General features: G+C 41.4%; 88 protein-coding genes and 1 pseudogene (2 of these 89 cut by a window edge). 30 read left to right on the forward strand and 59 right to left on the reverse strand.

Annotated elements, in window-relative coordinates; genetic code table 11:
- From AC2CZC_RS26000 to AC2CZC_RS26100, 21 genes are all read right to left on the reverse strand, one after another.
- Positions 1 to 2,095, reverse strand: the 5' portion of a protein-coding gene (locus AC2CZC_RS26000) for a DUF6351 family protein (protein WP_484585244.1). 95 nt of this gene lie to the left of the window's left edge; the window shows 2,095 of its 2,190 coding nt (coding positions 1-2,095); its start codon is at positions 2,093 to 2,095; the stop codon falls past the left edge of the window.
- A gap of 268 nt (positions 2,096 to 2,363) precedes the next feature.
- Entirely contained in the window at positions 2,364 to 2,957 is a 594-nt protein-coding gene (locus tag AC2CZC_RS26005; protein WP_484585245.1) for a hypothetical protein, read from the reverse strand.
- Between the two features lie 45 nt (positions 2,958 to 3,002).
- The gene (locus tag AC2CZC_RS26010) at positions 3,003 to 3,632 is read right to left on the reverse strand and encodes a hypothetical protein (RefSeq protein ID WP_484585246.1); all 630 of its coding nucleotides are present in this window, start codon (positions 3,630 to 3,632) and stop codon (positions 3,003 to 3,005) included.
- Positions 3,633 to 3,851: 219 nt separating this feature from the next.
- Entirely contained in the window at positions 3,852 to 6,323 is a 2,472-nt protein-coding gene (locus AC2CZC_RS26015) for a TonB-dependent receptor (protein WP_484585247.1), read from the reverse strand.
- A 271-nt stretch (positions 6,324 to 6,594) separates the two neighbouring features.
- Positions 6,595 to 7,290, reverse strand: coding sequence for a helix-turn-helix transcriptional regulator (locus AC2CZC_RS26020; protein WP_484585248.1), 696 nt, complete (start codon positions 7,288 to 7,290; stop codon positions 6,595 to 6,597).
- A gap of 16 nt (positions 7,291 to 7,306) precedes the next feature.
- The gene (locus AC2CZC_RS26025; protein WP_484585249.1) at positions 7,307 to 7,621 is read right to left on the reverse strand and encodes an antibiotic biosynthesis monooxygenase family protein; all 315 of its coding nucleotides are present in this window, start codon (positions 7,619 to 7,621) and stop codon (positions 7,307 to 7,309) included.
- Between the two features lie 241 nt (positions 7,622 to 7,862).
- A complete protein-coding gene (locus AC2CZC_RS26030; protein WP_484585250.1) occupies positions 7,863 to 8,813 on the reverse strand; it encodes a hypothetical protein in 951 nt (316 codons plus the stop codon).
- 811 nt (positions 8,814 to 9,624) lie between these two features.
- Complete coding sequence (locus AC2CZC_RS26035; RefSeq protein ID WP_484585251.1) at positions 9,625 to 14,175, reverse strand: hypothetical protein; 4,551 nt, start codon at positions 14,173 to 14,175, stop codon at positions 9,625 to 9,627.
- 24 nt (positions 14,176 to 14,199) lie between these two features.
- Entirely contained in the window at positions 14,200 to 14,505 is a 306-nt protein-coding gene (locus AC2CZC_RS26040; protein ID WP_484585252.1) for a hypothetical protein, read from the reverse strand.
- A gap of 79 nt (positions 14,506 to 14,584) precedes the next feature.
- Complete coding sequence (locus AC2CZC_RS26045) at positions 14,585 to 16,252, reverse strand: O-antigen ligase family protein (protein WP_484585253.1); 1,668 nt, start codon at positions 16,250 to 16,252, stop codon at positions 14,585 to 14,587.
- 989 nt (positions 16,253 to 17,241) lie between these two features.
- Entirely contained in the window at positions 17,242 to 22,062 is a 4,821-nt protein-coding gene (locus tag AC2CZC_RS26050; protein ID WP_484585254.1) for an Ig-like domain-containing protein, read from the reverse strand.
- Positions 22,059 to 34,040: a tandem-95 repeat protein gene (locus tag AC2CZC_RS26055; RefSeq protein ID WP_484585255.1), complete on the reverse strand. Its 11,982-nt coding sequence runs from the start codon at positions 34,038 to 34,040 to the stop codon at positions 22,059 to 22,061. Before AC2CZC_RS26055 ends, AC2CZC_RS26050 begins: the two co-directional genes overlap by 4 nt.
- A complete protein-coding gene (locus AC2CZC_RS26060; RefSeq protein ID WP_484585256.1) occupies positions 34,037 to 35,224 on the reverse strand; it encodes a TIGR03032 family protein in 1,188 nt (395 codons plus the stop codon). Before AC2CZC_RS26060 ends, AC2CZC_RS26055 begins: the two co-directional genes overlap by 4 nt.
- Positions 35,225 to 35,278: 54 nt before the next feature.
- A complete protein-coding gene (locus tag AC2CZC_RS26065; protein WP_484585257.1) occupies positions 35,279 to 36,412 on the reverse strand; it encodes a S8 family peptidase in 1,134 nt (377 codons plus the stop codon).
- A gap of 14 nt (positions 36,413 to 36,426) precedes the next feature.
- On the reverse strand, positions 36,427 to 36,975 hold the full coding sequence (locus tag AC2CZC_RS26070) for a phage tail protein (RefSeq protein ID WP_484585258.1): 549 nt from the start codon (positions 36,973 to 36,975) through the stop codon (positions 36,427 to 36,429).
- Between the two features lie 12 nt (positions 36,976 to 36,987).
- The gene (locus tag AC2CZC_RS26075; protein ID WP_484585259.1) at positions 36,988 to 37,515 is read right to left on the reverse strand and encodes a phage tail protein; all 528 of its coding nucleotides are present in this window, start codon (positions 37,513 to 37,515) and stop codon (positions 36,988 to 36,990) included.
- 15 nt (positions 37,516 to 37,530) lie between these two features.
- Entirely contained in the window at positions 37,531 to 38,079 is a 549-nt protein-coding gene (locus AC2CZC_RS26080; protein ID WP_063363286.1) for a phage tail protein, read from the reverse strand.
- A 40-nt stretch (positions 38,080 to 38,119) separates the two neighbouring features.
- Entirely contained in the window at positions 38,120 to 38,413 is a 294-nt protein-coding gene (locus tag AC2CZC_RS26085; protein ID WP_237139529.1) for a DUF6916 family protein, read from the reverse strand.
- Positions 38,414 to 38,469: 56 nt separating this feature from the next.
- Positions 38,470 to 38,982 carry a GNAT family N-acetyltransferase gene (locus tag AC2CZC_RS26090; RefSeq protein WP_484585260.1) on the reverse strand — a complete coding sequence of 171 codons (513 nt, stop codon included), beginning with the start codon at positions 38,980 to 38,982 and terminating at the stop codon, positions 38,470 to 38,472.
- 42 nt (positions 38,983 to 39,024) lie between these two features.
- A complete protein-coding gene (locus AC2CZC_RS26095; RefSeq protein WP_484585261.1) occupies positions 39,025 to 39,639 on the reverse strand; it encodes an aspartyl/asparaginyl beta-hydroxylase domain-containing protein in 615 nt (204 codons plus the stop codon).
- A 4-nt stretch (positions 39,640 to 39,643) separates the two neighbouring features.
- Complete coding sequence (locus AC2CZC_RS26100; protein WP_484585262.1) at positions 39,644 to 40,351, reverse strand: NHL repeat-containing protein; 708 nt, start codon at positions 40,349 to 40,351, stop codon at positions 39,644 to 39,646.
- Positions 40,352 to 40,849: 498 nt separating this feature from the next.
- Here AC2CZC_RS26100 and AC2CZC_RS26105 point away from each other — a divergent pair, with 498 nt between their 5' ends.
- Genes AC2CZC_RS26105 through AC2CZC_RS26120 form a run of 4 tightly spaced genes read left to right on the forward strand, consistent with a single transcriptional unit; the run spans position 40,850 to position 47,526 of the window.
- Complete coding sequence (locus AC2CZC_RS26105) at positions 40,850 to 44,686, forward strand: TOMM system kinase/cyclase fusion protein (protein WP_484585263.1); 3,837 nt, start codon at positions 40,850 to 40,852, stop codon at positions 44,684 to 44,686.
- A gap of 12 nt (positions 44,687 to 44,698) precedes the next feature.
- Positions 44,699 to 44,947, forward strand: coding sequence for a hypothetical protein (locus AC2CZC_RS26110; RefSeq protein WP_046357147.1), 249 nt, complete (start codon positions 44,699 to 44,701; stop codon positions 44,945 to 44,947).
- A gap of 36 nt (positions 44,948 to 44,983) precedes the next feature.
- Positions 44,984 to 45,946: a hypothetical protein gene (locus AC2CZC_RS26115; protein ID WP_484585264.1), complete on the forward strand. Its 963-nt coding sequence runs from the start codon at positions 44,984 to 44,986 to the stop codon at positions 45,944 to 45,946.
- A complete protein-coding gene (locus AC2CZC_RS26120; protein ID WP_484585265.1) occupies positions 45,943 to 47,526 on the forward strand; it encodes a hypothetical protein in 1,584 nt (527 codons plus the stop codon). Before AC2CZC_RS26115 ends, AC2CZC_RS26120 begins: the two co-directional genes overlap by 4 nt.
- 365 nt (positions 47,527 to 47,891) lie before the next feature.
- Here the strand turns inward: AC2CZC_RS26120 and AC2CZC_RS26125 are convergent, their stop codons facing one another.
- Together AC2CZC_RS26125 and AC2CZC_RS26130 are read right to left on the reverse strand one after the other, a co-directional pair.
- Positions 47,892 to 48,236 (reverse strand): hypothetical protein, encoded by a 345-nt coding sequence (locus AC2CZC_RS26125; protein WP_063363280.1) that lies wholly within the window; start codon positions 48,234 to 48,236, stop codon positions 47,892 to 47,894.
- On the reverse strand, positions 48,237 to 48,992 hold the full coding sequence (locus AC2CZC_RS26130; RefSeq protein WP_484585266.1) for a hypothetical protein: 756 nt from the start codon (positions 48,990 to 48,992) through the stop codon (positions 48,237 to 48,239).
- A gap of 531 nt (positions 48,993 to 49,523) precedes the next feature.
- Here AC2CZC_RS26130 and AC2CZC_RS26135 point away from each other — a divergent pair.
- Both AC2CZC_RS26135 and AC2CZC_RS26140 read left to right on the forward strand, forming a co-directional pair.
- A complete protein-coding gene (locus AC2CZC_RS26135; protein WP_484585267.1) occupies positions 49,524 to 52,349 on the forward strand; it encodes a hypothetical protein in 2,826 nt (941 codons plus the stop codon).
- Between the two features lie 168 nt (positions 52,350 to 52,517).
- Positions 52,518 to 53,123, forward strand: coding sequence for a hypothetical protein (locus AC2CZC_RS26140; protein WP_484585268.1), 606 nt, complete (start codon positions 52,518 to 52,520; stop codon positions 53,121 to 53,123).
- Here AC2CZC_RS26140 and AC2CZC_RS26145 read toward each other — a convergent pair.
- Positions 53,106 to 54,002: a LysR family transcriptional regulator gene (locus AC2CZC_RS26145; protein ID WP_484585269.1), complete on the reverse strand. Its 897-nt coding sequence runs from the start codon at positions 54,000 to 54,002 to the stop codon at positions 53,106 to 53,108. The genes AC2CZC_RS26140 and AC2CZC_RS26145 overlap by 18 nt on opposite strands.
- 104 nt (positions 54,003 to 54,106) lie before the next feature.
- Between AC2CZC_RS26145 and AC2CZC_RS26150 the strand changes: the two genes are divergently transcribed.
- The 3 genes from AC2CZC_RS26150 to AC2CZC_RS26160 all read left to right on the forward strand — a co-directional run bounded on the left by AC2CZC_RS26150 (position 54,107) and on the right by AC2CZC_RS26160 (position 57,906).
- Complete coding sequence (locus AC2CZC_RS26150) at positions 54,107 to 55,315, forward strand: MFS transporter (RefSeq protein ID WP_484585270.1); 1,209 nt, start codon at positions 54,107 to 54,109, stop codon at positions 55,313 to 55,315.
- The gene (locus AC2CZC_RS26155; protein ID WP_484585271.1) at positions 55,284 to 55,811 is read left to right on the forward strand and encodes a GNAT family N-acetyltransferase; all 528 of its coding nucleotides are present in this window, start codon (positions 55,284 to 55,286) and stop codon (positions 55,809 to 55,811) included. The genes AC2CZC_RS26150 and AC2CZC_RS26155 overlap by 32 nt, the downstream gene beginning before the upstream one ends.
- Before the next feature lie 142 nt (positions 55,812 to 55,953).
- Complete coding sequence (locus AC2CZC_RS26160; protein ID WP_484585272.1) at positions 55,954 to 57,906, forward strand: methyl-accepting chemotaxis protein; 1,953 nt, start codon at positions 55,954 to 55,956, stop codon at positions 57,904 to 57,906.
- A 16-nt stretch (positions 57,907 to 57,922) separates the two neighbouring features.
- Here AC2CZC_RS26160 and AC2CZC_RS26165 read toward each other — a convergent pair whose 3' ends face one another.
- The 4 genes from AC2CZC_RS26165 to AC2CZC_RS26180 form a co-directional block, all read right to left on the reverse strand.
- A complete protein-coding gene (locus tag AC2CZC_RS26165) occupies positions 57,923 to 58,987 on the reverse strand; it encodes a hypothetical protein (protein WP_484585273.1) in 1,065 nt (354 codons plus the stop codon).
- A gap of 5 nt (positions 58,988 to 58,992) precedes the next feature.
- The gene (locus tag AC2CZC_RS26170) at positions 58,993 to 60,060 is read right to left on the reverse strand and encodes a hypothetical protein (RefSeq protein ID WP_063363272.1); all 1,068 of its coding nucleotides are present in this window, start codon (positions 60,058 to 60,060) and stop codon (positions 58,993 to 58,995) included.
- Between the two features lie 291 nt (positions 60,061 to 60,351).
- Positions 60,352 to 61,395 carry a GGDEF domain-containing protein gene (locus tag AC2CZC_RS26175; protein ID WP_484585274.1) on the reverse strand — a complete coding sequence of 348 codons (1,044 nt, stop codon included), beginning with the start codon at positions 61,393 to 61,395 and terminating at the stop codon, positions 60,352 to 60,354.
- A 250-nt stretch (positions 61,396 to 61,645) separates the two neighbouring features.
- Positions 61,646 to 62,416, reverse strand: a complete 771-nt coding sequence (locus AC2CZC_RS26180; protein ID WP_484585275.1) for a helix-turn-helix domain-containing protein — start codon at positions 62,414 to 62,416, stop codon at positions 61,646 to 61,648.
- Between the two features lie 114 nt (positions 62,417 to 62,530).
- Between AC2CZC_RS26180 and AC2CZC_RS26185 the strand changes: the two genes are divergently transcribed.
- From AC2CZC_RS26185 to yiaA, 3 genes are read left to right on the forward strand one after another with little or no spacing between them, the layout of a single operon-like run.
- Positions 62,531 to 62,848, forward strand: a complete 318-nt coding sequence (locus tag AC2CZC_RS26185; RefSeq protein WP_484585276.1) for a hypothetical protein — start codon at positions 62,531 to 62,533, stop codon at positions 62,846 to 62,848.
- Positions 62,849 to 62,858: 10 nt separating this feature from the next.
- On the forward strand, positions 62,859 to 63,668 hold the full coding sequence (locus AC2CZC_RS26190) for a DUF2145 domain-containing protein (protein WP_484585277.1): 810 nt from the start codon (positions 62,859 to 62,861) through the stop codon (positions 63,666 to 63,668).
- Between the two features lie 2 nt (positions 63,669 to 63,670).
- A complete protein-coding gene (yiaA, locus tag AC2CZC_RS26195) occupies positions 63,671 to 64,126 on the forward strand; it encodes an inner membrane protein YiaA (RefSeq protein WP_484585278.1) in 456 nt (151 codons plus the stop codon).
- A 13-nt stretch (positions 64,127 to 64,139) separates the two neighbouring features.
- On the opposite strand, the gene AC2CZC_RS26200 is transcribed toward yiaA, so the two are convergent.
- Positions 64,140 to 64,550 carry a GNAT family N-acetyltransferase gene (locus AC2CZC_RS26200; protein ID WP_484585279.1) on the reverse strand — a complete coding sequence of 137 codons (411 nt, stop codon included), beginning with the start codon at positions 64,548 to 64,550 and terminating at the stop codon, positions 64,140 to 64,142.
- Positions 64,551 to 64,859: 309 nt separating this feature from the next.
- On the reverse strand, positions 64,860 to 65,846 hold the full coding sequence (locus tag AC2CZC_RS26205) for a helix-turn-helix transcriptional regulator (protein WP_484585280.1): 987 nt from the start codon (positions 65,844 to 65,846) through the stop codon (positions 64,860 to 64,862).
- 113 nt (positions 65,847 to 65,959) lie between these two features.
- Between AC2CZC_RS26205 and AC2CZC_RS26210 the strand changes: the two genes are divergently transcribed.
- Both AC2CZC_RS26210 and AC2CZC_RS26215 read left to right on the forward strand, forming a co-directional pair.
- Positions 65,960 to 67,156, forward strand: a complete 1,197-nt coding sequence (locus tag AC2CZC_RS26210) for a serine hydrolase domain-containing protein (RefSeq protein WP_484585281.1) — start codon at positions 65,960 to 65,962, stop codon at positions 67,154 to 67,156.
- Positions 67,157 to 67,260: 104 nt separating this feature from the next.
- Positions 67,261 to 67,977, forward strand: a complete 717-nt coding sequence (locus tag AC2CZC_RS26215; protein WP_484585282.1) for an SIMPL domain-containing protein — start codon at positions 67,261 to 67,263, stop codon at positions 67,975 to 67,977.
- A 16-nt stretch (positions 67,978 to 67,993) separates the two neighbouring features.
- On the opposite strand, the gene AC2CZC_RS26220 is transcribed toward AC2CZC_RS26215, so the two are convergent.
- Entirely contained in the window at positions 67,994 to 68,944 is a 951-nt protein-coding gene (locus tag AC2CZC_RS26220) for a LysR family transcriptional regulator (protein WP_484585283.1), read from the reverse strand.
- 151 nt (positions 68,945 to 69,095) lie between these two features.
- Between AC2CZC_RS26220 and AC2CZC_RS26225 the strand changes: the two genes are divergently transcribed.
- Positions 69,096 to 70,301 carry an MFS transporter gene (locus tag AC2CZC_RS26225; protein WP_484585284.1) on the forward strand — a complete coding sequence of 402 codons (1,206 nt, stop codon included), beginning with the start codon at positions 69,096 to 69,098 and terminating at the stop codon, positions 70,299 to 70,301.
- An 11-nt stretch (positions 70,302 to 70,312) separates the two neighbouring features.
- The gene (locus AC2CZC_RS26230) at positions 70,313 to 70,846 is read left to right on the forward strand and encodes a hypothetical protein (protein ID WP_484585285.1); all 534 of its coding nucleotides are present in this window, start codon (positions 70,313 to 70,315) and stop codon (positions 70,844 to 70,846) included.
- Positions 70,847 to 70,919: 73 nt separating this feature from the next.
- Here the strand turns inward: AC2CZC_RS26230 and AC2CZC_RS26235 are convergent, their stop codons facing one another.
- Positions 70,920 to 71,399: a nuclear transport factor 2 family protein gene (locus AC2CZC_RS26235; RefSeq protein WP_484585286.1), complete on the reverse strand. Its 480-nt coding sequence runs from the start codon at positions 71,397 to 71,399 to the stop codon at positions 70,920 to 70,922.
- 133 nt (positions 71,400 to 71,532) lie between these two features.
- Here AC2CZC_RS26235 and AC2CZC_RS26240 point away from each other — a divergent pair, with 133 nt between their 5' ends.
- Positions 71,533 to 71,931 (forward strand): winged helix-turn-helix transcriptional regulator, encoded by a 399-nt coding sequence (locus AC2CZC_RS26240; protein WP_081216557.1) that lies wholly within the window; start codon positions 71,533 to 71,535, stop codon positions 71,929 to 71,931.
- 21 nt (positions 71,932 to 71,952) lie between these two features.
- Here the strand turns inward: AC2CZC_RS26240 and AC2CZC_RS26245 are convergent, their stop codons facing one another.
- From AC2CZC_RS26245 to AC2CZC_RS26260, 4 genes are all read right to left on the reverse strand, one after another.
- Positions 71,953 to 73,014: a Kelch repeat-containing protein gene (locus AC2CZC_RS26245; protein ID WP_484585287.1), complete on the reverse strand. Its 1,062-nt coding sequence runs from the start codon at positions 73,012 to 73,014 to the stop codon at positions 71,953 to 71,955.
- A 104-nt stretch (positions 73,015 to 73,118) separates the two neighbouring features.
- The gene (locus AC2CZC_RS26250; RefSeq protein WP_484585288.1) at positions 73,119 to 73,577 is read right to left on the reverse strand and encodes a hypothetical protein; all 459 of its coding nucleotides are present in this window, start codon (positions 73,575 to 73,577) and stop codon (positions 73,119 to 73,121) included.
- Positions 73,578 to 73,599: 22 nt separating this feature from the next.
- Positions 73,600 to 73,986: a thiol-disulfide oxidoreductase DCC family protein gene (locus tag AC2CZC_RS26255; RefSeq protein WP_484585289.1), complete on the reverse strand. Its 387-nt coding sequence runs from the start codon at positions 73,984 to 73,986 to the stop codon at positions 73,600 to 73,602.
- A gap of 229 nt (positions 73,987 to 74,215) precedes the next feature.
- Entirely contained in the window at positions 74,216 to 74,425 is a 210-nt protein-coding gene (locus tag AC2CZC_RS26260; RefSeq protein ID WP_063363256.1) for a hypothetical protein, read from the reverse strand.
- A 180-nt stretch (positions 74,426 to 74,605) separates the two neighbouring features.
- Between AC2CZC_RS26260 and arsH the strand changes: the two genes are divergently transcribed.
- Together arsH and sigZ are read left to right on the forward strand one after the other, a co-directional pair.
- On the forward strand, positions 74,606 to 75,349 hold the full coding sequence (gene arsH / locus AC2CZC_RS26265) for an arsenical resistance protein ArsH (RefSeq protein ID WP_484585290.1): 744 nt from the start codon (positions 74,606 to 74,608) through the stop codon (positions 75,347 to 75,349).
- Between the two features lie 47 nt (positions 75,350 to 75,396).
- Entirely contained in the window at positions 75,397 to 75,957 is a 561-nt protein-coding gene (gene sigZ / locus AC2CZC_RS26270; RefSeq protein WP_484585291.1) for an RNA polymerase sigma factor SigZ, read from the forward strand.
- Between the two features lie 124 nt (positions 75,958 to 76,081).
- On the opposite strand, the gene AC2CZC_RS26275 is transcribed toward sigZ, so the two are convergent.
- The 3 genes from AC2CZC_RS26275 to AC2CZC_RS26285 form a co-directional block, all read right to left on the reverse strand.
- Complete coding sequence (locus AC2CZC_RS26275) at positions 76,082 to 77,416, reverse strand: N-acetylmuramoyl-L-alanine amidase (protein WP_484585292.1); 1,335 nt, start codon at positions 77,414 to 77,416, stop codon at positions 76,082 to 76,084.
- 307 nt (positions 77,417 to 77,723) lie between these two features.
- Entirely contained in the window at positions 77,724 to 78,140 is a 417-nt protein-coding gene (locus AC2CZC_RS26280) for an energy transducer TonB (protein WP_484585293.1), read from the reverse strand.
- A 48-nt stretch (positions 78,141 to 78,188) separates the two neighbouring features.
- A complete protein-coding gene (locus tag AC2CZC_RS26285; protein ID WP_484585294.1) occupies positions 78,189 to 78,908 on the reverse strand; it encodes a class I SAM-dependent methyltransferase in 720 nt (239 codons plus the stop codon).
- Positions 78,909 to 79,061: 153 nt separating this feature from the next.
- Between AC2CZC_RS26285 and AC2CZC_RS26290 the strand changes: the two genes are divergently transcribed.
- On the forward strand, positions 79,062 to 80,342 hold the full coding sequence (locus tag AC2CZC_RS26290) for a dicarboxylate/amino acid:cation symporter (RefSeq protein ID WP_484585295.1): 1,281 nt from the start codon (positions 79,062 to 79,064) through the stop codon (positions 80,340 to 80,342).
- Positions 80,343 to 80,373: 31 nt separating this feature from the next.
- Here AC2CZC_RS26290 and AC2CZC_RS26295 read toward each other — a convergent pair whose 3' ends face one another.
- Positions 80,374 to 80,673, reverse strand: coding sequence for a DUF3088 family protein (locus AC2CZC_RS26295; RefSeq protein ID WP_484585296.1), 300 nt, complete (start codon positions 80,671 to 80,673; stop codon positions 80,374 to 80,376).
- A 280-nt stretch (positions 80,674 to 80,953) separates the two neighbouring features.
- A complete protein-coding gene (locus tag AC2CZC_RS26300; protein ID WP_484585780.1) occupies positions 80,954 to 81,436 on the reverse strand; it encodes a DoxX family protein in 483 nt (160 codons plus the stop codon).
- 286 nt (positions 81,437 to 81,722) lie between these two features.
- Here AC2CZC_RS26300 and AC2CZC_RS26305 point away from each other — a divergent pair, with 286 nt between their 5' ends.
- Together AC2CZC_RS26305 and AC2CZC_RS26310 are read left to right on the forward strand one after the other, a co-directional pair.
- The gene (locus AC2CZC_RS26305) at positions 81,723 to 82,211 is read left to right on the forward strand and encodes a MarR family winged helix-turn-helix transcriptional regulator (protein WP_484585297.1); all 489 of its coding nucleotides are present in this window, start codon (positions 81,723 to 81,725) and stop codon (positions 82,209 to 82,211) included.
- 32 nt (positions 82,212 to 82,243) lie between these two features.
- The gene (locus tag AC2CZC_RS26310; RefSeq protein WP_484585298.1) at positions 82,244 to 83,209 is read left to right on the forward strand and encodes an MBL fold metallo-hydrolase; all 966 of its coding nucleotides are present in this window, start codon (positions 82,244 to 82,246) and stop codon (positions 83,207 to 83,209) included.
- 219 nt (positions 83,210 to 83,428) lie between these two features.
- On the opposite strand, the gene AC2CZC_RS26315 is transcribed toward AC2CZC_RS26310, so the two are convergent.
- From AC2CZC_RS26315 to AC2CZC_RS26370, 12 genes are all read right to left on the reverse strand, one after another.
- The gene (locus tag AC2CZC_RS26315) at positions 83,429 to 84,262 is read right to left on the reverse strand and encodes a biotin/lipoyl-containing protein (RefSeq protein ID WP_484585299.1); all 834 of its coding nucleotides are present in this window, start codon (positions 84,260 to 84,262) and stop codon (positions 83,429 to 83,431) included.
- 217 nt (positions 84,263 to 84,479) lie between these two features.
- Positions 84,480 to 85,415 carry a biotin/lipoyl-containing protein gene (locus AC2CZC_RS26320; protein ID WP_484585300.1) on the reverse strand — a complete coding sequence of 312 codons (936 nt, stop codon included), beginning with the start codon at positions 85,413 to 85,415 and terminating at the stop codon, positions 84,480 to 84,482.
- 258 nt (positions 85,416 to 85,673) lie between these two features.
- Complete coding sequence (locus tag AC2CZC_RS26325) at positions 85,674 to 91,802, reverse strand: DNA repair ATPase (RefSeq protein WP_484585301.1); 6,129 nt, start codon at positions 91,800 to 91,802, stop codon at positions 85,674 to 85,676.
- Between the two features lie 78 nt (positions 91,803 to 91,880).
- The gene (locus AC2CZC_RS26330; protein WP_484585302.1) at positions 91,881 to 93,995 is read right to left on the reverse strand and encodes a flotillin family protein; all 2,115 of its coding nucleotides are present in this window, start codon (positions 93,993 to 93,995) and stop codon (positions 91,881 to 91,883) included.
- Positions 93,996 to 94,139: 144 nt separating this feature from the next.
- Positions 94,140 to 94,748 carry a DUF1449 domain-containing protein gene (locus tag AC2CZC_RS26335; RefSeq protein WP_484585303.1) on the reverse strand — a complete coding sequence of 203 codons (609 nt, stop codon included), beginning with the start codon at positions 94,746 to 94,748 and terminating at the stop codon, positions 94,140 to 94,142.
- A 58-nt stretch (positions 94,749 to 94,806) separates the two neighbouring features.
- On the reverse strand, positions 94,807 to 95,127 hold the full coding sequence (locus tag AC2CZC_RS26340; protein WP_484585304.1) for a hypothetical protein: 321 nt from the start codon (positions 95,125 to 95,127) through the stop codon (positions 94,807 to 94,809).
- 5 nt (positions 95,128 to 95,132) lie between these two features.
- On the reverse strand, positions 95,133 to 95,825 hold the full coding sequence (locus tag AC2CZC_RS26345) for a PspA/IM30 family protein (protein WP_484585305.1): 693 nt from the start codon (positions 95,823 to 95,825) through the stop codon (positions 95,133 to 95,135).
- Between the two features lie 15 nt (positions 95,826 to 95,840).
- Complete coding sequence (locus AC2CZC_RS26350) at positions 95,841 to 96,251, reverse strand: YjfI family protein (protein ID WP_484585306.1); 411 nt, start codon at positions 96,249 to 96,251, stop codon at positions 95,841 to 95,843.
- A 371-nt stretch (positions 96,252 to 96,622) separates the two neighbouring features.
- Complete coding sequence (locus AC2CZC_RS26355) at positions 96,623 to 97,207, reverse strand: GNAT family N-acetyltransferase (RefSeq protein WP_484585307.1); 585 nt, start codon at positions 97,205 to 97,207, stop codon at positions 96,623 to 96,625.
- 77 nt (positions 97,208 to 97,284) lie between these two features.
- Positions 97,285 to 98,031: a hypothetical protein gene (locus AC2CZC_RS26360; RefSeq protein ID WP_484585308.1), complete on the reverse strand. Its 747-nt coding sequence runs from the start codon at positions 98,029 to 98,031 to the stop codon at positions 97,285 to 97,287.
- A gap of 274 nt (positions 98,032 to 98,305) precedes the next feature.
- Positions 98,306 to 98,545: a hypothetical protein gene (locus tag AC2CZC_RS26365; RefSeq protein ID WP_484585309.1), complete on the reverse strand. Its 240-nt coding sequence runs from the start codon at positions 98,543 to 98,545 to the stop codon at positions 98,306 to 98,308.
- A 146-nt stretch (positions 98,546 to 98,691) separates the two neighbouring features.
- A complete protein-coding gene (locus AC2CZC_RS26370; RefSeq protein ID WP_484585310.1) occupies positions 98,692 to 100,023 on the reverse strand; it encodes a M43 family zinc metalloprotease in 1,332 nt (443 codons plus the stop codon).
- A 434-nt stretch (positions 100,024 to 100,457) separates the two neighbouring features.
- Here AC2CZC_RS26370 and AC2CZC_RS26375 point away from each other — a divergent pair, with 434 nt between their 5' ends.
- Both AC2CZC_RS26375 and AC2CZC_RS26380 read left to right on the forward strand, forming a co-directional pair.
- Entirely contained in the window at positions 100,458 to 100,769 is a 312-nt protein-coding gene (locus AC2CZC_RS26375) for a hypothetical protein (RefSeq protein WP_484585311.1), read from the forward strand.
- 250 nt (positions 100,770 to 101,019) lie between these two features.
- Positions 101,020 to 101,430 (forward strand): hypothetical protein, encoded by a 411-nt coding sequence (locus AC2CZC_RS26380; protein ID WP_484585312.1) that lies wholly within the window; start codon positions 101,020 to 101,022, stop codon positions 101,428 to 101,430.
- Between the two features lie 62 nt (positions 101,431 to 101,492).
- Here the strand turns inward: AC2CZC_RS26380 and AC2CZC_RS26385 are convergent, their stop codons facing one another.
- Positions 101,493 to 101,939, reverse strand: coding sequence for a DUF1353 domain-containing protein (locus AC2CZC_RS26385; protein WP_484585313.1), 447 nt, complete (start codon positions 101,937 to 101,939; stop codon positions 101,493 to 101,495).
- A gap of 489 nt (positions 101,940 to 102,428) precedes the next feature.
- Here AC2CZC_RS26385 and AC2CZC_RS26390 point away from each other — a divergent pair, with 489 nt between their 5' ends.
- Both AC2CZC_RS26390 and AC2CZC_RS26395 read left to right on the forward strand, forming a co-directional pair.
- Positions 102,429 to 102,992 (forward strand): hypothetical protein, encoded by a 564-nt coding sequence (locus tag AC2CZC_RS26390; protein WP_484585314.1) that lies wholly within the window; start codon positions 102,429 to 102,431, stop codon positions 102,990 to 102,992.
- 168 nt (positions 102,993 to 103,160) lie between these two features.
- Positions 103,161 to 104,816: an alpha/beta hydrolase gene (locus AC2CZC_RS26395; RefSeq protein ID WP_484585315.1), complete on the forward strand. Its 1,656-nt coding sequence runs from the start codon at positions 103,161 to 103,163 to the stop codon at positions 104,814 to 104,816.
- A gap of 42 nt (positions 104,817 to 104,858) precedes the next feature.
- Here the strand turns inward: AC2CZC_RS26395 and AC2CZC_RS26400 are convergent, their stop codons facing one another.
- Entirely contained in the window at positions 104,859 to 105,041 is a 183-nt protein-coding gene (locus AC2CZC_RS26400) for a hypothetical protein (RefSeq protein ID WP_063360547.1), read from the reverse strand.
- 188 nt (positions 105,042 to 105,229) lie between these two features.
- Here AC2CZC_RS26400 and AC2CZC_RS26405 point away from each other — a divergent pair, with 188 nt between their 5' ends.
- Positions 105,230 to 106,651, forward strand: a complete 1,422-nt coding sequence (locus AC2CZC_RS26405) for a PQQ-dependent sugar dehydrogenase (RefSeq protein ID WP_484585316.1) — start codon at positions 105,230 to 105,232, stop codon at positions 106,649 to 106,651.
- 414 nt (positions 106,652 to 107,065) lie between these two features.
- On the opposite strand, the pseudogene AC2CZC_RS26410 reads toward AC2CZC_RS26405, so the two are convergent.
- Together AC2CZC_RS26410 and AC2CZC_RS26415 are read right to left on the reverse strand one after the other, a co-directional pair.
- Positions 107,066 to 108,581: pseudogene (locus AC2CZC_RS26410) on the reverse strand (methyl-accepting chemotaxis protein); the annotation flags it as partial.
- A gap of 134 nt (positions 108,582 to 108,715) precedes the next feature.
- Entirely contained in the window at positions 108,716 to 109,171 is a 456-nt protein-coding gene (locus AC2CZC_RS26415; protein ID WP_484585317.1) for a hypothetical protein, read from the reverse strand.
- A gap of 509 nt (positions 109,172 to 109,680) precedes the next feature.
- Here AC2CZC_RS26415 and AC2CZC_RS26420 point away from each other — a divergent pair.
- The gene (locus AC2CZC_RS26420) at positions 109,681 to 110,391 is read left to right on the forward strand and encodes a TonB-dependent receptor domain-containing protein (protein ID WP_484585318.1); all 711 of its coding nucleotides are present in this window, start codon (positions 109,681 to 109,683) and stop codon (positions 110,389 to 110,391) included.
- Positions 110,392 to 110,442: 51 nt separating this feature from the next.
- Here AC2CZC_RS26420 and AC2CZC_RS26425 read toward each other — a convergent pair whose 3' ends face one another.
- Positions 110,443 to 111,276 (reverse strand): mechanosensitive ion channel family protein, encoded by an 834-nt coding sequence (locus tag AC2CZC_RS26425; protein WP_484585319.1) that lies wholly within the window; start codon positions 111,274 to 111,276, stop codon positions 110,443 to 110,445.
- 404 nt (positions 111,277 to 111,680) lie between these two features.
- Here AC2CZC_RS26425 and AC2CZC_RS26430 point away from each other — a divergent pair, with 404 nt between their 5' ends.
- The gene (locus tag AC2CZC_RS26430; protein WP_484585320.1) at positions 111,681 to 113,735 is read left to right on the forward strand and encodes a di-heme-cytochrome C peroxidase; all 2,055 of its coding nucleotides are present in this window, start codon (positions 111,681 to 111,683) and stop codon (positions 113,733 to 113,735) included.
- A 42-nt stretch (positions 113,736 to 113,777) separates the two neighbouring features.
- On the opposite strand, the gene AC2CZC_RS26435 is transcribed toward AC2CZC_RS26430, so the two are convergent.
- Entirely contained in the window at positions 113,778 to 114,548 is a 771-nt protein-coding gene (locus AC2CZC_RS26435; protein WP_484585321.1) for an AraC family transcriptional regulator, read from the reverse strand.
- Positions 114,549 to 114,722: 174 nt separating this feature from the next.
- Between AC2CZC_RS26435 and AC2CZC_RS26440 the strand changes: the two genes are divergently transcribed.
- Positions 114,723 to 115,343 carry the 5' portion of an HAD-IIB family hydrolase gene (locus AC2CZC_RS26440; RefSeq protein ID WP_484585322.1) on the forward strand. The gene runs 138 nt beyond the window's last position, so 621 of the gene's 759 nt are visible here — the first part of the coding sequence; it begins with the start codon at positions 114,723 to 114,725; the stop codon falls past the right edge of the window.

Below are 115,343 nucleotides of genomic sequence, written 5' to 3' on the forward strand. Positions count from 1 at the left end.
CTTGAGGGAAAATACGCTGTAAAGTTACAAGATGGTCAACTATGTTTACTGTCCCATAAATGCCTTTTTCTATTGCTTTTTTTACAGAAATCAGCGGACACTTGAACATTGCACCGTCCCAACGTCCCCCTGCTTCTATCCTACTCGTACTAAACATTGGGAAACGACTTTGACAAATCCCCTCTTCGCCATTATTCCATTGTCCATCAAAAACGTCTTCTCCAACGCCATAAATACTACCGTCTTTATTAAAACATGTATCTTGTAAGGCTTCTGGTTTAGCTGAGATGATGCTTTGATTTGGTGCAGATTTTAGATTTGACAGCCATATATCCATCATTTCAAATGCTTGTTCCGTCGGGTCAAAATCTTTATGTGCAACCCATATAACGTGGTTATTGCTATGTCCTTTTGCTGCCTGAATGCGAAGTCGACTATAAAAAGAAGCCGACATATGGTGCATATCAAGTTCATTTTCTAAATAATGTCGTGCATCTATCACTGGAATGTCAATATTACCAATAAACACTTGCCCAGATTTGTAGGCTTGATTCATTGCTTTAATCGAGCCTGCATGCCTTGGAGCAACTTCATCAACTGGAGTAGTGATATTGTGGTTCCCCCATAAAGTAAGCCAAATAGGTAATTTATGGCCAAATGGTAAAACAATTTCCTCTTGTTGCATCTGTTGCTGGGGCTTCCAACCACCAATATGAGCATTTAAGTGTAAAAACTCATCAAGTGTTATTTTTTCAGCTTTAAGCGCATTGAGTCCATACTGGACACCTACATTGTCCCAAGTGCTTAAACCAAAACCATTATCATCAATACCGAAAACATGCGACATATCTTGCCAATAACTCCATTTAGTCTCATCAACAACATGTTTTGTATAGTGCTCTCTGATAAATCCCTGCTGAGGGTTATTAATAAAAGCTGATAGCCCAAAATACCCATTAATGCACTCACTGCTTCCCTTTGGAAAACTAGGCACAAATCCTGACATTAACTGATTTATAGGCTGTAAAAAACCGCCTTTTTGAGGGAAACCATTGATCGCATTCATCCCCTCAATAAGTCGCCGCCTCTCCCAATCTCGCCATGCACTTTTGTCGGCAGCCCTGAATGTAAAATAGTTATTTAACAAGTCACAATCTAACGCATAGGTCGTTTGCGTTATCATATCTGGATAACTGTATAAAGGGATTAGTCCGTCGAGAATTCCACGACTATTTTGCGCAATCAAGTATTGTGCTAATCCACCACCAGAACCACCCACGCCAACAGTGTAAAGGGGCTTGCCATATAAACTCGTGAACTGTTTTTTAACACGTCGGGCGGTGTCTTCAGCTAACAACATATTATATGTATAACTGGTTTTATTCCCGCTAGAACTAATGACTGCGTATCCGTCAAGCAACTGCTGTGCTTGTCGCGTCATAACCCTAGAAGCTTTTTGTCTACCTTGCCTAAATCCAATGCCAGACCCTCCATTAAACTGATAAATAAGGCGCTGATTCCATTTGCTTTGAGCTAGTCTATCGCCCAACTCAGAATTTTTTATCGGCATGATCAAGGTATAAATAAAGCGATTGATTGTTCCTTGCTCTACTCTAAATAGTGGTAATTTAATATGCTTCGCCATTTCGACATCAGTGATCCTTGATGCTATATAACTGCCTTCTTTTTTGTGCAATGTATAATAATCTATGCGTGTTTTTACGCCGCAATCTTTACTGTAGCCGATAACTTTACCGCTCTCATAAACCGGAACCCCGAGCGCTTCATGATTATCCACTTCGGGTTGGCCTAACTTTGAGTCTCGTGACATGCAGTAAAAAGGATACTGATTTGGGCCAGAGTATAAGCTCTCTGAAGGACCGATTGCACCAACGGCTATCGGGAACGAAAAATCTTCAGTCGGTCTTTTGGCTTGAGAAATGTGACCTTTAAGATCAAGTAGATAATTATCTTTAGATTTAGCTGTGTTTTGAACAGCAAAGTGACGATCTTCATTTGTAACATCTTGGTATAACCAAAGCATAAAGCCAGCACCAACCAGCAATAAAAAGATCAATATGAGCTTTTTTATCATATACACCTCTATGACTATGCCGATACTTTAAGTTTAGAGTTGCTCTGACAGTTGCGTTGTTATATGTTTGTTATTTAAGGTAAACTGAAAAAGATCAATAAATAAAACATGATATTACAGGTTTATTCTTGAAGAGAAACTTATCTTAATATCCAAAATGGCTTGACCAAAAAACTAAAATTAACATTGCAAACTGGCCATTAAACGCAGCCAAAGAGTAAGTTTTTATTTATAAAAGGCAGATCTTCATTCAGTCGATGCAAGCTCATTATTTTACTTCATCGTTTTTTTCTTCTGGCACGTAAGAGCCTGCCAGTATATTTTCTTGCAATGATGTTAGCTTATCCCTCTCAGTTGAAACTGTGTCTATAAGGACTTGCTTTTCTGAGACTGTTAAACCTTCAGATTGGTAAACGTCTTTTTCTAGTAGGCTGAGCATATCCGCACGAACTCCTGCTTCTTTATACTTCAAAAAATCGATTCCGAGACTGCTAAATAGTAGGGCTTCATTAACTTCATCGATCTCGATATCAACTTCTATCGCGATATCTTTTATTTCAATAACAGATTCTTCAAACAGCTGAATTTTTTGGTTTTTCGTACTCTGGCTCTTATCTACTCGCTCTCTGGCATTAGGCAAGACCTGCTCGTAGTAGTATCTCTTTGTTTGCTCACTGATATCATCAAAATTAACATTTAAAGACAATGCCATTAAGTGTTCAGGGGCGCTGTGGTTTGGTTTCTCTGTCAAGACACTTTGCATTACAGAGGCAAAATTGGCGTGTTGCGCCACATCATTGCGCATTGAATGGTGTTGAGCCTTAACAAAAGGCATATGTTTTAACGCTGAAATACTACTCATGGATATCCTTATTAAGTGGTCATTTTAACTATGATGTGGATATGACTAGGGTTTAAAATCTATTGAATCAAAGCGTTTTTTAATTTCGCCTTTATGATCTGTATTTTTCTCTAAATAGGTGCCTGCAAGCATTTCCTCTCGTTGTAGCTCCAACACTTCTCGCCTTTCATTCAATACACTTTTAAGCTTTTCTTTATCACTAGTAAGTAATGTTTGAGAACTATTGATGTCTTGTTCCATGAGGTTGAGCATATCAATGCGAACCCCCACTTCTTTATACTTTAAAAAATCAATGCCTAGACTTCCAAATAACAGCGCTTCATTGATTTCATGCTGTTCAATTTCGACCTCAATGGGCATGTCCATAATTTCAATCATGGTTTCTTGGTACAGTTGTATTTCTTTTAAACGATCATCTTCTAGCTCTGGGTCAACACGCTCTGTAGCTACCTCAAGAGCGAATTGGTAATAATCACGAGCTTGATCTGATATTTCGTCATAGTTTCGATTAAGAGAAATCGGCATAATAAGATCAGGGTCGGTGACTTCGGGCTTGGCGTTTATTGTTTTTTCCATTAGTGACGCAAATTCTGCATGTTTTTCTATACTATTTTGCGCCTTACTATCTTGACTTTGAAATACTCTATTGTGATTTAACGCAGCAATTAAGCTCATTGGCGTGTCCTTATCCGGCAATGTCTGTTTAACTCACTATTTTCAAGCAACTTATAGGCCAACAGATTCACAAAAAATATAAATAGAAGCGGGATGTTCGCTGAAGTTGCGTACAGTTAATACCTGCATCAAGAGTAACAGACATAAACTCAATTTCTCTGAATAAAAAAGAAATAAAAAAGGCGGCAAATTGCCGCCTCTACATCATCGATGTTTTATTTAGAACTGATAGTTAAACGTCAGTTTAGCATTGCGTTCATTACCTGGTAATCCACCTAAGAACATCGCTTTACTGTAGTATGTTTCATCCGCTAAGTTTTCGATATTCAGTTGAAGATGATAGTTATCAAAGTAATAAGCTGCCGCCATGTCCCAACGGGTATAGCCATCAACAACCGCTGTTGGTAAGCCAAATGATACATGGTTTACTGTGCGCTCGCTGGTATAATTCATACCCAAGCTAACCTCTAGGCTACCACCCATAATTTGCGGCAATGTGTGCGTTAGCCAAGCACCTGCCATTTTTTCAGGCACGCCTTTTTTAGCAGACTCTCTCTTTTGAGGATCAGATTCTTGGTGACGAACAGAAACTGCATCTTGGTATGTTGCATTAACATTTAACTTCCAAGCATCAGCTAGTGCTAAGTTCAAGTCAAATTCAACACCCTTAGTGGTCTCATTATTATCGTATTTAAACTCCGGAATACCTGCGTTATATTCAGCGCCCTTTTGCTCATCGTAATCAGGGTTACCATAGCGTAAGTTAGTACGCTTTGTATCAAATACAACGATTGAACCTAGTAGATCCTCATCGAATGCAGTGAAACGAATACCAATATCTAGCGTTTCTGACTCAGAATCTGGCTGGTTTGGAGTATCAACACCATCTGTGATTGATGATAATACGCCATATGCCGTGCGGCCTTTGCCCACATTAACAAATGCAGACAGCTCTGGCATGATTTGATAATTGATACCAAATGTATATGTAAGGCCTGAATCATCAGTATCGTTCTCTGGCTTCATGCCCTTAACGCGGTCTGTACCTAAATGCTGGTACTTTTGCTCGATAGTCGTGTATGCAATACCTGCGCGAGCTGTCAAAGCGTCTGTTAAATACAGTACTTCTTGAGCGCTAATACCATATGCTGTTAACGATTTATCATAGTTACTTCTTACTAGCGGATCGTAATCCATAAAATCGCCAGTCCCCCAGTTCGGGTTGCGAATATCTAGGATATAAGGGATCGCATTGTCTGATTTCGCACCATCGGCATCATATGCAGACCACTGCTTGAAAGACATATCACGGTTTTCATAGTTCACACTGAATAAGTGCTCACCGCTGATATCACCGTAGCTCCAACCAAGTTGCAAGTCCGCAAAGTATTGCCATGTATTTTCATCCGACATCGCGCGACGGTACTCTTGACGACGCGCTGAATATGGGTGAACTTGACCATCCTCAGTTAATAATGGTGCGCGCGGATCTGCATTAATAATAGAACCGTGAGTTCGGTCAGATCGCTCCCAATAAACATAGTTGTATGCACCAGTTTGACGCACTAGCTCTGAGTCATATTGACGCCATAATACTTGCTGGGTCAGTGTTGACTCTTCACCGATGTGCCAATCATGACGAAGCTTAAAGCGCAGCTCTTGCCCTTCGTTTGGTGTCGAAAGCGGAGATACCAAGCTTGAATCGCCCAAATCAATCGGTCTAAGACCATCATTTGTCGAAATAGAAGTGGCTAGTTGCTCACGCTGTGCATCGCTTAGTTGAACCCCTAAAAACTTAACATTGCCATCTTCGTCAGTTGTAAACTTGCTTTCATTTGGTAAGTCAGCTCCAGTCAGTGCTCTTGGGTCGCCGTTAATACTATCCCAATTAACGATACGAACCGGATCACCAACAGAGTCTACTTGAACAGCATCATCAATATAAGCCGCTGAAAATAATAATGCGTGATCTTTTGATGCCTCAAATTTTAGGCTTGCGTACACTTCATCACGATCTTGCTGTAAATCACGGTAACCATCACTACGCTCGTGGTTAAGTACCACACGGTATGCTACGTCGTCAGTAATTGCGTTAGTTGCATCAAGCATTAAACCGTAAGTATTCCAGCTACCTACTTTTGTACTGATCTCATAAGCTTCTTCGAATTGAGGCTTTTTCTCAATAAGGTTGACCACACCACCAGCAGCACCAATGCCATATAAACCAGTAGCAGGACCTTTTAAAACTTCCATACTCTCGATGTTAGTCATAGAGCGAGTTGGGTTGTAGTTGTTACCAAGGCTTGCACCGCCGTACATGCCATCGTAAGTATAATTCACGCCTAAACCACGAATAGCAAGGTTGTCACCAATACCATAGTTGTTACCAGCCTGAATGAAACCACTCACGTTTCTGATCGCATCTTGCAGCGTATTTGCTGTTTGTGAATCAAGTAAATCTTTATCAACAATAACCACTGCTGCTGGCGTTTGCATTAGCGCCATGTTTGACTTAGTTGCCGTGCCTGACTCTAAAATCAGGGCGTTGTGTTTATTATAAACGCTGATGCGCTCAATATCGTCTTGAGCCTTGTCAGCAGCTTGCGCTGATGCAACAACACCACCTAGTAAAGCAACTTTAACCGCAGTTGCAAGAACACTTTTTGAATTCAGTGAACGAGAGAATTGCATATTACACTCCATACATCGCAATATGATTGTTTATTCGCAGAGAGCGCGCATACTAACAGCGATAGCAAATGATAACAACTCTCATTTGCGTTTAATAAAAGTTACCAAAGTTAATACTTGTTACGAATAAAGTGAAATGTTTTCCCAATGTTTATAGTAAGTGATGACTTGTGTTTAATGATGTGTATTTAGTTGAATAAATAATTCTTAATGTTATATATGTATATTCCATTAAATAGCTCGCTACTGGTCATAGGAGATTGAAATCTATTTATTTTTTATCGCATGCAGCTGATTTAACTAGCTCAATGTAATGCAATACACTCTTTTCTTCTTCCTGTTTAAAATGTGTATGTAGCGCGATTAGGGAAACAATTCTGTCTAACCTAAACTCTCTGTAAGCATTTCTCAGCAAGCAATATGAAATCACAGTCCATTTGCCTCCCCAATAAACCAGACCTAGCGGCTCAATGGTTCTTTCACTCACATCGCCTTTAACATCTTGGTAAGTCATCAATAGATGGTTTTTGTTTTCAATGGCTTCTCGCAGCATCTTATTATGCGCTTGACATCTGTCGTCATGTCTATAACCCAGCGCGTAATAGGGCAGATCATCATTTATCTGCTTCATTTTGGTTGGCAACACCGCTTCAATCTTTGTGATAGCGGTTTGAGCATACTGGGCTTGCTCAGGATCAGAAAATGCTTCGAGCATCCGGCTACCAATTAGCAATGCTTGAAGCTCCTGCACCGAAAACATCATGGGCGGTAAGTCACACTCACTGATCAAATAACCTATTCCCGCCTCACCTTCTATCGGTACACCAGACGTTTGTAAATTTTGAATGTCGCGGTAGATTGTGCGCTCAGAGACATTTAACCTATCTGCTAATTGCTTTGCCGTCACAGCAACTTTACGGCTTTTGAGCAAATTGACTAATTGAAATAATCGCTCTGATTTATGCACAACCTTCCTCCTTTAATTAAGCATCACAGCTTTTCGTCAATATAGTATGGTGGCTGATCCCAACTGATTCTTTATCAACTAGTGCACAATATGCTTTGCACGCTGGTGCCTCTTCAAATGCAGCTTGCATTTTTTTATTATCTTCCAAGGTTTCCCAATAGCTGATATCAACAAATGTATCAGTATCTGCTTGGTGCGCCAACGAACGATATAAAAAGCCGGGCTGCTTGGCTACAAACTCTTCAAAATCAGCACTTTTTTCCAGCATTCGCTCTGTAGATACACCTTCAATTAATTTAAAAGTAACGATTTCAATTATATTCTGCTTCATGGGTATAGCTCCTTTTGTTTGTTGGCTTAATTAAAACAAAAGGCGCTGACAGGGAATGTCAGTAGAAAGTAATTGAGAATAACCATAGTGGATATCTATTCATCCTGAGTAGTGCTTACAAAACGTATGGACAATATAAGTAAAGGCTCGACAGCACTGAATCATGACAAGTCTAAATGGCACACAAGTATTTAACGTAAGTGCTGGCTGTTTATTTCAACGATCATCAATCTTTGCTTAATTATCTACTCGGATAAAGTGTGCCATTTTCATAGATGGTTTTCAGCCAGTTTTCGTAAAACTGCTGCGCATATACTAATTCTTGTTCAGTCATTTTCGGATATTGCTTTTGCTCAAACCTCGCATAACGATTGTACACTTCGCCATCTTCAGTAATTTCCATAAGTAGCTTGTTCAAAGCATAAGCCTGCGCGAAGCTGTTTTGTTCTAGCTGCTGTGAGTAATGCATGCTTGATAAAGCCATCATTGCTTTTTCACTTCCATGTTGCGCTGCCCGATTTAGAAACGCTCTCTTTTTTTCTTTGAAACGCGAGCGTTGTGCAATATATTCATTTCGATGTTCGCGATTAAAGCCTTGCGTCTTCATATAATACTCAGTCGCTAAGCTACCGAAAGCCTCTTGTGCTGCAACAAAGCCGCTGTTTGCCGCCTCTTCAAGATACCTTGCATAGGATTGCTTTTGCGCCTTTGTGATCCCTTCGCAGTAGTGAAACTGTCTGATAACATTGTCAGCAGCCGTGCCTGCATCACTGTATGATGCAATTTCCTCTAGTTTAGTTTGTAGCGCATCACTATTGTGTGGCGCAGAAACACAAAACTTAAAGTTCATTGCAATTATATATTTCGCCTCTAAGCTCCCTTTTTGTGCTTTGGCTTCTAATACATTCAAGTGCTCGTAAAATACGCCAGATAAATGCCAAATAGGCCGAGACATCACTTTAAGCTGCCCAGTGTGTTGCACAGTCGTTATTTCAACCTCTTTGCTCGCTAGTATTGTCGGTATCACACTTGTTTCAGGCAAAACTTTTGAAGTTAATATTGGCCCCTCAAGTTCAGTCGACTTATTCTCTTGATCAACCCCTTGAATAGGGTGGATGAATACCCACATTGCAACAAAAGCTAAGCTGAATACACTAGCCAGTAATAGCCACCGAGTCTTATTCCAGTTCATGATTGGGCCTTCTATCTCAAGCACACAAAATCATTTTAAGAAATGAATGCTTATTGTCATCTATTAATTGTTCGGCTAGCGAGTAAACGATATCTAAACAAGGAAACTTCAAGGTATGATAAAAGGCTTGTGAAATATCACAAGCCTTTGCAAGGAAATTAAATGATTCTTACTTTTTGCTCTTTTATGCAAAAAAAAATCAGAGTAAAAGTGATAATGCACAGTCCCCAAAACTCAAAGACTAGGGAGTAAATAAAGATTCGTATTCACTTTAAGCTCTCATAAACTTAAACTGCCATAAACTCAAAAAATAACACAAGCAACAAAGAAACAGTGATAAAAGACTAGCGTCTAAGATTAATAATTTATAAGCATTCGCATAGATATAGTCTAAATTATGCACTACCAGCTATCATTACGTTAAAACTTGAGTGGTCACATCACTAATAATAAGCATTCCATCTCCATTACAGAAACATAGAGCAGATCAAAAAAACAACTTCAACAAACTGTATAGCTAGATAATATTAATTCGAAGTACCAGGAGAGAACAAAAATAATAGCTTTAAACTATACTACAGTGGTTAAACCCATAAAGCGTGGACTTGCTTAATAGAACAAATTTTAATGTGAATTAGCTTTGAGTAAAGCCTTAAAATTAAAAACGGCCTTCAATTGATACATAACAATTAAAGGCCGCAAAAATACTAGATTAAACAAAGGCATAACATAAAAGTTTAAAAATTATGCTACACCCATATTTAAAAGTCTAAAAGCTCATTAAGAGAACAAGCCTGTAGTTTTAAGTATCTTACTGTTGAACACAATATAATCTAGCTTGCTGAGTACAATTTAAAGTCGCCGAAGATCTCCAATCAGCTCCTGTCGCACTAACACTACCAACTTTAGAACCTTCTACAGCGTACCAATTCAGTAGGGCACTACTTGTAAACAGTGCACAAGCTTCCCATTGGTCCCTGCTGCCTGATGTAGTCATATTTGTCCAAGCGTTACCAACAACAACATTTCCATGTTCATTAAGGTTAATTGGGTTTTGCAAAGTACTCCAGTTACTAAACGCGCTCAATTTATCAGCCACTACTTTGCCATCAGGGCGATAATAGGTCTTTGTGCTCTTGATGTATCTTTGAGTCTCTGTGTCATATACATTTATCAGCGCCCTGTAAGTACCTGATGGTAATACATTGCTCGCATCTGCTGCGGCCTGACATTTGGCATGCGCACCGTTCACACCACCTAAATTACCATTATATGTTTGACTCGTCGCAAATATCATTTTTACATCAGTTGGCGCGCTACCTTCAACAAAAAGAGCCCAACTGTCTGTATTCAGATGTGGTATAATATCCCCACCAGCTGGCACATCTTTCAAAGCGATGTACATATTGCCATTGAAACCGAGCCTTGCAACTTCACCTGCTTTGTATGCATTTTCTGCCGACCAGACTAATTTAGCTGGATCAAACCTCACAACATTTGCAGTCGCATTATCAACATCAGTTTTATCGGCTTTTAAGTTCAGTGCTGTATTCACGTCAGCTTGATTTGCTTTTAGCGCAAGTGCATTATCAACCACTGTTTGGCTTGCTTTACCTGCCAATGCTGTGTCCATATCTGCTTGATTCGCTTTTAGAGCAAGTGCACTGTTAACAGCTGTTTGATCTGCTTTGCCAGTCAAAGCTGCGTCCATATCTGCTTTATTGGCTTTTAGAGCAAGTGCATTATCAACCGCTGTTTGATTTGCTTTACCAGTCAACGCTGTGTCCACATCTGCTTGATTTGCTTTTAGAGCAAGTGCAGTGTTGACCGCTGCTTGATCTGCTTTGCCTGCCAACGCTGTGTCCACATCTGCTTGATTTGCTTTTAGAGCAAGTGCAGTGTTGACCGCTGTTTGATCTGCTTTGCCTGCTAACGCTGTGTCCATATCTGCTTGATTTGCTTTTAGAGCAAGTGCAGTGTTGACCGCTGTTTGATCTGCTTTGCCTGCCAATGCTGCATTTACAGCATCTTTATCAGCTTTGGCTACTAATGCTGTATCAAACGCTGTTTTATCAACTTTAGTTTCAAGTAAACCTGTCACTGTAATCGTGTCAGCTTTCAACTCTAAACCAGTGTTAAACTCCGCTTTGGTAACATAAACGGTCATATCCGGTAAATCTGCTTTCAAGGCAAATTGCGACTCATCGTAGCTTGCACCTTTTGCAAGTAACTGCCACGGCTGTTGCAGATTACCTTGCGGATCTGTTGGCGGTACAGCTACCGTGCTTTGTGTTGCAATATAAGCACTGCCCATATAAGTAATAACATCGCCAGCGTTGAATTCAGTAACTAGATTATAGCCTTCTGCAATAAACTTAATGCCTGTATCGCCTTTAGATGCAAATAACGCCCATTGTGCAGTCGCATCTTTTGGTGAAAGGTTCGCTTGCTCACTTGCTGGGATCGCTACTTTTGCAATATATGCACTACCTTCAAACGTTACAACATCGTCTAGTGCATAAGCTGATACAGAAGACCAAGCACCCACAACTTGTAGACCTTTGTCACCTTTTTCACCAGGCTCACCTTTTTCACCAGGCTCACCTTTTGCACCATCCTTACCATCAACACCATCTTTACCATTAATGCCATTGATACCATTTAGGCCAGGCTCACCCTTTTCACCAGGATCACCTTTCGCTCCCGGATCACCTTTCGCTCCTGGATCACCTTTCGCGCCCGGCTCACCTTTCTCGCCTTTCTCACCGTCTAACCCGTCTTTGCCAGCAAGACCCGAGCCAACGCCATTAAATAGTAATAGCCAGCTATCATTTGTATTTGAAGGTGGTAAGTTTGGCTCATCTCCTTCAACAACTGCTGCTATCACCATACGAGCAACATAGGCATTATTTTCATGAACAACAACATCATCTACAACATAAGCTTCTGATGCACTCCAATTGCCTTTAATTGAAAGGCCGCGATCACCTTTATCGCCCTTTTCACCCGGAATACCCTGGATGCCCTGAATGCCCTGTTCGCCTTTTTCACCTTGGATGCCTTGCTCACCTTTTTCACCCGGGATACCTTGTATACCCTGAGCGCCAGGATCACCTTTCAAGCCCTGTATACCTTGATCGCCTTTTTCACCAGGAATACCTTGAATACCCTGAATTCCTGGGTCGCCTTTCTCACCTTTTTCACCAGGTAAGCCTTGGTCACCTTTTTCACCTTGGATACCTTGTATACCCTGAGTTCCCGGATCGCCTTTCTCGCCTTTTTCACCAGGTAAGCCTTGGTCACCTTTTTCACCTTGGATACCTTGTGCACCAGGGAGGCCTTGGATCCCTTGGTCACCTTTATCACCTTTATCACCTTTGTCGCCTTTAGCACCAGGTGCTCCTGGCTCACCAGGAAGGCCTTGAATACCTCGTTCACCTTGCGCACCATCTAAGCCATCTTTACCAGCTAAGCCGGAGCCAACGCCATTAAATAGCAGCAACCAACTATCATTGGTATTTGATGGTGGTAAGTTTGGCTCACTCCCTTCGGTAACAGCAAGTACAGCAATTCGTGCAACATAAGCATTATTTTCATGAACAACAATGTCATCTACACTATATGCATCTGTAGCGCTCCAATTGCCCTTGATGACAAGGCCACGGTCACCCTTATCACCCTTTTCACCCTTTTCACCCTGATCACCTTTTTCACCCTGAATACCTTGGATGCCTTGGATGCCTTGCTCGCCTTTTTCACCCTGTATACCCTGTATACCTTGGATACCTTGAATACCCTGGATACCTTGTAAACCGGTATCACCCTTGTCACCTTTCAGGCCTGGCAGACCTTGATCACCTTTGTCACCTTGGATACCTTGCGCACCTGCGTCGCCCTTGTCTCCCTTATCACCTTTCTCACCTTGAAGGCCTTGATCTCCTTTTTCACCTTGGATACCTTGCGCACCTACGTCGCCCTTGTCTCCCTTATCACCTTTTTCACCTTGAAGACCTTGTTCCCCTTTTTCACCAGGAATACCTTGAACACCCGGCTCACCTTGAAGACCACGTTCACCCTGAAGGCCTTGCTCTCCTTTCGCTATAAGCAAAGTCCATACGCCTGGCGCAGCGATCGGTGCCAAATTAATATCACCTTCAACAATCGGGGCAGCAATTTCAATCACAGAAATGTATACACTACCTTCAAAAGAAACTACATCGTCAACGGCATATGCTAGGCTACCATTCCACTCCCCTCTTACTTGTAAGCCGCGATCGCCCTTTTCACCTTGGGCACCTTGCTCACCCTGAATACCTTGAATACCCTGTTCGCCCTTTTCCCCGGGGATACCTTGAATGCCTTGTTCACCTTGGGCACCAGGAGCACCAGGATTACCTTGAATACCTTGCTCACCCTTTTCGCCTTTTTCACCAGCAGTACCAGGAAGGCCCTGTTCTCCTGGGAGACCTTGCGCACCAGGCAAGCCTTGAATACCTTGCTCACCTTGTATGCCTTGTTCACCTTTCGCAACCAATAAAGTCCACACATCTGGCGCTGATACAGGGTCTAGATTAACTTGTTCTTCTTCTGGAGCATTGATAGCAGCAACGGCGATGTAAATGCTCCCTCCAAAAGAAACAACATCATCCACTGCGTAAGCATCAACATCACTCCATTGACCTCTTACTTGAAGGCCTTTCTCGCCTTTTTCACCTTGAGCACCCGTATCGCCTTTTTCACCTTGAGCACCCGTGTCACCTTTTTCACCTTGAGCGCCCGTGTCGCCTTTTTCACCTGGGACACCTTGAGCACCAGGAGCACCTGTTTCACCTTTCTCACCTTGAGCACCAGGTTGACCGTCTTGGCCGTTAACTCCATCTATGCCATCTTCACCGCGCAGCCCCGTTGTATCACCTAACCATCGACCATTTTCATCGATTACCACATTTCCACCAACAGACACAGACGTTGCATCTACTTCGCCTTCAACTTTACTGGCTACGTCTGCATGGTAAGCACTAGGTGCAGTATCTATGCTCAGACGAGGCGACATTTCAGTGTCGTCACCAACAGTAATACCAAGCTCTAAATCTTTATTTTTAAAAACTGAAGCATCGATTGGGTTATTTTCACCAAGTCTGATAGAGTAAGCCCCATCAACTACTTCAACATTTTGTGTTGACTCCCAGACAACTTGATCTTGAGAGTAAAGCTTAAATGTCATCGAAACTGTGCCATTCACAGCTTCCTGCGTGTTCGAGTTTGTTAATGTACCTTGATGATTCAGCTGAGCTGCAATAACTGGTGCAGACATCACACTCACAGCTGCAAGAGCAACTGCTATGGCATTTTTAGTAAACATATATTCCCTTTATTTATTCTTTGATTAATTTGTTGCAGCGTTTGATAAGCTATAATTTTCAGAGCTTGCTTTTTGAGTAACAATTGAAACTGAGGCGGCCAAGTCATGAGCGCCAGAAGTTGTCTCCTGAACTCGACTACCACCTAATTTAGATGTTTTCACATTGTGCTCTGCTACTTTTTTGCCTGGCGCAGGATCAGGTTTGGGCTCTGGTTGAGTAATGGATGGGCTTCCATCACCATTATTGGATGTCTGGCTATCACTACCACCACACCCTGATATGCTGACGCAAGTAAGTAGCGTCAAGGTAAAATAATGTAATCTTTTCATTTTTAATTGTCTTCCTTCATTAAAAATAACGTTCATCATTGAACTCGCGTTGTTTATAAGAGAATGAAAGTTGTTTTAACTATTGTCGCTGTCCCCCTCCCGTATTAATTAACTTGGCTTGAGGGTTATTAGGATAAATCTCTAATGCGCGCTGTTTATATGCTTCCGCTTTATCATTTAAACCTAGCTGCGAAGCAACTTCTCCGGCTTTAATTAACATATAGATGTTATATGGATACAAATTGATTGCGTGTTCTAAACTCGCTAATGCTTGCTGTTTGTCACCTTCTTTTATGAGATACAGCCTGTATAGTCTCAATGAAGTCAAATAATCATATGAATTTAATTCAAATGACTTTTCAACGAGTTCTGTATTACCAACTCGATAGCCTTTAGCGGTTAAATTAGCCGATGCCGTTTTTACGAAAGATAAATAACCTAGTAAAAGCATAAGCGGAACGACAATCCATTCTAATCTCATACCAATTGGCTTAGCTTCATCTACACTTTCTCTAGAAAAAACGGCCGCGAATAATGTAATTGAAAAAAATAAGCTTACCGGAGTGAGAAATACTGAACTGAACATCGCATGGAAAAACAGTGAGAAGACCGCCATAAAAATCCACGCATCAATAAATTCGCCTTTAAAAAAATTCAAAAGAGCTTTGATAAAAACAAGACAGAATAAGACTAAAAATAAGCTGCCACCAAAAAACCCTAGTTCACTGTAAAATTTTAGTAAAATATTATAAGGAGAGGATAATATGCTCATATTTGACACATAGGGAGAAGTATTTGGCGTTCCTGCTTGTGCATATTTTTGATGAATATACTCAAAGTTATTCACACCTACACCAAGAGGGTTGTCTTCTATCATATCAATGGTGTTAAAAAAAACGCTTCCTCTACCTGTATTCATTTCTTGAATAGAATTGATTTGGTTCTGTAAAACAGCCGCCCCGGATGTCTTCATTAAGTTAAACGTCACGACTGCAAATAAAAAAGCAACTGATATTGATAGGTACTTAAAGGCAAGCTTTTTTGCTTTAAGCAAAATGACAAACAAAACAATCATCTCAGCAGCTAACAACCCTAAGATCGTGCCGCGAGTTTGTGATTCAACAAGCAAATTAATCAGTACTGACAAACTTGCTAAACCAAGTATTAAAAAAACTTTAGACTCTCGCCTGTTGTATATAGAAAGAACAAGTATAGGGATCCAAATATTTAATACTTGCCCAAGATAATTCACAAAGCCAATAGGGGAAAAGTTGGTATTTGAATAAGGAATTGCTAACCAATACCTATTATAAATTATTACGATACAAAATAGGATTGAACTATAGAATACGCCATCCATAAGTATCTCAATTAACTTATCTTTTGGAACTATAGAAGCCACTGTAAATATTGACAAAGAAAATGCCAAAAACCTACAAACAAAAAGCACCCCCTCAAACTTGTTCGGAGCCCAGGTCAAAGTTATGAGCATAGATACAGTCAAAGAAGCAATTATTACACTTAAAAAATTGGCTCTAATTCTAGGCGAAAAATAAACTGAATAAGCTAATAATAGAATACAGAACAAGTCAAAAACTACCCATTTCGGATAGTTATATTTGTAATAGAAGTTTTCAAAATACACAACGGAAATAGCACACGAGAACGTGACTACTAAGAACTTTAAAAGCGCCAAACTTGAAATATAAAACTTTTCAGGTAAAGCCACACTTAAATTAGGTTGCATTAATTCCCTTTAAAAACATCAGACCACTTTAAATTACCGGATTTATACACTTTAGCGAAATTAAAATCAATGAAAAATACTTAATTTTAAATTAAATTAATCTTTTCATGTTCAATAAAAGTAATGATTTCCTATATATAGATTAATTAATGAACTCGCCATTAGTAAAAGTAGCGCACAGCCAGGGGCCAAACAAAAAATTAACACCATAAACAAAATATAAACCCAATTGCTTTTATAACAATATTAATAGCACCTAATTTAACCCAAACAAAAAATAGAAAATTCATATCCACACCATAACACTCAAAAACGATAATTATATTTCAGACAATAAATATGAATATATACATGAAAATACTTCCCCGATATCCAGGTGATAAACCTGAATTTCACGGTAAAAAAATGACAAGCAGTTAGCTTTCTGTTGGTGGAATATAGCTGCTAAAATTGAGTGAAAAATTTTATCATTACCTCAATAAGATATGTCTAAGCACTTAGGTACTTCCCTGATAAAAAGCATATGCACCTGAGCCAAAATTTCTGAGGATGGGTAAATGGCTGAATACAAATGTTCAGAGAGGAACAATAAACAAGGGTCAATTACATACAAATAGTTTGAGAATACAGTAGACAAGATATATTACTATGCTAAAAAATAAGAAGCGGCTCTAACATAATCGCTTCATGAACTCACATCATTAAATCTAGAATCTTATTCGAGCACACACATTCGCCTGGGTTAACACGTCACTTTGAAAGACCACAAAAGATATCAATGAATTTTGTAAATGAAGAATAAGTGCTGGCTAAGAAGTCGTGTTCTTTAGGCTTAATTTTATTAGGAAGTAAGTCATAAAACGCTTTATAACACAGCTCAAGTAGGCTCTTAGTATTTCTAGCATACTTAATGGGGGAAAACAGCTACGAATGATAAACTTATCTGCAAGAGCTGTTAATTAAACAGCCCTTGCAAAGTCCAATGAAGGTTAAAACTTCACAGCCATCAGCATTGACACCTCATTTATATTATTCTCGCTTATATCAAAATACCGATACTGAACGCCTAACTCTACACGTTCACTTAACTGATAACCCAACTCAGCGCCCATAAAAGCATTTGTTTCAGCAGCCTCATAAGTTTGTAAAAAACGCTCATCTCGTGTACTGGTAATTTTATACTCCCAGTCGAATACACCAACGAAGACCTCTGCCGTTAATTTTTGCCAACGGTAAAGGTCATAATTGACTTGTAATGTAAAGCCTTCGGGCAATACCGGTGCAATACGAGAAACAGCTAGATGTGACTCTGCTGGCGATAAACTCTCCCCCTCAAAGTCAACCCGCCCTTGCCCTAAATCAACATACCCGATCCCGACATGCCAATTTGGGAGCAACTCATAATAGCTACTTACGGACCATGATTCACTGGTGTTATCTATATTTTTGATTTGCAGGCCAGAGTTATTATCTACTCGCTCCGCAGCATGTGCTTGTCCAAGTGTGCCTTTTAAAACCCAACCATCCGCATAAGCAGTAGAAGGTAAAATACAACTTAAAGAGACCAGTGCAAAACTTGGTAATACCGATTTGCGTCTACGTACTAATAATGCTGAAAGTATCAAAATAAGTCCCCCTCCTAGGCTGCCTGATGACGTATTTTCAATTGCGACAGCTTTGTAAGCTGTAACGGTAACTTGCGCTATTCCCTTGGAAATCGCACCTTTACTATCTAAAACTGTGTATGTCACGATATCTACACCTTCAAAACCAGATTTAGGTGTATATGAAATGGTCCCATCTGAATTAATACTGACGGTGCCATTTTGTGCGACAGCTTCAATGACTGAGAATGTATCCCCATCAGCATCAAAATCATTCTCCAATACATTTAAGATGATTGATGCTTGATCCGTCGTCGATGCTACATCTAATGTCGTTGTGGGAGCTGAATTCACAGTCAAATTAACTGTGACCGTATTGCTCGCCGTTCCGCCTTGCCCATCTGTGATACTGTATTGAATCGTTGCAGTACCAACAAAAGTTTGAGGTGGTGTATAAAGCAATTTATTGTCTTCAATCACGACAGTACCAAAATCAGCTGATGCACTTGTGATAGTTAAAGCATCACCATCGGCGTCTGTGTCATTTGCAAGCACGTCTATCTGAATAGCTTGTCCAGAACCCACAATTTTCTCATCAGCAACAGCAACAGGTAAAGAGTTACCATTATTGACAATTGCAACCCCCCCTGGGTCGATGATGCTACCATTAGCTATGCCATCGTCATCATTTGGTCCGCCATCTACAATCTGTAGTTTGACACACCAATCACCTTCAGTGAGTCCCTCTTGCCAAACCTCACTTCCTGGAGGGGCACAATATCCTGGTTCTCCGAGTGAAGAGTAGATTTTGTTTTGTTCATCAATGACAAAATCAACCCACTGAGTACCGACTAATTTTCGATATACTGCATTTATAGGTATCGGGTTACGCTGTGGAATAACAATGCTATAACTATCACCCGCTTGCGGAAGACCAACAGCGATGAAATCAAATAACCCCCCTATATTGGTAGCGGTATCATCTTGTTGTAATTCTTCAGGCAGGAGTTGTACACCGCCAGTCGAATTCTGCGCAATCGTTACACCTTTACGGATGCATACACCTGGCTCGCCCTCAATCAAAAATTGAGAAGATTCAAGTGCCTGCTCTTGCATAACGTTACAATCAGTTATCGCGTCTTGAAAGTCTGGAATACCATCATTATCGGAATCAGAATGGCCCTCTTCATTATCTGGAATTAAATCGCCATCCGTATCTTGGTCCGTCAGAACAACTAGTTCAGGCACGACCTCTAGGTAGATTTGGGCTGTACTAGCGAGGCTTGGCTCACCATCATCCGTCGCGGTAATTGAAACCCCATAAATACCGGTGCTAAGAGATTGAGCTGAGAAGATAAATTCATTTTCTACTGTACTGATATTCTGTAACTCATTATCTAGTGCACTCCATTGTAACTGCACACTATCACCAATATTCGGATCACTCACCTGCGCCGACACAGTCACCAATTGCTCACTTGCCGTTACGGTCGTACGTAACTCGTTGTCTTGCCTAGCGCTAAGAACAATACTAGGCGCGACATTTTCTTCAACAATAGTCACTTGGGTGGAGAATTTAGCGCCTCGATTCAATGAGTCATCAAGTGTGATTATAATGGTTTCGTTACCCTCACTCAGTCCATCTTCAAAAATACTGAAGGTGATCTCACCCTCGATGCCAGACGCTATCGAAAGCGTACCATTGCTAAGTGAATGATCTGAACTATTCGCCGTACCAGATACTGTATAAGGTATTTGTACTGGATACTCTATGGCCTCACCATTTAAGAAGACGCCTAATGCAAAGCTTTGACCTTCAGATAATTGTGTGTCTTTAGCTAAAGAAACGAGAGGATTCACAAATACATTTTGTGTGGCAAATGTGCTCAAACCATTGCTATCTTGAGCTCGCCATGTCGCAAGGTGGCGACCTGGAGGGAACAACACATTATTATCCACAAGTGATACGCCAATGACATTGCCATTACTGTCTGTAGCTGTTGCATTGCCAAGCTCCACTTTAGTGAATAAAGCCGTTGCATTGACATTAATATCTGCTGGCACGTTAATTGTTGGAGGTGTGCCCTGCGCATCATTTCTGACCACAGTAAGCTCAGCAACCGCTCTGCTAATTTCCCCGGCCTCATCCTTAATGACATAGTCGATGATCACCACCCCGTTAAACGTATCTTCGGGTGTGTAAACCAGCTCATTACCTTCTACTTGTACACTGCCAACTGACGCTTGAGCACTTAAAAGCGTCAGAGAATCCCCAGAATCCACATCGCTGTCGTTGCTAAGTACTGCTAAGCGGTATGTGCCAGTAGCTTCATCAAAGGTCTCTTCTGAATAGCTATCATCTTGGGCATCTGGCGCATCGTTGACATTATCTATGCTCATTGTCACAGTGGCGACATTGGACTCTAGGCCTGAGGTGTCTTTGACTGTGTAAGTAAAAGTATCATTACCCACTTCATTAGTATTGGCGGTGTATACAATTCGACCAAGCCCATCAATACTGACTTGACCTTTTGCTGGAGAGCTCACAATTGTCACACTTGATGGGTCTATTTCATTGTTACCATCCACGTCTGTATCATTGCCCAGCACATTCACCGCAAACGCCCCTTCCTCTTCAAGGGCAGCTATATCATCAATGGCCACTGGTGCATCATTCACAGCTTCAATTGTCAGATTAACTGTGGCAGGCAAGGAGCTCAACCCTTCACTGTCGTTCAACGTATAAGTGAAGCTGAACTGACCATTTTGGTCTTGTGTCGGAGTAATTTGCAATTGACCATCTGTTAAGATATCCACCGTTGCGAAATCAAACACCCCATTAGTTTGTAAAGTAATATTCGCGCCGTTAAACCCTTCGTCTTCAACATCAGTATCATTTGATAAGACATTAAGCGTGATCTGTGTATCTTCTTGCGTTGTTACACTATCATCCGCTGCGATTGGCGCGTCATTTATTTCACCAATATTAATTGACACAGTGGCCAAATCAGAAACAGCTCCGTTGCTATCTGCAATTGTATAAGTGAAGCTGTCTGTACCTTCATCGTCTTCAAACGGCGTATACTCAATTGAGCCAGTATCATCATTAGACACGGCACGGCCTTTTTGTGGTGCAGTGACGACTGCAATATCGCCAGCAGGGATACCATCTTCAATATCCGTTGCAAAGGCCCTGACATTGATGCTGGTTTGTTCAGCATCTTCGTCGATATTCACTGTGATGTCTTCAACTTGTGGCACATCATTTATCGCCGAAATGGTGATCGATACAGTGGCTTTGTCTGAATTATTAGAATCTTGGTCTGATACAATATAGGTAAATAAATCAGTGCCATTTACATCTTGATTAGGTGTATAAGTCGCCACTCCATTTTCAATTAATACAGAGCCAATAGCTGGTTGATCAACGACAACAGCAGAAGAGGCCACAATATCCCCTTCAGGATCCGTGTCATTGCTCAATAGATTTACCGTCACTGGCACATCTTCATTGGTTTGCGCATTGTCATCTACAGCAACAGGAGGCTCTGACACTGGCGTGATTGCAATACTTGCAGTCACAACCGTAGATTGAGCACCAAAGCTGTCTTGTAGTCGATAAGTAAAGCTATCACTTTGCGTTTCACTGTCGTTATGCGCGTAGGTAAAGCTGCCATCTGCATTCACAATCAAAGTGCCAAACGTTGGCTGAGTTAAATCAACAATCGACAATACATCATTGCTATCTAAATCATCGTCAAGGGCAAAGTTACCGCTTAGCAAGCCTTCAACACTGCTTACATTTAGTGTTGCTCCCTCGCTAATGCTGTAGCTTGGTGCAAGTGCTGTCGGAGCATCATTAGTATTATTAACAACAATATCAAATGCCGCTAATGACGCACTTACCTGACCATCGCTGACAGAAACAATAATATTAGTGTCAGTACCAACATTGGCGTCAAGCGGTATGCCTGTCATTTCTCCTGTGGCAGTATTAAACTCAATCCAAGCTGGTGCATTTTGAATACTAAAGGTTAAGGTATCCCCGTCAATATCCGTTGCACTTGGGGTAAAGCTATACGCACTGTCTTCATTAATAGATGTTGAAGGTGCGCCGCTTATCGTTGGTGCGTCATTGGTATTAACAACGGTAATGTTAAACGCAGTGAGTGCGACTGTTTCTGTACCATCTGAAACACTGATCACAATGCCTGTGTATAGCCAACATTTGCATTGACAGGTGTGCCTGATATTGCACCCGTTGTGCTATCGAAGGACATCCAACTCGGTAAGTTTTCAATGGCGAATGTTAAATTGTCGCCATCTTTATCTTCAGCAGTAGGCACAAAACTGTATGCACTGTCTTCATTAACTTGGTTACTTGGACTACCTGAAATCGTTGGCGCATCATTGATATTATTAACAGTGATATTCACCGTCGCTAATTCTGAGTCTACCTGACCATCGTTCACTTTAAAGGTAAAGCTATCCGCTCCAAAGTAATCTAAGTTACCTGTATAGCTCAACACATTGCCATTGAGTGAGTAGCTACCATTGCTTGGCTCACCAACAAGTAGGTAAGTAAGATTATCGTTATCTATATCTTCTGCACTGAGAGTAATATTTACCTGCGTCTCTTCATCTGCGCTAACAGCTTGCCCTGTGACCGTAGGTTGGTCATTCACCGCGTTGACTGTCAAAGATACAGTTGCAGCCGCAGAGTCATCTGTACCATCATTTGATAAGAAGGTGAAGGCGTCTACCCCGTTGAAATTTGATGTTGGTGTATATAACCAAGTTGTATCTGATTGCTGCACCAATGTCCCGCTAGACACACCTGTGACAACGCGGTAGCTCAGCGTATCATTTTCCTGATCAGTCGCACTGAGCGTAATAAGTAAACTGCCATCTTCATCTAAATTCAGGTTTTGAGCCTGCGCAATCGGTGCATCGTTCACAGGGGTCACCGTCATTGTCACCGTGGCTTTATTAGACGTTGCGCCCGCTGCATCTTGAACCGTATATGTAAAAGTATCATCGCCAAAGTAATGCTCGTTCGGGGTATACACAATCCCGCCTTGCGCATTGACAACCACCTGACCAAATTGAGGCTGATCAACCACAGTTACACTAGCAAAATTAAAACTATCATTTTCATCTACGTCCGTATCATTGCCCAAGACGTTCACTTCAAATGAGCCCTCTTCTTGTAAGCTCGCAGTGTTATCAACGGCCACTGGCGCATCATTCACTGGGGTTAAAGTGACTGTTACTTGGGCAGGATCAGAGGTTAAACCTTCACTGTCAGTCAGGGTATAGTTAAACGTGAAGGTGCCATTCTGGTTTGCAACAGGCGCAATATTAAGCTGTCCGTCAGCTTGGATAGTCACCAAGGCTTTTTCATAGCTACCCGCGCCATTACCTTGATCCTCAAGTGTAATATTCGCCCCGTTGAAACCTTGATCTTCTACATCACTGTCGTTTGATAAAATCGACAACAGAGTGCTCACATCCTCATCGGTTATGACGCTATCAGCAGCGGCCACAGGTTTATCGTTTACCGCACCAATATTCACGGTAATTGTCATCGGTGCTGATATAGCCCCAGCGCTATCTGCTACCGTGTAAGCAAAGCTATCTGAGCCTGTTTGATTCGCAGCAGGTTGATAAACAAACGTACCCTGCTGTTGGTCAATAACAACACTACCTTTACTTGGCTGAGTCGATATTGCCAAGTCTCCTGTTGGTATACCATCCTCTATATCCGTAGTCTGCGCACGAACTTGCAGCGGATCTGAATGAGTATCCTCAGATGTATTGATAACTAACTCTTTCGCTACAGGGAGGTCATTATCCGCGGTAATGGTCACCGTCACCGTCGCCGTATTAGAGGTGTTTTGCTGCGCATCTTTGACAGTATAAGTGAATGTATCAACACCATTTTCATTGGCATTTGGTGTATAGGTCGCAACCCCATTTAATAGGCTCACACTCCCTTTGCTAGGTGCCGTAACAACCGTCGCAGAAGAGGCCACCATATCTTGCTCAGGATCGCTGTCGTTAGCCAATAAATCTATGTTACCTGCATTATCTTCAACCACGGTCAACACATCATTCACCGCTGTTGGCGCATCCGCAACTGGCGTGACATTAATCGTCACCGTATAGGTATCAGATGTCGCGTTTGATGCATCTTTAACCCGATAGGTAAATTGATCAGTATGGTTTTCGCTACCATCATGCTGATAGGTAAAGCTGCCATCTGTATTAAGTGTCAACTGACCAAATGAAGGAGCGGTAACCTGTTCCACAGTGAGCGTATCTCCGTTATCAGTATCATCATCAGTTGCTGTACTGAGTAAGCCCGCTTGCGCTGTTACGCTCAGCGTGCCAGCCTCTTGAGTGGCAAAATTAAACGCTGTGCCACTTGGCGCATCATTAACATTGGTCACTTCAATATTAAAGCTCGCCAATGACGCTGAATCAGTGCCATCATTCACCGAAATCACAATGCCATTGTACTCGCCTACATCAGCATCCGCTGGCGTGCCAGAAAGTACACCTGTCGTTGTACTAAACGTCAACCAACTAGGTAAGTTAGTGATGCTGTAAGTGTGTGTATCTTGCTCATCAGGATCAACCAAAGTAGGTGTAAAGCTATATGCTTGGCCTTGCGCAATCGACGTTGTAGGCTGGCCAGATAGAGTCGGCGCCACATTATACTTTTTAGTAACAGTGTCTGAAATCTGATTTGCACTATTTCCGGCCGCATCTGTCACGATTACCGTTAACGTTAAAGTACCTTCAGCTAGATTACTCACATCAATCGCGGATACTTGCGCGGTAGCAGCTGTAATATTGCCATTGCCAGTCACCGAGGCATTATTTGCATCTGTAATGCTGTATGTGAATGTACCCGAGCTCTCCAGACCAGTTAAACTAAAACTCAGAGCAGACTCATTATCTCTATTGATAAGAGCCTGATCTATATTTACAGCTTGCCCTGTCGGCGTACTGGTATCGACACTCAAGGTGATTTGCTGCGCCGCTGTATTTGGGTTGCCAGCGCTGTCGGTAAACTTGTCAGCAAGAATATCAAGCGTAGCATCCGCTTCTGAATTTTCACTCGGCGTGAACACCAAGCTATACTGTGTTCCTGAAGTAGCAGTGAATTTGCTTAAAGTCCCTCCTGAAACGCTCACATCATCTACTGTGAAATTATCACTCGACTCACTCAATACAATAGTAACCGTCGCAGTTTCACCAATCTTGAGTGCCGTATCTGACGCACTGAATGTTGTCACTGATGGGCTGGATGTATCTAATTCACTGGTTGCGGTGACTGCTGATGCTGCGTTACCTGCGGTATCCGTCAGTGTCACAGACAGCGTAAGCGTACCGTCGTTCAGTGCACTTAAATCTATATTAGAAATCGTTTGGCTTGCAGAGGTCACTGTGCCATTGCCCGTTGCTGACGTGCCGCCATTGCTACTCGAAATGGTATAGCTGTAGGTTGCGCCTACTTCGGCATTGCTAAAGCTAAACGAAGCCGCGGTTTTTTCAGTGTTGGAATATAAGGTATCGCCCAGCGACACGCTGTGACCTATTGGCGCTTTGGTGTCCACCGTAATAGGCAACTGCGTTGCTGCGGTGTTGTTATTGCCGGCTGCATCACTAAAGGTATCTGCCGCGATGTCTAGCGTGGCATTCGTTTCTGAGTCCGCCGTTGGCGTAAAGAGCACGCTATATTGTGTGCTTGAAGTCGCACTGAAGTTACTCAGTGAGCCACCTGATACGGTAATGTCTGATGAAGTGAAGGTCGTACTGGCTTCGCTCAATACAATGGAAATCGTCGCCGTTTCACCGGCTTTGAGGTTGGTGTCTGAGGCACTGAAAGTGGTTACCGTCGGCTTGGTTTTATCAAGCGTTGCAGTGTCTGTTACTGCTGTGGCTGCATTGCCCGCCGCATCAGAGACCGTCACTGACAGCGTGAGTGTGCCATCGTTTAACCCGCTGATATCTGCAATGTTCACCGTTTGTGAGGCGCTGGTGATATTACCGTTGCCTGTCACCGCTGTGCCGCCATTGCTGCTATTTAATGTATAGGTATAGCTCGCGCCCACTTCTGCACTGCTAAAGCTAAAGCTCGCGCTGCCCGTTTCTGTGCTGTTATAGCTGGTGTCATTGAGTGCCACACTGTGACCACTTGGCGCGTTGGTATCTAGTGTACTCGTCGCCGTCACCGCTGATGCTGCGTTACCTGCGGTATCCGTCAGTGTCACAGACAGCGTAAGCGTACCGTCGTTCAGTGCACTTAAATCTATATTAGAAATCGTTTGGCTTGCAGAGGTCACCGTGCCATTGCCCGTTGCTGATGTGCCGCCATTGCTACTCGAAATGGTATAGCTGTAGGTTGCCCCTACTTCGGCACTGCTAAAGCTAAACGAAGCCGCGGTTTTTTCAGTGTTGGAATATAAGGTATCGCCCAGCGACACGCTGTGACCTATTGGCGCTTTGGTGTCCACCGTAATAGGCAACTGCGTTGCTGCGGTGTTGTTATTGCCGGCTGCATCACTAAAGGTATCTGCCGCGATGTCTAGCGTGGCATTCGTTTCTGAGTCCGCCGTTGGCGTAAAGAGCACGCTATATTGTGTGCTTGAAGTCGCACTGAAGTTACTCAGTGAGCCACCTGATACGGTGATATCTGACGAAGTAAAGGTCGTACTGGCTTCGCTCAATACAATGGAAATCGTCGCCGTTTCACCGGCTTTGAGGTTGGTGTCTGAGGCACTGAAAGTGGTTACCGTCGGCTTGGTTTTATCAAGCGTTGCAGTGTCTGTTACTGCTGTGGCTGCATTGCCCGCCGCATCAGAGACCGTCACTGACAGCGTGAGTGTGCCATCGTTTAACCCGCTGATATCTGCAATGTTCACCGTTTGTGAGGCGCTGGTGATATTACCGTTGCCTGTCACCGCTGTGCCGCCATTGCTGCTATTTAATGTATAGGTATAGCTCGCGCCCACTTCTGCACTGCTAAAGCTAAAGCTCGCGCTGCCCGTTTCTGTGCTGTTATAGCTGGTGTCATTGAGTGCCACACTGTGACCACTTGGCGCGTTGGTATCTAGTGTACTCGTCGCCGTCACCGCTGATGCTGCGTTACCTGCGGTATCCGTCAGTGTCACAGACAGCGTAAGCGTACCGTCGTTCAGTGCACTTAAATCTATATTAGAAATCGTTTGGCTTGCAGAGGTCACCGTGCCATTGCCCGTTGCTGATGTGCCGCCATTACTGCTCGAAATGGTATAGCTGTAGGTTGCCCCTACTTCGGCACTGCTAAAGCTAAACGAAGCCGCGGTTTTTTCAGTGTTGGAATATAAGGTATCGCCCAGCGACACGCTGTGACCTATTGGCGCTTTGGTGTCCACCGTAATAGGCAACTGCGTTGCTGCGGTGTTGTTATTGCCGGCTGCATCACTAAAGGTATCTGCCGCGATGTCTAGCGTGGCATTCGTTTCTGAGTCCGCCGTTGGCGTAAAGAGCACGCTATATTGTGTGCTTGAAGTCGCACTGAAGTTACTCAGTGAGCCACCTGATACGGTAATGTCTGATGAAGTGAAGGTCGTACTGGCTTCGCTCAATACAATGGAAATCGTCGCCGTTTCACCGGCTTTGAGGTTGGTGTCTGAGGCACTGAAAGTGGTTACCGTCGGCTTGGTTTTATCAAGCGTTGCAGTGTCTGTTACTGCTGTGGCTGCATTGCCCGCCGCATCAGAGACCGTCACTGACAGCGTGAGTGTGCCATCGTTTAACCCGCTGATATCTGCAATGTTCACCGTTTGTGAGGCGCTGGTGATATTACCGTTGCCTGTCACCGCTGTGCCGCCATTGCTGCTATTTAATGTATAGGTATAGCTCGCGCCCACTTCTGCACTGCTAAAGCTAAAGCTCGCACTGCCCGTTTCTGTGCTGTTATAGCTGGTGTCATTGAGTGCCACACTGTGACCACTTGGCGCGTTGGTATCTAGTGTACTCGTCGCCGTCACCGCTGATGCTGCGTTACCTGCGGTATCCGTCAGTGTCACAGACAGCGTAAGCGTACCGTCGTTCAGTGCACTTAAATCTATATTAGAAATGGTTTGGCTTGCAGAGGTCACCGTGCCATTGCCCGTTGCTGATGTGCCGCCATTACTGCTCGAAATGGTATAGCTGTAGGTTGCGCCTACTTCGGCATTGCTAAAGCTAAACGAAGCCGCGGTTTTTTCAGTGTTGGAATATAAGGTATCGCCCAGCGACACGCTGTGACCTATTGGCGCTTTGGTGTCCACCGTAATAGGCAACTGCGTTGCTGCGGTGTTGTTATTGCCGGCTGCATCACTAAAGGTATCTGCCGCGATGTCTAGCGTGGCATTCGTTTCTGAGTCCGCCATTGGCGTAAAGAGCACGCTATATTGTGTGCTTGAAGTCGCACTGAAGTTACTCAGTGAGCCACCTGATACGGTAATGTCTGATGAAGTGAAGGTCGTACTGGCTTCGCTCAATACAATGGAAATCGTCGCCGTTTCACCGGCTTTGAGGTTGGTGTCTGAGGCACTGAAAGTGGTTACCGTCGGCTTGGTTTTATCAAGCGTTGCAGTGTCTGTTACTGCTGTGGCTGCATTGCCCGCCGCATCTGAGACCGTCACTGACAGCGTGAGTGTGCCATCGTTTAACCCGCTGATATCTGCAATGTTCACCGTTTGTGAGGCGCTGGTGATATTACCGTTGCCTGTCACCGCTGTGCCGCCATTGCTGCTATTTAATGTATAGGTATAGCTCGCGCCCACTTCTGCACTGCTAAAGCTAAAGCTCGCACTGCCCGTTTCTGTGCTGTTATAGCTGGTGTCATTAAGTGCCACACTGTGACCGCTTGGCGCACTGGTATCTAGCTCACTGGTTGCGGTAACCGCTGTGGCCGCGTTACCTGCGGTATCCGTCAGCGTCACTGACAGCGTAAGCGTACCGTCGTTCAGTGCACTTAAATCTATATTAGAAATGGTTTGGCTTGCAGAAGTCACTGTGCCATTGCCCGTTGCTGACGTGCCGCCATTGCTACTCGAAATGGTATAGCTGTAGGTTGCGCCTACTTCGGCATTGCTAAAGCTAAACGAAGCCGCGGTTTTTTCGGTGTTGGAATATAAAGTATCACCCAAGGCAACGCTTTGCCCACTGGGGGCTTGCGTGTCTAAGGTGAGCGATAAATTACTCGCTGAGTTCGCCGTATTACCTGCATTATCAACAGACTGCGCTGAAATAGTATGACTGCCCGCTTGTAACGTAGACGATGTGATGCTCCAAGCACCACCCGAGACAGTCGTACTACCGATATTACCATCTAAATTGGATGACAAGTTAATAGTGTCACCTGTAGTACCTGTGCCCGTGATCGTTGGCGTTGTATCGTTTGTAATATTATCTGTGTTGGACGAACCTGAATCACTACTGGCTGACAGGTCCGGCGTGCTCGGCGCGTTTGGTGCTGATGTATCTATAGTCACATTCAAAGCACTTGAAGCGCTACTTTCATTATTGCTAGCATCCGTAGCCTTAGCTGTAATGGCATGAGTCGTTGCTGATAATGCACTTGTGGTGATCTGCCAATTACCGCCTGTTGCGGTACCACTGCCAATCACTGTGTTTCCAGACTGGTCGCTGTACAACCTTACCGTACTGCCAGACTCAGCTGTACCACTGAATGTTGGCGTAGTATCTGATGTGACATTATCGGTATTTGAACCACCGGTGTCTGAACCTGCATCCAGATCTGGCGTGGAAGGGGCGTTTGGCGCGACATTATCTACAACAGTGATAGTAAATGACTCTTGGAATGTTGTCGTGCCATCATTTGTCTGAACACAGACAATATAATCCCCAGCACTTAGTGCCGACTGAGTTTGTAAATTCGAGCTGCTAATTTGGAAACTGCTGTTTCCGGCATTACTTGTACAAGTACCGCTGGCACTGCTGCCACTATTAACTAGGCTATATGCATGCACATTGGCACTATCGAGATCCGTGGTCGACAGCGTGCCCACATTCACGCTTGTCCCCGTTGCCGATTGATTGATACTCGTTGCAGATAATGCGATATCTGTTGGTGCATCATTCTGCGCTGTAATATTTACAACCGCTTGGTTTGTGCCTGTGCTGTTCGCTGTACCATCATTAAATGTGTAATTTAGTGTTACGCTTGAAGGCGGATCATCCGATGTATTGCTATAGGAAATAGATTGGATCACACCATCAACAATGGCCGATGTTGCGCTGGTATTAAATGTCAGAACAAGCGTACCAGCCGAGTTTGTCGTCACAGTACCAACACTGGTGCCATTGTAAGTAAAAGTATTCCCCTGAGTTAACGTGCCAAGCAAACTCAAGTTCGCAAACACATCTTGTGCATTAGCGCCACCATTTCGGGTGATGGTTAAAGATGCATCATTGTAATTACCCGTGCCCCCATTTAAGGCATCCAATTCAGTATCTGCTACAGTCGCATCACTATCAATGGCAATCGCTGAGCCATTTTCTGTAAACGTAGACAATCCATTTAGTGAGCTAAACACAGGCACATCGTTGGCAGCAATAAAGGTGATCACTGTATTCGCACCGCTATCGGCGACTGTGAAATCTAAACTTGCGCCTGGTGAATTTGTTAGCGTCAGGGCAATTTCAACTGCTGCAAAGTCTGTCGCATCGGTATCCACTTGTAAGGTACTATTACCGTTAAATCTGACGTTGCTTGTGGTTAATCCAGTGACCCCCGTCACCGTGATCATATCTCCCACAGCAAGGTCGGCGATGGTGTCCCCATTTAAATCGCTGGCACTACCGACAAAGTTATCATTACCACCGTTACCCGTTATCGAATCTGTACCCGAGCCTGGTCTTATCGTGTCGGCGCTGTCACCCCCTGTTAAAGTATCATTACCCGTTAAATCGGTTGCGGAAATCACCAAGCTATCACCTGCTAACGCAGATGCGTTAATGGTAACCCCAGCATTAATAGCTGCTCCTGATGAGTTACTAACGGTGACTGTCCCGCCATTTGAAGAAAAGTTATCGGTAATGGTCACCGAAGTGACGCTATTGGAGCCTAATGAGATGGTCTCAATACTTGAGACACTGGTCGAACTAAAGTCAAACGTACCACCACTGACCAAATTTAACGTTTCAGTCCCCGCAGCACCATTTATTGCTGTTGAAAAGTCACTAACATTTTGAACGTCAATCGTTACTGTTGCACCACTTGCCAATGACAATGTACCCACATTGCTAAAACTTGCACCTGTTGTATTTGCACCATCACTGGCAGACACGATGTCGGCAGCAGTCGCTTGACCTGTTAACGAACCCGAAAAGCTTTGTCCTGCAATATTAAAAGTAATTGCATCCGTCACCGATGTTGCCGAAACACTTGTTGTTGCGCCTACATTTATCGTGCGTGTATTACTAGAGTCATCCCCTACTGTGTAATTTTCTATGCTTGAGAGCGTTGTTATATCACCATCACCTGAGATAACGATGGTTTCTGTACCACCTGCGGTGATTGAGCCACTAAAGTTCTCATTTTGCGCTGCTGTCATAGTCACCGACGCGCCAGTTGCCAAGGCAAGATTAGTAATATTTGAAATAGTCGCGCCGCTAATGTCTGCGCCATTGGATAAGCTCAATGTATCAGCGGACGTATTTTCCCCTGTGAGCGTACCTATAAATGTTAATGTCCCAACGTCAAAAGTCACTGCATCAGTGACACTGGTCGCAGTCACTGAATGACCAGCAGCAGCTACCGTTACCGTGCGGGTGTTTGTACTGTCATCACCAATGGTATAGTTTTCGATGCCAGCAACCGTTGACAGATTCCCATCGCCTGTCACAGAGACAGTCTCTGTACCAGCAGCCGTGACTGTGCCTGAAAACTGAGAAAGTTGTGCAGCACTAAATGTTGCGGATGCGCCACTTGATAAAGTGAGGTTTTCAAAACCCGAAACGGTTGCACCAGCAATACTGCCGCCATTTCCGACACTAAGCGTATCTGTACCAATACCGCCTGCTAATGTGCCTGTCGCGGTCAGAGTCCCCACATTAACAGTATCGTTGTTGCCACTCCCTGTTAAGTTTTGCCCAGCGCTGCCCAGTGTAAATGTATTCCCGACGGATAGAACGTATGACTCTATTGCAGCATTGCCTGTTAACCCATCTGTGGCTGCTGAAATGGTAATCGTATCTGTACCGGTTGCCGTAATGGAGCTAAAGCTATCATGCTGAGCTTCGGTCATGGTCACCGAAGCACCCGAGTTCAATTCCAGTATTTCTGTATTTGAGACAGTTGCACCCGCGATATTCGCGCCATTTGATAGACGCAGTGTATCTCCTGTCCCGCCACTAGCATCAAGCGTGCCTGTTGGTGTAAGCGCTGCGACATTAATGACATCATTTGAGCTACTACCCGAGACATTTTGCGACGCACTGCCCAAAGTGAATGTCATGGCAGCACCTAACACATAGGTTTCAATGTCCGCATCCCCCGTCACAGCTGCATCGCCATTGGCACTTGAGATAGTAAACTGATTCGTACCCACACCATTTATAGTGCTAAACGATTCATGCTGAGTCTCACTTAAGGTCAAGTTACCGTTGTTTGCCGCCTCTAACGTCTCAAAATTTGTCAGTGTCGTCAGTCCACTGATATCCACACCATCTGACACATTCAAGGTATCCGTGCCACCGCCGCCATCCGCTGTAGATCCTGTCGCATGTGATGTTTGCGCTATGGTTAAAGATTCATCTTCACTGGTGAATAAAATCGCGGGGTTTAAATTAGCACCAGTTGTGGTATTGAACGATGCACCCGACGAGGTGGTCGAAGTGACATTCGCGACACTCACCGTTGAGGTGCGCGACACACTATTATCAGTACCATCATTGACGACGACCGTTACCGTTCTCGCCGTTGTATTAGGTGTAGACGATGTATTGTTATAGGTTATGGCGTCTAAAAATGTCTGTACTTGGGAAAGTGTTGCCGTCGCCCCTGTAATCGAAATGGTATCTTGCAGGGTGATATCTGAGCTGCCCGATACCCCATTTAAAGCATTTTGCGCCGCGCCTGTGACATTCAGTCCTTCCGAGGCCCCGTCTTGGTCATTTGTCAGAGAAACCGTAATCGTTTTAATGGTATCTGACTCAGCATCTGTGACGCTGGCACTGTTAGTAATGCCAACCCCCCCACTGCCCTCACTGAAAGAGGACGACCTGTTATTACCACCGGCTGCTGTATCTAAATCTACCACAGGTGCGGTATTGGCCGCAGTGACTGTGGCACCGACTTTAAAAGTATAAGTGCCTTCATTGGGATCATTACTGGTGATGGTCACCGTTGCATTTGGTGAGCCGACCGTGGTCGGATCTAGCTGAACAACAAATGTCGTGCTGGTTACCCCATTTAAAGAACTAGCGCCAGGCTGGCTAGATATTGAAAAGTCACTGGAAGCTGAAATGCTCACCAATGGAGAGCCGCTCAAATTAAGCGTAGAAGCTGCGATAACATTTTCTATGGTAAACGTACGAGTAAAATTGCTGCCACCTGTTTGGTGAGAACCAAAATCAGTATGGTTGCTTGCACTTAATGCCGTCGTGCCAGATGTAATTGATTGACCATTACCTTTTAAGTTAATATCCGGGTCAGGGGCTGCTGCGGTACAATCATTGGTATCAGGGAACCATACACCAGGCCCAGGCGCAGCTTCACAACTGGCTTGACTACCATAGGCGGTAGTACAACCAAAAGAGGCTTGGCAAGATGCTGCAAGCTCTTTGGCAATACTTACTTCACCATTAACTTGAGTCGCTCCCATCCCTTGGCTGTCAAGTAAGCCTTGCGCTGCCAAAAAAGACAACGTAGCTGATGCTGCATCATCTTGGTTATTTGGTTGCAGCTTTGTATGCTCAGCAATGCCAAAAACCTCACCCTGTTTATTACTTTGCTGGTTGTTAAAATGAATACTGTCTGCAACTTGTATGGAGCTAAGCGATGGCACTTCGTGATTTGGCAAGAAGTAACTATCCGCAATATTTGAAGAAGAATTTGCAGCAACCAGTGATGGGATCATCACCCCTAATATCGAGGTCGTCATATCAAGTTTTTTCATTTCAATTCCTCCTTCGTAAACTCATATAAATGTGCAGAAATAGCGTCATCACCGCTGATCATTTCAGGAAACGTAGAGTTGGGAATGATGCAAAGATCGTAAAGTTGGCTGACATCGCCTTTAAACTGTAATTTTGATAAGATCTCACCGTTGTGCTTATTGATAATCCATATGCCACAGACAGTATCTTTTTGAGTATGCGCTTTGGTTAAAGGTATATCATTAACCACGGTAGACGAACGCACATGACTGGTCGCGACCAACATCAAATCACCATAAAATGTCAGTCCACGTGTAAAACCAGGTAATGTGCATAAAACTGATTTTTCACAAGTTTTTGGGTCATAACACAGTATTTCACCTTCGCCTGAGTTACATAAGTAGACTTTCCCACCATGGCATCTTGGTGAATGTGGCATTGATAGTCCACTGATGAGTATTTCATTTTTTTCTACATCCATTAACGTGCCATTTAGCTCGGTGCGCCATGAATCTTGATAGTCTTGGGTGTTGAACGTTGTGACATATTTAGGTTGCCCATCTAACATGGCCATACCATTTAAATGACAACGGTCTTGCGGTTTTAACTCGCTGATAAAATGCGGCTTCCAACGGGGTGTAAACCCTGATTCTGAAGAAAGGGTCGCAAGACAAGAAAAGCTTGAGTTAACGACCCATAAGCCGTCATCGCCCCAAGCGATATCGTGAGTATTGAGCGTCCCCGTCGTTAACGAAGAGCGCTCTGTAAATAAGACATCACATTGCTTTATTGCACTGATCTGCTCTGCTCTAAGCGATTTAAATGCATCGGTATCGCGCTGCTCATCTCTTAATTTGCTTGCCAAAGTGTCAATATTGTCAACTTCACCGTTAAGTACACTTTTTCGAGACATGCTGCTTGCTTTAAAGTTCACAATTCGATTCACGGTGCTGACTAAAAGTCTATCTTCACTAACGCAGACGCCCATTGGTCTGACAAACTTTTTTACACTGCAATTGAGTGCCGTTCCTCTACTTCTAAGTAGCATCACAGCATGTGATTGATAGCTAGACACAGCCAGTGAAACCCCTAAAGCTTGTAAGATCTTAGGAAAGTTCTCACTATATTCACTCGCAAAGTCAATGTTGACGAGCTCTGCCTCATCACCAGTACTTCCATAACCCTGTTCACGATACCCTTGCATGCCTTTACTCCTTAGTTAACAGCGCGCAGTCTCTGTTTAAAAAATCAAACGAGCTTAATAATTATTATTGAGTTTAATTTCATTGTTTGTCAGGCCACACCCCAACAGGTGTGACACTTCTCCGGTGACCCAAGCTGCAGCCGAAGACGTCCCATGTATAGTGAGATTTGAACCTTGTTCTTTTTTAGAAAAGACGCCTGGTGCATATACATCGACGCACCGGCCATAATTTGAAAACGGTGCAATTGTTCCATCGAGAGATAATGCACCAACTGTTGTTACGCCTTTTATCAACGACAGCTTATTGCTCACACAAGCATCCTGTGCATGGTTGCCTGCCGATACGATTATGTAAGAAATGCCCCCTTCAGTTAGCCCATCGCGGATCACATTAGCCAACAACTCGGAAACAAAAGGCAATGTCCAACTGCTATTAATGATGTCTACCTGCATTTTTTGAGACACACTGAATGCTAGGATCATTGCGGAATTAAGTGTGCTAGCTTGCTGAATACTCACAAGCTCAGCTGCGGGAGCGCTTTGGCCAATTGCCTGTGACTTAAGGTTGCTCGCTATAACATTCGCAACCATGCTGCCATGACCATTTGTGACCTGTGTTTTTGATAAAAGTTGTTGGCGGTCTGCATCGTATGCGAGTAATACATTAAACGTTGAAAGTGCAGGCTCTGATAAACTCAAACCGTCATCAATAATTGCTATGCGTTTTGGATGATAAGACGAAATACATTGATGGCTGTGAAGTTTCCTGACCTGTTGCGCTTTCAATATACTATTAGGTGCTTGTTCAGCTTGTTTATGTGCACGCACAATTGCAAAATCAGGCTGTATAGTGATCACTCCACTTAATTGCTTTAGCTGTTCATAAACAGATAAAAACTGTGTCGGTGCAGGTGATATTAGGATGGTTGCACTCTCTACATTTTCCGCAAGTATTTGATTTGGTGCTATCGACTCAATGCCATGTGCTTTTTGTTTATCGATTTGAGCAATAAGTTTGTAATTTAAATAAAAATCTAATCCAATATTGCTGCTATAAATATCCGTTTGAGTTGATGGGTATAACCTAATTTCTTCAAGGTCATTTTTAAAAGTAATGAAGGGTCTATTGGGGGTGTCAGCGACAACCCCAAATGCGAATAGAATTAAAAAACAGCCCAATAATTTCACCGCTAACTGCTCTCTTAACTCCTAGGAGGAAAAATACCATCCATACACAAACAAAATTGTACAGCAAGGTATGGTTGTCTATTTTCATGCGCTTGATTTTGCCCATTACTCAATATCGCTTGAGGATTCAAAGTAATATTTGAGCCTCCCAAATCATCGGAAGAATATACACGGGCGACACCACCAGTGGTGGCTCTTGCCGCAGATAACAAACCAGTGCCATTGGAGCGATCAACCAGACCATCTTTGATGGTTTTGCCTGCATATAATTCATGGGTATGTGACGGAAGTTCACTCTCCATTAACACAACATCCGGTAACCCAACCCGATTACCAAGATCTCCAGGAGAAAGACCAGGTCCAGTACCAAACATGGTTGGGCTTCTGCCTTGCAAATCTGGTAGTTGCATATTTGTCTGTCCATTGCCGCCATAAGTGGTACCAATCACAGCAAACAATGCCTGATTTTGTGAAATATCAACAAACTGGCCATCACAAAACGCATAACTAACCGGAGCGAAGGTATATGGCAACATATCAACTTGACCAATAAAGGGATCCATTTCAATACTCCTTTAATTCCGAGACGGGTACAAACCGTTCATACAAATAATAAAACCGAGATACAGCATAGGCATTCTGTTTTCGTGCGCTTCATCACCACCGGTTGTGCCTATGGCTCGAGCGCTGAATGGGTTCGTTTCTAACCCTGCGGTAGAATCAGGTAAAAAATGTAACTCGCTACCAATATAAGATTGACCATCAACTGGGGCTTGTAACTCAGACGTCGCACTAGTTATTTGTACGGGGTGACTGTGTGCTGGTAATTGTGAGGTCGACAACACAACTTGTTCAACACCATACCGCTGACCTATCACTCGATTTGTCAGGCCTGGCCCCTGCCCGTCACCTACTGGTATTCGCCCTCGCATGTCTGGAAGGCCATAAGTGGATCGACCATCACCACCATAATTACTACCCAATAGACTAAATAAAGATTCGTTATCCGTTATCGCTTGTAGCTGGCCTGCACAGTATGACCAGTGGTATGGTGAATACACGCCTGCAAACATACGAATTTCACCTAAATATGCATCACTCATATTATGCTCCTTTACTTAGTTTCTTGGCGGATACGCACCGTTAAGTGCAATCACAAAACCCAAAACCGTTGTTGGTTGTAAATTAGTATGAGGTGCGTTTTGCCCTACAGTGCCAATACTTTGCGATGACAAAGTATCCAAACCACCTGAGTTTTGCGCGTAAAACTTTTTTACCCCAGTCGGAAATTGCGTGTTTGCAGTCGATATGGTGTAACGCGCTGTTGGATTGGCGTTACTAAATGGAAGGAAACTATCCCCCTCTAATGAATCAACTTGAAAATCGTGGTTATGTCCCGTCTGGGCATTAGTCAAGGTAACTTCCTCAAAACCGCCCTTCTGACCTTGTTGCAATATACCGTATTTACCTTGATAAACAGGCGCTCGCCCTCGCATATCAGGTAATCCAAAGTTCGTTCGTGCATCGCCACCGAATGTATCTGAGAGCAATGAAAATAGCGCTGGGTTGTCGTTGACAGGAATCAATGCGCCATTGCACGCAGCCCAGTGTACAGGTGGAAAGTTAAAGGCAATCATCTGCATCATGCCTAAATACGGATTAACCATAAAAACCACTCCTTACTTTTGACTTGGGTTTCCCCACTTCTTAATTGCGTTTGCGAGAAATAACAATCTGATATTTATCAACATCATAAATACTCATAAACATCGGATATTCACCAAACGTACTATGCTTAAACAGATAATTATCTTGAGGAAGTTGGTTGTTAGGGTCTCCGCGAAGAGAAATACTAAAGGAAGAAAACTCCGCAGTGTCTATTCTGCCATTCTCTACGTTAAAAATTTCTAGTTCACCAACTTGCTGTTCATTCTGCACCGAAAAGACATCTACTTTTTGACCAACTAAGGAGTGCATTAACTCATGCGTTACTATTTCCATTTCTTGCTACTCTTTTTGTGTAAAGTGAATACAAGGCTGCCTAAGTGACACCCAGTTTAAACACCCACTATGCTTTTCATTGCTGGGGGATACCAAATCAATAATTCATGAGGCGGTTGTATCAATTCAGTTTGAAAACCCAGTTCTAAATACAGGCGTTTTGCACCCAGATTCAAACAGCTAACAGACAAAGTGAGTGGCATAGCTGACTGCGACGCACAGTGCTGAAATGATTGAATAATTGCCCGCCCAAAACCATGGCCTCGCGCTGCAGCCAAAAAACCGATATCAACTAAACGAATTTCATTATGACCAAAATCAAGCGTGGCCTTGCCAATGGGTTCACCGTGCTTTTCAATAATGAAGTACATTGCATTGGGGTACTGAGCACCGTACCCTTGAGTTTGCGCTTTTAACTGCATCTCAACGATGGACTCAATAAAGTCTTGTTCACCATCAATACACTGCAAGTCCTGTCTTACTTCTCTGTGCAGCTTTTCGATAAATGGCTTATCACTTGCTGTTGAGGGACGAATATGAAGTCCCTCAGGTATGGTAAATTGCACCATAATCCTTATCCTCTTATGTGCATTTATTGAGTATATGCAGCTTTAAAATTTTTGCTCAGAACATTCAATGATATTTTTAAGCCACGCATTAACCTTGCAATCAATCACCAAATTGATCCTAGCCTTAAAGCCGCAATTCAAAACACTGTGCTCTAAGTCCGCATTGACGTACCAAGATTCCCCATTGCGCATAGGCACTTTTTGTCCGCCAACAACAAACTCAATTTCTTCAGAGCCAGTAATGGGGATATGGATCCGTGCTTCGCCGTGCTCCAAAGATAAGCGATGGTCTTGATGTGGATAGATTTGACTTCCCGCCCCTAAACGCATCAGCCTCACTGATTTAAAGGGACATTTGAATTGGCTTAGAAACCGTTCAATTTCAGGTAGGCTTTTCATGATAGGCAAAGGTGAAAACTGCCCGTTACATTCCTCGATTGAGAAACATTGTAAAATTGGATGAGCATCCAAATGAGCTTGATCAGCATAGAGTGCGAGCACATCCCACTCACCAGTAAAACAAGATGTATTTACGTGCCTGCACCAATGCGAATTGCTGATAGAAATAACATCATCGAGTAAAGCATTAACACGGCAAGGTAAATCGAGCTTTGCGCCCGCCAACACCTGAGTTGGTTGTGCACAACTTAGAGTCATCAAACTACCCTAAAGACTGACCTGAAATATCAAATTTATAGACGGTATCTGCAAACTTGCCACCAATAGCGGTTATAGAGTTATATCCATCTATGGTCAGGAAGCGAGTTTTTGTATATAACTCCCTAGGTCCATAACTTTTCAGATATATGCCCTGATTGTCGTATATCTTTATGCTGTTTGAATGAGAGTCTAAAACATGTATATATCCAGACGCGTCGCCGGTTATCGATTTAACACCATTAAGTTGGTGCGCCAATTCATTACCAGATTCGCCAAAAGAGCCAAGTACATCGCCTTCAAAATCTAATGCATAAATAGAATAGCTCGTTTCCCCTATTACAAATAGACGCTGGCGCTTTTCATCAATAGCAAAATCTTTAACATGCATGCTCAGCGGAATAAAACCTAATATTGTTCCTTTATCATCGTATATGTCTATTTGATTCATTGACTCAAACAATATATATACTTTGCTACCATAGCGCCTTGCCACTCTCGGCTTTAGGCTTACTTCTACGATAGTTTGTTGTGGGTTTTCAATTAAAATCGCGGGGTTTGTGATGTTCCAAGAAAGAAGTTCTGAGTTATTTAATCTTTGTGTATATGCCGTTGTGTGCTTATTTTGATGTGCCCAAACAGGCATGGAAACACCCGCTGCGCTTGATGCACTCATAATAACTGCTGATTTAATGAACCCTCGACGCTTCATAAAAGACTCCTTCCTAAATTTATTAAACTCATTATTACAGGATTGGGAATAATAAAATATTACACATTATTACACGATGTAATACATAAACATTAACTCAATAGAAAAAAGCAACACTTAATAGCTAACTTTGAGTTGAAGTACTTGAAGCCAGTCAAACTTTGCAAGCTTAAGTTACTGGTCTAAAGAAAAACTATTCTCATTTTGGCTTTTTAAATCAATAAAAAGCCACAAGAGAAAAGGCCAAAAAACACAACAATAAAAAATAGAAAATCTCGATATACCTATATAAGAGACAAAAGACACAACCTTTAATCCTTATATTTGGAATAATAAAAATAAGACAAGCGTTTCTTACTAGGTAAAAAATCGTATGCATTATATATGTGAAATTAATTATAACTTGTAATCGTCAACCACTAAAAAACGATGTACTATCTACATTCAATTGCATCAAATGTTTCTTGGCAACAATAATTAACTCGTAGAATAAACATAATGTCATTAACTCATTTTTCTGATCCATATATAGAGAATAACTTCGATTCTCCCCAATATGAGCTACTTCATAAGATTGGTGAGGGCGGTTTTGGTAAAGTCTATAAAGCACGCAATAAAAATACAGAACAAACTGTTGCTATCAAATTTTTAGCCCTTGAGCCCCACTTAGAAGAATCAAAAAAGAAACGATATGTTGAACGCTTTAAACGTGAAACCGCACTTAGTGGGCAATTAGAGCACCCGCATATCGTTCGATTATTAGATAAAGGACAGGTTAATGAGCACCTGTTATATGGTGTTTTTGAGTATATTGAAGGCCAGTCACTACGTGAATACCTTATGCAAGAAGGAGCGCTGGACGCAGTTGAAGCCACCGATATTATGTTACAAGTGCTCGATGCACTGATCCACGCCCATAAAAAAGGGATTATTCACCGAGATATCAAACCCGCCAACATAATGCTTACACAAGCGGGAGCGAAAACACATGCAAAAATCCTTGATTTTGGTATCGGTACTCTCACGCAAGAAAGCCGTCATCAAGACTTTGCGACCATCACGTTAACGCAAGAGACAATCGGTACACCTTCTTACAGTGCCCCAGAGCAATTAAGAGGAGAGCCGGCCTCTGAGAAAACAGACTTATACGTATGGGGCTTAGTATTACTTGAATGCTTAACGGGCATGCCAGCGGTTACGGGGTCAAGCGTAGCTTCAATATATCATAAGCAGCTTAGTGACGTGCATATCCCGATCCCCAGCGCCCTACTCGGGCACCCGCTTGCAGGGTTGCTGCGTCGAGTCTTGCAAAAAAATGCCACTGAACGCGTGATCTCAGGTAAAGAAGTGTTTTCTGAGTTAAATACCATGAACGTGTCTAACTTGGTCGGTATCTTAGCCGATGTGCAGGCCCAACATGGTTTTGATGACAATACAGTTGTTCTTCGCAATGACGATCCAAATAGTCCCGTCATACACGATTACACAACTCTCACTGAGCGTAAACAAATCACGGTGTTAGCACTTAGATTAAGTGCTAAGAGGCTCAATGAAAGTGCCAAAGATTTTGATATCATAGATACGCTTTTTAAATCCCAACGCAATCACTGCATCGATATCGCGACCCGATTTGGCGCTTATCATGTTGGTAATTTGGCAGACACCATGCTGTTTTATTTTGGCTACCCAGTTGCTAGCGACAATGATACGCGGCTCAGTGCGCGAACAGCACTCGAAGCCATCAGTGAATTAGCCAAAAGAAATGCGTTAATGCAAGAAGCTCATGGCATTCAACTTAATGCGCATGTTGGTATCCATTCTGGTATTTTTGTCACATATGCCAATGCAGTGCCAGAAGGAAATGTGGCTAATATTGCCATGGAGTTATCTCGCTTTGCGGGCGAGAGGCAGATTTTATGCTCAGCAGAAACACGCTCTATTCTAGAACCGTTCAGTGAGTTTGATTATTTCGACAACATTCAGTTGGGATTATCCATTGATCAGTTGACGGTTTATAACCTCAATGGTGAAAAACGCATTGAAGCCTTTGGCTTTATGCGTGGCACTAAGAACCACCACAAGCTGGTTGGCAGGCAACATGAGTTAGATAAAACGTTGTCTATCATTAACGATGAGAATACGAAAACCCGCATCGCACACATCTTCGGCGAGGCAGGCATAGGTAAATCTCGCTTGTTGCAAGAAATAAGAGACAATGCATCTCAATATCAACACCTGGTTGCACAGTGCTTGCCAGAGCACCAAAACAATGGCTTGTATCCTGTTGTTAACCTAGTTAAGTACCTTTTCAACATTCAGACTCTTAGCCCCTCAGAAATCGTTGCTAAATTCACCACATTATTAAGCAGTGCAGCCTCTGACATAGATGTAACACACATGATGCCTGTGTTACTTGTATGGCTAAATGTCGAGTTACCTGAACATATCCAACCCTCCTCTTTGAGTTCAGAGTCGCAAAAAGCACTGTTGTTTAAGGGCTTGGCAAGCTTATTAAGCACAGATGAAAATGCAATCTGCAACAATAAACTATATGTTTTTGAAGACATTCATTGGTCGGATGCAACCACGTTGGAGTTCATTCAATTTTTTGCAGAGAGTCTAGACGGCCATCATGTTCTGATTAGCACATCACGGCAACCGGCTCCAAACTGCTTACACGATTTAACACTACTTGAAATCGAACTTAATAAACTGACCTCTAGAGCAACCGAAGACTTTATTGAACAACTTTTCGAAAATAAATCAGTGTCCGATTCAGTCAGGAATGTACTGATTACTCGAACAGATGGAATCCCTCTATTTATCGAAGAGCTGGTAGATATGATGAAACAAAAAAGCCTTGTACATGAACAACAAGGTGCTATTCAGTTCATCAGCCCAGACAAGCAAAATGAGGTCCCAGGCAGCCTTAGAGAGTCTTTGCAACAGAAGCTTGACTGTCTTGTACATGCCAAAGAAACAGCGCAATTGGCTGCAACAATCGGCAGAGAGTTTGACTATGATTTGCTGGTAGCGGCATCTTCACTCAGTGAGGATCAAATTCAAAATGATTTGAATGAACTGATTGACAAAGATCTCATTGTGCAACAACGTAGAGTGGACAGCGACAGCTATATATTCAAACATGCTTTGGTGCGAGATGCCGCCTATGAAAGCCAAAGTTCTAAAGAGTTCAAAGGCAAACACTTACAAATATTGTCTGCACTCGAAACCCTAAACCACTTTGATAGAGATCCACTACTGACCACATTTCACTTGAAAAAAGTCGGTCAATTTAATGAAGCGGTCACACTGCTTTTGCACAGTGCGAAACAAGCAACCACGTGCTTTTTTGTAGCAAAAGCCAGCTCATTTTATGCAGAAGCATTGGAGATTATCAATGCAGGTAACATTGAAGACAACGCACTGGCAACGTCTGTTAAAAATGCCCTCGCCGCATCTCGTATCGCTTACAATGGCTGGCTTGATAGCCAAGCCGTGTCGAATATGGAAGAAAATATCCGTAAGATGGAAGAGATTCAAGATCCGACACAAAAGTTTTTCACACAGCGTGGGCAATGGCTACACGCCTATGCATCAGGCGATATGAATGTAGCGCATCAGATTGGCATTGGGCTTGCGCAAACGACAGACGATCTGCCAAGTCATGTTCACCCCATAATTGCTGAAGTTGTTGTACAAACCCATTTCTCATTTGGGGAGTTTGACACAGTTTTAAGCTTAATAGACTCATTGCCCAAGCGTGGTTTTTTTGACAACAGTCCTGAGGCTATTTCTGCCAACTTTGGATTTTGCTCTGAACTAGTTTGCATTGGCTTCAAAGGGTTATCTGAACTCTTGCTAGGTCTGGAGCAACAAGCGGATGAAACCATGCGAGACCAACTTTTGCTTGCGAGACAACTTAACGTCGAAGATGTACTATCAGCCACCCATGGCTTTCAAGCTTGGTACTTCTTACTCAAAAGTGCCATCAGCACTGAGCTCAATGACTTTAACCACAGTCTAAAAAACGCCAAGTTGCATTCCAAGCAAGGATACATCCACTCGCAAAACACCAATAATATTGGCTGGCTTGGATATAACACCATGCTTAAATACTTGGCCAATATCGATGCACAAAATTCATTTGAGCATTTTGAGGAAAATATAGCCCAATTTATGGGCTATCAATCTCACCGTTATTTTTATTACTTTTTCTTAGCTAAGTTTCTATTTTTACGCAACGATGGGCGTTATGAAGATGCGTATGCAGAGTATATTAGCGAAAAAAGTAAAAACCAAAACCGATATCTTAATCAACACGATAACCTTTAATTGGAGATAATTATGTCTGACGCAGCAACGTACCCTACGGGTCTACTTTCTTTTACTTATCATGTGGCAAACACGGAGTCTGTAAAAGCACAGGCACAGTCTGACTTAGATGGTGTAATGACTGACTTTGCGTTAACGCCAACTCAGCAAGAACTCATCACTAAAATTTCTAACGAGACGGGCCTTACTGACAGCTTATGGGAACAATATGCCGAAGAGCTAAGAACTGAAGTTGATCACGACATCAAGACCGTTTGGTAATGATGGGAGGCGGGTAATTATTTACCCGCCAATACTATGCGATATACGACATTACAACTACATACGTGCTTAGATCAGTCATTCTCTTCACTTATTAACAGAAATCAGCCTGCACTGGCCCAAAGTCTCATCGAGGTTGTTCCTCAAAATACTAAAGGCATATGCTACGAATACCGCTCGAATATAAAACACCGTCCTTGCGATATTTTACTGGCATACAGCTGTGCCCCAGCTGATTTGGAACAACTCGAAAACTATGTTTCGCAGCTTACACACGACCAATATGCAAGTGAAATAATCAAGTTCATAGAGCAAAGAAGGATTAACCCTGAATACAGGCCTATCAATCTAGTTTGGTTTAGCTTTGATTGGAATAGCACGCACTACCCCAGTATCCCGACTTTTTATGTCAGCACACAAAATGAAAAGTACAACGATAAACAGAAATTATCATCACTGACAACGGATCTCGTCACCCGCCTTGTGCCGAGCCATTTAGCTACGGCACAACGTGTCTTGGGCTGTTTGGGTAAGGCAAAACTCAACCACATTGGGTTTACGTTTGCTAGAGAGAAATTGAAAACAAAATTTGTCTTAACCTGTAACACAACATCTATTTTACCCCTGCTGAGTGACTTAGATTGGGAAGGGGATCATGACAAATTGGTTCAACTGCTCGATTTTGTAAAAGACATCACCCCAAAAACGCAGATTAGCATCTCTTTTGATGACAACTTATCTAGCAAACTTGAAATTGAGCTACCGTGGATCACATCACATGATAACAATTACATCGATAAACCGTTTATCGACTTTGTGTCAGACATATGCCACGCCCAGGATGAATACCAAAGTTTAGCTGAGCTACAAACTTGGCTAGATGCAAAAAATCATGATTGTATTTTTTATAATAAGTTCTCTTTATTTGAGGATTCTACCGTCAACTTGAAATCCTATTTACATTCAAGTCCATTCCAAAAAAGGAGATTTTTACAATGAGAGCAATCTACCTCGCAATGGCGATGGCTTTTGGTGCCCAAGCTACAGATGCAACCTATGCAACGTACCCGGATTGGCTAGCAACAGACAAGTGCAAGGTGGATGATGTGCCATTGCTGCCCAAAGGGATGACACAACTTGAGTACTACCCTCTAGACGCATATAACAAAAATGTGTGCGAAGATTTAAAGCCAATATCCTCGTCAGGCAGCGACTATCAAGCAAAAATAGATTACCTCACCAATCGCTACAACTTGTTTTCATGGCTACAGTTCATTGCGCTGAACAGGGAGGTAAATAATCATTACGAGATAACACAGAATAACTTGGGTCGCTGCGATAAAGACGCCAATTGTGGCAACCCTGTTTGGTTAAATTGGCGAGAAACCGACACAATTTTTCTTGAACAAGGTGCAACGCCTGTCGACTGGCAGTTTAACAACAACGCATCGCTCATCGAGCCACTTAGGTTAGTTGAACAGGTTGCCCCACCGCACATGCCATACAAAGATGCAATTTTAATCGATCAATCCAATAACCCCGTTTACTACCAAAAATTTGTCAGCCCTTACCTATTCGAGTTTATTAAAAAGAAATCATTCTATAACTTGGATGGTCAAATTGACTATGCCAATAAGCGTGCTTGGGCATGTAAAAATGACAACGACATCGACAATGATGCTTGTATAACAGTAAATACCATTGGCTTTTTGGCATGTAAAGATCCGTCTCAAACACAATGTGATAAAATACAAGACCTCACACAATTTGACTGGTCTTCCACTACGCCAGGTATGGCCATTGAAATCAAAGTGGCTTGGAAAGTACTCGAGTCTGGTGATGATAAAAGCAAATACATCACCCGATTATTGCCTGTCAGAGAGTATAAGGATTTTGTATCCGGCCAAAGTAGCCCTTACACTGTCACGAATAAATATATGGGCGTTGTTGGGTTTCACATTATTCAAAAAACGGGCAGCTCAAAAAATTGGGTTTATTCGACCTTTTCACATAAGAGTAATATCGATGGGTTAACGCCCTCATTCTATGATAGAAACTGCCCAACTTGCGCAGTGAACAATGCTGATAACGGACAATCGAAAACGCAAGTTACCCGTATTGACGCCATTAGCCCTATCACAAGACAAGTGAATGAACATGTCGTTGAAGCGCTGACAGCTGAAAACTCCGTTTTACAGTTTTATCAATTGATTGGCACTCAGTTCACAACAGACAGAAGTGAACCACTCACCGATAATACCGGTAAAATAAGCACCTCTAAACAAGTGGAACTCGAAAATTATTCGGGCAATCATCCATACCCTGTTTACTTAACCAATGAGGTGCTGGAAACCTTCTTGCAAATAGGTAATGAACAAGTTGAAGGCCAAAAAAAGCCAATTTATAACAGCTCTTCATGCATGAATTGTCATGCCAAAGGCGGCATTGCAGTCAAATGTGATACCAGCTTAAAAAAGGCGGTTTTTGGTCTGCGCACATCTGACTTTATGTTTATTTTTGACGATGCACACTGGAAAAACCAAGATAAATATTGTGCACCACAAAATACAAAAAACTAAACGCCGACCAAAGTGTGATTAACCAATTCAGATATGATTTTTCACACTTTAGTCTAATCCCGACTTTGCACTTCGCATGAATGCATTCACAAGCGAGCAATGATAACGTTTATTAATGTTCACTACAGTGAGACTAGGCTCCCAAAGTGCAAAGTGGATTTATAGTTTCTCTCAAAGTTTGATATCCCCTTCATCACGATTTCCCGCCTATGGGAAGTATTTATATCACTTCACCAAACATAGAGAAACAAGAACAAAACTCACATTATTAACACTTAGCGCACAAAATCCTCACTTATTAGAAAGGTTGTGTAACACCATCTTGTATAACAGTGACTATTTAATAGTGCAATTTTCTTAACCAATTACGGTGTCACTACCGTGATAGACTTTACCCTTTCAATACCTGGAGCTAATCGGCAATCTTGTGCTGAGGTAACCTCCAACGTCAGTGCACTATTAACCGCACTGAGCAGCATCAAATATGTACCTTGATTAGAGTTTGCAGTCACATCCACTGACCACAATTGTTTATGATCTTCGCTGACACAGGTAGCAACTGAATTTTTCAATGTAGAAAGCTGAAAATAAGCGATACCCGATTTTACTTCAATATCTGTGATTACCCCTTTCGCCTGTACGCTCGTTGAGGCAAATAGATTGAATATCACCAGTATACCAAATACAGTTTGTTGATAAATTGTCTTCATTTATTCATCTCGTATGATGCAATGCTTACTGCCACATACAGGGTGAACCGCAGGTGTCAACTCATATACATCTTTTAAAAAAGAAATGTTGGTACACCCTGCTCTCGTTGCGTGAGACTTCACTTGACGCCTTTTGAGGCTCTCTTTATTCGGCGTAAACATCGCTCTATCTTGATAAAATGGGAAAGATGCATACTTGTATTTAGTACTTACATAGCCAGCACCTAGGCAGTTTTCTTCCAGAAAATAAACTAGGTCTGTGTACACATCCCGCCTATAGTACATAGAAAAATCTTGTCCCTCTGAAAGCGGAGCGATATACAAGTATCTATCATCACTGGCAAAGCCTTCTATGCGTCCGATTTTGGTTATGCCATCTCCCTTATAAAGCATACTCACCCCCTTATAGCCATCTGAGAGTACCGGCTTTACCGCCACTGATACGCCCTTTGCTCGTTCTACATCAACAATTGCAAGGCAGTCATTGGCACTTTCAACACTAATCGGTAATTCCCCAGCCAATGCGGTGATCAACATAGAGTACATCGCCCGGCCTTGCTCATTATTTAACGAAAAACTATATTCATTACGCTTCGATGCGTGAGCACAACTAGGAAGGGTATGCGTTTTCTCTTCATCTATAGCAAAACGTACATTATTGTCACTCACATTCAACTGAATAATTTGCGCAGCTGAAAATACATGTATACTGAATAGAGAAAACAGCAGACATAAAAAACCTCTCATTATTTTCATCCGAATTCACATTTTAAATATTAAAAACACTGCAATAATGCCATAATAACAAAAGATAATACAGCACCACCTAGCTAGGCACTATTTCGAGTAGGGATTAAAAAAGAAAATATGATTTATAGGTTCCTTATTTTCACAACACTAATAGCAGCATCATTCAACATTTTAGCAAATATAAAAAACACACCTGTTATTTCATATTACTTAACTAATAATGTATCTGAATCAAAAATCCTTACTGATGAAATAATCCACAACGGAGAATTAGATATTCGGTGGCATGATGAAAATGAAAATAATGCGTATAGCCTGACAATTAGAAACAATAATAGCCTTCAATCTCAAACTCTCTATTCAGGAAAAAATCTGTATTTCAAACAAAAATTGGAACTAACTTCTGGGAAGTATACTGTTAGCTTAATATGTGATGAGCCTATAAAATGCTCGAACACTAGTGTCTTTGAGAAAGAGATTTTAGTTGTTAACACCCCCAAATACCTACATGCAAGTTACGACTATGACGCACAAATTATGCACATTAGTTGGGAAAGCCTATCTAACGATAGCAAATACTTACTAGAGCAAAGTGATGATGGAGGCACGACTTGGCTTCCAATTTTGCCTCACAGTACATTTGTTAATACACCTAATCATTTAAAAGAGCACTATAATGGTATTAATGCTCAGATAGGTAGTCAACATGAGCAAAATACAACATCTTTGCTTCTTGATAATGATGCCCACTTTTATATACCTAATGATATCAATAAACAGTTTATTTACCGTGTTAAAGAGTGCCTTGAAAATCAATGTGGAAAATATAAAACATCATCTCCAATAAAGATAAACATTGCCAGCCTAAAGCCACTGATTGCACAGTCAGGCTTTGAAAATGGCTATACTATTCTCAATATGGATGAAAAATTTGGTGACATCACGGTCAGATCGCTCACTCCCATAAACAGTGAAGAACCGAATTACTTAAACTTAAATATAAAAGACTGGGGCTTTGCTCATTATAACCATATTTATGGCTGGCACGGTGTGTTTGGAGACCTTGGAGGTGAATATTTAAGTGGCATCTCAATAACAGGTAAATTACGAGTTAGCCATTTATCACCCAATAGTAAAGTCAGTATAACGCCAATTGCCTATTACAACAGTAATCATCGAGTTAAAGGCAGTGAATTGGTTATTTCAGAGGCTGGCGATAAAGTGATTAATTTTAGGGAATCACTCTGGCTAGATAGCACCAAGCGGACGCGATATATTTCATTCGAAGTACGCCTATTAGGTGAGCATGCTGAGATTCAGCTGGATGATATTCAACTTTATGAAGGTGCCGCATTGGCCCAAGCCCAACCTACATTTTCGGTGTCCGCTGTCAACTTAGGTCAAAATATCGAAATGGGGTGGACTCCCTTTGGTGATGAACATCATCAGTACCACGTAGAATATAGTCCTTACGGTCAAAACACGTGGCAAACATTTTACTATGGCGGTATGAGTACACGACAGGTGTATGACATTTCATTTTTACCCGCAAATAGATATCAGTTTAGACTGCGCTGTGAAGGGATCGTTGGCTGCCCGACAAGCGGATATTTTTATGATACATCATCAATTTTGTACCAGTTAAACTCTATTGACCCTCAGCAAATAAAGACAAGCTATGACGCGGCATCCCAAACAATTCAGCTCAAATGGCCCACGATACCTGGTGCTTTTGGTTACACCATTTTCCAGACCATAAATGGACAGAGCACCACGCGACTTATCCCTCCAGGATATGTGTGGGCAAGGCGTTGGCGTGATGAAGTTGTATTTGCCAAAAATGAAACTGTATTGCCCGTAAATCAAAGTGGTACTTATACATTTGCCGTCACTCCCTATAGCTACTTTCAGCAACTTGGCAGTATGGCAGTTAAGTCAATTAACGTGCATGTGCCAACAACACCAACTATTGTCACTCCAAATGTAGGAAAAGTGAGAAACTTATCTATCTCAAGCGCTATAAAAACACATGGCCGCGCATCTGTTCAGTGGAGCAAACCGACTATACAAGGCATGCCCATTGAAACTCAGCTTACGTACAAGTTATATTTAACGCTGCCGAATACCACAGAGCCATTGAAACCAATCTTAATTTCTGGGCAACAGCATGATAACCATCATGTACTGAACAAATATCTGCTGACAGAACCAGGGCTCTATTACATGGAGATGCAAGCTTGTACACGCAATACAATCTGTGGACCTAAAAATCAGTTGTCATTTAATGTTGAACAAGGCCCGCCCCCAGCTCCTGAACATATTGAAGTCTCTCCGATATTTGCATGGGGAGGTGAAGATTCTGACCAACCAGTAGTATTAAAAGGAAGCTCGTTAACGCTATCTTGGACAATGAATACTTCTTTTTCTCAGGAGGTTACATTTAATATCTCTTTACTGGCGAATACTGAAGGAGCACAATCAAGCAGCTTTGTGCCGCTAAAAACCGATTACCCTTACACACAGTTAGATTATACATTTGCACATTCAGGCGTTTACCTTTTTGCTATTCGCACCTGCACAAAACAAGGTGGCTGCGCAACATATGATTCGAAAACGCTCGCTGTACATGTCGTAGATGATGACTTTTTAACATTACAACCACCTATTCAATTCGAATTCTCAACAGAAATAGGTAAGTATTGGAGCCTCGGAGACACCGCCACGTTGCAATGGCAAATGCCATTTCACTACTCTAAAGCGTTCATTGATTCATTAAGGTATAACTTGTATACCCTTGATAATTACAATCAAGTTGTTCCCCTAAGAGATGCCCCTCGCAATCTACAAAAGCAACAATGGCAGTACACATTCAGTGATTTAAGTGCACACACGTTATTTGTAGAAGCATGTACGATCAATGGTGATTGTAGTGCAAAAACGAAACTTGTGATTGACTACATTCAGCCAGATTGCACTACAATTCCCAAGCTATCAAAAACAAACTCTAAAGCAGTGTTTAGCTGGTGTAAGCTCACAGATCCCTCACTAGCATATTTGGAGATTATGACCGCGCACTGTGGCCAAGAATGCGCCTCAAGATCAGAACCACTTGTCTGGCTTCCTTATCACGTATCTCCTCAACTTTCACAACAGTCACAGACAATTACCACTCAAGAGGCTGGGATTGTAGCTGTAAAAGCAAGAGCGTGTAATATTAATCATCAGTGTTATCCATGGAGTAACACGATAGAGCTCGACTTTAACATCTTAAAAAAACCAAAAATAAAACAAGTCATTTTTATTCACACGGACTTACTTGGCAGCCCTGTTGCTGAGTCGACAATGGAGCGAACTAATAAGTAATTTGATGTACAACGTTCTATTTTATTAACTTAAACCATTACAGGTTGCAGCTATCTGTTAATTCGCTAGCTGCAACCTAAATTACACATATTTGTTTATTTTTAATTCTCTCCCTTCATACAAAAATTTATGCCAAAATAGTGCAAACTTCGCATAAAAGGATTATGTATGAAAACACTATTTGGCATCATTACGACTCTAGGCTTATTCAGTGCAAGCCACTTTACTCACGCAGCAGACACCGGTTTTGCGATATCTGCATTTGGCGGTTACTCAACGAATCATGATTTACAAACAACTAAAGAATATAAAATTGACCTGGAAGACAGCAGTCATTTTGGCGTATCGGCCGATAGAGTAGTCAATAATACCCGCTATGGCTTCTTTTATAGCTTTAACGAAACAGAATTCGCAGACAATGAGATTGCAAAGGTCGATATGGAGTACTTGCTATTTCAAAGTGCCATTGAGATCCCAATCTACGATAATTTATCTAGCTATGTGGGTGCCCATATTGGTGTAAATCGTGTTACACCAAACTTTGCTGAGGCCGATGACTTTTTTGCATCAGGTCTATTTACCGGCCTTGATTATAATATTGGCGCAGGGTTTCATGCCTTTACTGAATTAAGGTGGATGGCCACGATTGTGAAAAATACATCTCATGTTATCTGCGATGATGATCCGCAAACACAAGACAATTGTATCTGGCACTTCGATGGTGATGTCTTAAACCAATTTCAGTTAAGTGCGGGGCTAAATTACCGTTTTTAATTGAGTAAGGCTCAATTTAAGCTCTTCGATAAATAGCTTAGTTTTATATGGGGTAAAGCGCGTATTAGGGTAATAAGCCCAAAGCTGCTTTACCTCAGATTTCAAGTTAGGTAATACAGGGATCAAAACACCTTCTGTTAACTCCCGTGCCACATACTGCGGTGAGATAAAAATGAGCCCCATACCTTGAATAGCGGCTTTCATCAGCGCGTCTAAATGATCAGAGACAAAATTATAATGGCTGAAGTCAAACAAACTGCCATCTTCTAAAATGATCCCGCCTTTCTTTTGATAATAATTACTTAGCAGCATTTTATGTGAGGCAAGATCTTCAATGGAGTTAATTTGCGCACATTGAGAAAGGTAACTCGGTGCACCAAATAACGTCATTTGGTAATCGGCAAGGCGAATGCCTTTGTGTGCCATAGAGTCAAACTCTTCGTAGTAGCTCGTGATTACGAGGTCATGCTCAAGATCAGGCGGTGAGCCAGGCGTCAGTATATTTAAGTGAATAGTTAAATCTTTATACTTTTGCAAAAATGTCTCAATAATTGGCATCAATAAACTACTGCCAATCGCCTGAGTTGCGGCTATTTTTAAAGTGCCCTGAGGTTCCAACTCACTGCCTTGTGCTTGCTCAAGCATGTCATCAAATTGGCCAACCCAATTTCTCGCGTACGATAAAAATCGCAATCCATTTTCATTTAGGCTCACTTTGCGGGTTGTGCGTACAAACAAAGTCTGGCCTAACTGTTTTTCTAACCAATCAATGCGCTTACTCATTGCAGAAGCCGACACCCCTATCACGTCCGCAGCTTTTGTAAAACTGCCCATATCTGACAACACCACAAAACTGCGAACAGCGCTTAACCAATCCATATTAATTCCTAGTAAGAAAAAGTCTTTTAATTATTACCTTATTTTTAGGACATTAAAAGCGCGATATAGTACGCATCATTGTAAAACCCTGAAGAGTGCATATCTTGAATCCGTATATTGCATTGGCTGCTTTTTTATTGTCTTGCTCTCAGCTGGCGAGTCAAATATTTATGCCTGTCTTACCTGACATTACGCAAAATTTAGCGCTTACAGAAGGTGCAAGCCAAGCAATCATCATTAGCTTTTTTCTCTCTTTAGGCGCGTCTCAACTCATAGCCGGGCCACTATGTGACAAGTATGGTAGTCGACCAATTTTTATCGGTGGGCAGCTTATTTTGATTGTGGGCACTTTACTGTGTGCTGTTGCTGAAAGCCCCAATACATTTTTGATCGGGCGTATATTGCAAGGCATTGGTAGTGCAGCCCCAGTGCTTGTTAGCCGCGCAATTTTATATGCCACATTTAACGGCAGTAAGCTTAATAGTGCTATGGGCAACTTGGCGATTTCAGCCAGTATTGTCGCACTTATCACCCCGTTGTTTGCAGGTACCCTTGCTGAACACTTTTCTTGGCAGGGGATGTCATATGCGCTGATCGCTTATTATGGGTTCGTCATGATCTTTGGTTTAGCGGTATTTCCCTCTGAGCAGTCAACCGCCATGTCGCTGCGCCCTTCGGCACTTGTAAAGCAATATCAAGACATCTTTCTCAGCCGTTATTTTACTTCAATGGCGGTGCTTAAATGGGCGCCTACATTTTTATATTTGACCATCCAGCTTTATTTTCCGTTTTTATTGCGTAACCAATTTAGCTTTACCACTGAACAAATTGGTCAAGCCATGACAGTCTGTATGGGCGGCTTACTTGTCGGCTCATCCCTTGCGAAAATAATGCAAAAGCAGATTGGTCATTTAAAAGTCGTCGTCTATTTATGGCCTGCTCTTCCTTTAAGCGCACTGACATTTTGGTTTTTTCATGACTCAGTTTACGCGGTCACCCTTGCATATGGCGCTATTTTATTCATTTTTGGCGGATTCTTTCCAATCTACATGTACTATGTTGGCCACTTTCATAAGTCCCGCTCTAGTACAGCCAATGCGCTAGTCGGGGCGACTGAGTTGTTAATTTTCTCTGTTATTGCATGGTTAGCAAATCAGTATGTGATCACAGGCCCTGATTCTATCTCAATCATCATTGCTGTAACTTCCGTGATTGTTATCTTTGCAGCAAAAAACTTGGCCAAAGCCAAAAATCCGAACCACAGCATTCAAGGATCGTCCAATGCAATTCGAAACACAAAGACTCAGAATTAGACCATTAAATAACTCAGACTTGCATGCGGTTTATCAATCTCGCAGAGACCTTGAGACATCAAAGTACATCGGAAAACCAGCCACAATTGAGGATGTAAATAAACGTATCGAAGAAGCGAGCCAACCTTGGAAAAACATCGATGGTCAAAAGCTTTTATTAGCTATTGAGCATAAAGTTTCTGGTGAATTTATTGGCGAGATGCTGTTTAACTTTACCCATGTGGATCGTCAAATCGGTGAGATTGGTTACCGTTTAAGTCCAACTCAGCAGAGAAAAGGCTACGCATATGAAGCTGCTAGTGCTCTAATTTCGCAATTATTTGAACATTTTACGCTCAATAAAATTACTGCGATTTGCGCCACAGAAAATACCGCGTCTTGGCATCTTATGGAAAAGCTTGGGATGCAAAAAGAAGGACATCTTCGCGAGCATATGCCACTTGATTCAGGGTTTGCTGACAGCTACCTGTATTCAATTTTAAAAAAGAGCACCTAAGCCGTTCATTATAAGGATGTAAGTGAGCTAAAATATCTCATTAAAAGCAATAAACACCTTCTAAAATTTATATCTAAGCTCGCCTAACCAAGATGTCATTCTGCAACTATACTGTTTAAAAGCATTGATGTAGGAGTGAGTTATGAGAATGCGCCAAAAGCTGATCAGTAGTTTTGTACTGACAGTGATAATACCAATATTAGCAATATCAATTATGAGTATTACGCGCACCAAAGAAGAATCTCTGACTCGATTTACCGCATCCTCTGACAGTGAAATACGTCAGGTAGAAAACACCTTTGTGCTGTTTTTTGACCAAATGAAAAATAACGCTCGATTTTTGGCACAAAGTCAGGCTGTCACCCAAGTAGGAGATGATACGACAACCTACTTCGGTGCTGAAAAAATGATGACACCTGAAACGTCAGGCAGTAATGAAGCTGAGATTTTTGAGCTATTTAAAAGCTTTGGCGTGACGCACCCAGAATTGCTATTTGTTTATTTAGGCACAACGCAAGGTGGTTTCATACAATACCCAGCAGAGCCACTTGGCGGCTACGACCCACGTAAGCGCCCCTGGTATCAAGAAGTCACAAAATCAGCTAATGACGAGGTCATTACAGATCCTTATCAAGGCGTAACAGGTCAAGCCATGGTCTCCATTGCAACGGCCATTAAGCGAGATAATACCTTGGTTGGCGTTCAGTCTCTGGATGTCACGCTGGCCACTTTGACCGATATTGTCAGTAATATCCAACTCGGAGAAACCGGCTATTTAATGCTACTGGATGGGAGTGGCACTATCTTGGCTGATCCTAAGCAACCAGATAGTAACTTTAAAAATATCGCTGACTTAACCGCCCCCAAATATCAAGCTATTAAAAGCGGCCCCAAAGATGCCTTGATTGAAATTGATAATGGTACGAACAAGTTGATGGCCAAGCTCTACCACTCAAACACACTTAATTGGACTTTTATCGCGTTAATGGATGAAGATGAAATCTTATTCTCTGCCTATACCATGTCTTACAACATTAGCGTTATCGCCATCATTATGCTGGTATTATTTGTTGTCATCGCTATCGTACTTGCCAATAAAATTGTCTACCCCATAGAAATGGTCTCAGAAGGATTAAAAGAAATTGCGCAAGGGGAAGGTAATTTATCAAAAAGGCTGCAAGTTATTGGCAATGATGAAATAAGTGAACTCGCAGCTTGGTTTAATCAGTTTTTAAACTCAATCAATGCACTCGTCATAGACATAAAAAGTAATGCCAGTAATTTAAACGACCAAGCCCAACAGTCTCATGGCAGTATCGATGAAATACGGGGTCAATGCCATCATCAAGCCAGCACATCTGAGCAAACCGCTGAACACACCCATTCGATGGAAAACATGGCGATGACCGTCAACGATAACTGTACGCAAGCGCTTAGCGAAATCTCTAATACAGATGCCCATGCCCAACATGGTAATACGTTAATACAAAGCACAGTGCAGCAAGTGGCCACTTTAAATGACTCACTTGGCAGCTCAGCGAAAGCAATGAGCGAACTAGAAGATCAAAGCAACAATATTACGAACATATTGGAAGTTATTAGAACCATTGCCGAGCAAACCAACTTGCTGGCACTCAATGCCGCTATCGAAGCTGCCAGAGCTGGTGAGCAAGGACGTGGGTTTGCGGTGGTTGCTGATGAAGTTCGTACTCTTGCGCAGCGCTCTCATGACGCCACCAAGGATATTGAAAAGGTATTGACCAAGCTCACTGAGCAAACTCGCTCAGTATCACGGCATATGACCCTCAGCGTTGAGGAGTCTAAATCAGCTATTGAGCAATCGGAGCAAGCCCATCAAGCTTTTGAAGACATTGCAAACTCAATTTCACGTGTGAAACCAATCATTGCAAATATATCTGAGCAAGCTGAGCAGCAAGGTGCCTATGCCAGTGATAGTCGAACGCAAATAGAAGGGGTTAACCAATCTATAAAACAGGTAAGCCAATCAGCTGACACCTTATATGATGGCGCAAAACAGCTAGTGATATTTGCCAACAATCTCAATGAGCTTGTTGGCCGATTCAACACTGATTAAAATCAGTAATACGCTATTAAAGACCTTTCTGATTCGCCATGCCTTCTAAAAACTCTAAGCTTGCGCGCTCTTTGGTTGTGGGACTATAGGGATCTCTCGATAGCTCAGATAAATCGATGTCTATCAAGGGGATTTCAGTCACTTCACTTTCACCAAACCGAGCCCGCTCACCAGGCACTGAGGACATACGCTCTACAACAAATGTCATGAGCCTTAGGTCTGAACTTTTATCAGGTAGTACTGATTGGTGCGCCTTTAATTGCAGCTCTTGTCGACCAGACGACAGCTTAGACTTAGTAACAAGGTGCGCTAATGGCTGTGCGCCATCATATAAATTTGCTCGAACGCGATAAATGCCCGCGTCCTCAACATCCATCGATAATGTCATTATCAAGTCACTGCCATTTACTTCTGCATGCTTCAAACCAATCAACTTTGCACTTGGCTGCTCATACTTTGCCTGCGCAACAATTGTAATGGGATCTCCAGCGACATCAGCCACCACTTTTAATTGCAAATCGCCAGAAAAACTTTCCTTACCTGCGAGCTCAATCATTGCACCGGCCTCTGAAACAGCTAACGACTTCTCAAGCAAGATCTTTTGCTCATCTACAATGCTCACAATAACTTTGGCGCGCGTTACCGCTTCACCTTTTAACACCAGTTTTATGGGTTCAGGGTAAATAAAGCGATATTTGTTTAGTGAGAGTGAAATAGTGCCAGACATATCTGAGGTTGGAACCGTCAAAGGGATAAAACGATTTGGCTCTAAACGATCAACATCATTCACCGTTAATGGCTGGGAATAAGGCGCATAACGTAACGTTTCACGGTAGTTGTTCGCTATCACTTTTGCAGCTTTTTGAGTGCTTATTAGCTGAAAAGGCGACATATCTACGGCACTCGCAGCCACTTCAGTTTCCGACTTAATCGTCTCATCAGGTGTTTTTTCAACAACCCTCTGCTCAGTGGCTTTTTCTGTTTGCACTAAGGCTGGTTGCGCAGTGTCATCAGGCATAAATACATACAAAATAATAAGTGCCGCAAGGGCACTTATTACAATTACGACCTTTTTGTTCATCGCAATCACTCAGGCATAGCAGCAAATAACAATGCTGACATGCTGTTATTATCTGATTGTCTTACATATCTATACTTCTTCTTCCAGATCCAAAAGCCCTTCTCTTCTTCATACGTTGAGAAAGCCACTTGCTTATTTGGTGCAAGCTGAATAGATGAATTGGCTGTTGTTACTTTGCCTTTTGACTGATTTACGATAACCGAAAAGTGATCATAGTTATCACTCATTAACATTGGGTAGTGATATGGCCAGAAGTTTCTTACGCCATCTTGGCTTTCCAGCTTACCGTCCATCCCAACGCTAACGCTACAGCTGTCAAAAGCACCAGCTTGGTTTGCACCACAGGCAGAATGCGCTGCGACAACGCTGTCGTCGATCCCCGGTAAAAATAGTTTTGTGGCATTAAAATAAAGATCGCCATCGGCTACAAATCTCAGTCTTGGTGTTCGATCACTTGGGAAAGTCGCCAGTTGACGTGCATTATTTACTTTCAAGTCATGTAATACACCTAGAGTTTGGCCCACTGAACGACCTAACCACGCTCTAACAGCAGCCTCTATAACCGGATTTGCCAGTCCATTTGCCGCACTGACTGCCAGATCTGCAAGTTCGCTACCGCCACCAGCACCAGCAACATCAAAAGTCGCAACGATGTTAAGTGGTTCAAGGCCTGCATTTTCTAACCAGTTTGCTTGGTTATCAATGATATAACGTGTAACTAAGTCACCTGTTGAGTGCGTTAAAAAGACACAGCCTGGCTGACATACACCTTGCTCAGACATGGTGCGTAGTTTAGGCCACAAATAGTCGCTTGCAATTTTACCTTCAATTCGCTCGTATGATGGCCAATCAATACGCTCATCGGCAAGTGCTCCCCAATAGTCTGCCCAGTAAGCCTGACCATCACTTTCTACCTTTGTCGGATCAATGGCAGATAGCTGCTGCGATTGAAACCCATGTACTAATACTGTTTTATATGCTTTAGCACTTACATTGATGCTTGTTCCCATCAACGTGAGTACAAAACCACTCACTAACATTTGCTTGATTGACTTCACTGACGTACGCTCCATTTTTATTATATTAATAACGTAAACACACCAACGACTTCGTGTTTAGCTACAAAATAATTGCAAGTAAAAACTCAAAAATCAAATTAATGACGTAATTTAGTTTCAAATATTTAACCTTAAAGATCAAAAAAGGGACACTTCATCGACCTTTAAGCCATAAATACTAGTGGTTAAAATTGAAACAAACGTGATATTTAAGTTAAAAATGGATTAAATTATCAAACTGTAAATATATATAGACAGCAGCCCTTATCGAACAAGAACCGCTTAATTGGAAGGTATTGGAAGCAGCTAGCCTGCTACTTCAACTCTGTTTCGTCCATGAGATTTTGCGAGGTATAGAGCCTTATCAGCACATTCAACTAAGCTATGCCAAGTCATTTCTTTACCATAAAGCGCAATGCCAAAGCTGGCACTGATATGTTTAAGCACTTCACCGGTTTCTTTATCTTTTATAGACAGCTTTGCAATATCTTCGCGAATACGATTAGAAAAGCCAACGGCCTCACTGATGCTGGAGAAAGAAATTAAAATACAAAACTCCTCACCCCCGTAACGATAAGCAGCACCTTGCCCTTCACTATGTGACTGAAGCTTTTGTGCGACTTTTCGCAATACATCATCACCACGCTGATGGCCGAACTCATCGTTAAATTGCTTAAAGTGGTCAATATCAACAAAAATAAGGACTTTTTGAAACTGGCTCGGTTCATCACAAAACTTAATAATGTCGTCGTCAAATTTACCTCGATTTAGCAGTCCTGTGAGCTTATCCGTACTTGCTTTGGTTTGGGCATCGGTCAACGTTTCTTGAAGTTGCTTGATTTCACTATAGGCAACTTCCAGCTTTTTTTGAAAGCACAGCGCGTTGTGCTGCATCACTATAGATTCTTGGGTTAGCTTAGAGACATAGCTCAGTACCCCATCGTAAATCTCAGGACCAGTCCCCAAATTTTGCTTTTTTAGCTGATGCAACCCGACATGACATTCAGATAATACGGCTGAAAACTCTTCCGAGCAGTTAAGCGTATTACTGATTTCTTGTTCAACGGTATTTAGAGTGCCTTTTACCAGATCGGACATTTCATGGAAAAGAGCAAGATCCTGCTCACTTAAAAACTCATCAAACAGCGCTTTTGCGTTTTCAGGCGGGCACGTTCCATGTTCCATTAAAATTTCATCGAGTTTTTGATTCAGTTCTGGCTCTTTACCTAACACATAGCAGTACCATATCGCATAGTTCATCGGCGATAACGGGATCTGATACTTAACCATAAAAGGGACAGCTTGCTTAAGACAAGTTGCAGATTGAGCGAAAGAGCTATTTTGTTCCATGTAAGACCCATCAATCCACGGTTCACGTGGTATTTTTATTAATTTTTGTTCTGCTTTGAGAGCCAAGAAATACAATACTAAATAATTAGAAAAAATTAATCAATCATGAATTTAACACTCTAATAACAACGACTAGCTATGTAGAAAATGCATACGAATTAAGTCTAACTCAAGGATTAAGAATAATTTATCTAGATTCCCTCCATTGGAGTACCCTTACAAGGTATTTTTTAATTGCATTTTTTTCAACTTAATTACGACCATCAGTTCCTTTATTGGGTTCAATTGATTCCCTCAGCATGTTTTTAAATTGCCCCAGTTGCCAAGGCCGCATAGCGAGCAAAAGGCCAACCCCTCTGCGTTTACTCAACGGCAGTTTAATATCTTGTTCATTAAGCTGCGCAACTTCTTTGGTGAGTTGCTGCAATCGACGTTTTATGGTCGCGATTGTCGCATCGCTATAACTACCTCTTAGGTAAAAACGATAACTATCTTCTTGGTTAAATTCACCCTGTAAAAATTTACCTAATACTTGTTGTTCAATGTACGACTCGAGTGGCCCGCCTGGGATCCAGCTAAAATCCTGTGCTATCAGTAATTTATATCTGTTATTTGGTAACAGCTGAATCATTTTTAAGCGATCTAGATGCGCTAGTAAACGAATACACTCGAGTGCTTCAATTTGATAGCGCGAAACAATATCTTCGAACTCCCAACCGTCTCTGACACAAACTGCTACCAAGAAAAGCTTTGGATTGTCCATGAGTTCTTGTTCTTGTTGGACGCTCAACTGGCTGATCTGTGATTGCTGAGATTGCGACAGAGAAAACAAATCACACAAAGTAAGCTCAAGCAACTCACCAATACTCTCAAGTTTTTGTAACGAAAATAAGTCATTAGAGAACATTCGCTTTATTGTTGCCTCACTTTGACCAAGGTGTGTAGCGACATCCTTATAAGTGAGTTTGCGCTGCTTTAATAGCATTTTTATCGTATTTGAAACGAGTGGGATCTGGCTCATAGTATTAAAATTTGATACTTAAAGTATCTTGTATTAATACATGGTATTAAAATGTATACAACTCCGTCCAGTCTGCTAGCTTAAAAGCAACACAACGAAATATGGAGTTTTCAAATGTTAGTTCAAAAGTTATTGCAAACGGTATTACTAAGCTCAGCAACAATCGCTCTGCTTGTTTCGCCCGCAAGTTACGCATCAAAGGACATATCAAAAGCAAGCGTGTACAGTACTGCAGGCAGTGTGATCGTGGGGATCACAGTTTCAAATGCGATAGAAGCAGTGCCTGTCGCCATTTCAAATGCTGTAATACAAAATGCCAATGCACTCAGTATCGGGACGACTGAGACCGCGCCTCAATCAACAAATCATGAGCCATTAGCGATTAGTAACGACATTGTCGTTGCAGGGCCTCCTCCTTCACACACTCAATAAGGGGGAAGACATGAATACGTTAAAATGCATTTCCTATTTAATTCTGCTTATGCAAAGTATGCTTGTCTTTGCAGGGAGTGAGCAATCGTCAGAGCCAAGCTATAACCCAGCTGATATCATTCAGTTTGCTAAAAAAGTTGAACATTATGGTGCTGCGCACCAAGCATATGCATTCATTATCGCAAGGGTAGGACAACCGAGTGAGGACTTGCCAAAAGGCATTGAATTCACCCATGCGGCAATCGCTGTGTATTCTAATATCACAATGCAAAATGGTGAAAAAAAGCTCGGATATGCCATACACAACCTTTATCAGAAAACAGATGATCCAGCGAAAAGCCAACTGATTGTTGATTACCCAACTGACTTTTTTTGGTCGGTAAAAGACTTAAAAGCAGGGATAGCCATCCCCACATTGAACGTTCAAAAACAATTACTTGAAGCAATTAATAATGGCGTGGCTAAGCAAGTTCATAATCCAAAATACTCGCTGATTGCTAACCCATACAACAACAGAAGACAAAATTGTACAGAGCATACCCTCAATGTCATTAACGCTGCGATATATAAAACCACAGATATGGCGCAGCTAAAAGCAAACACACAAGCGTATTTTCAGGCACAACCTCTATCAGTTAGTCGCTTTAAGTTGTTTTTTGGATCTGTATTTAAAGATGACATCTATAGAAAAGACCACAGCGGGGATGCACAAGTTGCAACTTTTACCAGCATTCGTAACTACCTCGAGCAATACGGGTTGCTGGCCCACTCAGCGATATTGACACCGGATACACCAGTACAGAAACGAGGAGAGATTTAATAATGGACAACATAACCCCAACACAAGCACCGAGCAAAGCATTTAATCTTGCATCTATAACCGTATTAGCCACGGGTGTAATCACATACTGTATAGGCTTATTTAACGCCTCTATGCAACTGAATGAAAAAGGTTATTACTTGGTTATTCTCTTATACGGATTGTTTTCAGCGGTTTCATTACAAAAAAGCATTCGAGATAAACAAGAGCATTTAAAGACTTCGGATATTTACCATGCGCTAAGCTTAATATCGACAGGCAGTGCCATTCTCTTATTACTGATTGGTTTGTATAACGCAGACTTGTTACTCAGTGAAAAAGGATTTTACGGACTCGCATATTTAATGAGCCTGTATTCAGCCGTCGCGGTCCAAAAGAATATCAGGGATCTAGCTGCTCACGCACACTCACAGCCTACTGAAGAACCGCTAGCGTGTGCGCAGCAAGAAACAGATTAAAAACCAAGTATGATCAGGGCATTAATTTGCAGGTCATCATAGATTTTCCATCGCGAGTGTCAAAAACGACAAAGCCATACTTTTTATATAAGGCTATGAGATGAGGCTCGCATTTCAAATTTAATGATGACCAACCACGCTCTGTCGCTTGTTGCTTGGCAAAATTAACCAGCTCTTCTGCTAATCCTTTGCCACGAAAGTAACCATCCACGTAGACGCCATCTAACCAACAACGTCCATTCATGAATTTAATCTCAGCAGCGCCTGCCAACTGCTCATTACAATGCACAGTAAACCCAAGTCGCTGATCTGTGCTTGAGAGTTTAGCAATGACGTCTGACACACTGCTATTCACTCGCTTGCTATCCCATTGTTCATAGTACCAAGTTGCTATTTGGTGTAGCTCCTTAGAATCTGCGAACAATAATGATATCCTTGTACACATTTTATTCTTCTTATTTTTTGTAAAATTGCTAAGCTCGATGTTTATACAGGACTTGCTATCAACAAAGCAACAATAACCTGACAGAGTATGATTTTGATAGTGGCTATATTTAGAAAAGACTAACGCGCACCGAAGTGCGCGTTATCGTTACATGGTGAAGGGGCGACTCCAAGGATGTGTTACACATCAGAAACCCTTCACAGGTATAAACGCAGCAGCCATTTATTTGGATCAAAAAAATTAAATAATATTTCTAAGCGCTCAAATAGCAAGCAAACCAAAGCCATATCATGTATTTTTTGAGCTTATCCATGTTTTGTAAGCCCTTGGTGAACGACCAAACTTTAGATTAAAGTTTTTTGCAAAATGCCCTGCGTGCTTGTAACCAACCTCTTGAGCCACCTGCATAATAGATAATTCTGTGCGTACCAATAAACTAGCGGCACGATTAAGGCGAAGCTCTGTCAAATACGCAAATGGCGCACAGCTAAACACCGTTTTAAATTGCTGCTTCAGCTTATAGTCATTCACACCCACGATTTTAGCCAACTCAACAATGCTCGGAGGAGACTGCATATTGGTCTCCAAATATTTTGCAGCTTGATAAAGCGCTTTTAAGTCAGTTTCTTTAATGGTAGCCAAACTATTGTGATAGGTTTGGTTGTACTCCAGCAATTCAGTCATCAGCTCCATCATTTTGGCTTGCACTAATAGTTTCATGCTTTTAGCGGGTAACTGGCAACCATAAACTTGATTTAGCATATTATTTATTGCCGCATTGATTGGTAAACAGATGAAGTGTTTTTCGATTAAAGATGATACAGGATTTGCTGATTGATATTGTGCTATCAACGATGACATCAGCCCGTGACTCATAGTGAAGCTCATCACTTTATTTTTACCAGCACTATATTCAAATGTACAAGCTGATTGTTCAATAAAAAATAAACACAGATGATCTTTTGGGATCATTACAGTGCCTGTGGCAGGGGTTGTAATGCTCACTCGTCCTTCTAAAACAAAAAATGCGCCACAGAGTTGAGTGCTATCAGCTGTGAATTTTATCTGTTGGTTAAAGTTCAGTTCATTGATTTGTAATGCACTATCGTCATTATAATTCAATCCAAAGCTCGCTCCTTTACCAAGCTTCTCAGGCAAAGCGATACAATAATCCGAATCTTGTGACCACCTGCTCTCACTCTCTAATACTGGCTGTGATTGTAATGTCCATTCGCTTGTTGAAAACGCGCTATGCTCTACTTGTTCAGTGGGCACTATTCAAAACTCCTTTCAGTGACAAAATAACTCCTTATCGCGCTCTGCTGGCTCAGTGATATAGGCAAAAATGTGCGTTCAATACAACACACACTTTCAATCACAAGCCATATATGATGAATAATTTTACTTCAGTTAATAACCATGACGATAGCCAGACACCAGAAATTAAAGGTACAGCTTTAGACCGATTTAAGCCCCTCAAGGATGCTTTTGTAGATAACTTTACACGACACCGCGAAACTGGCGCTGCGATCTGTGTTTATCACAACGGGCAATTAGTGGTTAACTTATATGGCAACAACAAACACACCTCACCTTGGCAAGCAAATCACAGAGTCAGTATAATGTCTTGCTCAAAAGCAATGCTGGCTATCTGCATCCACAAATTAGCTGCAAATCGGCAAATCGAATTAGATGCCCCTATTTGTCGTTACTGGCCCGAGTTTGCGAAACACAATAAAGCACATATCACCATTGCCTCTGTGCTCAATCACAGCGCGGGATTACCTTGCCACTCTACGGGAAAACCCCATGATATATTTGATTGGCAAGCATCAATTAGCAATCTTGAATCAGCCGATCCTATCTTTCTTGCAGGACAAAAGCTCGTATATCATGCCCTTACATACGGTCATATTTTAGGTGAGGTATTGCGCCGCGTTGATGGCCGCGTGCCAAGCACATATTTCGATCAAGAAATAGCACAGCCGTTTGAAATTGATTGCGCATTAAAAAGACAAGAAAACTATCCGCATCGGGATATAAAACCAAGCCCAGCCTTTTCTCGTTTTGGGCTAAAAATAATGTCCCGTTGGTTGCCTAATATTCCTTATTGGAAATACCAGTATTTTAGACCGTGTAATGAACACTATCACCCAAACTCATCGGCTTGGCATAATAGTGAGATCCCTGCGGTATCTGGCCATGCTTCAGCCTTTGGGCTCGCAAAAATGTATGCGTTCTTAGCAAATGGCGGGACTTTAACAGGCAAAACACTTCTACCACTGTCACAGGTTAAAACAATGACGCAATTGAGTTTTGCAGGGCAAGAGCTTACAACCCAAAAGCAATGGCGCATGGGCGCTGGTATGATGCTCAACTCCCCGGACTTTTGCCCAATGGGGCCCAACTTAGAGGCATTTGGTCATATGGGTATGGGCGGATCTATTGGGTTTGCCGACCCCAAATCACAACTTGCTTTTGCTTATGTGACTGAATCTTTTCATACCCCAAATAAATACGACAAAAGCCTCTGCGGTAAACGGCAACAGAACTTAATCAAAGGATTATATAAATCATTGTTATAAGGGCTTACTAGTTAAGGGAGGTAGCTACAAAAGTAGATTAATATCATTACCTTTGCTTTTAAAGCATGCTAATTTGATATCAAAATAATAATAATGGAACCACTATGAAAGCCATTTATTTTACACTTACCTCCTTTTGCGCCATGTCCGTGTATGCCAATTCGCCACTGCCCGACAATAGACATGTAAGTATACAAGGCAGTGCAACAGTTGAAGCAAAGCCCGACCTTGCTGATATTTCTTTTGAAGTTGAGGTCATGAAAAGTACTGCTTTGGCGGCAAAGCAAGCGCTAGATAAACGGGTCAATGCTTTATTAGAGGGATTGGGTACATTTGACATTAAAGATGAACATGTCTCAGCGTCTAGTTTATTAACTGAACCTAATATTATTTATGATGATGAGGACAACCCAGTTGAGTCAGGTTATATCGCCACTCGCTCAATCACTGTCACGCTAACCAACATAAATAAGCTTAATGATTTTATCAATTTCGCCCTGAGTGTAAAAATCGACACAATAGACGACATCAAATTCAGATCTTCAAAATCATCTCAATTCCGACAAGAAGCGACCATGCAAGCTGTTCACAACGCAAAGGATAAAGCCAATATGTATGCCGAAGCTTTTGGCGCAAAGCTCGGTCAAATCTACAGTATCGACCCCAACGCTCATGGCTCTAGATACCAATACGGTATTGAGCGCATAGAGGTGACTGGCTCGCAGATTGACAGTGCTTATTTATCTACTGGTCGATACTTACAAGCAACCATTACATTTTCTGCATCAGTGAATGCAGTGTTTGATTTAGAAATAGAATAAACAGTATAGAGGTTCGTCATCGTACATAAGCAACTTGTTCAGCCCATGTCTGATAAGCGCTTTCATTTTGCTTTTCGAGTGCATCAGCTAAAAATGAGAGGAAAACGCGTACTTTAGCAGGTAAATAAGTACGTTTAGGGTATATTGCAAATACTCCATTCTCTATTTGTGGTGGCCTAAAGTGTGGATAAACAGACACCAGCTTGCCAGATTCTAGTCCAGCTTTTGCCAAAAAGTGGGGTAACTGTGCAAACCCTAATCCATCCTCACACATTGCCACCATCATTTCCCCATCGTCCGTAATGTGACTAGACTCAAGGTCATACAGTGCATAATCTCCTTGCTCGTTTGGTAAATAAATGGGTTGCAGTTGCTGTGTTTCTTTAATGCGAAACCCTATCCACTGATGTGCTTTAAAGTCATCTCGTAGTGCAGGAGTACCATTTTTAGCTAAATAGTCTGGTGATGCACAGACAAAAAAATCCATTGGGCTGAGCCTTTTCGCAACTAACCGACTGTCTTTCACGTAGCCCGTTCGAATCGCAATATCTACACCACTCTCAATCACATCCGTATGCAAGTCATTAATTTGCAAGTCGAGTTTAATCTCGGGGTAACGCGCACAAAACGCAGCCAATACGGGTCGTAAATATAAATGCCCATAACATACCGCAGAGTTAACCTTCAATACCCCGCTTGGCGAGTCATTGAGGTGTTTAATCTCCCCTTCACACGCAGAGAGTTCTTGTAACAACTTTCGAGCAGTAGATAAATATTGCTTACCAGCATCGGTGACACTCAACTGTCTGGTTGAGCGCTGGATCAGCGTTACTTGCAGCTGTGCTTCCAAGCGGCTAATTGCTTTACTCACTGCGGATGGATCAGTATTACAATATGCCGAAGCCGCAGCAAAGCTACCTTCTTCACAAGTTGCAATAAATAGCTCCAATGCTCTTAACTTATCCATTTGATATGTTCCTTCTTATTTTTCCCTCCAATATACCAGTTTGATCCGTGAATTATATTCATGGTTGATCTGTATTTTTTACTATTTTTCCATGTATGACGTCTTCATACACTGAGCCAACCATTTTAAAGCACTATTTGGAGGCTAAGTTTTGCGACAATTCAACACGGATACACCAGACAAACAACCGTTACGGCTATATTTTGCGGTTGCTTTCATTGCTATGTCAGGGCTCTCTTATATCAATTTTTTACCGGGTTTAATGAATGCACTAGCAAACGGCTTAGGGCATACAGAAAGCCAAGCTGGTCAAGTTGTTGCATTCAACGGATATGGCGCTTTATTTGGCACTGCGCTGGCTATTTTGAGTGTGAAATATATACATTGGAAACCGACGATTATCAGTGCCATGTCTGTCTTACTGCTTTTAGAATTAACCACTCCCACGATTATTAGCTTTGACGCCTTGTTGGTGTTGAGATTTGCCACAGGTTTTGCAGGTGGGCTGGCTGTTGGCGTGTCATTTTCTGTGCTTGCAAAAATGTACAATACAAATCGGGCTTTTGGCTTTTTACTATTTATTCAATTTGTCATCGGTGCATTGGTGATGTACACACTGCCACAACTTGAACTTAACCTAGGCGAACATGCTGTATTTTATATTATGGCGACCATTGCGGCCTTGAGTATATTAATGGCAATAAGTATCCCTGCGGGGCGCTTTACAACTAACACTAAGTCACAAGAAAGCCATACAAGAGTAGGCTCTCTTGGCCTTTCAATAACAATAATGCTAGTCATCTTTATTTATTTAACCGCAGCCAGCGCACTTTATGCCTATGTCGGTTTAATTGGCATGAAAGCAAACTTAAATGAAACACAAGTGAGTACTTATATTGCCTTTACGGGCTTATTGGGTCTACTGGGTGCCGTCATTCCCATGATACAAGCACCATTTATTAAAAGACGACCACTGATCTTAATCAGCATTTCATTATGTCTCGTTGCTGTACTCGTGTTACTTCAACCAACCATCTCCATAACTGCCTATATTGTCGCACTAGCCCTGTTCTTCTTTGCATGGCCTGCTGTGCAATCCTTTTTATTTGCCACGATAGCTGATATCAGCCCCAGTGGACGACTGTCTACTATAAGCTCACTCGTATCCTCTATCGCGATGGCATCAGGGCCCATGCTAGCCGCATTTTTAATAACACCAAATGACTATAGCCTGATGCTCACGGTCTGTGCGTCGCTATTTGCGCTTTGTGCAGTCATTTTATATATGCCGCTCAAAACAGCGCCTCCTATAAAGGGGCAATCTACTCCCACTCTTACTACACACGCTAAGCAATAAAAGGAAGTATCATGATCAGATTTTTGCTTAATAAACAGATACAAGATATGAAATCAAGATACGATTATGATGTGCAATATATGGAAGATATTTTGCAATCTAGTTTGGCCGCTTTTTTCAAATATTGGGGTTTTACCAGCATGTCATCCCATGATGCGCAGGTACCCATTGCCCCGTTATTTGCTGCACGCATACGCACACTCATCAATGAAGATTGCGGGCCTTGCATACAACTTGCTGTCAATATGGCATTAGAAGCTGGATTAGACGCGGCGCTTATTGAACAGATCATAAAAAACCAGCAAGACAAAGTGCCTAAAGAGGTAGCGCTTACCATGCGCTTTACCGAACTGGTACTGGCCCATAACCCAAGTGCTGATGACCTTAAAGCACAAATTGTTTCACTTTGGGGCCAACCTGGGCTCATCACATTAAGCTTTAGTATCAGCACCTACCGCGTATTTCCAACACTCAAATATGCGCTCGGCTATGGCAAAACCTGTCACAAAATTGAGATAAATAAGGCGCTACATAAACCGGGTTAACTCTAAAACAGACGTTTAACATTGCCCACTTTAGCCAATAAAAGTGGGCTCAGAAAACTCGTTTGGACCAAGATTAAAAGACCCCATTCGTATTGTTAATTTTACCGCCCATAAACAAGTTATAAAGTCGCATAGACATATCTAACGGCTGTATCGCATCCCAATGTTCTACCAAACTACCCTCTCTCACAGTCCACGTATCTATGATGTTCATGCCTTTTGTATCATCACCACGGTGCTTTGCTTTTAATGTCGCATGAGAGTGAATGATCACTTGTTCACCATCAACAAACATGCGTTTGACGTCATAGCTAAACTCAGGTGCTAATTTCACAAAGTCTTTGAGCGTTTTTACCACACCAGCGATACCATCAGCCATTGTACGGTTGTGCTGCTTGTATTGATCTTCTCCAAAGCGCGCGATGACTTCGTCAAAATTGTGATCGTTCATCAGTAACTGCACAAATTCAACCACAGCTTGGGCATTACCAAGGTCCTCTGCTTGCCAGTGAGATTGAGTTAGTGCTTGTAAATTGATCTGTGGATTACGCATTGTTCGCCCTTAAAACTTGATTCAATCAAGGCTTTAATCGCCTTGTATTTAACTTTTAAAATGCAAGTTAAATTATTTGATTGCAAAATGCAAGTGAATTATTATGTAAGGACATCGAACAAAGAGACCTATTATGACCAAACGTTCTGACTGCCCTATCTCTAATGTGCTTGATATTGTTGGGGATAAATGGAGTTTACTGATCATCAGAGATCTGATGTTTTTTGCTAAACATTCTTACTCTGAGTTACAAAACTCAGAAGAAAAGATGGCTACCAACATTCTATCTAGCCGCTTGGAGAAGTTAGAAAAGCAAGGACTCATCAAGAAATTACCTGATGAGAAAGATAAGCGAAAAAAGGTATATCAACTCACAGAGCCAGGCATAGATTTAATGCCGACTCTGTTAGAAATGATACTTTGGAGCGCAAAGCACGCTCCGGATTTAAACATACCAACGCAATTAGTCGAACGTGCACAAAGCGATCGGGCGGCATTATTAGAAGAGTTGATGGCCAATATTCGACAATAGCCACAATTCACACTCTGTTTTTTATTGTAACGACATGCGCTCAAATATGGCGGAGGTGCCTGTTGCCCCCGCTTGTGTTGCTCCACCCAACAAGTAGATATGATTGTTTACAGTTAACGCACCAAGCCCATGACGCGTCGAGGTCATTGTAGCCGGATCAGTGTGCCAAAGGTTGGAATCTGGATCGTAGCGCCAAATACCATCAAAGGTACGCGTTTTCATTTCTCGTTCTCCCTGATTGTTCGTGGTGTATGAATACTCTTCACCACCAAACACATAGATTTGGCCATTTAAAACAGCACTGGCTAGCCCAGCACTGGCCTGCGGCATACTTTCAAGACTCTTCCAGCTATCCTGCTGGGCGTCATATCGCCATAAATTATCGAGATTTTTAAAATCGAGTGCATTAACACGGCCACCCATCACATACCATTGACCATTAATCACCACTGACGTCGCTGAATTACTGGCTATCGGCAAAGGCGCAGCTTGTTGCCACCGGCCTGCTTTCAATACCCAATGCGCATTTGTGTCACTCAATTTACCGTTTATCAGAGTGCGACCACCAGCAACATGGACATAGCCATTGATCACACCGTACACTGATTCCCCCAGAGGCATTGGCAAGTCAGGCCCTACTCCCCATGTATTGTGCCCTTTTTGTAATGTATAAACGGTACGTTTTACTTGCCATGCGTCGTCTGATGTTGCATTAAATCCACCTATTGCATAAAGCACATTGTCATTGGCTATCAGTCCTAAATGGTGCCGAGGTTGTGGCAACACAGGACCACGCGTCCAGTTTTGAGTTTGTGTATCGTACACATGAGTTTTTTTAGATGCAGCCAAGTGAGCGAGCACAGCATGTTCGGGAGGCATATGTTCAAAAGCCCCCGCAACATATACTTTTTCATCAAAAACGGTTGGGTACACTTCTTGAAGTGGTGCAGGTAACCTTGTCTGTGATTGCCATTGGATATTTTTTGGCTCAGGCGCTTTGCCTAACGTTGAATCAACAGAACAAGCTTGCAGTGCAATAGCGCAAAAAGAGGCGATTAAAATTGCGTAAAACTTTTTATTCATAGGTTGAACTGGTTACATTCGTGGTCTGAGAAGTAAAGCATACTCGGCCCCTAATGCCTGTGACTTTTTCCTCAACATAAAACTTATGTAACTAAATTAGCATACTAGACTTGAATTGATTCTTGTAGATAGGCAGTGATTTCTCGTTTTTGCCGAGCGTTGAAAGCATAATAGCCAAAGCGAATTGTGTTTTGTGACTCATCTGTGATGCTAAGCTGCTTCCCCAGTAAGCCATATGCCACCTTAAATTCAATAATTTCAGAGCGAGATAACACGCTACTTTCTCCGAGTTGTATCAATTCAAAATTATCTTCGCTCAGTTTAACACCGTGTTCTACCACGCGACTTTTTCCTGTATTAAATACAGCTAACCAGATAGGTGGAACTGTGCTAATGAAAGCAAAGAATACGACTGCGACATGTATTTGATCCTGATTTACACGCGCATCAAACGCAAAAATACACAAGCTCGCAATCGCAAACTGTAACAAAGAACAACATGCAGCTTTATAAGCTCTATCTATCACATTTTGTAATCGAGACTGGATAATTAATTTGACCATCACCTTTCTTGATAGCTGTCTATTAACGGCGGCACACACCACTTTCGCAACGCGACTTGCCTGTCAGTAAATACGAGATACGATAACGATTTTTTGCAAACAACAAATAAACCTTATCCGCGATTGGTTTAATGAGAGGCCAGCGCAGTGGTGCGTATAGCCACCCCATGCCGACCAATTGCCATGCACGATGTGTGACATCTAATCCCAGCAACAAACCGCCTTGCTCGTCAAGTGCATGTAAAATTAAATTAGCTTGCTTTGGGTCTATGTGTGGATAGTTAACAAACTCATCACTGTGTATATCCACTGTTTTAATTTGCGCAGTCTTGTCACGTTTAGTCAATGCCGTCATTTCTTTCACGCAAAGAGGGCACGTACCATCGTAAAATATCGTTAGTTTAGTCATGTTTCTCACTCTTGTTTATTACCCGATACGTACATGCAAAAAAATACGATCAGCATAGCGCTTGTAAATTCACAATAACGCAGAAAATAAAAAGATTAAAACAGATTACAAGAAATTAGCTTATGCGCAGAGCCAACACACTCATGAGGTATAAAAGTAAAAAGAGCCACACTTGTATGGCTCAACTTTTCATTAGTCAATTCAATCTTAGCTAACTACTTCGCTATGATTATCGACCACCGAAAACGCGTGGCGTGCCACCTTCATTGATACAACGAAAATACGCGCTATTAATGGAACCATCACTATATGCCTCTTCATACCACAAGAATGAACCATTTTTATAACATACGACGTAAGTCGCTTCCTCAGCTGTAGAAACACTAGGCAGTGAAATAGTAATGATGGCTGCTAATGCGGCGAGTGTTGTTTTTATCATTATTTGTCTTTCCTTATTTTAATAATTGATGTGATTGTATAACCACGACAAAATGCTAACAAAACAACACAAAAAAGAAAACAAAATATAAATAAATGTATTTTTCCAAAAATAATGAGAGATTTTCGTCTTTTTTAACACTTTCCCGTCTTATAAGTGTTGATTCTTTTGGAGGCATTTATGCAATATCTCGACACTCACACATTCAACTTACAAGCCCCAGTAAAAACTGGATCTGCACACAAGCCAAGAGTGCTTATTTTATATGGCTCACTAAGAGCCAATTCCATAAGTAAAAAAGTAGCTATTGAAGCGGGCAATATACTGACCGATATGGGCGCAGAAGTCAGATATTTTAATCCTCAAGGTCTGCCTGTATTTGATCATGGCGAGAGTGCCGAGCATCCCAAAGTCATAGAGCTTAGAGATTTAGTTACTTGGTCTGAAGCACAAGTATGGAGCTCACCTGAGCTACATGGCAATATGTCTGCTGCGCTTAAAAACCAAATTGACTGGATCCCCTTATCCATTGGTGCGGTGAGGCCTACACAAGGTAAAGTTCTTGCCGTCATGCAAGTCAGTGGAGGCTCGCAAAGCTTCAATGCGGTGAATAATATGCGAATTTTAGGACGTTGGATGCGTATGCTAACCATACCTAATCAGTCATCGGTAGCGAAAGCCTACAATGAATTTAATGACGATGGTTCCATGAGGGCAAGTAGCTATCGAGATAGAGTTGTTGATGTGATGGAAGAACTAATGCGTTTTACTTATTTAACCCGAGACAATAAAGATTTTTTAGTCGATAGATACAGTGAGCGAAAAGCCAAAGTTACACCACAAACAGAAATACCTCCTGCGATGGGAGATATCTTAGAGCAAAAAACACCATCAGTTAAAACTAAACAGATATCGTGCTGCTAATATAAATGGGCAATAGTAAATATGCTATTGCTCTTTTGAGAATTGATATGACCATTGAAGAAATCTGGCGAGAATATAGAAGCAGTTTAAAGGCGTTTTTACATAGCAAAGTGTCCAACCCTGACGACGTTGAAGACTTATTACAAGATGTGTTACTAAAAACGCATCTCGCCATGCACAACTTAAATAAAAAAAGCAGCATTAAAGCATGGCTTTTTCAAATAGCACACCATACTGTGATAGATCATTACCGCAAAAATGGACAAGAGAAACTCATTGAATCACAGCAGCTATGGTATGAGTCGCAACAAAGAAATATTAAAATGGAACTGGCACAATGCATCAAGCCTTTTATTCAGGCACTGCCTGAAAAAAGCGCCTCTTTATTGGAAGAAGTGGAGCTTGAAGGTAAATCTCAAAAACAACTCGCACAAGAGCTATCTATCAGCTACTCGACGGTAAAATCCCGAGTGCAAAAAGCTCGAACAGAGTTGAATGACGTTTTTCATGCTTGCTGTGACTATGATTTGGATAAACGTGGCAACCTTATTGAATACCACCCAAAAGCGGACTTTAATACACGCAAGTTAAAGCCCGAAAATAAATAGAGTGAGTGCAAATAGGTATTCGTATCTAATTCGCTCTGTGAGTTTTCGAATAAGCCGCTGCTGCAAAATGCACTTAAAGGTAAAATACCCACATGAATTCACTAAATTATAGACTAAGTACTTATCACTTTGGGATCGTCAGCTTCTGCCCAACATGGATAATGTTAGACTTCAGCCCATTCTCTTTTTTAAGTGCTGACAAAGAAACATTATACCGCTGTGCAATCAGCGATAATGATTCTCCATTGACTACGCTATGCACTGGCATATTTTTACTCGCAAGTAAGGAGCCTTTAGGAGGGTAGCGATTAAAATAGTTTTGGATCGCACGAGTAATCGCCGTCGCTAATTTTTTCTGATGAGCTGGATTATTTAAGTTTTTTTCATCTTTTGGGTTTGATATAAAACCCGTTTCAATAAGGACTGATGGTATATCTTGCGCCGTCAATACCGCTAAACTTAACCCGACAGGTTTTGTCTTATGTAACTTAGTCACCTTTTTCAACTCTTTTAAAGCTTCTGTAGCAAACACGTAGCTACTTTGAGTCGTAAACTCTTTAGTCATATCAGCAAGGATCACGGCCAAATTATCGTCTTGCGTATTTTTGATGATCTCGCCTGCGCCCCCCAGTAATTGAGACTCTTTTTCGCGATTTGCTATGACTTTGGTAAATTCAGAATTCGCTCTTCGAGCAGATTGCACTAAAACAGAAGCGCCATTTGGCTGAGGCGACGTAAACGCGTCGGCGTGGATTGATATTAACAAATCAGCTTTATTTTCTCGTGCCATACGCGGCTTTCTTTCATGCCTGACAAAGTAATCTCCAGTCCGTATCAAAACCGCTTTCAAGCCATTTTGCTTATTAAGTTGAGCTGCGAGTTTTTTAGCTATCGCCAATGTGACATGTTTTTCATAACTGCCCTTATATCCAATCGAGCCAGGGTCATCCCCGCCATGCCCGGCGACAATTGCAACCACAACGTCTCTATTTTCATCAGCCTTTTTATTTTTAACCACAGGTTTAGGTTTTACGGTATCATGCAGCTCCACCACAAGCCTGTGTCCATACTGCCCTGTTGGTGCTAAAGGGAAAACAACGAGCTTATATGCGCCATCTAGCTCTAATACGACACGTTTAGATTTTTTATTTTTAGGTGCACTGGTTCGCACTTTTTTAACTCGATGATCGCTTCGAGCCAGCTTTTTAAAATCGACTTGGGTTTTGCTGTCGCTAAAGTCAATGACCAAGCGATTTGGTGAACGTAAACTAAAAAATGAGTAATCTGGCTTGTCTTTTAAATCAAAGACCACTCTCGTGCTCGATGGTGCTGACCAAAGACGTACTGATTCAATATTATTTTGTGCGTGTACTTTTACACTATTCACACTCACAAAAAGCATAAGAAAAACTAAAAATGAGCGAATTAAAAGTTTTGAAATTGCTAAATCGGCTTTCAAAGCTCATCCTTAAAATCAAAAAATACTGCGTCAATATAGATTATACTAGTAAACAAGATAATGTAAGTGAAATCAATGCTAATAAAATAAACCAACGATAGACGCAATTTTTATCATCAGACTAAAAGGCGTCATTCACTTCCCTTTAAAAAGTCTAGAGCGGCAATGGAAACGATAATTCTTTTTTTGCCACTGATGAGTTCATGGGCAATTAATGCCAGCTTTTCATGCTGACATCAATCGCAGTAGCAAAGTAAAACACTATAAGCGTTACTCAAGCCAAATTAACTTAATACCTTATGCACAGCTAAACGCACTCAGGAACTGGCTTAGAAAGCTCAACTGAAAAGTCTAATTGCAATGTTGTTTTAATGGGACGACTCGACTGGTTACTACTGGCCGGTTTCCATTCATACTTTCTCAATGCTTTTCTTGCTGCAAGATCAAACACTTCATTCGGCACAGATTTAATTATTTGAAACTCAGATGCCCTGCCTTCACTTGAAATAACAAGCTCAAATTCAACACAACCACTTACGCCTTCTTTAGCGGCCTTTAAGGGGTAATTAGGAGCTAAAGACCTAGAAACCTGCCAATATTCCTCTGTTGGTATATTTGAATTAGTTAAATCTATAATATTATTATTTTCATCTTGCTTTAAATTATTTGACGAAGAGCAGCCAATTAAAGAAAGAAAAGCTATTCCTATATAAATATTTCGCATAAAAATCCTTTTACATTTTAAGTTTATAAAAAAGTTGAGACTTATATATTAAAATTGTTTTTCTAAAATGTAAAATCCATAACCAAGTGTATCCCTGCCCAACTCAAGATAAATATCTATCCATTTTTCTAGTTGTTGCGTTTTTAACTTTAATGCATCCTCACATGCTGGATCAGCTAACAATGCATGATTGTTCATAACTCGAGTCCACTCAAAATTATCCCATTCTTCTTCACTGCTTGTTGTCGCATACAATGCTATAAACCCAGCCTCTCGTGCCAACTTTACATTGCCATGATGAGTTTGATACATATCTTGTGTGACACCCAACACATCCAAGTAGCTTTGATCCGGCTGCTGCTTCCAATAGCACTCGCCAAGTAAAAGTCTCCCCCCTGGTTTTAATAATTTTAAAACCTCAAAAAAGGTACTTTCCAACGCACTCTCCCCGTCTCCAAAAGCATGAGAGGAGCCATTACAAACCACTAAATCAAAGTGTTCTTTGGGTAAATCAACTTCTTTTATCGGCTGACTGATAAATTTGAAACAATCCGACGCAAAATTATCGACACAGTATGATTGCGCTTGTGCTATTAATTGCGCATCAATATCCACACCAACAACATTAGCTTCATATGCTTCTAAGATCTGGTGTAAAAACCTTCCATTACCGCAACCAACTTCTAAAACATCAGAAGACGCGGGTAATTGCAAAAGTGACAGTAAATACTGCTCTTTTATTTTTCCTAAAGGGCTATTGTATTCCATTAATATACTTACCTAATTTAGATACAGTAAAAAGATAACATTAATCAATAAAATAAATAAAGTAAAACTACAAAAGGGACAGTTGATGAGTGTCAAATTATTACATCTTATAGATTGATAAATTAAATTAGTAAGATAAAAACGGAGGTTTAAATGATCAATTTAATCAATCGTACATTTAATAAAAAAGCGCTTTGGCAACAAATTATATTAGCCTTAGTTTTGGGGCTAATCTCAGGTTTAATACTTTCACCAAAAGGGTTTGGCTGGCTGAACGAGCAAAGCGCACAGCAAGTTGCACTATGGGTTGCTTTACCAGGAAAATTATTTTTAGCCTTGATCCAAATGGTCGTTATTCCACTTGTCATGTCCTCCATTATTTTAGGTATAGCTGGCAATCAAGATACTGAATTTTTAAAAAGGGTTGGTCTTCGGATCTTTCCTTATTTTGTGATAACAACCATCATCTCCGTCAGTATAGGTGTGGTAATTGCAACAGTTATCACACCGGGTGATTTCGTTGACGGTAAGCTTTTAAAAGACCTAGGAGTACAGACAATCGCACCGTCTACGACCGAGGTAAGCGTTTCAAGTATCCCCCAAAGAGTCGCAACAATGATCCCGGCTAACTTCACTCAATCTGCGCTCGACAAAGATATGTTTGCTGTCGTCTTATATTCAGGCTTTATTGGCCTAGCCATGACCTCTTTAATTGCAAAGCAAAAAAGTTTACTACTCGATATCACAGGAGCAGTACAGTCGCTCTCTCTTAAAATCGTTAACTGGGCAATGAAACTAGCGCCTATGGCAGTATTTGGTTTGCTTTGTGATATCACCATAAGAATTGGCGTTGACGCACTTATTGGTGTTTCCGCATATGTCATGACAGTATTATTAGGTTTATTGATGCTGTTATGTGTTTATTTACTGCTGGTTTTTATCATGGGCAAAGTGCCACCATGGCAGTTTTTAACAACCATTAAAGATGCTCAACTTCTTGCTTTTTCTACCTCAAGTTCCGCCGCTGTTATGCCGTTATCTATGAAAATCGCAGAACACAAGTTACAAGTAAAAAGACCGATTGCACAATTTATTATCCCCCTTGGCGCGACCATCAATATGGATGGGACTGCACTATACCAAGTCATAGCAGCCCTATTTTTAGCTCAAGTATTTGGTGTAGAACTATCACACAGTCAAATCATACTTTTAATGCTAACTACAGTTGGCGCATCAATTGGCTCCCCAAGTACACCTGGGGTAGGTATTGTCATACTCGCGTCAGTATTAACCAGCTTCGGCATTCCGCCTTCTGGTATTGCGATTATCTTAGGGGTAGATAGAATTTTAGATATGTGTAGAACCACGCTAAATGTCACAGGGGATCTCACAGCATGCCTGTTAATGAACCGGTGGCTAAGTAAAGCAGTGTAGAACGCATCTACACTTGAAAATCTGAACATCTTTACGGATGCACAGATGCGCCACCAAATTGCTCTGCAAGCGTATTAATGATCTCAATAGGGTCCGTAATGGTACGCTTATCCGGTTGTATTAACACGGGTAGCCATTGCTTATCTTCACCTAACAATTCCACCAACATTTTGCGTGGTTTTGGAAAGTCAATTCGGTGTACTTCAATACTATCTTCCCAGTGTGAATTAACAGATAGGGCACCTTCAATTAGTGCACAATGTGAACAAATCCACATCTTTCCCGGCCCATCCTCAAATGGCATTTTTAGCACGAACAATTGAGGTTTCATTTGCTACTCCTTAACATTAAATAGTTGTAATTATTGAATATAATAGCAAGTGCATGTTTAAAGTTAACGTGAGAATAGATCAATGTGATTTAGCGAGTTTTTATTGACTGAAATAAGCTTTTGCTGGCAAAAGTAAGTGGCCTACGTAGCCACTTATAATTTGACCTAAGACTCCATTTGTATCAATATACAAAATCTTAGAACATCTAGATGCTAAACTGAGTATATACAGTTTCTGCAGACTACTATAAAGCGCTCTAAACCAGCCCATCAAAACACGCTAATTCAATGCCGAAGTCCGTATACTAAGCCCTCTAATACACAAAAAATAAGCCCAAGAGATTAAAATGAGCTGTAACGGCCCTCTGATAAGCAAATAAATTGGTCCCCATTGATGACCACCCAAGCCTATGCCATTTATCGCGGCATAAACATTCGCAGGGAAGAAAGCGACAAACATCGCAATCGCAACTTTTGCTGCTAAGACTTGAAATTTTGGAATGAACAAGGCAATGCCAACAATAAGCTCAAGTAAGCCTGTCAAATATACCAAGGCTAATCGATATGGGACCCAAGGGGGAAGCATCTCCACCATTCCTTGCGCTTTTACAAAATGCCCAATAAAAAAGAACAAATAAGCTAACCCCAAGCCCCAACAGGCGAACTTTTTCACATCAACAACACCGCCTTTTAAGCGAGCAATTATATGAGCAATGCAAAGAGGCATGATCAACAAAAATAAAATAATAATAGGGGTAACCATAGCTAACTCAATATATGTATATGCTTGATAACAGTTGGCAACTTCAGGTATGCAAACCAAGCTTCTTGCATCCATGCGCCATGCTATTTAACTTGATATATTTAATTGAAGTACTGTCTTTTTTTCAATCATTGTTTTGTAAAAAGTACGTTTACATCACCATGTCAACGCATCCGGCTCCAAAGGCAATCGCGTAAATCTTGGAACCTGTCAAAATTATACAAGTACTTGTATAAAATCACATGCATGCTAATGTACAAGTACTTGTATAATATCAAGGTTTATCATGAGTGCATATTTAGAGAGCTTAGACCAAGCATTTCTTGCCCACTTTTGTCGACGTTTATCAGACTTGATAAGCGATCAAGGCGCCGCCGCAATACAAAGTTATGGCATTACCACACCCAGTACTGCTATATCCAGCATGTATTACTTAGAGAAAAATAACGGCGCCACTGTCGCTGAGCTAGCCGAAGCACTTTGTGTCACGCACCAGATGGCGACACAAAGAACTCATACCCTAGTCAAGCTTGGGCTGATTTGCCGAAAACCTAACCCGGAGGATAAGCGCGCAAAAACACTGCATTTAACCGAGCTTGGTAAACAAGAAGTGATGCAGCTAAAACCTCTAACATCGAAGATGACAGACATATTCACGGAACTCACTCAACAAATTGAATGTGATTTACTGCAAAAAGTTCGAGAAGCTGAAAAAGCACTCATCGATACACCGCTTATGCAACGCCTCGAAGCGTTGGATAAATCACAGTATTAAAACAAAAATCAAACTATCTAAAGGATGGCGATATGAGAGCTTATATTTCTTTATTACTTATACTCTTAAGTGGTTGTTCAATTCATACAGAACAAACCCTAAATACGCATTCAATGAACGAAGCATCATCGCCAAACACCGTGCTCAAAAAACTAAAATGGCACCATGGAGCTCAAAATTGCGAGACATCACAATTGGCTGCCAATGATATCTATCAGCATGATGTAAACACTTATATTATTAGACAAAGCAAATGCTTAACATATGAAGCCCCATTTATATATGTCTTGGCCGGCCAGCAAACCATATTAGTGTTAGATACTGGCGCAGTGGGTGAGAGTACTGCGTATAATTTGTATCAAACACTTGAGGCTTTGTTAGGTAAAAAACAGCTTTCAGAAAAAGCATTACTCGTCATCCACTCGCACGGGCACAGCGATCACTATCAAGGTGATTGGGCTTTCAAAAACCGAGCGAATTCAACACTTATCCAGCCATCAAAGGCCGCGCTACAAGCCTACTTTAAATTTGAGAGGTGGCCTGATGGGCAAGCCATAGTCGACCTTGGTGGAAGAGTCTTAACAATTATGCCGACACCAGGCCACCAAGAAGAAAGTCTAAGTATTTATGATCCGCAGAATCAATGGCTATTGACTGGCGATACTCTTTACCCCGGATATATCTATGTTAAGGACTGGAATGCATACAAATACAGCATCAATAAGTTGAGTCAATTCGCAAAAAACAACCCTGTAAGGGCAATATTAGGCGCCCATATAGAAATGACAAATGTACCAAAACAATATTACCCTATTGGCTCACCATACCAGCCCAATGAGGCACCGCTGGATTTAAGTATAGAGAAACTTCACGCCCTCAATAACGTATTAAAAGCAAATGAATCACCCACCGAGCTGATATTCGACAGCTTCATCATTAAGCCGATGAACTTTTTCCAAAGAACGCTCAGTAATATAGCTAGGTGGTTTCAGGCCTAGTAATATGGCTAAGATAAAAATAAAGCCATGACTATTTATTTATAGCGATGGTTTATATCTACCACTCAAACTGGCCAGTAAAAATAAGGGAGCAATACCACTATAAGATGAAAAAAGTCTTAAGTGTAACAGGCCACTCCTTCCCCCCAGCCTGATGGAAAATCCAACTGCCCTACCACTTTTTCAGATTAAAATGTCATAATCAAGAGATATAAAAATTCAGGCAGCAAGAGCCGATACTAAAAATAGCATTATAATAAAAATTAAAAGAAAATAATGAGTGGTACTAGGACTGGCCGTATTTACATGCTTGGTAGAGTCATTGCCACTCTCTTCATCTTGCACATCACCATGCTTTTCTACTGTTTCCTGCCCCTCTATACATGCCTCAAGCTTAGAGTCTTCTTCAATTTCATTTATCATAGACCTTTTTAGCTGCTGCTCAGCTAATAAAGCTTTGTTATATTCAAGAGCCTTATCGTAATCACTGAGTAATGTCAGCATCAACTCACCCGAGTTGACAGTATCATTGGGCAATTTAAATAGATTGCAAACAACACCATCATGTGGAGCCTTGATCTCAAAAAACGCAATATCAGTCTCTATATCCATCAATACTTGGTCTTTAAAAACAGATGTTCCCTCTTTTATAAACACAGAGACGACATTATCATTAGCTACAGGTATTTCTGGTGCAAATAGACATATATTTCCTTTGTCTTTTAATTCGTGATCAACTACATAAACCTCTTCTTTTTCATCAGAGTGGTGCAAGTCATTTTCTGTGCTTTCAAAATCGACTTCTTCAACATCTTCGGTCATAATTTCGATTAAAACAGCACTTTGCTCATGAAACTCGCCTTCTTTCACATATATATTTTCAACAACTCCATTGCATGGTGACCTAAGGTCAAAAATGACCTTATCTGTTTCTACACAACATACTTTTTGATCTCGTGTAACCTCTTGGCCTACTGTCACATAGACCTCTCCTATGTGCGCAGTTTCTATCCCTACAGGTAAACGAGGTACTTTCACTGTCAACATCATCATATCCCTATTTCCCTAATAAATTTAAAAACACCCGTCAATGTAGCTACTAACCAAAAACGAACATGTGAAAGCTTTATCAGTACTATTTCCATGTATCGACTTTATCGCTGACTTCAAAGCCATCTTCGTCAGTTACGATTGTCTATAACGGCACTTTTAGCCGTTAAAAGCGAATATAAATCAGCGACAGAATAGATAAAAATGTTATTCAAGCTGGTCAATACAAATAGGAGAATATTGCAAATAACCCCGTAGCAAAGAGCATCCCGCACAAAAAGGGCTTTACGCTCGATGACGCGTGTGGAGTATTCGTAGTAACTTCTGTATCAGTGCATGCTTGCGTTGTACGCACCTCATTCAAAACATCAAGCTGTTCTGATCTTTCTTGGGGCGTTAAGTCTTTGGCAGTTTCTTCAAAGCTCGCCTGTTCAGGGTTATTTGATTGGGGATCAAGCTCAGCCTGTAAATTAGCTTCTGCGCAAATTTCTTCAATCGACCGTGATTTTGGCTCTTGTGGAGAGCCAGTTGTCCCCAGTAGCTTTTGCACTTGTTCCGCCGTTGTATTAATGGTTTTTTTGGACTCTTGATACATGGTTACTAATAATTCACCTGAACAGATCGTATCGTTCGGCATTTTATTAAACTTGCAAATAACCCCACGATGTTTGGCAAAAATATCAAACACCTCATCGTCAGTTTCAATATCACAAAGCAAATCGCCTTGCTCAACAGTACTCCCTTCTTTGACGTAAATATTCAGAAAATTACGACCTAACTCAGATAAATCTGGGGATACAATATCGATATTGCCTTGTTCTTTTAATGCATGTGTAATAACACATTCCTGAGCAGAACTAAATGGTATTGCCACATCACTACTTTGCAGCTCTTCTTTTTCGTCTGTCGATAGCTCAGTTAACGGAGTGATAGACATAAGCGCTGCATATTCTTTTTTATAGTCCCCTTCTTTGGTAAATATTTTTTCGACGACTCCGTCAACATATGCCGCCAATTCAAAAATAACTTTATCCGTTTCAACACTGCACAACGAATCGCCAGATTTAACTTGCTGGCCTGTTTCTACGAACACTTTACCAATGTGGGCTTTTTCATTGTCTGATGATAAAATCGGCACTCTTACTTTAAGCGTCATGATATCCCTATCTCCTTCTGATCAAAACTAATACATTGTTCTCTTTTTTACCCATTAACCGAATAAAAAACCAAACAAAAACAATACAAAAGAATTAAATTAAAGACTATTATCCAATAGTTGTATGAATACTTAACTTGGTTTGGGTGTTCTGAAAAAATGATTCGGTAAAGTCAACGAATCGTTATTACAAGCAGAGGCAATAAAGGTTAAAAAAAGCCAATGACAGACGGCATCGGCTTTTTCATTGCTCATATGCTAAAGCATATAAGGGTTTTCACTGCTTTGTGTAGCCCCTTGGGCCTGCGCTGGTAGTCGTTCAATACGTGCTAGGCGTTCCAAAATCACATCAACTTTACGACCAAGCTCCGGATCTAGGGTATTTGATTGCTCAGCCTGTTGCATCAGCGAAGGTAATGCAGTGTTGACCAACTCACTTAGTGCAAGTGCCACTTCATCACTGGGTGTCGCTTGCTGTGCACTCGCCACCTGCTCTCGCAGCTGGGCAACTAGTTGTTCTAACACTGAGCTATGAACTTGCGTTTGTGTACTTAGGTCATCATGATTTTGTTGCATACTCCCTGACACACTTAACAGTTGCTCTGCCGTTTGGTGCTGACTCGACTCAAGCGCCTCTTTTAACGCGCCCCCTAATGTATCTTGGCTTTGCAAAAAGTCTCGGCTGAGCCCAGATAAAGCGTCTGCGATGTCCGTCTTTTCAGCAATCAACTTTAATGCATCACTTTGCTGCAACAATAGCTCACTCTGACGCTGGTGATCTGAGACAAGATTTTGCGCTTCTAGTACATTCGCCATATGATCTAGTTTGCTCGAAACACACTCTACTAAAGCCTGCTGATGCCCTTTAGATTGCTCTAACTGCGATTCTTTCAGCTCGTTTTGAGTGCTAAATGCACTTCGTACTTTTGCAAGTTCGTCGACTAACTTTGCAAGTTCTGCGCTTTGGTTTGCCACTACTTCACTGTGTTTTGAAGCGCTTTGCTCTGCACTGCTAATCTGACTGTCTCGCTGACGCTCAATTGCACGGGTGACTTGTTGTAACTGTACCGACAATGCCTCTGTTAAAGCATGTTGAGAAGCGAGTTTATTGTCAGCTCTTTGCGCATCAAGCTGTGCTTGCTCTGAAGAGCGTTGCGACTGGGTATTTAATGCCCCTGTGAGTTGTTCCAATGCCTCATTCACCTTGCTCACCAGTGTGTCAGTCTTACTCACGTCTTGATGCGCTAACTGTTCACTATGCACTTGATTTTGCTTATGTTGTTCAGCCAATAGTTCAAGTAGCTGTTCAAACGATGCTGAAAGTGGCGACTGCTGTGCACTTTGCTCTATCACTTTTGCTACCGACTGTATACTTTGGTTGGCGTCTTGTGCACTGATCGCTTGATTAAGCGATTCTAACAAAGCGGAGTAATTATGGCTTAACTGCTCCTTATCCAACTTTGTTGCAATTCTGGTGAGTGACTCATTGAGCTCACCGAGTTGCTCAACAGCAAGTAATACAGGGCTGCCAGCATCATTGGCTCGATTCAGCAGCGCGTAATCATCTAAGATCTGTTGCCAACGCGCTCGTGTCTGTTCATCCAACGTACCGCGTAGCTCAGCAAGTTTAAGGAGGTTTTCCTCGCTGCCTTTACTGAGTGTTTGCGCCTCACCGCGGTAATGATCTTGAATAAGGTTTTCTAATTCCTCATCATTCATTGCCGCCACCACTTTTTCAGCCATCTTATTCATGTTTCGATAACTGCCTTGGAGCTTAAACGGTGGCTCAATACGATAATCATCGTCTTGCGCTGCGGAGGCAATATACTGGGCATTCACCTTCAATACGGTATTTCTTATCTGAATAAGCTTTTGTAACACAGATACAATTTCATTTGCTTGCGCCTGCGAATAGTTATGCTCCAGCTCGTTTAGAGAGATGTCTTCGCCTTCAGAAATACGCACTAATTTATACAAATCCTGCATGTTACGGTTGGCAAGTGGCGCAAGCACTGCGTTTGAGGTGAGTGCATTTTCAATGAAGCTCATTGCAAACTCTTGCTCACAACCCGATAAAGTGTCACCTAAGTTGTAGATATCGGCACGGTTAGCCAACATATCAGGAATTTTAAAGCTCTCGCCAGATTCTGTGTAAGGGTTACCCGCCATCACAACTGCAAACTTTTTCCCACGTAGGTCATAGGTTTTACTGCGACCATTCCATACGCCATCAATACGCCTAGAGCCGTCACAAAGTGAAATGAATTTTTGTAAGAATTCAGGGTTGGTATGCTGAATATCATCCAAATAGAGCATGACGTTATTGCCCATTTCAAAGCTCTGATTAATTTTTTCAATCTCTTTTGCGGCCGTTGCATTGATCGCTTGGCCTGGGTCGAGTGAAACCTGATCATGCCCAATTGATGGACAATTCACTTTGACAAAGGTTAAGCCAAGTCGATTCGCAACATATTCAATCAGCGTTGTTTTACCGTAACCCGGTGGCGAAATAAGTAACAACATCCCCATTAAATCGGTACGTTTATTATTGCCTGATGCACCAATTTGCTTCGCGAGATTATCACCAATGATTGGGAAGTAAACTTTATCAATCAGCTGGTTACGAACAAACGAACTCAATGGCCTTGGCTTGAATTCATCGAGCTGCAAGCGCTCCTTTTGCTCAACCAAAATATCAGATTTAAGTTCATGATAATGACTAAAGCCACGAACATGTTCAGCCAAATATAGCTCTGTGCGCGCAAAAAACTCTGAGTAATCAAGCGTTAATGCTTGCTCCTCGATACGAATATGTTGCCCAAGAAGCCCATTCACTTGATTAGAGACAGCCACATCTTGCGCGGTGAACTTTGCCATTTTTAGATGCTGTAATAGCACCATATTAGCCGCCTCAATCAGGTTATCGCTACTTACTTCTGTATCATGCTGTTGTCCATATGCATTGAGCCAGCTAGTTGCCATAATGGCTTTGTCTTGTAAATGTTCTAGCGTCTGCAGCGTATCTTGTAGTGAACTTGCAAACCCTTTGCTTCTGGCGACACTGTTAAATTGCTCTGCTAATTTTTTGACCGTATGAGAGGTCGAAAACACAAGCTCTTTTTTACTTTGCGCCAGTTCTTTAATTAAATATTCAGCACTTAACTGCCCAGACAAAGTCGATGTGTAGCCCAGATAACGGTTTAACTCATTGTGTGCAAATTGAGTGATCACCTCGCCAAGTTCAGTGGCTAGCTGTACTTTAAATCGCGCATCCCCTAACAAGGTCTCCATCAACTCAGCTTGTTTAGACTGCTCGCGCCACTTGATTAACTGCTTATCATCGCATTGGCTTGCATACAACTGCGCAACAACTCGCGCGGATATAGGGTATATCAATAAGCCTAACGCCTGCTTTTGGGCCAGCAAGTTTTGTAATATCAAGGTTGCATCATGGTCATGAATGCCCTTTTCATAACCTTCTTGATATCTAGGCTCAGCAAATTTTTGCACTAATGTGAGCAGTGTGTCCTCACCTCTCGCTGCATTTAACTCATCAAGCGTTAGTGCGTGAGTCGGGTCCGTAGCCGCAGTCAGCACTTGCGCGGCTAAAAACTCTCCACGATATATGTCGTTATTTTCAGAGACCAAATTTTGCTGCCAATAAGGGCGATAAGCCAACAAGGTCTCTCGAATACTTTTATCCCCAATCGGCTCAAAATACTCAGTACCAGTTAGGTGAAACATCAAGTCTTCATCACGAGGCAATAAAGTCAGATCAAGTTGCTGCTTGTTTACGCCAAAGTGGTGCTTGCCGATTTTGACGGAATTGCCACCATCGCTATATATATCCTGCTTATCACGTAGAGAGCGGATCCCCTGATCTTTAGCGGCTTTTAGCTTAGCTTGAATATCATCCGCTTTGATCTCATCACCCAGCTCTTTAAGCTCCAGCGTCAAACTGCGTAACTTGCTGATCATAGGATCAGAAGCAAAGTAGCTGTTGATTTCATCAATATCAGTGAAATTTTGTGAGCGCCTAGTTACTCCCTGTAAAATACGCTCAGCGGCATTGGCTAAATTCAGTGCTCTGCGCTGCCTTTCGTCTATCAGCTGCTGTTTATGGGCTTCAAAGCTTTCATAAACATCATCACGTTTGGCCATGATCTCAGCAAGATACTCGTCATATTCACTGAATTGAGATTCCAGCTCTTCTAACTGAATTAACAAACGAGAGAGCTGATCATCACATTGTTCTGGGGTACGTGCATTGTTCAAACTGCTGGTAATACTTTGGCTAAACAGTTTAAAACGCGCTGCAAATTCCGCTTTTGCTTCTACGCTACCAAGGCTTTTACGACGAATTTCAATGCTGGCTTTTGCACGATTAACCAGACCATAAACACCACTGACATCTTCAAGGATCTGGGTTCTAATACGGCTGTCATCGATTTCTAAATCAAGCATGGTGTGATTGAGTAAATCAAGTTCATCACCCAATGCATCTAACTCATCTAAAAACCCATTAAGCTCAGTGACACTCTCACTTTTCTCACTCAAGCCGGTCAGTTCAGCCAACTTGTCATGATAAGGGGCTAAGGCCGCCTCTTTTTGTAAAAATTGCGCCGTCGATTTACTCAGGTCTAAAGTCAGCTCATCGAGGCGTGTTTGCAGTGCTTGCAAGGCGGTAACATCTATATATTTTACCTCTTCCAAGCTAATAATTTTGCCTTTAAGCAGTTTTAGGGCTTCAAGACCTGTGACAAACTCAGTGGCCAGCTTAAAGCTATCAGTGCGAATATCCTTAGTCGTCGCCTTATATTCTTGCTCAATATCTGCCAATGCTTTTTTGGCGGTTTCTTGTATTTGGCTGATCTTCTCAAACTCATCCAAAACCTGCTCAGAGGTTTCAAATATCTCATGCAATTGGGTATTGAGCGGAGCAAAATCAGGCTCTGTCAGCCAGTGATATCTATCTAAGATACTGCGTGTTAACGAGATCAGACTTTCATAGTGAGAAACATTGGGGTTTTGCTCACTGATGGCCTTGCAGACACTGTATAGATCTGAAATACCGCGCACCAAGTCTGGATTACCAATTTTACCCAGCATGCTGCTTGGTGTAGGCGCATTGGCCGCAAATTCAACAGAGCAAAATGGGCTGTCCCAAACCTGAATTGGATGAACGCGCTCAGCTTCTTCTTTTTCGGCTTTAAAGGTGATGGTTAAACCATCTTCATACACACCATAGCCATGACAATAGATTGGGTTTTGTAGATTTTTCTCGATCAGATTATAAGCAAATAGTGCGTAGCGCCCTTCGCTTGGCTCATAAAAGACATATAATACATCTTCGCCATTGGGCGATTTTATCTGTTTATGAAATTCTAAGTTTTCAATGTGATCTTCAAACGAGCGAGTTTGTCCTGATTGTAAATAGTAACCACCAGGGAAAATAATACCGTGATCATCAGGAAGCTGTACGCACGCATCAGAAATCGCATCTTGGCGGATAACTTTTTCAGTTACACAGTTAAAAATATAATAGCGCCAGATTTTTTCCCGATAAGGCAATACCTTAAGTAATATAATTTCGCCAAGTTTGGCATATTCAACCTCACAGTCTGCCAGAGATTGATTTTTATCATCAACTGGCTCTGCATAAATTCCTTCGCCACTTTCAGTGTTGTTCTCAATTTTAATGGTGAGATCGCCACCGACTGTTTCAACAAAGACGGTATCCAGAATATTGATGTGTGGATGGCGGCCCTCTTCATGATCACTGCGGTCAGTTTTGACCCACTCAAAATCATAATCCTGATCTGTATTTAAATCTCGTTCGCCGCGGTTATCTATGTAATCGAGTGTATTATCAGCTGCGATTTCCCAGCGAAATACGCGTACATCAGTGAGTTTGTCACCGATTTTAAATAGCGCAAAAAGCTTTCCGTTTTGCTGAAACAAATGCTGTAGGCAGGTTTCTTTGTAGTAAGTGTATAATTCGTCAAAATCTCTTAAAAAGCGTTTATCCGTGAGAAATTTCGTCTCATTTGGATAAGCTTCTACTTCGTAATGGTCATCTTGCTGAACCAGTTTTTGAACGCTAAAGACGTCGCCTACTTGAGTATTCTTTTTCATGCCTAAGAATACGTTATAGGCAAAAATAAGTTTGTCACCGATGAGTACGATATCGCGGGGTATGCAATTGTGCTCTGTTCTTACTCTCGCTCGCCCTTTGACTTTAATCTCGGTGCTACCAAATGTATCAATACGATTTTTATTGAGTGAGTCAATGTCTGTGCGCAGCTGAGCACCAGAGTTGCTCAAACGACGCTTGATCAAATCATAAGAGCCTTGCTCCAGCGCGGCATTATTTGCAGAGTCAGTCATAGTCTACTGTCCTGTTGTACACGGAAGGTAAATAGAAAGGTAAGAGCATGCGTATCTGCATGCTCTTTTTAAGTCATATCACTCAGCGCTTAGCTTTGTTTGTTCGTTCGACTCAACTTGCTTCGTACTGCCATTTAGCGTGCTACCAAGTAGCGTCAAAAGCTGCTGCTTTTCTGCATCACTACTATTACCTAACTGACTAAAAAACTTGCTCATAGCCACGTTTTTCATTGTCTCTGACGAGGCATTCGCACCGCTTAATACGCCTTTTAGATCATCCATGATATTTCTCTCGCCATTCAAATGATCTTTAAACAGCGTTTGAACCGTGTCACTCTCACCGACTAAGCCATCAATCGACTTACCCAACGTGATTGCCTTCATGAACTGATCAAAGAACTGACCATCGCCACCCATGATGTTGATATCTGCACTGCCTAGCGTTTTTGAAAGCACTTCTGACTGATGTGCCGCAATGTCTTTTTCTGCATCCAACTTCGCAAGTGTCAGCTCTTTTTGCTGATTTAGCTGTAAAGTAAAGCCTTCATAATCTCTTGCTGACTGATCCATCGCATTGAGCGCTTGTAACTTCTCTTCAAGACCTTTCGCTTCGGCTGACATACGACGCTCAAGTGTCAGTGCCTCTGCTTCACCTTGTTTCTCAATTGCTTCAGCCATGGCTGATTGAACTTCCGCATCGGCAAAACCAATATCGCGTTTACCTTGTGCTTCCGCCGTTAATTTTTGCTGCAATACTTGTGCTTCCACTTCGCCTTGCTGTGCATTGGCTTGCGCTTTCGCTTTGATCACTTCAGCTTCGGCTAAGCCTGCCGCTGCTTTTTCTGCTCGCTCAGCTTCAGCCAGTACTTTTTTCGACTCCGCAGTCTGGTTTGCAATACGCAGCTCAGCTTCAGCCATCTTTTCAAGCTCTCTCGCTTTAAATTCTGATGCCTGCTCTTGCGCTTTAGCCGCTTCAATGTCTTTAACAAGCGCTTCTTCTGCCTCTGCTTTCGCTTTGATCACAATGGCTTCTTTTTCACGCTCCGCTGCCGCTAATGTCTGAACATCTTTGATGCGCTCTTGCTCTTCAGCTACCGTTTTATCAACTGCGACTCTGTCACGAACCACTTCCGCGATTTCTTTGCGTTCAACTTCGAGTGCTTTTTCTTTGTTAATACGCATGATTTCCGTTTCTTTCTCACGCTCAATCACTTCAATCTCACGAGAACGCGCTACTTTTTCTTCTTCAATAGCAAGTACACGCAGACGATTTTGCTCTGCAATATCAATTTCACGCTGCTTATTTTGCTCTGCAATTTCAATCGCTTCATCGGCTTTTAAGCGTGCGTCCTCAGACTTCATGCGCTCTTCTTGCATCACACGTTCAGCTTCAGCTTCCTCTCTGGCGCGTACCGTTGCAATTTCACGTTGCTGCTTGGCTTTAGCATCTTCTTTTTGTCGCTCAATTTCTAATGACTTTTCAAGCGCTGCTTGGTTTTGGATGTCTATCTGTGCTCGCTCGTCACACTTTAATTGGTTGGTTTGAACATTTTGCTCAGCGGTTTTTTCAGTGATGCGACGGATCCCTTCTGCATCCAAGATATTGTTTTCATCTAATTTATGAATAGACGTTTGTTCGAGATAATCTATCGCAACATCTTCGAGTGTATAACCAGATAAGTCCTGGCCAATCACCTCTTTGATTGCATCTCTAAACTGGTTACGATGGGTAAACAACTCCTCAAAGTTCATTTGCTTACCCACTGTTTTCAGTGCTTCTGAGAACTTAGCTTCAAATAGCTCTTGTAGGGTCTCAGGCTGCGAGGCGCGGGCACAGCCAACTTGCTTGGCAACACGCAAAATGTCCTGCTTGTTTTCATTCACGCGAATATAAAAGGTAATAGCAATATCTGCGCGAATGTTATCTTTACAGATCAAGCCGCTGTTTTCTCGACGTTCTAATACCATGCGTTTGGTTGAGATATCCATCACTTCCATTTTATGGATAACTGGGTAAACAATTCCCCCTGTTGTTGTAACATCCGGCTCATTCTTCATTTTGTTAATAATAAGCGCATGTCCTTGATCCACTTTTCGATAAAACTTCCCGACGATTAAAATAATCGCAAAAATAACGGCGATCACCACGCCTACGATCGTTAAAATTGGTCCTAGATTATCTAAAAATTCCATGTGTATTCCTAAATGTTTTAATTATTCCAATCCTTGGCTAACTCGCGTTTTCACATCTACTAACCAAGGTATAAGTTCACTATGCGCCATCATGGCTATTACTAAAGAAATTCGATGTTAATGGTTAATGTTATTGATTCGGTACTACCAGGGTTTCTCTACCACTAAATAGCTATTTTTATTGGCATCATGCTCAATCAAAAAGCCTGTATCTCCAAGAGCAAAAAGCCCTTCTTCATCCGCTCTGACTTCAATCAGCTGTTCTGTACCTTGGAATTGCACTTTTGCTTGACCAAATTGAGGGGTCACTTTACTCGTTGCTATCACACATTCGAGCCCAATAAAGTCATTTTTGGATGCCGTTTCTTTGCTATCAAAAAATCGACGAAGCGGTTTGATAAGGATGGCAGTTAGAGGGATAGACAGCACAATGCAGCCAAGCATCATGGCAGCACCGAGCAGATAAAACATCACGCCATCACCCAATGCATATGCAAATAATTGATGGGCATAAAAGCTTACCATCCAGCTAATCAGTACGACAAAACTAATCGAGATGGTCAGTGGAACACCGCCAAACCCCATCTGTAAAAAGGAATCCCCCCCGCCATCGACATCAAGCTCTACATCCCCTTCTAGCATATCAATATCAGCAAAGCCGAGCAGTGCAATCAGCCAAAAAACCATGACAATAAGCAATAATGTGGTGAATACCACGGTAGGAAACGTAAAAATAATATTGAGAAAGTCCATAATCGTATTAATTCCTATGAGTTAAGGGCTATCAAACCGCACATACTCTTTTATTGTGCTATTTACTGTCCTTTACATGTTGGATCAGTAAGTCTGCAACTTTTTGCTTTACCATGCGCTTATCTCCATCGGAGATCCCAAAACGCTGCGCCAAAAGTACAATCTCATCATCACTCAAATTAAAACTGAGCCTTTGACGCGTCTTTTTGGATTTTATTTCTAATCTCAAGATACGTCGTATCATGTCAGAAGGAGTAAGTTCCTCATCTATCGCGCTTTTTTTAATAAACTTTTGTACTTCAGAGCTTAGGTCAAAAGCAAGTTGAGTCGCTCTAACTGCCTTTTCTTGCTTTTGCCAAGTTTGCTTATTGTCACTCATCTATATTACTTATTTTGCTTTGCACGAATGCGAGCGAGCACATCTGCGCCTTTTGTCGCCTCTTCACCGATGCCAGCTGCACGCATTTTGTCATGCAGCGCTTTGTCGCTACTTTCTTCCGCTAGCTGTTGCGCTGCATCAAGTTGATCTTGCTTATCCATTTGACGTTGCTTAATACGTTCTAACGACTGCTTAGACGACGCCATCGAGGAGTCGCCAGAGGCCATGGTATCGTTTACTGCCATTGTTGCTTTTTGCACACTTTCAGTAGTTTTCACCATGCTCAATTGACGTTGGTTTTCAACTATGGTCTTTTCTGCTTGTTTGATTTGCTCTTTAAGCTTATTCACACTGGTAGTGAATGTATTAAGCACTTGTTGTTGCTCAGCTTTTTCTTGTTCAAATTGCGCTATCTTTTCTGCAATCTCAAGCGCCAATGCCTCTTCGTCTTTATCTAAGGCTTGCGCAGCATAAACTTCATGTTTTGCGATGTCTTCATCCAAACTTTTAATGGCTCGCGTCGTTTGGATCTCTTTTGCCATCACTTCAGTAAGACTGCGCTTGGCATCGCTTAATGCTGCTTGTGCATCTCTGATCTCTTGTTCAAAAATACGGATCGCGTTGGCATCAACTATCCCTTCGCCAACTTCATTGACCCCACCTTTAACCGCAGTAAATAATTTTTTTAAAATACTCATGGCTAATACTCCTTATTATTCGCTTAGGTAGTCACTAATTGCTTCTAGCGCATCAATTGAATTTGCAGATAAAGTGACTATTTCATGGCCAAGCTGTTCTAATGCTGAATTAGTAGATAGCGCACCAAAAATTGCATATTTATCATCAATTTTGGCGAATGCACTCAATGGCATTGGCACGTTCAGACGCAGTAACGTATCGTTTAGTTCCGCTTGTTTGTCTGCACTGATCTCTTGTTCAGTAAACAAATAACAGATACAAAGAATTTGCTCTTCTGTGCGGGTGACAAAAATGGGAAGTTCGTCATTACCATCAACTATTACTTGTAAGACTTCCTGCCCAACATTGTTGATGAAAAAGGATTCGAAACTAGCACCTTCAGTTTCATACTGAGAGAGTTTAATTGAAAGCTCATTTAATTCCATGTAACAGATTCCTTATGTCAAAACAGCGTTTATTTTTTAGATAAAAGCCAGACTGTTTGTATGAGTTACATTCTTAGACTTGCACGATATGACATATTATGTCAACTGCATATTTGAAATAAATGCAAATATTATCGTTTATTTCCAAGACTAAAAACGCAAAATACAATACTTTATCATTAAAACAACTTGGCTATTTATAACAGTAATTTCAGCTGAGGTAAAATTAACATATTTATATATAACAGTAGGCTGAGAATAAGGAGGAGAGAATGATGAAATTAAATAAAAAAAGTGCATAAAGAGACTTTATGCACATTGAGCAGCACCTGTGAACAAGAAAAAATAACTTTTTACAGGTATCAAAACGCTCAGTATTTATTTAGTTTGGCTCTTAGATTATTTTTAACAGCTGGCCATTCATGAGACAGTATTGAATAAATCGCTGTGTCTCTTAGTGAACCATCCGGCATAACTTGGTGACTGCGCAAAATACCATCTAATTTAGCGCCTAGGCGTTCAATCGCAGTGCGAGAGGCTTGATTAAAAAAGTGTGTCTTAAACTCAAGTGATAATGCACCTTTCGTCTCAAAAAGATAGGACATAAGTAAATACTTACATTCGGTATTAACTCCCGTTCTTCTTACTGAATCAGAATACCATGTATATCCGATTGACGCCCGTCGATGCTGCTCTTTCACATCATAAAAGCGCGTTGTTCCAACAACTTTACCATCGTGCTTAGTTTTAACTACAAAAACCATTTCCCCAAGTTCTAACCCTTTTATGGCCTTTTCCACATAATCTTGCATATCCTGAGGGGCTGGTACTGATGCATACCAAAGCTGCCAACTTGTGCCATCACTGACAGCATCTCTCAACTCTTCACAATGTGATAATGACAAAGGCTCAAGTAAAACTAAGTCCCCTTCAAGTGCGTCACTTGATAACCACATACTACGACTCCTTTACTAGAACATTTAGAGGGGATTATAAGGTATTAAAAAATTAAAAATTTAATATATAGATAAAGTTAATCAATACGAATGATCTTCCTCTCGATGTATTTATGTAAAGCAGAACTCCAAGATTGGTAAACAAATTCGTAGTAAGCAAGTTGATTGGTACTATCCAATTCATGGCTGACATATTGTAAGCCTGTGCTTTGATATACTTTATCACCGTGAATAGCATTCCATCCATCGGCTACCAAGGCATCAAACTCATCCACCTCAGACTTTCCGAGTATCCTTTTTATATCCAGCGTTGAACACTTGTTGCCTATCGCCAGCTTTTCACGCTTAACTAACTTCAGCCTGTTAATATTTTGCTCTAAAACTTGTTCTTTGCTAGCTTCTAAGTGCATGTTATCTAACTCACTAAGCTGGATCACAGAAAAGTCTCGTATGATTTGAGATTGAAGTAATTGGAAAGTATCTTCAACGGTTTGCCCTGTACCTTTAGTGACATCGCTTAACACATTAAGCAACCGCTCATCAGGCATATTCTTTTGCGATATATAGATGCCATAATCTGGATCGTTAAAAACGATAAATTCAAATTTAGGGCATTTTTTAATGGTTGATAAATTAATATCGCAGCTTGGATACAAGCTCGCTGCTAAAAACTCCTCAAAGCCCTGCATAAAGGTCATTAAAAAGTTGCCAGCCTCGAGTGATTTGACGGCAATAATATAATTAGACTGCACAAAAGAGCTGCTTTCATTTAAGTTCTTAGCTGACTGATTTTTGAAATGAACACTGTATTGACTATCATGCATTATAGCGCCTTACCCTTAATGCTAAGCGTTCATATCCATCTTTACACAATACCGCACAACATATAAAGAAAGTACGTTGTCTTTATCGATAACAATGGGTAAGTGCTAGAAGCGAATATATGACGCTTTGATTTTTTGTTTAGTTATTAATCTAAATCCAAATACCTATAATGTAAACAAATAATTTACATTATAGGTGTCATATTTAATTAATAAAACTTAAATAGGTAAGAAATAAGCATAGACTATGAGGCAAGTTACAGAACAAGCTTTATCAGTTTAACAATGCAAAACGCATATTAAACACGCCCTCTGTTACTTCTTCTATTTCGATAGCAGCGGAATGTCGGTATAAGTTAAGCTGAGTTAACAATTTTGTACGGTCTTCTTCAGAAGTAACATTCTCATCTAAAAGTAGGGTTGCATTAATATAGTGCTTATTCGATCCATCTGAGTAACGAGTCTCTGAATCCCGCTCTTCATATTTTATTTGGTCTATTAATTTATGTTCCATAGCACATCTTTGTTGTAGTTATCTAACGATAATAACTATATAAAAGTCCTTCTATTTCAACTATTACAAAGTATTACACGATAGAAAAGATTAGTCTACTACTCAACGTGCCATAGCAAACTAACCCTAAAACATCAAAGCAATATCTAGTTATTGCTTTGATTATTAATATAAAGTGCTTGTAAAGGCCCGGTTTTAATCCATTTTTCCATAACTTGATATTGACTTATTGAAAACATCTTTTGGTCTTTATCGTCTGTTTCAGCATTCATAAAATTCATAGCCAAATCACTATTTTTACACTGTGTAGTTGGTAGCCCATCACAAGTCAAATGACGATGAGTGTTTTCATCAGTAGGCACGCCATGTGTGTGGCCAATCAATCCAAATAAATGCCCCAACTCATGAGTGAGCGTTTTCCCTTCATCAAATCTGGGCTCACGAGGAGGGATCACGCCAAACACAGAATCCGCCACTACAACGCCAATTATTCTATCTTCAACAAACCCAGGAATATTCGCCCTCCCGAGTAAGCCAAGCGTTCCTTGAAAGTCTTTTCCATAACCAACCCACACATTAACATATTGGTCATTTGGCCAGGCATCGATACCACCTTTTTCCGCTTTCGCATATTCATTATCAAGCGTAATGATACTTAACTGAGCTGATTTTCGGTTTATTCCCGAATGTGGATTACCATCAGGGTCATGGGAGGCTAAATAAAGCTGTATGCCTGTATCTGCAATATACGGTGCAAATTCATCCTCTATAGTCTCGAGATCCTGAGTATTTAAGGCTCTGAAGTGCTGGTTTGTTGCCTCAATTTGAGAATAAATTTGCTCATCACTTATCTGCACATATTCATTTTCGATTACATGGACAACTACGGGTAAACGTATGCGCTCAATACCCTCTTCAGGCAGTGGGAAATGACTACTGAATTTTACATCCACAGTACAATCAGCATTGATATTGCCTGTTGTGTATTGTTGCTCGCTCAACGTACCACCACAACCAGTTACCGACTCTATGAAGTGGTCGCTATTAGGGTTGATATTAATCTTTGCACTCTGACCATATGACAATTGATGACTGGGGCTATCTACCCAACCGCCAAGTGATGTCGTTACATTAACCGTATATTGAAAAGCCTTAAACTTTACTTCAATCGTACAATTTTTATCAGGGTTGCTGACGATAAACTTTTCACCATCTACTGTCCCATCACAGCCAGAAACACTCTCCAGTTCATGACCTGGTTTTACCCCTATTAGAAAAGTTTTTTCTGCGTCTTCAGCAAGTTCAAATGAGTCAGGCGTAATAGAACCTCCCTCGCTTAGGGAAGTAGAAATCATATAACTGTTTTGTTCTGGCAAAGTTGTGATCGGAGATTCAGGGGTTTCTGAGTCACTAGACCCGCCACATCCCCACAATAAAGCGGATGTTATTCCGATCAGACAAGTTCTCATGTGTGGCATCAAGATTTTCCTTAAATTAAAAATGCTATTAACTACACTAACGAATGTTAATGATGTGCTCCAGCTTAAAATTGTTATTTATTGTTACAAAAAAGAACAATAAAGTTAACATAAAAAGCAAAACATATCACTTTTTTAGTGCCTATTTTATCAATGCTACCTATCTAGATCATAGACATTGTGGACTAATCCCCTATTGAAACGATTGGGTCTGGAATTTTAAAAACATCTCGATTTATTCGATTTTAAAGCAATAATTTAACACACAAGTACTAAACCCAACCATTAGAAATATTTATTTAATAACATAACCTTGCTTGAAAATAACTTGCCAAAACCATTTAAAAATAAAAAAACTTGAAAAAATAAAATTGAAGAATAAAATACCCAACAATAGAGTGTAAACTCTATTGAATAACAATTAAGGATGAATAATGAAAAAACTAATTACCATTATAATGGCACTATGTGCTCTTAATGTGTCTGCAAACGCTGATGAAATAAACGTTAAGCTACTGTCAAATAAAATAAAAATTGTTGCATTTGGTAAAAGCGGCTGGGATCCGCAATGGAGAGAACCAACATGCAGCATCACAAAAACGGATAAAGATGAATATGGACAAGCATATCTAACCAGTCGTTATGATATGTGTACTTGTCAAAATAGTATACAAGCTAGGTATTTAGTCGAAGATACTCAGGACAACCCAAAGGATGAATTGGTAATTTGCTACGTCAATAATTAATCATCATGACTTAGGCCAAGCCCCAATCTTGGCCTATTTACACATTATTCTAAGTAAACAAACCCAGTCATTTTTGAGAAATCTAAACTAAAGCCCCAACTCCCAGCGTAAATAAACTAGACCAGTCTAAATTTTGTATTCTAACTTACTCATAAATTTGACATAAAAGTTACCATAAAAAACTCACCAATGTTATAATGTTGCAAAAGTAACAACGTTAAAGTCATATCTTTCATTTATAGGTAGTTCAATGTCACTATTTCAGTTAGAAACCTACATCAAATACAGTAAATTTGTCGCCCTGGCCGCTATTTTAATCAGTATCATCGCCTGGACCGTCGAACTAACTGGTATTGTGTATGTTTGTCCATATTGTAGAGCACAGCGCACAGTTATTGGTATTTTAGGCTTACTTTTAATACTTCCAACGGCTTCGCATTGGGTTTCCAAATACATTGTGCTTGTCATTGGCTTTTTTGGCGCCGTCGTCGCGGCAAATCAACACTTCATGGGGTGGAAATCAATCTCAGCAGGTAAATTTAACTTTCATGAACACATCGCAATGGACCCATTTTTATTATCCGGTTTTGCAATGACCGGTATTATCGGTTTAATCTTTTTGAACTTAAAGCAAACCAAAGCACAGCAGAAGCCTGCTTAATCTACACGCTAAGTATCCTCTACGCGGTAGCAAACACATTCATTATGCTACCGCGTAGCAGCTTACAACCCATATACACTAGGGCTTCTACCATCTTCACGGATCCTGGTTTCAAGTTCTTGTTTATAGGCAAGATCATCAGCATTATTGCGCCAATAACGCGCACCAAATTTATCGACAGCAAACTTCATGACTAAAGCAGTAGAAGTACGGACACCTGACTCACATAACATTGAATAAAACAAACTATCGGCGTCAGCTCTATCAACTTCATGGGTATGATAAAGCCAATCATGTACTAATGCAGCCTGCATATATCTGGGGTTAAAAGGTGTACCTACCAAATAATATGCCGCCATAGGAATGCTTGCACCATCGTATTGAAAGAATCTTGGTACCCAACGCACATTTCCATTTATCTCGTAAGAGAAATCCTCAACCAACTCATAAGCATTTTTTAATTTGTTTGAATGCGAGTTTAAAACAGGTTTGATATTTAGCGTCCCCATATAGTCCGTTCCTATTTTTAGTATGGCAATACTATAGCGGTATGAGATGTCAGTATTATGGCTATAAAGAAGGCTTGAACAGCTTTGGGGTTAATTGAAAAGAAAAACTATGGCAACCCCTAAAAGGAGTTGCCATAGTGGCTAAGTAACGCTATCCCTTGTTATTTTTATTAGACGGGACACAAGCTATTTTGTTACAGAAAGCTCGCTAAATAGGGGTTATAATTTTTATTGTTGTTTCCCTAAAATCGTTTTAACTTAAGCCTCAACGGGGACCTATATTAGGTATTTGGGACGTGTCATGTCAATGTTAAAACCACTTTAAATTCAGTTAAACAGAATATTATTAATTTATTTATTTAACTCAAACTTTTACGCAAAGGATTTCTACTCTCATATTCAATTATTTAGCTTAGGAGGGCACAGGCTGTCCTCCGCAACAGTTTGTAAACGAGTAATATTTATAAAAAACATAGGGCTAAATGAAATATGACTCAACAAACAAGCCACATATATCGGTGTGTACATCCGATTATAGATACAACAGAACCAGTGCCATTATGGTTCACAGCATCTTCATTTTCACAATATAGCGCACTTATTGATCCAGATGATAGAGTCTGGCAAGTTGAGTTAGATCCCTGTAGCCATTCAAATGCCCGTCTACACAGCTTGCAAATAGCGCCCGCAGTTAATTTTGTAGATAGAACCAATACTCAGACCTCACATTCATTGAGCTTGGAGTTAGTGATGCAAGATCCAAACTGGGAATTTGTAGACATTATTTTTCCACCTACTTCATCTGTCATACCAGTAAAATTAGCCAGTGAAACGGATTCAACTCAGCCAAGGATCTTAGTTGATGTTAATGTGACCAACAAACAAAAAGCTTTAATCAACTATACAATTGAAGCTGGTCACTCACTGAAAGACCTCTCTTTACGCTCCAATATTTTTAAGTTTTTCATCCGTGGAAAAAACCTCTCTACAGGCCTCTTTCATACAACCGATGGACCGAATACGTTTGAACTAGATGCAATGAACCATCCCTGAGAAGCATCTTGCCTTAAGGTAAAAGAGCTTGGTGTGCTTGAAACCGCCACTTTAAAACTAAATAAATTTTACAAAAACGTTATTTTTACAATAAATAAACATTTTATATGTGTGAAGTGTGATTTTTAGCCAGTTGGTAAGTCACGTAAATCATCAAAAAGGATCCACATGTATAAGATAAAATTAGCACTATTCGGTTTAGCTGTTTTAAGCAGTTCGCACGCTTCATTTGCAGAAGCTAATAAATCAGAATTCAACCGCTACGTTAACTTTAATTGGGGCGACTGCCCCTCAACGTTTAAAACACCAGACAATCGTAACCTCTGTTCTTTCGCAAAAGTGCCTGTTAACTGGGACAAACCAGACAGTGAGCAGATTGATATCATGGTGTCAAAATACCCTGCAAAAAGTACGGTTCCAAAAGGTCAAATTTGGTTTTTACAAGGTGGGCCAGGTTATTCTGCCAGCTTTTACGCCACGCACTACAACACGACGCTTGCACAATACACACAAGATTATGATTTATATATTTTAGAACATCGCGGCGTTGGCTGGTCAACACATTTGTCTTGCCCAAACCAATTTCAAGGAGATTATTTACAGTATCAAAAAGCATGCTATAACGAACTCTATAACCAGTGGGGAGAGAATTTATTTCATTTTAACACCACTGGAGCCGCTCACGATTTAGCTTACGCCATAGATAAAAGCAGAGCGACAAACTGGTTACCAACCTATGTCTATGGCGCGTCATACGGCACACTTTGGGCACAGCGTTTTACCCAAGTTGCCCCTCAGGGAGCCCAAGCAATTGTGTTGGACTCAATTGTGCCATCAAAAGGGTTTAGCTTAGATTTATGGGATGAAAATGCCAACTATATCTTCAGTGGGCTAGCCCAATATTGTGATAATGATCCACTATGCCGCAGTAAAATTGGCGCCAACTCCGAGACCACAATAAAGCAACTATTAAACAAGGTGTACTCACACTCTCACTGTAGTGAAACAAAGTTTAATCGAGATTCCTTACAAGCGCTTTCAACCTTACTCATGATGCGGTCGGTAGAAGGCGCATTAATGCCAACCTATTATAGATTGGCACGCTGTAACCAAGATGATGTTATCGCACTTAATAACTTACACCAGTATATTTTTGAAGGCGTTGGGCGCAAACTTATGGCCATTGAGCCTGATCATCCGCTTAATTTTTCACAGGTACTTTCCAGCCTCATAACACATAATGAAATTAGCTATGAGCCAAGAACCCTTTCAGAGCGACTTGAATATTGCCAAGACGCTGTTGCCTGTATACCTAAGAACCTGCTTTATAGCCGCTATATCCAAAAAGATGTATGGGGCAATAAATACAGTAATCAATTTGTGTATGCCAACGTTCAACATTATATACCCACATTAGTCTTAAATGGCGATTTGGACTTACAGACACCACATAGCTATGCGCATGAGTTTAAAAAAACATTTACCAACATAAACCAGCGATATATTGAGTTTCCCGAGATACCACACGCAGTGATCTTTGAATCTCCGGCAAATACGGCTAGTGGTAATCACTGTGGCGTCGACGTGATGCAAAGCTTTTTAAATAATATTTGGCAGCAGCCAAATACAGATTGTATTGCTAAACTCGAGGGGCTGAACTTCAACCTCTCAACGATCGAGAGCCAAGTTTTATTTGGCACTGATAATGCTTACGACGGCAGTGCAACCCCTATGTCCTTAGAATCACTAGAAAGCTTAAAAGCTCAAAACCCAGTGCAATTTGACAAGCATAGAGATACTTTTATGCGCCTCGCTTATTTTTAAGTAAACAACAAAAAAGACGCCAAAATGGCGTCTTCATATATGTTAGCAGCGTCGTGACCCGCAAGCCCTGCATGTCTCTGTCGCGACACACCCTTTATTTGTTCTATCACAATCGATGTCTGTATAGTAATAACGACCACCCGCAATTTTTGGTGTATTTTGCTGCATCAATGTATTTAGCTGGCTCAGTTCTTTAAAGTTTCTTTTTAGTAATTTGAGTTTCATTATTAACTTTCCTTTTAGTTTGTTTTTTAGCCACAACAACCGTATCAAAATATTCATAATGCCACAACAAAGCCGTAGCCCTGTTATTTAACGTTACAAAATCAACACTCACTCATCGAATAAAGCGTTCTATATTTTTACTAACCATTTATACTCATTAGCTGTAAGTAAAATACGTGCGTATAACAATGAAAACGAGAAACTATTTAGCAAGTATCCTTGTCGTAGCGAACACGACAACAGCTGCTGTATCAGCAAATGAAAAAGTCGAAGATGTCTATAAGACCAATTGCGCCTCGTGCCATGGAGCGCAATTGCAAGGGGCCATGGCAAGTTCATTATTAGATGCTAATTGGATAACTGATGGCTCTGATGATGCATTGACTAACGCCATAAAAAGCGGCCTAGTAGATCGCGGTATGCCCGCATTTGGACACGCTCTATCAGAAGAAACCATTCGTACACTCGTCGTTTATATCAGAGAAACGAGTTACAATGCTGATACGGCAAAAATCCAAACTCCTACCTTAAGTAAACAGTTCAAAACTGCACTTCATGATGTCAATACCCGAGAAGTTATCTCTACTAGCGGCATTATTTGGGCAATGGACTTTCTACCAGATGGCAGTTTACTGTATACCCTAAGAGAGGGTGAACTATGGCATCTAAACTCCAAAGGCAAGCATACTAAGATCAAGGGCACGCCTGAAGTATGGCACCGAGGACAAGGTGGTTTATTAGATGTTTTACCAGATCCAGATTACCTCAAAAATGGTTGGATTTATTTGTCATATAGTAAAAAGACAGGGAAAAATGAGGCAAATAGGGACATTGGGATCACAGCGGTTGTCCGCGGAAAAATTAAGAATGGCCAATGGGCAGAGCAACAAACCTTGTTTGAAGCGCCCAAGCAAACACATAAAAACCGTGGCTGGCACTTTGGCTCGCGTTTTGCCATTGATGGAGACTATTTATACTTTACCAATGGCGATGAGGGCCACCAAGATGACGCGCAAAACCTAAAAACACAAAATGGTAAAATCCACCGCATATACAAAGATGGACGCATCCCCAAAGATAACCCTTTTTATAATCAAAAAGACAGCTTAAAAACCATTTGGACGTACGGTAATCGTAACCCTCAAGGCCTAGTCATTCATCCTACGACAAACCAAGTTTGGTCTACAGAACACGGGCCAAGAGGGGGGGATGAGCTGAACCTCATCAGTAAGGGCGTCAACTACGGATGGCCAAAAGTCACTTTTGGCATGAATTACGATGGTTCACCAATCACGCCACACACCGATTTACCTGGTATGCAACTACCAGTGCACCAGTGGACACCTTCCATCGCTGTTGCCGGCATGAATTTTTATACAGGTACGCAATTCAAAAACTGGGAAGGCGATCTCTTTGTAGGGAGCCTTGCCAAAAAACAACTTCATCGTCTGAGAATAAAAAACAACCGTGTTGTGGATGATGAAATCATATTAAAAGGACTTGGTCGCATAAGAGATGTGGTAACAGCCCCCACAGGAGAGCTGTACATAACTATAAACGACCGTAAAAGTAACCAAAGTAAAATCGTCGCTCTCAGTGCCGTAAAATAACATTATTGGGTAGTGAATAAACAACTTCACTACCCAATAATTTGATTTATAAGTCACAGACTCAACTTACAATGCTTCACTTTAACCCGCGCAAAGGCATTGATTGATGTGATAATTTAAAAAATGAAGCGGATGTTCGCAGTCTTTCTGATAAAGCGACAATGCCCTTAACTGAGCTGGATAAATCGTTACTCGCTTGCGTTGAACGTTTAGATGCAGTATCCACCGCCTCGACAGTTTGGTTGATTTGATTCAATCCTACTTCTTGCTGCTTTGAAATTTCCATTATATTTTGCACCAAGTGCGATGTTTTATTTGCCGCAGGAATAATGGTTTCAAGTTGCGCCCCTGCATTTTCAGCTAAACTCACGCTTTCCCCCGCTCTTTTACCAATCCTCTCTGATGCACTTTGGCAGCGCTCTGAAAGCTTGCGCACTTCGCTGGCAACCACAGCAAACCCTTTACCGTGAATACCTGCACGAGACGCTTCAATGGTTGCATTTAATGCCAACAAATTTGTTTGATAGGCAATCTCGTCAATAATTTTTACCTGCTCAGCGATGCTTTTCATGGCTTCAATGGTTGTCTTGACCTTTTTTCCACCTTCATTTGCCTCTTGCGCAGTATTAATTGCCACTTGCTCTGTTGCCAATGCATAATCACTATTTGATTTAATTGAGTCGCTTATCGAACCAACAGCATATTTGGTGTCAGTGACACTGCGTTCCTGTGAAGCTGCAGTTTTCTCCATCTCTTTTGCCGTATCAATAACTAAAGATGAAAATCGCTCTAGCGCACTTGCACTTTGCTTAACTTCATAGATAACACGAGTGAATTGCTGTGCCATGCCCTGTAATGCGCGCATAAGATCGGCAATTTCACTTTGCCCCGTGACTTTTCTTTTAAAATATAAATTTCCCTTTGCCAATCTATTAGCAATTTCTACCGCCTCATTTATGGGTTTTGTGATAGAACGAGAGATAATGAATGCCAGTAAAATAGCGATCAGCAAGCTAAAAACGCTGACCGATATAACAAACTGCTGGGACACTTTATTGTCTTTTTGCAGTACAGGCCCCATCGTGTCTTGCTGATCTTTAATACTTAGTTTTAACGACTCAATTTTGTATGCAGCTTGCTGGCCAATCACATCTAATTTTTCACGTTTGAGCTGGTTACGCGTAAATATCACGTCGACTAATTCACTAAATTGATTCATATACCTAGGGGCGAGCCGCCTGACGTTTGCAAAGTGTCGACGTCGAGTTTCATCTTGCAGCTGCGCATCTAACTTTTCCAAGTTAACAATAAATGCCTTGTACTCCTTGCTGACTTCATCAACGTCTTCGCTGTCATTAGTATCTAAAAACTTGATGACATGAAGCCTCACTAAGAGTAGGTTTCTCAATGCCAAAGACGCATAAAACGCCGCTTCCATATCATTGTCTTCGCGAGCACTAATTAAAATGTTTGACAAATCCTGTTCCATCAAAGGCCCCATTTTATTCAGGCTTTCATGAACAATCTCATTGCGCTGCGCAATTTTATCTTCCACTTTCTGAAAGGTATTGGCGTATTGGTTTGCCAAATTTTCTACATCGATAAAGGTTTGGATTTGCTCTTTACTGATGGCATCTTTGTGCGCACTCACCAGCAACTCATTGAGAGTGGACATTCTGGTGCGCTCTTCTTGGAGCGCAATATGACTGCCGGTATTGATGTAATGCAGCGCAGCAATTCGTAATGTCAGCAGGTTGGCTTGAATTCTGCCCGCATTATTTGTATTCCTTGCTAAAGAGCGGTACTCCCTAAACCCATCCGCTGCGGTATTCAGTGCCTGAACAGACACCAGAACTGCACAGCTAAATAAAAGCAACAACACACAAAACCCAAAGCCTAAGCGACTTGATATTTTTAGCTGTGCAAACATATCTACCTTCCGGTATATCCATACCTTTGATATACGATTCTAAAAATATAATACAATAGCTACACATTGCTGGTTTTTATTGATTAAAACTCATCAATCAATGTTGTTGGTCTAATAAATCCCCCTAAGTTGAGTTAGTAAGCACAATTCAACACTTTCTGTTTAGCCGATTTAATTTCAATACAGGCCTCTTCAGTAGGAGCACGGACCTTTACAATGCCAAACACAACCTCTTCCTTTCTTTGGTTACTACATTGGCAATCGATGATCAATGAGCCATGTTGTAAATCTTTGTCAATCACTGTCACTTTTGTGGTAATTACATCTCCTACCACAACAGGCAAAGCAAATTTTAAGTCTTGTGAGAGATAAACCGCACCTGGGCCTGGAAGTTGAGAGCCAATGACCGCAGTGATCTGTGCAACTGTCCAGGCTCCCTGAACCACCGTTCCTTGAAAAGCCATATGATCTAGGCTTTTAGCATCAGGCTGAATGCCCAAACCTTGAATGTCGCTCGATTTCACTTGCCGAATACGCATTGCACTTTGTCCTATTTCAATGTCTTTAAAAACAACATTCTCTAGTTTCATTTTTTACCCTGTCATCTGGACGCAATTATCAATATAGCTCTCTAAGGCTATAACTATTTAGACTCAATAAACTCAGGCTTTGATAGCTTAAACAAAGACTTTATAAGTGCAAAACATAGTCATGATTAGAATCATAATTTCCAACAGCCGCTTATGTTATTACGCCCCCAGTGAACAGAACAGTACGACGCCAACATACCGTATATTTTGGATTTCTGATGCTAACCATTTTTAATTCAAAATCGACCACCACAGTCCTATTTGGCTAATAGCCCTATGTTTTTTTTAAGTATCTCACGAGTATAAAAGCGAGACTTTTCATAAATAAGTCAAATAGAAATAGTGACATGACTGGTAAATAAACAAGCAGACTTGTGAGGCCAGAATTAACACTACATCACTGAAAAGTAAGAATAATAATAAAATTCCTAACTTCATCGTTATCACTTTACTTATGAATAACAGACAGTATGATTCGTGCCGATTAAAACAACACTATAGGGATGAAAATGAAATTACTTGCCTTAGCAATATCAAGTGCTCTAATTTCAACAGCAACATTTGCTAGCGACACGTTTAACTTTGATTACGTTGGCGCAGGCTACGCCAAGTTTCAAATTGAAGATGAAGATGGCGATGGCCATATGCACTTGAATGGATTTACGGTAGAAGCAAGCAAGCAGCTTAACGAAAACTGGGTTGTTTCTTCTCAGTATGTTTTGACATCGCGCGATAGTACCCGTTCGGGATTATATTGGAATGACACTTTAAACGTGTACACAAAAGAGGAAATCGATTTTACTCAGTGGCACTTGGGCGCAGCCTATCTCATTCCCCTAGAACAAGGTACAGTATTAGAGCTTGTTAGTTCTTTTGGCAGAATGACTTATGACTATAGCCGCGAATATAAAGAAACCGTTGTCGAAAATGACCAATCTGACAGACATTCTCCTTATTACGGCGAACATCGACATATTGAGAATAAAGACCATACTAATACATTTGGCCTTGAAGCAAATTACCACATTACGCTTTTAGATAACTTAAAAGCCAGTGCAGGCCTAGGTTATCAACATATTTCAGATGCCGATGATAAGCATGAACTTGTCTACCAACTAGAATTAGCGTACGACATTACGAATGACTTTACTATCAGTGCAGCATACCGAAACGTAGATGTATTCGAGAATTATTTTGTGACAGTTAGATATAACTTCTAAATCATAAAATTTAGTGGGAGTAATGCGCTCCCACTATACAGCCTCTTCATTTTATGCACTTTTATCAATAATATGCACATCTCGTTGAGGATAAGGAATCGCAACATTCGCGTTGTCTAGCGCTGGTTTTATCGCTCGATTCGTCGCAAAATAAACATCCCAATAATCATCCGTTTTACACCAAACCCACACCGTCAAATCTATCGAATTATCTCCATAGCCAACAACGCCAACAAATGGTGCAGGCTCTTGTAAAATACGATCGTCATTTTTTGCCATATTCAATAGTGCCTTTTCGGCTTCGTCTACACTGTTGTTGTAGCTTATTCCCACGCTGAGATCGACACGTCGAATTGGTTCGTGGGTCACATTATTTACTTGCTCACTCGCCAATGGTCCATTAGGAAGGATGATGCGTCGATTGTCTAACGTCGTTAAGAACGTACAGAACACATCAATTGCCTCAACGACACCTTCTTCACCTTGCGCGACAATGTAATCGCCAACTTTGAAAGGTTTGAAAATCAAAATCAGTACGCCGCCGGCAAAGTTTGACAAACTTCCTTGCAATGCGAGACCCACAGCAAGGCCAGCAGCACCTAAAATGGCAATGAAAGAGGTTGTTTTCACACCTAACATCGAAATGACGGATATGAATAAACATGCTTTGAGTAAAACAGTCGCTACACTACTGAGCCACTTTCTCAGCGAAATGTTGAAATCCCGCTTCTCAAGCAAATAATCAATGGCGCTGCCTACAAGAGAAATTAACCACAAGCCTACGATTAGCGTAATAATCGCCAATGCGAGTTTAGGCGCAAAGCTCACAGTATGCTCAATCACCAAATCCATAATTTTTTGCAGATCAATCGAAAATGTGTCCATAGAAACCTCACTAATTAAACCTAAAGAACTAAGCTTAGTTAAAAAAATGAAATTAATTATGAATTTTTATTACTAAAACACTTTTACCTGACCTGCTTACTAGCAAATGTATAATGCAATCAAAGTACTGTTGTATTTATTTCAAAGAAATTACATGAATAACAACATAATCTATAAGTAAAAAGCTCCTTTTTTCATACCACACAAGTTTACTGGGTACACATTAGCATGAGTCAATACGAATTATAGTGCTTTGATTTAACAATACAAATAAAATATTCGGCCACAAACTTTATAATCACAACGGTATCATTTTTACGTCTTAGCTGTAATCAGCTGTAATTTCCCATGTTATAGAGCTGTGCAAAAATATTAACAATACTTAACTACCGTCAGAGAATAATATGTCCAATCAATACCCAATTGTACTTGGCTGGCTGCAGAGGAAATGGCCTTGGATCCTATCTACGCTCATTGTCCTTGCCATTGTTGTGACCGCTTTTCGCACCTTATCAGCGTTAAGTGAACTAAAATATGCCCTTACTCCCCCTAAATTACCGCAATACCAGCACCTTGACACTCAATTTATCAATCAAACGGGTTGGCCAAGCACCGATAATTATAACCATCAGTGGCCATACCATGCATCACAAGGAACAGCTACACTGCCAATTCCTTATGAATGGCTAGTCGCACTGGAAGCACCGAAAAACACACCTTGGTTTATTTTATTTAGCGAAGAGAAAACTTTTCTTACTGAATACATATACCGATTGGGTTTTATAAACTTAAACGATACAGAACAAACAGAGTCTACTGAATTACAACTTCCATTGGGCTTGGCAAAAACCTCGAGCATCCCAATGCCTGGTCTAAACCGTAAGGCAACGGCGGTCGGTTTTACATGCACAGCGTGCCACACCGGACAGTTTACTTATCAAAACACTCGATATGTGGTTGATGGTGGCCCTGCAATGACAGATTTGGGATTACTCACTAAATCTCTAGGTGCAGCCATTGGTCAAACAGTATTATCAAGCAAGCTTGCACCCTTTGATGGTCGCTTCGAGCGCTTCGCTCAAAAAGTGCTGGGTAGCAATTACAATGTAGTCAGTAAAGCGAAACTCAAAGCGGCACTCATAGAGACCGTTGCCAAGCTTGCTAAAGGGCAAGATACCATTAACGTCACTGAAGGCTTTACTCGCCTAGATGCGCTCAACCGCATTGGCAACAAGGTATTTGCTGACAACATGGACCGACCTGAAAACTATAATCCAATAGAAGCACCGGTAAATTATCCGCATATATGGACCACATCTTGGTTTGATTGGGTTCAATATGATGGCTCAATTATGCAGCCGCTAATTCGAAATGCTGGCGAAGCATTGGGTGTCGCAGCCTATGTTGATATGCAGATCCCTACTAACCAATTACAGCAACCCGCCACTTTCGCAAGCTCTATCCCAATTAAATCTCTTTATGACATTGAGCACTGGTTGGCAGGTGAATACCCGTTAAAGGATTACACTCCCGGTGAGCTTGGTAAAATCAATGGGCTAAAGGCCCCTAAATGGCCGGACAGCCTGCCTGCAATAGACACAACATTAGCTGCCAAAGGCAAGGAGCTATACAAACAAAACTGCCAAAGTTGCCACTTACCCCCTATGGATAGCCCTGATTTTTGGCAAGATCATTGGAAGAAAATCAGTTATGAACAAGATGGAAAAGTGCAAGAAACTGATTTGAAATACCTAGCGCTAAAACTCGTTGACTTGGCATACATTGGCACAGATCCAGCGCAAGCTGAAGTGCTTCCTAATCGCACCGTCAATACCAAGCAACTTGGCCTTGATACTGACTTATGTGTATACGTAGATGATCAGCAAAAAACCACAAACATGCGTGAAGATTTACAGTTTGTCACGGTAAAAGACAGCGCAACAAGTAACTTTGCCCTTGCACTGGGTGCTGTGGTTGAAGAAACCAATCAACAATGGTTTAGACAAAACTATACAAGTGGTGAGTGGCAGCAGAAACTTGAGGGCGGCCGACCAAATTGCCTCAGACATAGCTTTGCTTACAAAGCACGCCCACTCAATGGAATATGGGCAACAGCGCCTTACCTTCACAATGGGTCCGTTCCCAATCTTTATAGCTTGTTATCTGAACCGCATGAAAGACCCACTTTTGTTGAGCTTGGTGGGCTAGAGTTTGACCCAATCAATGTGGGCATCTCTCAAGGTAAACATGTGAATACGCTCAACCAGCGATTTGATCTGCAACCTGCCAATCAAACTGATGACTATCAAAATGGATATTTCATATTGGATACGCGCCAAGCAGGAAACCACAATAGCGGTCATGCCTTTACTGATAATAAAACGGTGGTAGGGAAAATAGGTAAAAAACTCAGCCATGAAGAAAAAATGGCGCTGATAGAATACCTAAAAACACTGTAATTAAAACACGCGCATACCATATGATTTGCAAAAGTTAGGAGGCTAGCGCCGTACAATGCGTTTTCGCCATGCGAATTGCTTGCGAAATGCACTTGGCGTCATGCCTTCATGCTTTTTATAACACTGGTTAAAGTAAGCACTGCTGTTAAATCCGCATCGATATGCTACCACGCCGATAGGCAAAGCAGTTGTCGCAAGTAAATGCTTTGCCCGCTTCAACCTAAGCGTCAGGCAATACTGTGTATAACTAATCCCCAAACTGCTTTTAAACAGCCTCTTGAGCGTAGCGACGCTCAAATTAACCTCCCCAGCCAATTCTGGTAGGCTAGGTAAACACGCAATACGACTTTTCAATAGTTCCAATATCGGTGACATTCTAGCTACATTTCTAGCAGATGCATTGACAGAAGCGCTCTGCATTACTTTCGCCTGCATCAATATGAACAACACTTCGCTTAGCAATGTTAGTCTCTTAAGTGCACTCGCCGTGTTCATCTCAAACATGTACTCTTTGACTTTGAGTGCAGTGTCTTTTGAGAACACACAGCCTTGTTCTAGCCCGTTTAGCCAAGCTTGTATGGCTTCCAATTCGCTAATATCAACCGCAAATAATGACTTTGGCCACAACACAACCACCACATCACCCACAGGTGCTTGCTGCTCAGTGTTATCCCAAGTATGCGGCTCTGTTGGTAAAATTAATGCCAAGTCAATAGACTCAAATATATGTACATCATCCGCTAAAAATCGCTTTCCATTTGCGCCTAAAGTTAAAATTAACTCATAGCAATCATGTTGATGCCATTCAAACAACAGTGGACTATTTTGAATATGTTTAACACTGACAGACTCGTTGACGGAAAAACGAACAGGTGCTGGTTTAATTTGATTAATGAGCTAAAACCTTAAAAAAATGAACCAATAAATAAATTAGTAGTGTGCGTTTTTGGCAAAGTAAACGCAACTCAAATAACGGGATGTAAAGTAATGAATGTCGTATTCGACCTGGATGGTACGTTAATTTTTCATGGTAAACCAATGCAAGATGCCGTAACTGACGCACTGCAAAAAATTGAACAGCAAGGGGCGACTGTCTTTTTCGCAACTGCACGCCCCTTAAGGGATACACTGCCAGTCATTGCAAAACCATTTTGGGATCATCAGATAATAGGCTGTAATGGCGCCATGATAAGCAAAAATAGGCAGGTCATAGACGCTTTGCACTTTGACAAAGATGAAATTGTTGAAGTCTTGGACTGGTTGGATAGAGAAAACATTGCGTACCTTTACGATGGTCTTGAAGAATATGCCATTTCCACCACGCCACATCATTTTCATCAGGACGTCAAAAAGCTGGGTAGAGATCCTGTGTGCAATCAATCAGCTAGGCAGCAACCTATTGTGAAGCTTTTGGTGCTTGAAGAGCACCGACATGAAGAAGTCAAAACGTTTCTCACAACCGTTTTGAGTGATTATGACGTATATCACCACAATGGCTATCATAGTTTTGATGTGGTGCCTAAAAACAGTAACAAGCTTAATGCGCTTTTACGAATTGGCCTCGATATGAATCACACGATTTGCATGGGTAATGATCAAAATGACATT

Source organism: Pseudoalteromonas sp. MMG033 (genome assembly GCF_057197785.1).

Coding starts and splice junctions, on each gene's coding strand:
- AC2CZC_RS26145 (WP_484585269.1), bottom strand. CDS start 54,002: ATGGATTGGTTAAGCGCTGTTCGCAGTTTTGTGGTGTTGTCAGATATG.
- AC2CZC_RS26165 (WP_484585273.1), bottom strand. CDS start 58,987: ATGAACAAAAAGGTCGTAATTGTAATAAGTGCCCTTGCGGCACTTATT.
- AC2CZC_RS26395 (WP_484585315.1), top strand. CDS start 103,161: ATGTATAAGATAAAATTAGCACTATTCGGTTTAGCTGTTTTAAGCAGT.
- AC2CZC_RS26250 (WP_484585288.1), bottom strand. CDS start 73,577: ATGGTCAAATTAATTATCCAGTCTCGATTACAAAATGTGATAGATAGA.
- AC2CZC_RS26060 (WP_484585256.1), bottom strand. CDS start 35,224: ATGCAAGGGTATCGTGAACAGGGTTATGGAAGTACTGGTGATGAGGCA.
- AC2CZC_RS26425 (WP_484585319.1), bottom strand. CDS start 111,276: ATGGACACATTTTCGATTGATCTGCAAAAAATTATGGATTTGGTGATT.
- AC2CZC_RS26115 (WP_484585264.1), top strand. CDS start 44,984: ATGCGATATACGACATTACAACTACATACGTGCTTAGATCAGTCATTC.
- AC2CZC_RS26370 (WP_484585310.1), bottom strand. CDS start 100,023: ATGCCACACATGAGAACTTGTCTGATCGGAATAACATCCGCTTTATTG.
- AC2CZC_RS26175 (WP_484585274.1), bottom strand. CDS start 61,395: ATGGAACAAAATAGCTCTTTCGCTCAATCTGCAACTTGTCTTAAGCAA.
- AC2CZC_RS26105 (WP_484585263.1), top strand. CDS start 40,850: ATGTCATTAACTCATTTTTCTGATCCATATATAGAGAATAACTTCGAT.
- AC2CZC_RS26385 (WP_484585313.1), bottom strand. CDS start 101,939: ATGGGGACGCTAAATATCAAACCTGTTTTAAACTCGCATTCAAACAAA.
- AC2CZC_RS26220 (WP_484585283.1), bottom strand. CDS start 68,944: ATGGATAAGTTAAGAGCATTGGAGCTATTTATTGCAACTTGTGAAGAA.
- AC2CZC_RS26280 (WP_484585293.1), bottom strand. CDS start 78,140: ATGCGAAATATTTATATAGGAATAGCTTTTCTTTCTTTAATTGGCTGC.
- AC2CZC_RS26030 (WP_484585250.1), bottom strand. CDS start 8,813: ATGAACTGGAATAAGACTCGGTGGCTATTACTGGCTAGTGTATTCAGC.
- AC2CZC_RS26110 (WP_046357147.1), top strand. CDS start 44,699: ATGTCTGACGCAGCAACGTACCCTACGGGTCTACTTTCTTTTACTTAT.
- AC2CZC_RS26340 (WP_484585304.1), bottom strand. CDS start 95,127: ATGAGTGACAATAAGCAAACTTGGCAAAAGCAAGAAAAGGCAGTTAGA.
- AC2CZC_RS26355 (WP_484585307.1), bottom strand. CDS start 97,207: ATGTGGTTATCAAGTGACGCACTTGAAGGGGACTTAGTTTTACTTGAG.
- AC2CZC_RS26375 (WP_484585311.1), top strand. CDS start 100,458: ATGAAAAAACTAATTACCATTATAATGGCACTATGTGCTCTTAATGTG.
- AC2CZC_RS26210 (WP_484585281.1), top strand. CDS start 65,960: ATGATGAATAATTTTACTTCAGTTAATAACCATGACGATAGCCAGACA.
- AC2CZC_RS26045 (WP_484585253.1), bottom strand. CDS start 16,252: ATGCAACCTAATTTAAGTGTGGCTTTACCTGAAAAGTTTTATATTTCA.
- AC2CZC_RS26185 (WP_484585276.1), top strand. CDS start 62,531: ATGTTAGTTCAAAAGTTATTGCAAACGGTATTACTAAGCTCAGCAACA.
- AC2CZC_RS26350 (WP_484585306.1), bottom strand. CDS start 96,251: ATGGAATTAAATGAGCTTTCAATTAAACTCTCTCAGTATGAAACTGAA.
- AC2CZC_RS26100 (WP_484585262.1), bottom strand. CDS start 40,351: ATGAAGCGTCGAGGGTTCATTAAATCAGCAGTTATTATGAGTGCATCA.
- AC2CZC_RS26070 (WP_484585258.1), bottom strand. CDS start 36,975: ATGGATCCCTTTATTGGTCAAGTTGATATGTTGCCATATACCTTCGCT.
- AC2CZC_RS26085 (WP_237139529.1), bottom strand. CDS start 38,413: ATGGAAATAGTAACGCATGAGTTAATGCACTCCTTAGTTGGTCAAAAA.
- yiaA (WP_484585278.1), top strand. CDS start 63,671: ATGGACAACATAACCCCAACACAAGCACCGAGCAAAGCATTTAATCTT.
- AC2CZC_RS26055 (WP_484585255.1), bottom strand. CDS start 34,040: ATGAAAAAACTTGATATGACGACCTCGATATTAGGGGTGATGATCCCA.
- AC2CZC_RS26120 (WP_484585265.1), top strand. CDS start 45,943: ATGAGAGCAATCTACCTCGCAATGGCGATGGCTTTTGGTGCCCAAGCT.
- AC2CZC_RS26390 (WP_484585314.1), top strand. CDS start 102,429: ATGACTCAACAAACAAGCCACATATATCGGTGTGTACATCCGATTATA.
- AC2CZC_RS26155 (WP_484585271.1), top strand. CDS start 55,284: ATGCAATTCGAAACACAAAGACTCAGAATTAGACCATTAAATAACTCA.
- AC2CZC_RS26245 (WP_484585287.1), bottom strand. CDS start 73,014: ATGAATAAAAAGTTTTACGCAATTTTAATCGCCTCTTTTTGCGCTATT.
- AC2CZC_RS26230 (WP_484585285.1), top strand. CDS start 70,313: ATGATCAGATTTTTGCTTAATAAACAGATACAAGATATGAAATCAAGA.
- AC2CZC_RS26035 (WP_484585251.1), bottom strand. CDS start 14,175: ATGTTTACTAAAAATGCCATAGCAGTTGCTCTTGCAGCTGTGAGTGTG.
- AC2CZC_RS26365 (WP_484585309.1), bottom strand. CDS start 98,545: ATGGAACATAAATTAATAGACCAAATAAAATATGAAGAGCGGGATTCA.
- AC2CZC_RS26005 (WP_484585245.1), bottom strand. CDS start 2,957: ATGAGTAGTATTTCAGCGTTAAAACATATGCCTTTTGTTAAGGCTCAA.
- AC2CZC_RS26320 (WP_484585300.1), bottom strand. CDS start 85,415: ATGACGCTTAAAGTAAGAGTGCCGATTTTATCATCAGACAATGAAAAA.
- AC2CZC_RS26380 (WP_484585312.1), top strand. CDS start 101,020: ATGTCACTATTTCAGTTAGAAACCTACATCAAATACAGTAAATTTGTC.
- AC2CZC_RS26140 (WP_484585268.1), top strand. CDS start 52,518: ATGAAAACACTATTTGGCATCATTACGACTCTAGGCTTATTCAGTGCA.
- AC2CZC_RS26300 (WP_484585780.1), bottom strand. CDS start 81,436: ATGGTTACCCCTATTATTATTTTATTTTTGTTGATCATGCCTCTTTGC.
- AC2CZC_RS26415 (WP_484585317.1), bottom strand. CDS start 109,171: ATGAAACTAGAGAATGTTGTTTTTAAAGACATTGAAATAGGACAAAGT.
- AC2CZC_RS26260 (WP_063363256.1), bottom strand. CDS start 74,425: ATGATAAAAACAACACTCGCCGCATTAGCAGCCATCATTACTATTTCA.
- AC2CZC_RS26075 (WP_484585259.1), bottom strand. CDS start 37,515: ATGAGTGATGCATATTTAGGTGAAATTCGTATGTTTGCAGGCGTGTAT.
- AC2CZC_RS26305 (WP_484585297.1), top strand. CDS start 81,723: ATGAGTGCATATTTAGAGAGCTTAGACCAAGCATTTCTTGCCCACTTT.
- AC2CZC_RS26040 (WP_484585252.1), bottom strand. CDS start 14,505: ATGAAAAGATTACATTATTTTACCTTGACGCTACTTACTTGCGTCAGC.
- AC2CZC_RS26400 (WP_063360547.1), bottom strand. CDS start 105,041: ATGAAACTCAAATTACTAAAAAGAAACTTTAAAGAACTGAGCCAGCTA.
- AC2CZC_RS26330 (WP_484585302.1), bottom strand. CDS start 93,995: ATGGAATTTTTAGATAATCTAGGACCAATTTTAACGATCGTAGGCGTG.
- AC2CZC_RS26295 (WP_484585296.1), bottom strand. CDS start 80,673: ATGAAACCTCAATTGTTCGTGCTAAAAATGCCATTTGAGGATGGGCCG.
- AC2CZC_RS26240 (WP_081216557.1), top strand. CDS start 71,533: ATGACCAAACGTTCTGACTGCCCTATCTCTAATGTGCTTGATATTGTT.
- AC2CZC_RS26170 (WP_063363272.1), bottom strand. CDS start 60,060: ATGGAGCGTACGTCAGTGAAGTCAATCAAGCAAATGTTAGTGAGTGGT.
- AC2CZC_RS26405 (WP_484585316.1), top strand. CDS start 105,230: ATGAAAACGAGAAACTATTTAGCAAGTATCCTTGTCGTAGCGAACACG.
- AC2CZC_RS26360 (WP_484585308.1), bottom strand. CDS start 98,031: ATGCATGATAGTCAATACAGTGTTCATTTCAAAAATCAGTCAGCTAAG.
- AC2CZC_RS26420 (WP_484585318.1), top strand. CDS start 109,681: ATGAAATTACTTGCCTTAGCAATATCAAGTGCTCTAATTTCAACAGCA.
- AC2CZC_RS26125 (WP_063363280.1), bottom strand. CDS start 48,236: ATGAAGACAATTTATCAACAAACTGTATTTGGTATACTGGTGATATTC.
- AC2CZC_RS26180 (WP_484585275.1), bottom strand. CDS start 62,416: ATGAGCCAGATCCCACTCGTTTCAAATACGATAAAAATGCTATTAAAG.
- AC2CZC_RS26025 (WP_484585249.1), bottom strand. CDS start 7,621: ATGAAGCAGAATATAATTGAAATCGTTACTTTTAAATTAATTGAAGGT.
- AC2CZC_RS26215 (WP_484585282.1), top strand. CDS start 67,261: ATGAAAGCCATTTATTTTACACTTACCTCCTTTTGCGCCATGTCCGTG.
- AC2CZC_RS26090 (WP_484585260.1), bottom strand. CDS start 38,982: ATGGTGCAATTTACCATACCTGAGGGACTTCATATTCGTCCCTCAACA.
- arsH (WP_484585290.1), top strand. CDS start 74,606: ATGCAATATCTCGACACTCACACATTCAACTTACAAGCCCCAGTAAAA.
- sigZ (WP_484585291.1), top strand. CDS start 75,397: ATGACCATTGAAGAAATCTGGCGAGAATATAGAAGCAGTTTAAAGGCG.
- AC2CZC_RS26080 (WP_063363286.1), bottom strand. CDS start 38,079: ATGGTTAATCCGTATTTAGGCATGATGCAGATGATTGCCTTTAACTTT.
- AC2CZC_RS26010 (WP_484585246.1), bottom strand. CDS start 3,632: ATGAGCTTAATTGCTGCGTTAAATCACAATAGAGTATTTCAAAGTCAA.
- AC2CZC_RS26190 (WP_484585277.1), top strand. CDS start 62,859: ATGAATACGTTAAAATGCATTTCCTATTTAATTCTGCTTATGCAAAGT.
- AC2CZC_RS26325 (WP_484585301.1), bottom strand. CDS start 91,802: ATGACTGACTCTGCAAATAATGCCGCGCTGGAGCAAGGCTCTTATGAT.
- AC2CZC_RS26095 (WP_484585261.1), bottom strand. CDS start 39,639: ATGACTCTAAGTTGTGCACAACCAACTCAGGTGTTGGCGGGCGCAAAG.
- AC2CZC_RS26290 (WP_484585295.1), top strand. CDS start 79,062: ATGATCAATTTAATCAATCGTACATTTAATAAAAAAGCGCTTTGGCAA.
- AC2CZC_RS26315 (WP_484585299.1), bottom strand. CDS start 84,262: ATGATGATGTTGACAGTGAAAGTACCTCGTTTACCTGTAGGGATAGAA.
- AC2CZC_RS26285 (WP_484585294.1), bottom strand. CDS start 78,908: ATGGAATACAATAGCCCTTTAGGAAAAATAAAAGAGCAGTATTTACTG.
- AC2CZC_RS26345 (WP_484585305.1), bottom strand. CDS start 95,825: ATGAGTATTTTAAAAAAATTATTTACTGCGGTTAAAGGTGGGGTCAAT.
- AC2CZC_RS26310 (WP_484585298.1), top strand. CDS start 82,244: ATGAGAGCTTATATTTCTTTATTACTTATACTCTTAAGTGGTTGTTCA.
- AC2CZC_RS26335 (WP_484585303.1), bottom strand. CDS start 94,748: ATGGACTTTCTCAATATTATTTTTACGTTTCCTACCGTGGTATTCACC.
- AC2CZC_RS26430 (WP_484585320.1), top strand. CDS start 111,681: ATGTCCAATCAATACCCAATTGTACTTGGCTGGCTGCAGAGGAAATGG.
- AC2CZC_RS26235 (WP_484585286.1), bottom strand. CDS start 71,399: ATGCGTAATCCACAGATCAATTTACAAGCACTAACTCAATCTCACTGG.
- AC2CZC_RS26015 (WP_484585247.1), bottom strand. CDS start 6,323: ATGCAATTCTCTCGTTCACTGAATTCAAAAAGTGTTCTTGCAACTGCG.
- AC2CZC_RS26160 (WP_484585272.1), top strand. CDS start 55,954: ATGAGAATGCGCCAAAAGCTGATCAGTAGTTTTGTACTGACAGTGATA.
- AC2CZC_RS26135 (WP_484585267.1), top strand. CDS start 49,524: ATGCACATTAGTTGGGAAAGCCTATCTAACGATAGCAAATACTTACTA.
- AC2CZC_RS26130 (WP_484585266.1), bottom strand. CDS start 48,992: ATGAAAATAATGAGAGGTTTTTTATGTCTGCTGTTTTCTCTATTCAGT.
- AC2CZC_RS26255 (WP_484585289.1), bottom strand. CDS start 73,986: ATGACTAAACTAACGATATTTTACGATGGTACGTGCCCTCTTTGCGTG.